Origin of the sequence: Pseudomonas sp. LRF_L74, from assembly GCF_965644255.1 — a bacterium.
Lineage (GTDB): Bacteria > Pseudomonadota > Gammaproteobacteria > Pseudomonadales > Pseudomonadaceae > Aquipseudomonas.
This window is the reverse complement of sequence record NZ_CBFFRH010000005.1, coordinates 285,874-401,216: the sequence shown is the minus strand read 5'-3', so window position 1 is coordinate 401,216 and position 115,343 is coordinate 285,874. Positions and strand designations below refer to the sequence as shown.

General features: G+C 63.7%; 91 protein-coding genes, 5 pseudogenes and 1 riboswitch (2 of these 97 only partly in view). Of the genes and pseudogenes, 55 read left to right on the top strand and 41 right to left on the bottom strand.

Annotated features, from left to right (window positions below; all coding sequences use genetic code 11):
* The 5 genes and pseudogenes from ACSZPK_RS15375 to ACSZPK_RS15355 form a co-directional block, all read left to right on the top strand.
* Positions 1-164, top strand: partial view of a transporter substrate-binding domain-containing protein gene (locus tag ACSZPK_RS15375; protein ID WP_437882340.1) — the end only. Its footprint begins 655 nt before the window's first position; the window shows 164 of its 819 coding nt (coding positions 656-819); its start codon lies off the left edge, out of view; its stop codon occupies positions 162-164.
* Entirely contained in the window at positions 151-1,494 is a 1,344-nt protein-coding gene (locus ACSZPK_RS15370) for an LLM class flavin-dependent oxidoreductase (RefSeq protein ID WP_437882339.1), read from the top strand. The genes ACSZPK_RS15375 and ACSZPK_RS15370 overlap by 14 nt, the downstream gene beginning before the upstream one ends.
* Complete coding sequence (locus ACSZPK_RS15365; protein ID WP_437882338.1) at positions 1,491-2,816, top strand: LLM class flavin-dependent oxidoreductase; 1,326 nt, start codon at positions 1,491-1,493, stop codon at positions 2,814-2,816. The genes ACSZPK_RS15370 and ACSZPK_RS15365 overlap by 4 nt, the downstream gene beginning before the upstream one ends.
* Positions 2,813-4,024, top strand: a complete 1,212-nt coding sequence (locus ACSZPK_RS15360; RefSeq protein ID WP_437882337.1) for an MFS transporter — start codon at positions 2,813-2,815, stop codon at positions 4,022-4,024. The genes ACSZPK_RS15365 and ACSZPK_RS15360 overlap by 4 nt, the downstream gene beginning before the upstream one ends.
* A 53-nt stretch (positions 4,025-4,077) precedes the next feature.
* Positions 4,078-4,403 (top strand): annotated as a pseudogene (locus tag ACSZPK_RS15355) (helix-turn-helix domain-containing protein); the annotation flags it as partial.
* 483 nt (positions 4,404-4,886) lie between these two features.
* Here the strand turns inward: ACSZPK_RS15355 and ACSZPK_RS15350 are convergent.
* From ACSZPK_RS15350 to ACSZPK_RS15340, 3 genes and pseudogenes are all read right to left on the bottom strand, one after another.
* Positions 4,887-5,379: pseudogene (locus ACSZPK_RS15350) on the bottom strand (PrpF domain-containing protein).
* A gap of 26 nt (positions 5,380-5,405) precedes the next feature.
* A complete protein-coding gene (locus tag ACSZPK_RS15345; protein ID WP_437882336.1) occupies positions 5,406-6,155 on the bottom strand; it encodes a class I SAM-dependent methyltransferase in 750 nt (249 codons plus the stop codon).
* A gap of 52 nt (positions 6,156-6,207) precedes the next feature.
* Positions 6,208-6,651, bottom strand: coding sequence for a hypothetical protein (locus tag ACSZPK_RS15340; RefSeq protein ID WP_437882335.1), 444 nt, complete (start codon positions 6,649-6,651; stop codon positions 6,208-6,210).
* 193 nt (positions 6,652-6,844) lie between these two features.
* Between ACSZPK_RS15340 and ACSZPK_RS15335 the strand changes: the two genes are divergently transcribed.
* The gene (locus tag ACSZPK_RS15335; protein ID WP_437882334.1) at positions 6,845-9,502 is read left to right on the top strand and encodes a TonB-dependent receptor domain-containing protein; all 2,658 of its coding nucleotides are present in this window, start codon (positions 6,845-6,847) and stop codon (positions 9,500-9,502) included.
* A gap of 139 nt (positions 9,503-9,641) precedes the next feature.
* Positions 9,642-10,883, top strand: a complete 1,242-nt coding sequence (locus ACSZPK_RS15330) for an MFS transporter (RefSeq protein WP_437882418.1) — start codon at positions 9,642-9,644, stop codon at positions 10,881-10,883.
* A 41-nt stretch (positions 10,884-10,924) separates the two neighbouring features.
* Here the strand turns inward: ACSZPK_RS15330 and ACSZPK_RS15325 are convergent.
* A pseudogene (locus ACSZPK_RS15325) lies at positions 10,925-11,184 on the bottom strand (IS481 family transposase); the annotation flags it as partial.
* A 422-nt stretch (positions 11,185-11,606) separates the two neighbouring features.
* Here ACSZPK_RS15325 and ACSZPK_RS15320 point away from each other — a divergent pair.
* From ACSZPK_RS15320 to ACSZPK_RS15265, 12 genes are all read left to right on the top strand, one after another.
* On the top strand, positions 11,607-12,884 hold the full coding sequence (locus tag ACSZPK_RS15320; RefSeq protein WP_437882333.1) for an aromatic ring-hydroxylating oxygenase subunit alpha: 1,278 nt from the start codon (positions 11,607-11,609) through the stop codon (positions 12,882-12,884).
* Positions 12,885-12,979: 95 nt separating this feature from the next.
* Positions 12,980-14,809: an asparagine synthase (glutamine-hydrolyzing) gene (asnB, locus tag ACSZPK_RS15315; protein WP_437882332.1), complete on the top strand. Its 1,830-nt coding sequence runs from the start codon at positions 12,980-12,982 to the stop codon at positions 14,807-14,809.
* A gap of 35 nt (positions 14,810-14,844) precedes the next feature.
* The gene (locus tag ACSZPK_RS15310; protein ID WP_437882331.1) at positions 14,845-15,354 is read left to right on the top strand and encodes an aromatic-ring-hydroxylating dioxygenase subunit beta; all 510 of its coding nucleotides are present in this window, start codon (positions 14,845-14,847) and stop codon (positions 15,352-15,354) included.
* A gap of 7 nt (positions 15,355-15,361) precedes the next feature.
* Positions 15,362-16,279: an alpha/beta fold hydrolase gene (locus ACSZPK_RS15305; protein ID WP_437882330.1), complete on the top strand. Its 918-nt coding sequence runs from the start codon at positions 15,362-15,364 to the stop codon at positions 16,277-16,279.
* A complete protein-coding gene (locus tag ACSZPK_RS15300) occupies positions 16,276-16,953 on the top strand; it encodes a hypothetical protein (RefSeq protein ID WP_437882329.1) in 678 nt (225 codons plus the stop codon). Before ACSZPK_RS15305 ends, ACSZPK_RS15300 begins: the two co-directional genes overlap by 4 nt.
* Complete coding sequence (locus tag ACSZPK_RS15295) at positions 16,937-17,785, top strand: class I SAM-dependent methyltransferase (RefSeq protein ID WP_437882328.1); 849 nt, start codon at positions 16,937-16,939, stop codon at positions 17,783-17,785. The genes ACSZPK_RS15300 and ACSZPK_RS15295 overlap by 17 nt, the downstream gene beginning before the upstream one ends.
* An 88-nt stretch (positions 17,786-17,873) precedes the next feature.
* The gene (locus tag ACSZPK_RS15290) at positions 17,874-20,522 is read left to right on the top strand and encodes a TonB-dependent receptor domain-containing protein (protein ID WP_437882327.1); all 2,649 of its coding nucleotides are present in this window, start codon (positions 17,874-17,876) and stop codon (positions 20,520-20,522) included.
* A 10-nt stretch (positions 20,523-20,532) separates the two neighbouring features.
* Positions 20,533-21,600: an LLM class flavin-dependent oxidoreductase gene (locus tag ACSZPK_RS15285; protein WP_437882326.1), complete on the top strand. Its 1,068-nt coding sequence runs from the start codon at positions 20,533-20,535 to the stop codon at positions 21,598-21,600.
* Complete coding sequence (locus tag ACSZPK_RS15280) at positions 21,597-22,814, top strand: MFS transporter (RefSeq protein WP_437882325.1); 1,218 nt, start codon at positions 21,597-21,599, stop codon at positions 22,812-22,814. The genes ACSZPK_RS15285 and ACSZPK_RS15280 overlap by 4 nt, the downstream gene beginning before the upstream one ends.
* A gap of 95 nt (positions 22,815-22,909) precedes the next feature.
* Entirely contained in the window at positions 22,910-23,419 is a 510-nt protein-coding gene (locus tag ACSZPK_RS15275) for a sigma-70 family RNA polymerase sigma factor (protein WP_437882324.1), read from the top strand.
* Positions 23,416-24,378 (top strand): FecR domain-containing protein, encoded by a 963-nt coding sequence (locus ACSZPK_RS15270; RefSeq protein WP_437882323.1) that lies wholly within the window; start codon positions 23,416-23,418, stop codon positions 24,376-24,378. The genes ACSZPK_RS15275 and ACSZPK_RS15270 overlap by 4 nt, the downstream gene beginning before the upstream one ends.
* Positions 24,379-24,763: 385 nt before the next feature.
* A complete protein-coding gene (locus tag ACSZPK_RS15265; protein ID WP_437882322.1) occupies positions 24,764-25,840 on the top strand; it encodes a sigma-54 interaction domain-containing protein in 1,077 nt (358 codons plus the stop codon).
* On the opposite strand, the gene ACSZPK_RS15260 is transcribed toward ACSZPK_RS15265, so the two are convergent.
* The 9 genes from ACSZPK_RS15260 to ACSZPK_RS15220 form a co-directional block, all read right to left on the bottom strand.
* Positions 25,841-26,947 (bottom strand): LLM class flavin-dependent oxidoreductase, encoded by a 1,107-nt coding sequence (locus ACSZPK_RS15260; RefSeq protein WP_437882321.1) that lies wholly within the window; start codon positions 26,945-26,947, stop codon positions 25,841-25,843.
* On the bottom strand, positions 26,937-27,983 hold the full coding sequence (locus ACSZPK_RS15255) for an LLM class flavin-dependent oxidoreductase (RefSeq protein ID WP_437882320.1): 1,047 nt from the start codon (positions 27,981-27,983) through the stop codon (positions 26,937-26,939). Before ACSZPK_RS15255 ends, ACSZPK_RS15260 begins: the two co-directional genes overlap by 11 nt.
* 35 nt (positions 27,984-28,018) lie before the next feature.
* Positions 28,019-29,041, bottom strand: a complete 1,023-nt coding sequence (locus ACSZPK_RS15250) for an LLM class flavin-dependent oxidoreductase (RefSeq protein ID WP_437882319.1) — start codon at positions 29,039-29,041, stop codon at positions 28,019-28,021.
* Positions 29,038-30,042, bottom strand: coding sequence for an LLM class flavin-dependent oxidoreductase (locus tag ACSZPK_RS15245; RefSeq protein ID WP_437882318.1), 1,005 nt, complete (start codon positions 30,040-30,042; stop codon positions 29,038-29,040). Before ACSZPK_RS15245 ends, ACSZPK_RS15250 begins: the two co-directional genes overlap by 4 nt.
* The gene (locus ACSZPK_RS15240) at positions 30,039-30,989 is read right to left on the bottom strand and encodes a 5'/3'-nucleotidase SurE (RefSeq protein WP_437882317.1); all 951 of its coding nucleotides are present in this window, start codon (positions 30,987-30,989) and stop codon (positions 30,039-30,041) included. The genes ACSZPK_RS15245 and ACSZPK_RS15240 overlap by 4 nt, the downstream gene beginning before the upstream one ends.
* A complete protein-coding gene (locus tag ACSZPK_RS15235) occupies positions 30,986-32,323 on the bottom strand; it encodes an LLM class flavin-dependent oxidoreductase (RefSeq protein WP_437882316.1) in 1,338 nt (445 codons plus the stop codon). Before ACSZPK_RS15235 ends, ACSZPK_RS15240 begins: the two co-directional genes overlap by 4 nt.
* A 10-nt stretch (positions 32,324-32,333) precedes the next feature.
* A complete protein-coding gene (locus tag ACSZPK_RS15230) occupies positions 32,334-34,598 on the bottom strand; it encodes a TonB-dependent receptor (RefSeq protein ID WP_437882315.1) in 2,265 nt (754 codons plus the stop codon).
* Positions 34,599-34,836: 238 nt separating this feature from the next.
* The gene (locus ACSZPK_RS15225; protein ID WP_437882314.1) at positions 34,837-36,417 is read right to left on the bottom strand and encodes an alkaline phosphatase D family protein; all 1,581 of its coding nucleotides are present in this window, start codon (positions 36,415-36,417) and stop codon (positions 34,837-34,839) included.
* 42 nt (positions 36,418-36,459) lie between these two features.
* On the bottom strand, positions 36,460-38,733 hold the full coding sequence (locus ACSZPK_RS15220; RefSeq protein ID WP_437882313.1) for a TonB-dependent receptor: 2,274 nt from the start codon (positions 38,731-38,733) through the stop codon (positions 36,460-36,462).
* A 321-nt stretch (positions 38,734-39,054) separates the two neighbouring features.
* On the opposite strand from ACSZPK_RS15220, the gene ACSZPK_RS15215 reads away from it, so the two are divergent.
* Complete coding sequence (locus ACSZPK_RS15215) at positions 39,055-40,065, top strand: P1 family peptidase (protein WP_437882312.1); 1,011 nt, start codon at positions 39,055-39,057, stop codon at positions 40,063-40,065.
* On the opposite strand, the gene ACSZPK_RS15210 is transcribed toward ACSZPK_RS15215, so the two are convergent.
* Positions 40,044-41,417, bottom strand: coding sequence for a tetratricopeptide repeat protein (locus ACSZPK_RS15210; protein ID WP_437882311.1), 1,374 nt, complete (start codon positions 41,415-41,417; stop codon positions 40,044-40,046). The two genes, ACSZPK_RS15215 and ACSZPK_RS15210, sit on opposite strands and share 22 nt — an antisense overlap.
* Before the next feature lie 255 nt (positions 41,418-41,672).
* On the opposite strand from ACSZPK_RS15210, the gene ACSZPK_RS15205 reads away from it, so the two are divergent.
* The 6 genes from ACSZPK_RS15205 to ACSZPK_RS15180 are packed head-to-tail and all read left to right on the top strand — an operon-like array spanning position 41,673 to position 48,803.
* The gene (locus ACSZPK_RS15205) at positions 41,673-43,283 is read left to right on the top strand and encodes an ABC transporter substrate-binding protein (RefSeq protein WP_437882310.1); all 1,611 of its coding nucleotides are present in this window, start codon (positions 41,673-41,675) and stop codon (positions 43,281-43,283) included.
* On the top strand, positions 43,280-44,284 hold the full coding sequence (locus ACSZPK_RS15200) for an ABC transporter permease (protein WP_437882309.1): 1,005 nt from the start codon (positions 43,280-43,282) through the stop codon (positions 44,282-44,284). Before ACSZPK_RS15205 ends, ACSZPK_RS15200 begins: the two co-directional genes overlap by 4 nt.
* Positions 44,284-45,123: an ABC transporter permease gene (locus ACSZPK_RS15195; RefSeq protein WP_437882308.1), complete on the top strand. Its 840-nt coding sequence runs from the start codon at positions 44,284-44,286 to the stop codon at positions 45,121-45,123. Before ACSZPK_RS15200 ends, ACSZPK_RS15195 begins: the two co-directional genes overlap by 1 nt.
* Positions 45,120-46,739 (top strand): dipeptide ABC transporter ATP-binding protein, encoded by a 1,620-nt coding sequence (locus ACSZPK_RS15190; protein WP_437882307.1) that lies wholly within the window; start codon positions 45,120-45,122, stop codon positions 46,737-46,739. Before ACSZPK_RS15195 ends, ACSZPK_RS15190 begins: the two co-directional genes overlap by 4 nt.
* A complete protein-coding gene (locus tag ACSZPK_RS15185) occupies positions 46,736-47,950 on the top strand; it encodes an LLM class flavin-dependent oxidoreductase (RefSeq protein ID WP_437882306.1) in 1,215 nt (404 codons plus the stop codon). The genes ACSZPK_RS15190 and ACSZPK_RS15185 overlap by 4 nt, the downstream gene beginning before the upstream one ends.
* Positions 47,943-48,803, top strand: coding sequence for an alpha/beta fold hydrolase (locus ACSZPK_RS15180; RefSeq protein WP_437882305.1), 861 nt, complete (start codon positions 47,943-47,945; stop codon positions 48,801-48,803). Before ACSZPK_RS15185 ends, ACSZPK_RS15180 begins: the two co-directional genes overlap by 8 nt.
* 251 nt (positions 48,804-49,054) lie before the next feature.
* Here ACSZPK_RS15180 and ACSZPK_RS15175 read toward each other — a convergent pair whose 3' ends face one another.
* The 8 genes from ACSZPK_RS15175 to ACSZPK_RS15140 all read right to left on the bottom strand — a co-directional run bounded on the left by ACSZPK_RS15175 (position 49,055) and on the right by ACSZPK_RS15140 (position 59,440).
* The gene (locus ACSZPK_RS15175) at positions 49,055-50,218 is read right to left on the bottom strand and encodes an acyl-CoA dehydrogenase family protein (protein ID WP_437882304.1); all 1,164 of its coding nucleotides are present in this window, start codon (positions 50,216-50,218) and stop codon (positions 49,055-49,057) included.
* Positions 50,219-50,282: 64 nt separating this feature from the next.
* The gene (locus tag ACSZPK_RS15170) at positions 50,283-50,762 is read right to left on the bottom strand and encodes an RrF2 family transcriptional regulator (RefSeq protein ID WP_437882303.1); all 480 of its coding nucleotides are present in this window, start codon (positions 50,760-50,762) and stop codon (positions 50,283-50,285) included.
* 135 nt (positions 50,763-50,897) lie between these two features.
* Positions 50,898-52,112: an MFS transporter gene (locus ACSZPK_RS15165; RefSeq protein ID WP_437882302.1), complete on the bottom strand. Its 1,215-nt coding sequence runs from the start codon at positions 52,110-52,112 to the stop codon at positions 50,898-50,900.
* An 11-nt stretch (positions 52,113-52,123) separates the two neighbouring features.
* The gene (locus tag ACSZPK_RS15160) at positions 52,124-53,749 is read right to left on the bottom strand and encodes an ABC transporter substrate-binding protein (RefSeq protein ID WP_437882301.1); all 1,626 of its coding nucleotides are present in this window, start codon (positions 53,747-53,749) and stop codon (positions 52,124-52,126) included.
* A 3-nt stretch (positions 53,750-53,752) separates the two neighbouring features.
* Positions 53,753-54,913, bottom strand: a complete 1,161-nt coding sequence (locus tag ACSZPK_RS15155; RefSeq protein WP_437882300.1) for an LLM class flavin-dependent oxidoreductase — start codon at positions 54,911-54,913, stop codon at positions 53,753-53,755.
* Between the two features lie 5 nt (positions 54,914-54,918).
* Entirely contained in the window at positions 54,919-55,992 is a 1,074-nt protein-coding gene (locus ACSZPK_RS15150; protein ID WP_437882299.1) for a rhodanese-like domain-containing protein, read from the bottom strand.
* Between the two features lie 50 nt (positions 55,993-56,042).
* Positions 56,043-58,190 carry a TonB-dependent receptor gene (locus ACSZPK_RS15145; RefSeq protein WP_437882298.1) on the bottom strand — a complete coding sequence of 716 codons (2,148 nt, stop codon included), beginning with the start codon at positions 58,188-58,190 and terminating at the stop codon, positions 56,043-56,045.
* A 20-nt stretch (positions 58,191-58,210) separates the two neighbouring features.
* Positions 58,211-59,440: an SfnB family sulfur acquisition oxidoreductase gene (locus ACSZPK_RS15140; RefSeq protein WP_437882297.1), complete on the bottom strand. Its 1,230-nt coding sequence runs from the start codon at positions 59,438-59,440 to the stop codon at positions 58,211-58,213.
* Between the two features lie 193 nt (positions 59,441-59,633).
* Here ACSZPK_RS15140 and ACSZPK_RS15135 point away from each other — a divergent pair, with 193 nt between their 5' ends.
* The 4 genes from ACSZPK_RS15135 to ACSZPK_RS15120 are packed head-to-tail and all read left to right on the top strand — an operon-like array spanning position 59,634 to position 63,098.
* Positions 59,634-60,617: an ABC transporter permease gene (locus ACSZPK_RS15135; protein WP_437882296.1), complete on the top strand. Its 984-nt coding sequence runs from the start codon at positions 59,634-59,636 to the stop codon at positions 60,615-60,617.
* Entirely contained in the window at positions 60,614-61,474 is an 861-nt protein-coding gene (locus ACSZPK_RS15130; protein ID WP_437882295.1) for an ABC transporter permease, read from the top strand. The genes ACSZPK_RS15135 and ACSZPK_RS15130 overlap by 4 nt, the downstream gene beginning before the upstream one ends.
* A complete protein-coding gene (locus tag ACSZPK_RS15125) occupies positions 61,471-62,334 on the top strand; it encodes an ATP-binding cassette domain-containing protein (RefSeq protein ID WP_437882294.1) in 864 nt (287 codons plus the stop codon). Before ACSZPK_RS15130 ends, ACSZPK_RS15125 begins: the two co-directional genes overlap by 4 nt.
* Positions 62,331-63,098, top strand: a complete 768-nt coding sequence (locus ACSZPK_RS15120; protein ID WP_437882293.1) for an ABC transporter ATP-binding protein — start codon at positions 62,331-62,333, stop codon at positions 63,096-63,098. Before ACSZPK_RS15125 ends, ACSZPK_RS15120 begins: the two co-directional genes overlap by 4 nt.
* 446 nt (positions 63,099-63,544) lie before the next feature.
* Here ACSZPK_RS15120 and ACSZPK_RS15115 read toward each other — a convergent pair.
* Positions 63,545-63,941 (bottom strand): annotated as a pseudogene (locus ACSZPK_RS15115) (DUF3833 family protein); the annotation flags it as partial.
* A gap of 194 nt (positions 63,942-64,135) precedes the next feature.
* Between ACSZPK_RS15115 and ACSZPK_RS15110 the strand changes: the two are divergent.
* Positions 64,136-64,387, top strand: coding sequence for a helix-turn-helix transcriptional regulator (locus ACSZPK_RS15110; protein ID WP_437882292.1), 252 nt, complete (start codon positions 64,136-64,138; stop codon positions 64,385-64,387).
* Entirely contained in the window at positions 64,387-65,583 is a 1,197-nt protein-coding gene (locus ACSZPK_RS15105) for a type II toxin-antitoxin system HipA family toxin (RefSeq protein WP_437882291.1), read from the top strand. The genes ACSZPK_RS15110 and ACSZPK_RS15105 overlap by 1 nt, the downstream gene beginning before the upstream one ends.
* A gap of 256 nt (positions 65,584-65,839) precedes the next feature.
* Here the strand turns inward: ACSZPK_RS15105 and ACSZPK_RS15100 are convergent, their stop codons facing one another.
* Both ACSZPK_RS15100 and ACSZPK_RS15095 read right to left on the bottom strand, forming a co-directional pair.
* Positions 65,840-67,120 (bottom strand): tyrosine-type recombinase/integrase, encoded by a 1,281-nt coding sequence (locus ACSZPK_RS15100; protein WP_437882290.1) that lies wholly within the window; start codon positions 67,118-67,120, stop codon positions 65,840-65,842.
* Between the two features lie 153 nt (positions 67,121-67,273).
* Positions 67,274-68,188, bottom strand: coding sequence for a LysR family transcriptional regulator (locus ACSZPK_RS15095; RefSeq protein ID WP_437882289.1), 915 nt, complete (start codon positions 68,186-68,188; stop codon positions 67,274-67,276).
* A gap of 184 nt (positions 68,189-68,372) precedes the next feature.
* On the opposite strand from ACSZPK_RS15095, the gene ACSZPK_RS15090 reads away from it, so the two are divergent.
* The 5 genes from ACSZPK_RS15090 to ACSZPK_RS15070 all read left to right on the top strand — a co-directional run bounded on the left by ACSZPK_RS15090 (position 68,373) and on the right by ACSZPK_RS15070 (position 74,451).
* Complete coding sequence (locus ACSZPK_RS15090) at positions 68,373-69,386, top strand: zinc-dependent alcohol dehydrogenase family protein (RefSeq protein ID WP_437882288.1); 1,014 nt, start codon at positions 68,373-68,375, stop codon at positions 69,384-69,386.
* A 387-nt stretch (positions 69,387-69,773) separates the two neighbouring features.
* The gene (locus ACSZPK_RS15085) at positions 69,774-70,235 is read left to right on the top strand and encodes a MarR family winged helix-turn-helix transcriptional regulator (protein ID WP_437882287.1); all 462 of its coding nucleotides are present in this window, start codon (positions 69,774-69,776) and stop codon (positions 70,233-70,235) included.
* 3 nt (positions 70,236-70,238) lie between these two features.
* Complete coding sequence (locus ACSZPK_RS15080; protein WP_437882286.1) at positions 70,239-71,693, top strand: efflux transporter outer membrane subunit; 1,455 nt, start codon at positions 70,239-70,241, stop codon at positions 71,691-71,693.
* A gap of 10 nt (positions 71,694-71,703) precedes the next feature.
* Positions 71,704-72,909: an efflux RND transporter periplasmic adaptor subunit gene (locus ACSZPK_RS15075; RefSeq protein WP_437882285.1), complete on the top strand. Its 1,206-nt coding sequence runs from the start codon at positions 71,704-71,706 to the stop codon at positions 72,907-72,909.
* Between the two features lie 12 nt (positions 72,910-72,921).
* The gene (locus tag ACSZPK_RS15070) at positions 72,922-74,451 is read left to right on the top strand and encodes a DHA2 family efflux MFS transporter permease subunit (RefSeq protein ID WP_437882284.1); all 1,530 of its coding nucleotides are present in this window, start codon (positions 72,922-72,924) and stop codon (positions 74,449-74,451) included.
* A gap of 14 nt (positions 74,452-74,465) precedes the next feature.
* Here ACSZPK_RS15070 and ACSZPK_RS15065 read toward each other — a convergent pair whose 3' ends face one another.
* The 8 genes from ACSZPK_RS15065 to ACSZPK_RS15030 all read right to left on the bottom strand — a co-directional run bounded on the left by ACSZPK_RS15065 (position 74,466) and on the right by ACSZPK_RS15030 (position 83,708).
* Entirely contained in the window at positions 74,466-75,698 is a 1,233-nt protein-coding gene (locus tag ACSZPK_RS15065) for a TIGR02270 family protein (protein ID WP_437882283.1), read from the bottom strand.
* Positions 75,695-76,603, bottom strand: a complete 909-nt coding sequence (locus ACSZPK_RS15060; RefSeq protein WP_437882282.1) for a hypothetical protein — start codon at positions 76,601-76,603, stop codon at positions 75,695-75,697. The genes ACSZPK_RS15065 and ACSZPK_RS15060 overlap by 4 nt, the downstream gene beginning before the upstream one ends.
* Positions 76,604-76,622: 19 nt before the next feature.
* Complete coding sequence (locus tag ACSZPK_RS15055; RefSeq protein WP_437882281.1) at positions 76,623-77,801, bottom strand: PAAR-like domain-containing protein; 1,179 nt, start codon at positions 77,799-77,801, stop codon at positions 76,623-76,625.
* A complete protein-coding gene (locus tag ACSZPK_RS15050; RefSeq protein WP_437882280.1) occupies positions 77,801-78,841 on the bottom strand; it encodes a hypothetical protein in 1,041 nt (346 codons plus the stop codon). Before ACSZPK_RS15050 ends, ACSZPK_RS15055 begins: the two co-directional genes overlap by 1 nt.
* Positions 78,838-79,950 (bottom strand): DUF2169 family type VI secretion system accessory protein, encoded by a 1,113-nt coding sequence (locus ACSZPK_RS15045; protein WP_437882279.1) that lies wholly within the window; start codon positions 79,948-79,950, stop codon positions 78,838-78,840. Before ACSZPK_RS15045 ends, ACSZPK_RS15050 begins: the two co-directional genes overlap by 4 nt.
* A gap of 1 nt (position 79,951) precedes the next feature.
* Complete coding sequence (locus ACSZPK_RS15040) at positions 79,952-80,398, bottom strand: DUF6484 domain-containing protein (protein ID WP_437882278.1); 447 nt, start codon at positions 80,396-80,398, stop codon at positions 79,952-79,954.
* A 13-nt stretch (positions 80,399-80,411) separates the two neighbouring features.
* Positions 80,412-82,637, bottom strand: a complete 2,226-nt coding sequence (locus ACSZPK_RS15035) for a type VI secretion system Vgr family protein (RefSeq protein ID WP_437882277.1) — start codon at positions 82,635-82,637, stop codon at positions 80,412-80,414.
* A 162-nt stretch (positions 82,638-82,799) separates the two neighbouring features.
* Positions 82,800-83,708: a LysR substrate-binding domain-containing protein gene (locus ACSZPK_RS15030; RefSeq protein WP_437882276.1), complete on the bottom strand. Its 909-nt coding sequence runs from the start codon at positions 83,706-83,708 to the stop codon at positions 82,800-82,802.
* Between the two features lie 100 nt (positions 83,709-83,808).
* Here ACSZPK_RS15030 and ACSZPK_RS15025 point away from each other — a divergent pair, with 100 nt between their 5' ends.
* Positions 83,809-84,822 carry a zinc-binding alcohol dehydrogenase family protein gene (locus tag ACSZPK_RS15025; RefSeq protein ID WP_437882275.1) on the top strand — a complete coding sequence of 338 codons (1,014 nt, stop codon included), beginning with the start codon at positions 83,809-83,811 and terminating at the stop codon, positions 84,820-84,822.
* A gap of 112 nt (positions 84,823-84,934) precedes the next feature.
* On the opposite strand, the gene ACSZPK_RS15020 is transcribed toward ACSZPK_RS15025, so the two are convergent.
* The 5 genes from ACSZPK_RS15020 to ACSZPK_RS15000 all read right to left on the bottom strand — a co-directional run bounded on the left by ACSZPK_RS15020 (position 84,935) and on the right by ACSZPK_RS15000 (position 92,353).
* Positions 84,935-87,118 carry a TonB-dependent siderophore receptor gene (locus ACSZPK_RS15020; protein WP_437882274.1) on the bottom strand — a complete coding sequence of 728 codons (2,184 nt, stop codon included), beginning with the start codon at positions 87,116-87,118 and terminating at the stop codon, positions 84,935-84,937.
* Between the two features lie 295 nt (positions 87,119-87,413).
* The gene (locus tag ACSZPK_RS15015) at positions 87,414-89,813 is read right to left on the bottom strand and encodes a TonB-dependent siderophore receptor (protein WP_437882273.1); all 2,400 of its coding nucleotides are present in this window, start codon (positions 89,811-89,813) and stop codon (positions 87,414-87,416) included.
* A gap of 66 nt (positions 89,814-89,879) precedes the next feature.
* Positions 89,880-90,851: a FecR family protein gene (locus ACSZPK_RS15010; protein WP_437882272.1), complete on the bottom strand. Its 972-nt coding sequence runs from the start codon at positions 90,849-90,851 to the stop codon at positions 89,880-89,882.
* Positions 90,848-91,423, bottom strand: coding sequence for an RNA polymerase sigma factor (locus tag ACSZPK_RS15005; RefSeq protein WP_437882271.1), 576 nt, complete (start codon positions 91,421-91,423; stop codon positions 90,848-90,850). Before ACSZPK_RS15005 ends, ACSZPK_RS15010 begins: the two co-directional genes overlap by 4 nt.
* Positions 91,424-91,465: 42 nt before the next feature.
* Complete coding sequence (locus ACSZPK_RS15000; RefSeq protein WP_437882270.1) at positions 91,466-92,353, bottom strand: LysR family transcriptional regulator; 888 nt, start codon at positions 92,351-92,353, stop codon at positions 91,466-91,468.
* Between the two features lie 223 nt (positions 92,354-92,576).
* On the opposite strand from ACSZPK_RS15000, the gene ACSZPK_RS14995 reads away from it, so the two are divergent.
* The 11 genes from ACSZPK_RS14995 (at position 92,577) to ACSZPK_RS14945 (ending at position 104,561) form a co-directional block, all read left to right on the top strand.
* The gene (locus ACSZPK_RS14995) at positions 92,577-93,698 is read left to right on the top strand and encodes a muconate/chloromuconate family cycloisomerase (protein ID WP_437882269.1); all 1,122 of its coding nucleotides are present in this window, start codon (positions 92,577-92,579) and stop codon (positions 93,696-93,698) included.
* A 15-nt stretch (positions 93,699-93,713) separates the two neighbouring features.
* Positions 93,714-94,004, top strand: a complete 291-nt coding sequence (gene catC / locus ACSZPK_RS14990) for a muconolactone Delta-isomerase (RefSeq protein ID WP_437882268.1) — start codon at positions 93,714-93,716, stop codon at positions 94,002-94,004.
* 204 nt (positions 94,005-94,208) lie between these two features.
* Positions 94,209-95,138 carry a catechol 1,2-dioxygenase gene (gene catA, locus ACSZPK_RS14985; RefSeq protein ID WP_437882267.1) on the top strand — a complete coding sequence of 310 codons (930 nt, stop codon included), beginning with the start codon at positions 94,209-94,211 and terminating at the stop codon, positions 95,136-95,138.
* Between the two features lie 213 nt (positions 95,139-95,351).
* Complete coding sequence (locus ACSZPK_RS14980; protein WP_437882266.1) at positions 95,352-96,308, top strand: AraC family transcriptional regulator; 957 nt, start codon at positions 95,352-95,354, stop codon at positions 96,306-96,308.
* Positions 96,309-96,713: 405 nt separating this feature from the next.
* On the top strand, positions 96,714-98,090 hold the full coding sequence (locus ACSZPK_RS14975) for a Rieske 2Fe-2S domain-containing protein (RefSeq protein WP_437882265.1): 1,377 nt from the start codon (positions 96,714-96,716) through the stop codon (positions 98,088-98,090).
* Positions 98,087-98,575: a benzoate 1,2-dioxygenase small subunit gene (gene benB, locus ACSZPK_RS14970; RefSeq protein ID WP_437882264.1), complete on the top strand. Its 489-nt coding sequence runs from the start codon at positions 98,087-98,089 to the stop codon at positions 98,573-98,575. The genes ACSZPK_RS14975 and benB overlap by 4 nt, the downstream gene beginning before the upstream one ends.
* Before the next feature lie 48 nt (positions 98,576-98,623).
* Positions 98,624-99,667: a benzoate 1,2-dioxygenase electron transfer component BenC gene (benC, locus tag ACSZPK_RS14965; RefSeq protein WP_437882263.1), complete on the top strand. Its 1,044-nt coding sequence runs from the start codon at positions 98,624-98,626 to the stop codon at positions 99,665-99,667.
* An 11-nt stretch (positions 99,668-99,678) separates the two neighbouring features.
* On the top strand, positions 99,679-100,455 hold the full coding sequence (locus ACSZPK_RS14960; protein WP_437882262.1) for a 1,6-dihydroxycyclohexa-2,4-diene-1-carboxylate dehydrogenase: 777 nt from the start codon (positions 99,679-99,681) through the stop codon (positions 100,453-100,455).
* Between the two features lie 150 nt (positions 100,456-100,605).
* Complete coding sequence (locus ACSZPK_RS14955) at positions 100,606-101,946, top strand: MFS transporter (RefSeq protein ID WP_437882261.1); 1,341 nt, start codon at positions 100,606-100,608, stop codon at positions 101,944-101,946.
* Positions 101,947-102,029: 83 nt separating this feature from the next.
* Complete coding sequence (locus tag ACSZPK_RS14950; protein WP_437882260.1) at positions 102,030-103,229, top strand: benzoate/H(+) symporter BenE family transporter; 1,200 nt, start codon at positions 102,030-102,032, stop codon at positions 103,227-103,229.
* 75 nt (positions 103,230-103,304) lie between these two features.
* The gene (locus tag ACSZPK_RS14945) at positions 103,305-104,561 is read left to right on the top strand and encodes an OprD family porin (RefSeq protein ID WP_437882259.1); all 1,257 of its coding nucleotides are present in this window, start codon (positions 103,305-103,307) and stop codon (positions 104,559-104,561) included.
* 111 nt (positions 104,562-104,672) lie between these two features.
* On the opposite strand, the gene ACSZPK_RS14940 is transcribed toward ACSZPK_RS14945, so the two are convergent.
* The gene (locus ACSZPK_RS14940) at positions 104,673-105,311 is read right to left on the bottom strand and encodes a TetR/AcrR family transcriptional regulator (protein WP_437882417.1); all 639 of its coding nucleotides are present in this window, start codon (positions 105,309-105,311) and stop codon (positions 104,673-104,675) included.
* Positions 105,312-105,456: 145 nt separating this feature from the next.
* Here ACSZPK_RS14940 and ACSZPK_RS14935 point away from each other — a divergent pair, with 145 nt between their 5' ends.
* The 4 genes from ACSZPK_RS14935 (at position 105,457) to ACSZPK_RS14920 (ending at position 109,875) form a co-directional block, all read left to right on the top strand.
* Complete coding sequence (locus tag ACSZPK_RS14935) at positions 105,457-106,719, top strand: serine hydrolase domain-containing protein (protein ID WP_437882258.1); 1,263 nt, start codon at positions 105,457-105,459, stop codon at positions 106,717-106,719.
* Between the two features lie 115 nt (positions 106,720-106,834).
* A complete protein-coding gene (locus ACSZPK_RS14930; protein ID WP_437882257.1) occupies positions 106,835-108,166 on the top strand; it encodes a hypothetical protein in 1,332 nt (443 codons plus the stop codon).
* A 26-nt stretch (positions 108,167-108,192) separates the two neighbouring features.
* The gene (locus ACSZPK_RS14925) at positions 108,193-109,296 is read left to right on the top strand and encodes a polyamine ABC transporter substrate-binding protein (protein ID WP_437882256.1); all 1,104 of its coding nucleotides are present in this window, start codon (positions 108,193-108,195) and stop codon (positions 109,294-109,296) included.
* A gap of 225 nt (positions 109,297-109,521) precedes the next feature.
* A complete protein-coding gene (locus ACSZPK_RS14920) occupies positions 109,522-109,875 on the top strand; it encodes a DUF3237 domain-containing protein (RefSeq protein WP_437882416.1) in 354 nt (117 codons plus the stop codon).
* Positions 109,876-109,887: 12 nt separating this feature from the next.
* Here ACSZPK_RS14920 and ACSZPK_RS14915 read toward each other — a convergent pair whose 3' ends face one another.
* Complete coding sequence (locus ACSZPK_RS14915; protein WP_437882415.1) at positions 109,888-110,121, bottom strand: 2Fe-2S iron-sulfur cluster-binding protein; 234 nt, start codon at positions 110,119-110,121, stop codon at positions 109,888-109,890.
* 330 nt (positions 110,122-110,451) lie between these two features.
* Here ACSZPK_RS14915 and ACSZPK_RS14910 point away from each other — a divergent pair.
* Positions 110,452-110,864, top strand: a pseudogene (locus ACSZPK_RS14910) (FCD domain-containing protein); the annotation flags it as partial.
* A 48-nt stretch (positions 110,865-110,912) separates the two neighbouring features.
* Here the strand turns inward: ACSZPK_RS14910 and ACSZPK_RS14905 are convergent.
* Positions 110,913-112,949 carry a TonB-dependent receptor gene (locus ACSZPK_RS14905; RefSeq protein ID WP_437882255.1) on the bottom strand — a complete coding sequence of 679 codons (2,037 nt, stop codon included), beginning with the start codon at positions 112,947-112,949 and terminating at the stop codon, positions 110,913-110,915.
* 133 nt (positions 112,950-113,082) lie between these two features.
* Positions 113,083-113,287: riboswitch (cobalamin riboswitch) on the top strand.
* A gap of 254 nt (positions 113,288-113,541) precedes the next feature.
* On the opposite strand from ACSZPK_RS14905, the gene ACSZPK_RS14900 reads away from it, so the two are divergent.
* A protein-coding gene (locus ACSZPK_RS14900) for a TonB-dependent receptor (RefSeq protein WP_437882254.1) crosses the window boundary here: on the top strand, positions 113,542-115,343 show its 5' portion. 316 nt of this gene lie beyond the right edge of the window; only the first 1,802 of its 2,118 coding nucleotides appear in the window; it begins with the start codon at positions 113,542-113,544; its stop codon lies beyond the right edge, outside the window.

Here is a 115,343-nt window from a genome sequence, read left to right as displayed (position 1 = left end):
AACTCGACTACGGCCTGGCTCTACGCCAGGGCCAGCCGGCGTTGAAGGCGTTTGTCAGCGAGGTTGTCGGCCAGTGGCACCGTTCTGGGTTGATTCTCGATCTCTACCGCAAACATGGCCAGACGCCCGATGCCTGGCTCAGGAGCATGCATGACTCACGCTAAGACCCGACAACTCCGCCTGGCCGCCATGCTGCCGGCCCATGCGGCAAAGAATGGCGCCTGGCGCCTGCCGGAAGCGCAGGCCGACATCGCCCGGCGCTTCGAACCTTTCGTAGAGGCCTGCCGGACTCTAGAACGTGGCCGCTTCGATGCGCTGTTCCTGCCCGATGGCTTGTCCGTGGGCGATGATCCGGTTGCCCTGGCCGGCAGCGGCCGGGTCATGCGTTGGGACCCGCTGACCCTGTTGCCGGCCTTGGCACCGTTGACCCGCCATCTCGGCCTAGTGGCTACCGCCAGCACCTCCTACAACGAGCCCTATGCCTTGGCGCGGCGACTGGCCTCGCTGGACTGGCTCAGCGGTGGGCGCGCCGGATGGAACCTGGTGACGTCGACCAGCGGCGGGGAAAACTTTAATCTCGACCAGCACCTGGAGCACGACCTGCGCTACCAGCGGGCCGAGGAGTTCGTCGAGGTGATCAAGTCGCTGTGGGACAGTTGGGAGGACGAGGCGCCGCTGCTCGATAAGGATGCCGGGGTACTCTTCGACGTCGCCCGCATGCACCGCCTGGAACACCGTGGCCGGTATTTCGCGGTGAAGGGGCCGCTTAACGCGCCGCGCCCGCCGCAGGGTCACCCGGTGGTGTTCCAGTCCGGCTCCTCGGAGGTCGGCCGGGAACTCGGCGCGGCTAGCGCCGACGTGATCTTCACTGCTTCGCAATCGCTGGCCGACGCGCAAGCCTTCTATGCCGACATGGCGCGCCGGCTCGAGGCTCACGGCCGCCGACAGGACGAACTGCTGATCATGCCTGGGGTGAGCGTGCAGGTTGGGCGCACGCTGCAGGAGGCCCAGGAGTGCCACGAGCGGGCGCAGACTTATGTCGAACGGAACAATGCCCTGTCGGTTGCCTCCGGGCGCATCGGCTTCGACCTGGCGGCGTTGCCCTTTGATGCGCCGATCCAGTTGCCAGAGACTGTGCCACTAACCAATGCCAACCAGAGCCGCCAGCAGTTGCTGCTGAATCTGGTGCGCGAGGAACGGCTCAGCGTCCGGCAGTTGCTGGAGCGTATGTCTTCGGGCGGCCACCGGGTGCTGATCGGCACCCCGCAGAGCATTGCCGATGACTTCCAGCATTGGCTGGAAAGCCGCGCCTGCGATGGCTTCAACCTGATCTTCCCGCTGTTCCCAGGAGACGTCGAACGGTTCGTCGAACTGGTGGTGCCTGAGTTGCAGCACCGCGGGCTGTTGCGCACCGAGTACCGGGGCGCCACGCTGCGCGACAACCTTGGCCTAGCCCGCCCGGGCAACCGCTTCGTCCGGCAGGCGCAGCAATGAGCGCGCGGCAGATGAAGCTGGGGCTGTTCCTCAGTGGCTACGGCCATCACCTGGCCGCCTGGCGCCAACCCGGCGCGCAGAGTCTGTTCGAGTTTGCCAACAGCCTGCGCTGGGTGCGCCAGGCCGAGGCCGCCGGATTCGACCTAGTGTTCCTCTCGGATACACCGGCGATCAAGAGCCACGGCAGCCCGGTCGACTGGCGCGGCCCCGGTGGGGTCCGTTTTGAGCCGCTGACCCTTCTCGCGGCGCTGGCCGTGCAGACCTCGCGCATCGGCCTAGTGGCGACCGCGACGACCAGCTACGAGGCGCCCTATCACCTGGCGCGCAAGTTCGCCTCGTTGGATCACCTATCGGCTGGGCGAGCCGGCTGGAACATCGTCACCAGTTCCTCGCCGGCAGTGGCCGGCAATTTCGGTAGCGACGGGCAACTGGAACATGACTTGCGCTACCGCAAGGCCGCGGAGTTCGTCGAGGTGGTCAAGCGGCTGTGGGACAGTTGGGAGGACGACGCCTTCCTGGTCGACCGCAAGGAAGGCCGTTTCTACGACCCCGGCAAGCTTCATGTCACCGGCCACCGGGGAGAATTCTTCGCGGTCGCCGGGCCGCTCAACATCGCCCGACCGCCGCAGGGCCACCCAGTGCTGGTGCAGGCCGGCTCCTCCGAGGCCGGGCTGGACCTCGCGGCGCAGAGCGCTGAAGTGGTGTTCACAGCCCAGCAGCGCTTTGAGGATGCCCTGCACTTCGCCGGCCGCCTGCGCCAACGGCTGGTCGCCGGACGCCAGGTGCGGATCATGCCGGGGGTCACCTTGCACGTCGGGCGTAGCCGCTCCGAGGCCGAGGACAAGTTCCAGCGCCTGCAGGATCTGATCCATCCCGAGGTCGGCCGCAAGCTGCTATCCGGGATGGCGGGCGGCTTCGATTTCTCCGGCTACCCGCTGGACGGCCCGCTGCCGGCGCTGCCGCCGACCAATGGCAATCGCAGCCGTCAGCAACTGCTCGAAGAGCTGGCCAGCCGCGAGGCGCTGGACCTGCGCGGGCTCTACCAGCGACTGGCGGCGGCGCGCGGGCACTGGACCCTGGTCGGCACCGCCGGAGAGTTGGTCGATCAGTTGCAGCACTGGTTCGAGGCCGGCGCTGCGGACGGCTTCAACATCATGCCGCCCTGGTTGCCCGGCGGGTTGGACGACATCCTCGAACTGGTCGTGCCGGAATTGCGCCGCCGCGGGCTGTTCCGCCAGCGCTACGGCGGCAGCACCCTGCGCGAACACCTGGGACTCGACCGGCCGGCCAACGGCTTCGCTCACGGCGAGGCGCGCGCTTGACCCGGAGCCTGTTCCAGCATCGCAAGTTCATGCTGTTCTGGCTGGCGCGGGTGGCCGGCATGGCCTCCAACCAGATGCAGATGGTTGCGGTCGGCTGGCAGCTCTATCAACTGACCGGCAATGTCCTCGACCTGGGGCTGGTCGGGCTCGCGCAGTTCCTGCCGACGCTGCTGCTGGCGCTGCCGGCCGGCCACTGGGTGGACCGCTTCGACCGCCGCCGTGTGCTGCTGGTGGCGCTGCCGGTCAAGGCCCTTGCGGTGGCGCTGTTGGGCGTCTGCGCGCTGCAGGACGAGCCGAGCCGGACGCTGATTCTGCTGCTGGTCGCCCTGATCGGCGCGGAGCGGGCGGTGGAGATGCCGGCCAATGCCTCGCTGCTCAGCAGCCTGGTGCCGACGGGCCTGCTGTCACGGGCCTTTGCCCTGTCCAGCGGCGGCATGCAGGCGGCCATCGTAGTCGGCCCGGCGCTGGGCGGCTTCATCTATCTCGCCGGGCCCGAGGCCGCCTACTTTGTCAGCGCCGTCCTGTACCTGGTGGGTGCCGGGCTGATCGCGGCGATCGGCGGGCGGCACCTCTCCGGGATGCGCGAACCCTTCGGCTTCGCCTCGCTGTTCGCCGGCTTCCACCACCTGCGCCGTCATCCCGTGGTGCTCGGTGCCATCACCCTCGACCTGTGCGCCGTGCTGATCGGCGGCGCGACCGCCTTGCTGCCGGTGTTCGCCGCCGATGTGCTGCGGGTCGACTCCTGGGGGCTCGGGCTGTTGCGCTCCGGCCAGGCGGTCGGCGCTCTGCTGGCCGCGTTGTTGCTGGCCTGGCGACCGCCCATGCAGCGTGTCGGGCGCTGCCTGTTCGGCGCGGTGCTGGTCTTCGGCCTGGCCACCATGGGCTTCGCCGCCTGCACCTCGCTTCCCATGGCGATGCTCGCCCTGGCGGTGGTCGGTGCCGCGGACGTGATCGGCACGGTCCTGCGCCAGACGCTGATCCAGATGGATACTCCGGATGCTATACGGGGCCGGATCGGAGGGATAAATACCCTATGCGTCAGCGCCTCGAACCAGTTGGGCGAATTCGAGTCCGGGCTGAGCGCCTCGCTGCTGGGAGTGGTGCCCGCCATATTACTGGGCGGTGTCGGGGCGCTGGCTGTCGCCGGGCTGTGGATGTACCTGTTCCCCGATCTACGCCAGCGCGACCGTATGGGAAGCTACTTATAGATAAGGCCCATAAATAAATTAACTTTCATTGAAATTTGTGCGGTGCTGTGTGTATGGAAAAAGACGATGCCCGGAAGCTTAGTCCAACTGAGCAATACGAACGCCGACGAGAGGTGATCTGAGCTTACCAGCAAGGACGAACACGCGCCCAGATCGCCGCAGAGGTCGGGTTATCTCATTCCCACCGTCACATGCGTGATTGAACGCTATGAAGCCCAAAGCAATGGCAGCGTTGGCGGGGCGCCGGTATAGCGAAGATCAAGTGTTGACTGAGGAACAGGAAGCGACAATACGTAAGCTCATCGATGACAAACGCCCCGAGCAATTGAAGATGGAGTTTACGTTGTGGAGCCGAGCGGCGGTGATGGTGTCGATCGAGCTGGCCCCCTGAAAGTGAGTGCTGCTACAACAGTGCCTGGAATATATGCGGCGCCCCCCCGTGGCTAAAGAGCCCGTTTCGGGGTAAGCCTTAGAACATATCCACCGAGTAAACAGATATCGCCCAGAGGTCATAAGAATCTGCAGTGATTAATTGCCTATTAAGATTAAGGTGATCTTTGGGGGCAACGAATAGTAGTGGATTCATTCTGATCATTAGTTCTTCTTTCATGTTTGCAAGACTAACTATCCCCAGTTGATGAGCAACCGCTGCACGTAACTCTTTCAAATAGCCAGCTGAATAGTTGTCTGACTGCAATTAATTAACATGTCGATTTAGGGGGCGGTATTTTGTCTTTGCTGACGAAAATACATAAATTACCAAAGTCAACGACTGAAGCGAGGAAAGAGCCACTTGAGAAAGTAGATACAAAACTACTTATAGGTTCACCGGATGGCAATGTACCGCGTGTCAACGTACACCCTAAAAATCAGAGAAATCTAAATCAATACGAGCGCTTGTACCAGGAACGCCACCGATAAGATATGATCCAGTTTTGGACGGTGCTCCGCGGTCCATTGGTGCATGTGCTAGTATAATTCGCCCCGTATTTACCTGGTGAATTCTAACTTTTTCAATATTGTCTGAATTCAAGTCATAATGTCTGCTGTTAACAGCATGTAGAGCAGCTCTAGTTGAAATGTTTTCGCAGTTACTCTGCCAATCTATGTGTGGTAAAACTGTGTTGGCTTGACCAGAAATAATCAATATCGCAATCTTTACGAGTTGATGTACCTATAACTGCAACTTTACTCGTTAGCTTATCTGCGCCTCCAAGCCCGTCTATTTGACGAATGTCTGGGCTACCAAATAAACGAAGTATCAGTGCACCACGACCCAGTCCTGATGGCGGCAAGAAACTACGTTCTAAAAATATCCATTTACTACTGCCGCCTCTAATTATAGAGCATGGAATAGTCTCAAAAATCTAATGAGGAGAGTTTATACAATATTCCCTGCAACAATTTTTAATGGCATTCGTACGTCAAATGAAAAATCAGGGCACTCGAAGTTTCGAACATGCTCAGCTATATCAACTAGGTAACTACTAGCTATTGGGTCGGAGAGGCTATTTTTGTAGGCAGACCAGGTTTTCATGTACTCCACAATCTGAAGGATTGTCCACTGCATATGTATCTCGAAGCTAGGAGTGCTCACTCGCTCAAAAGGGAAGGATATATCCATATTGCTATACCCATCCCAAAGTATACGGTTGTTTACTGCCCAGAAGGGCTGTATTGCACTGCGGAAAGGTGCGACTACATTTTCGTCTAACGGGGTGCCTGTGAACAGCCAATCGTAGCCCCATGCACAAAAGAAAGCATTCTTTCGGGATACTCGGCGGACCTCTGGCCAAAACCTACTGTAATCAAACCAATGCAGGGCTTGCGCAACTGTGACTAGATCGAATGTATTTGAATCGAACGAGGTATTTTCTGCGGACTGCACAGAGAAAGACACATTGGGTGCATATAAATGGTTAGAAATCTGCTCTTGGCTAACATCCGTTGCGAATACATTAGAGAAACGTGAGGCAAGATCAACCGCAGCTTGTCCGTTTCCGGTTGCGCAATCCCAGACATTATCTGTTCGCTGGCAGCAACCCGCTATCCAATCGAGTAGTGAATCGGGATAGCGGGGGCGAGATTGGGCGTAGTTATTTGATTTTATCGAAAAAGTGTTATCACTCATGGCATTCCTCTAACGGATTCTGAAATTCTATCCCAATCTTTGTACGATATACTTACCCACTTCCCGCCCCTCCCCGGAAGGTTCCTGGATCCACTGACCCCATCATAGGTATCAAAGAAACAGGTAAAAATCCGCTATTATAGGGTGCGACCCAGGTACGGATGGCAAGTCGAGTAACATCCAAAGTTGATCGAACGCCGCCACTTTGAACGGGCTGGTGTCCGAGGGGGCTGCAGTTCTGCTTCTGGCCCTGGCCCTTGGGCGATTGCATGGGCACGATTGGATTGGCCAGCGCCTCGAGCGTACCGCTGTCTGGTTCGAGCAACGTAATGGCGACCGTATGTGCATCGAGCACGCTGGCGGATGCGACGCGCAGCAGCAAGGTGCGTGTCCACGAGGTGCTTTGCAGGATGTAATCGATATCGGTTTTGACCGCTACGGCGTCGAAGGGCGTGCCGTCGGAAAAGATCTTGTCCTCGAAGTACCGATCCTTCACCGATCGACGAGCCTTGTGAGGGTGTCGACGTACTGCCCATCACCAGAGCATTTTCCACACGCCCCTGTCTACCTTGTTAAAGACCTGTGCCTTGATTGGCTGCATATGGATATATGAATCGGGTCTGAGGCGACACTGAAAAAACGCTTCACGGATTGCACTCAGGAGAAAATCCAAGCCAGGAAGTTTCTCCATGCCAACCGTGTCCTCACTGCTTTTCACCCGTAATCCTGCGCTGCTGTTGCTGAGCTGCGCCTGTCTGCTCCATGAAGCGGTGCTGGCGGAGCCGCAAACCCGGGAGCGGGCCAACGCGGCAGTTCAGCAGTTTGATATTGCTGCCGGTGATCTGGTCGGTGTGCTGCTGAGCATTGTGCGCCAGAGTCATACTCCCATCGCCTTCGAACAAGAGCTGGTGCAGGGGTTGTATAGTCCGGCGATCCGTGGCGCACTCGATGTCGAACAGGCGCTGCGCCAGGCCCTGAAAAATAGCGGCCTGGACTATGTTCGAGGAGAGGCGGGCGGCTTCGTGTTACGTCGTGCACCATCCGCTCTCTCGCCGCAAAGTAGCGTTGCGCCGGTCAGCGCGCCCTTGGCGACGGTGGTGGTCACCGGTACCCGCAGGACCGACGTACAGGCGCAGAACAGCCTCAGCCCAGTCGACGTGGTCAGCGCCGAGCGCTTGCGCAGCAGCGGGGCGGTCGATCTGCGCGATGCGCTGGCCAAGCTGCTGCCCTCGCTGACCCGCCAGGCCCAGCCGTTCAACGCCTCGGCCCTGACCCGCACCCAATCGCTACGGGGACTGAGCCCCAACCATGTGCTGGTGCTGGTCAACGGCAAGCGTCGCCACGAGACCGCCAACCTGAATATCAGCGGCGGCCTGGAAAAGGGCTCCACCGGGGTCGATCTGGATACCATCCCGGTCAGCGCCATCGAGCGCATCGAGGTGCTGCGCGACGGCGCTTCGGCGCAGTACGGTTCGGATGCCATCGCCGGGGTGATCAACATTATCCTCAAGTCCGCCGATTCGGGCGGTGCGCTGGCGGGCGACCTCGGCCAGACTGATGATGGCGACGGTTTCACCCACGGTGCCGGCGGCAACGTCGGCCTGGCCTTGGGCGACAGCGGCTTCGTCAACCTCAGCGCCGAGTACCGCGAGCAGGAGCGCACGGTGCGCAGTGGCATCGACGAGCGCACCGGACGGCGCGACAACATTTCCATCGGCGACCCGGCGTTTCATCGCCAGTCGCTGGCCTACAACGCCGGTTTCGGCCTGGGCGAGGATGTAGAGGCCTACAGCTTCGCCACCTACACCCATCGCAGCGCATCGTCCGCCGCCAACTATCGTCTGGCCTCGGTGGCGCCGACTCTGTACCCGAACGGATTCACGCCGAATCCGACCAGCGACGAGGATGACTATTCCGTTCTCGTCGGCGTGCGCGGCGACCAGTTGCTGGGCGACTGGCGCTGGGATTTGAGTACGGGGTATGGCGCCGACCGTCCGGACATCGGCATGACCCATTCGGTGAACGCGGCGATCTACCAGCAGACCGGGACCAGTCCGACCCACTTCGACCTGGCCAGTTACCGCAACACACAGCGGACCACCAACCTCGACCTGGGCCGCGACTTCGAGATAAGCGGGCTCGCAGCGCCACTGAGCCTGGCCGTCGGCGTGGAGCAGCGTCGCGAGAGTTACCGAATCGAAGCCGGCGACTACGCCTCCTACTACAGCGGTGGTGCCGAATCGTTGGCTGGGCTTTCGCCGCTCAGCGAGGGCAAGTGGTCGCGTGACGTATGGGCGACCTATATCGACCTAAGCACTTCACTGACCCCGGATTGGGAGGTGGACGTGGCGGCCCGTTATGAGGACTTCAGCGAGTTCGGCAGCACCGTCAACGGCAAGTTGGCTACCCGCTATGCGTTCAGCCCTCGCGTGGCATTGCGGGCCAGCGTGAGCAGCGGTTTCCGTGCACCGTCGCTGGTGCAGGAGCACTACACCGGGCTCAGCGTCGGGCCGACCATCGCCCTCGGTCTGCTGGCCGCCAACTCCGAGGCCGCCAGCAGGCTGGGTGCCGAAGCGCTCGACCCGGAAAAATCCACCAGTTACAACTTCGGCCTGGTGCTGGAACCCTGGGACAACACGACGCTGAACATCGATGCCTACCTGATCGATATTCGCGACCGCATCGTCGACAGCGGCACCTATTCCGGCCAGGCGGCCATCGATGCGCTGACTGCTGCGGGCATCAGCCTGCCGTCCAGCGCCACCACGGTCAGTACCCATTACCTGGCCAACGGCGCCGACACCCGTACCCGTGGCCTCGATATCACCGGGCGTTATCGCCTGGAGCTGGGTGGCTACGGCCAGATCGACTGGGAGCTCTCGGCCAACTTCAACCGCACCCGTCTGCTCAAGAACCATCGCGGTGCCAACGGCGACCTGCTGCTCAACGCCCAGCAGATCGCCTGGATCACCAGCTCGACGCCGCGCAGCCAGGTTTCTCTCGGTGGCACCTGGAGTCGCCAGGACTGGGAAGTCAGCCTGCGCCTGACCCGCTACGGGCGTACCACCTCGGAACTGGACTACACAGTCGGACCCGATGCCTGGTCGACGACGACCTTCAACCACTTCGTCAACAGTCCCAAGTACATCACCGACATCGCCGCACGCTACCGGGTCAACGATCACCTGACCCTCACGGCTGGTGCCGACAACCTGTTTGACGTACGTCCGGACAAGTTGCCTGCGGAGAACACCACCTACGGCGACGTACTGCGCTATGACACCTACGCCTCGCAGATCGGTTTCAACGGTGCGTTCTACTACCTGCGCGCGGCGTATCGGTTCTGAAACGACGGGCAGCCGATAAAACTTGATGCTGAACGACAAGCTGTCGTGCCTGCTTTTCTGTCCAGTTTTCCTGTCTTCAGCTCTGTTGATCGAGGGTTTAAGGCGACCGAATTCAGAGGATTTACCTATGCGCGAGGCGATGACATCGCACGCCGAATCAGTTGTGAAAGCCGGCCATGGTGAGCGTGAGTTCTCCCCAGCCGCCATTGGCGTGCTAATCGCTTCGCTGGTCGCGCTCATGCTCGGGCCGACTGGTATTCTGCTCAACACCTTCAGCCTGTTCATTGCCCCGATGAGCGACGAGTTCGGCTGGGATCGCGCCGAGGTGTCGTTACTGGTGACGTTCTTTGGCCTGGCAGTGGCGATCACCAGCCCGCTCAAGGGGTGGCTGATCGACCGCTACGGCGCGCGACGGGTAATGCTGTGCCTGACGTTCGCCTTGGCGTTGCCACTGCTCGGCTTGGCGATGGTGCGCATGGTGTGGCAGCTGTATGCGCTGTTTCTGGTGATCGGTATTCTGGCGCCGGGCAACCTGCCGTACGGCCGTATCCTTGGTCTTTGGTTCCGGCACCGTTTGGGCATGGCCTATGGTGTGCTTGGCCTGGGCTTTGGCATCGGCGGGCCAGTGGGGTTGTTCATCGGCCATCAGAGCTTGGAGCTATGGGGCTGGCGCACGACCTATCTGGTCTATGGTGTGCTCGAGTTGTGCGTGGCGCTGCCGCTGCTGGCCTGGCTGTTTCGCGAGCGCCAGCCGGTGCCCGCGCAATCTGAATCGAGCATTGCTAGCGATGGGCTGTCGGCGCGCCAGGCCTGGTCTGGTATGAGTTTCTGGTTGGTGCTGGCGAACCAGGTGTTGGCGGTCTTCGTGATGAGCGGAGTGATGACCCATGGTGTTCCGATGCTGGTCGAACGGGGCTTGTCACGCGGCGAGGCGAGTGGCGTGTTATCAGCCTTGTGGGTCGGCATGATGGTCTCGCAGCCCTTGACCGGCTGGTTGATGGACCGTTTCGCCACGCCGCGAGTGGTATTGCCCTTCGCCCTGCTCGCCGTCGTCGGCATGCTTGGGTTCCAATTGGGCAGTACCGGTGCGGCGCTATGGCTGGCGGTATTCATGATCGGGCTCGGCGGAGGAGGGGAAAGCGGTACCACCAAGTACCTGCTCATCCGCTATTTCGGCCTGCGTCACTTCAGCGTGATCTATGGCTCGATCCAGCCGTTCACCTTCGCCGTGTCGATCAGCTTCGGTGCCTGGTGGCTCGGTTGGCTGTACGACCGGGCCGGTAGCTACTGGCTGGCGGAATGGGGGCTGTCGCTGGCGTTCGCCGTGGCCGCGTTGAGCCTGCTGGCGTTCCGCCCGTACCCGTCGCCCGCCGAGCGCTGACGGCAGGCGCTGGCTCAGGCATCGAGCAGTTCGCCGATGACCTGCAGCGCGGCAATATCGACATGGAAGTAGCCCTCTTGAACTTCCTCTTCTGCGGCTTGCCGGCGTCCACATCAGGAAGCCGGCTGGTGCCATGGCGCTGCAAGCATCTGTGCAGGGACGATCGGGTCAGTCGGTTGCAGGGCATACAGGCAATCGTCCAGCGGTAGTAACCTGTGCTTGCGGAAAGCGACGATGGCTCTGCCTCTTCTTCCAACGACAACACCGTGGAATGGGCTTGCTTCGGCCCGGTCGGCCGATCTGGTTCGCGCACGTCGGTGGCCGCAGTCGGCCACCAATTACGCCACTGCGGACCCGCGCGCACTAGATGAAGATCGCATAAGCATAGTGTTGGAAAGTTGAGCCTTATTCGCGGCAGGCGGTCCTAACGGCCCATCGCAGCGGTGGGCATAAGCCCCGGTTGCCGCGGCCTGCAGGCGGAAAGAGGGAAGGGCGGGGACCGTTGAGTGACGATAAGAGATTATAAATAGTGCAATGGCAGCGGCGAATTTTCACTGCGCGGGCGAATTTATTTTCCCGCACGCTGCAGGCTGGCTGTGGTTATTAGCTAAGACGCAATTGGTATGTTACGAGGCATTTTCCTGCGTGCTAGGTTTTTCCCCGCAAGCGCCGTGGCCATTGGCAGCCGGCGCCTTTGGGATGCACTTTGCACGGAGAAACCAAGTGAGCGATTACATCCAGACCGATGGCGCCAGCTTCTTCCGGGTAGGCCGCCAAGCCTATGTGTCAGCCGAGTTGTACCGCCGCGAGTTGAACGAAATTTTCGACCGCACCTGGCTCTATGCCGCGCATGACAGCGAGCTTCGCGAAGCCGGGGACTTTTTGACTCGTGAGGTCGGCGGCCGCGAGCTGATTCTGCAACGCCAGGCCGATGGTAGCCTCGGCGTCTACCTGAATGCCTGCGCCCACCGCGGGGCTCGGGTGTGCAACGAGCGCGCCGGCAACACCCAGCGCTTCACCTGCCCATATCACGGCTGGACCTACGACGGGCAGGGCGCACTGATCGGTGTGCCGGACCGCTCGGCCTATGGTCTGCCCGGGCATTGCGACCTGCAACAATCGCTGATCCGCGTGCGCCACGACAGCTACCGTGGCTTCGTGTTCATCCTCTATGGACGCAGTGCCGTCAGTTTGGCGCAGCACTTGGGCGGCGCACGGGACTATATCGACCTGATTCTCGACCAGTCCGAGGCTCCGCTGGAGATCATACCCGGCGCCTTCGACCACGCGATCAAGGCCAACTGGAAGCTGCTCGCCGAGAACGGCGTGGACGCCTACCACCTGCCGTTCGCGCACAAGCGCTACCTAAAGTACCTCGACACCCTCGGCACCGATCCGGCCTCGCACCGCCGGAGCGGGCGCGGCGAGGCGCTGGGCAACGGACATGCGCTGATCATGAGCGGGCCACCCTCCACCGGCCGGCCCATCGCCTACTGGAGCCCGCTGTTCCCCGAAGCGCTGAAACCTTCCATCGAAGCCAAGTTCGACGAACTGGTACGGCGTTTCGGCCAGGCCCGAGCCGAAGAGATCGCACATACCAACAAGAGCTTGTTCATCTTCCCCAACCTGGTGATCAACGACATTCTCGGTCTGAACATCCGTACTTTTTTCCCGCGCGGCGCCGACCAGGTTAGCGTCACCGTGTGGGGCGCCGGCTTCGCCGACGAGAGCGCCGAGGAGCGTGCCGCGCGTATCAACGGGCTGATCTCGTTCATCGGCCCCGGTGGATTCGGTACCCCGGACGATGTGGAAATCCTCGAATCCTGTCAGCGCGCCTATGCGCATGCCGCCATCGGCTACAGCGACTTCTCGCGCGGCCTGCTGGCCGGCAGCCGACGACATGTCGACGAAGAACAGAACCGCGGCTTCTGGCGCGAATGGAGCCGGCGCCTGGAAGGCGCATCCGTACGCCCGTCGCAGGCCCTGGCCATCGCGGTGTGACGCCGCTTTCTCGATAACCGATCAATCGTCCCTGCAGATCCCCTCGCGCCGTTGTGGCTACGTAGGGAATAACGGGCCCTGCAAGGATATTCGGCATGTGTGGAATCGCCGGTTGGACCGACTGGAGCCGTGACCTCGGCTCGCAACACGACATTCTGCAACGCATGACCCGCAGCCTGGCGCCGCGCGGCCCCGACGCCGAGGGCCTGTGGACCTCGCGTCATGCGTTGCTCGGGCATCGCCGCCTAGCCATCATCGATCTGGAGAACGGTGTCCAGCCAATGCTCGCCGATGCTGGTGGCCGCGTGGCGTTGACCTACAGCGGCGAGGTGTACAACTACCGCGAGCTGCGAGAGGAACTGCGCTCGCTGGGGCAGGTGTTCCGTACCGCCTCGGACACCGAGGTGGTACTGCGCGCCTACCTACAATGGGGCGAAGCCTCGTTCGCCCGACTCACCGGCATCTACGCCTTCGCTGTGTGGGATGAGCGCGACCGCAGCCTGTGGCTTGTGCGCGACCGCTTCGGGGTCAAGCCGCTGTACTACTACCCGACCGCCAGCGGGGTGCTGTTCGGCTCGGAGCCGAAAACGGTGCTGGCGCACCCGGAGGTGAACCCGGTGCTCGACGCCAGCGGAGTTGCCGAGCTGTTCGCCCTGACCACCGCACCAACACCCGGCCACGGCGTGTACAAGAGCCTCTACACCGTACGTCCGGGGCAGGCCCTGCGCTTCGACGGCCAGGGCCGGCGGACCTTGACCTATTGGCAGCTCGCTTCGCAGCGGCACACCGACGATGCTGCGACGACTGCCGAGCGCGTCGCCAGCCTGTTGCAGCAGGTGGTCAGCGATCAACTGGTGGCCGATGTGCCGCTGGGCAGCCTGCTTTCCGGCGGGCTGGATTCCAGCGCCATCAGTGCCTACGCGGTGCGTGCGCTGGGCGATGGCCAGCGCCTGCCAACTTTTTCCCTGGATTTCCCCGAGCAGGCTGCGGCGCTGCGTCCTAGCGCTTGGCAGAGCAGTTGGGACGAGCCCTATGCCCGCGAGATGGCCAGCTTCTTGGGCAGTGCGCACCGCACCCTGGCGGCCTCGCCGGAAGCGGTGATCGAACAGGACGACGCGGTGCTCGCCGCGCGCGACCTGCCCGGCTGGGGTGAACTCGATGGCGCGCTGTACCTGCTGTTCCGCGAAGTCCGCCTATACACCACGGTGGCCTTGTCCGGCGAGTCCGCCGATGAGGTCTTCGGCGGTTATCCGTTCTTCCACGATGCCGTGGCACTGGCCCATGACGGCTTCCCCTGGTTGGCCGGGCGCCAGGGGGTGTGGAGCCTGCTGCGCCCGGGCGTGGCCGAGCGCGTCGATGCACCGGCATACATCGACTGGCGTTACCGCGAGGCGCTGGCCGAGGTGCCGCGCCTGGACGGCGAAAGCCAGGAGCAGGCGCGGCAGCGCGAGGTGGCCTACCTGGCGATGACCCGCTGGCTGCCAGCGATGCTTGATCGCAAGGACCGCATGAGCATGGCCGTGGGCATGGAGGTGCGCGTGCCGTTCTGCGATCACCGCCTGGTCGAGTACGCCTGGAACATTCCCTGGGCATTGAAGAGCGTCGACGGCGAGGGCAAGTCGATCCTGCGCCAGGCACTGCGTGGCGTGTTGCCGCAATCGGTGCTGACGCGGCGCAAGAGCGGTTTCCCGGCCAACCCCGATCCGCGCTACCTGCAATTGCTGCGCGAGCGCGTCGGCGCCTTGCTGGCGACCGGCGACTCGCCGCTGTTCGAGCTGATCGATACCCAGCGGGTGCGCCAGTTGCTGGAGGCCGGGCAGCCGCTGCCCAGCCCACGCGCCTCGGCCAGCCCGACGGCGGGCCTGGCCTACCTGCTCAACCTGCATCGTTGGCTCGAGCGCTACCGGGTCGACATCAGCCTGTAGCACCGCCAACCACTGCCTTTGCACAGGAGCTTGCCATGTCACGTATCGCTCACGCGCAGGTCGACGACCTGCATGCCCGGGTCAGCGACTTCATCGTCAATGAAGCCGAACTGCTCGACGAACGCCAGCTCGACCACTGGTTCGCCCTGTTCGAGCCCGAGGCGCGCTATCGCGTGCTGCCGCTGCAGGCCGAACTCGATGGGCAGCCGCCCGAAGCTAGCCTGTACATCATCGCCGACGACTACATACGCCTGCGTGAGCGGGTCGAGAGCCTGCTCGGCGGGCACAGTTGGATGGAACAGCCGCGTTCGCGCACCCGGCGCCTGGTGAGCAATGTGCGAATCAAGGCGCGCGACGGCGAGCGCATTACCGTGCGCAGCAATTTCGTCGTCCACCAGTTCCGCAACCAGGAGAGCTGGAGTTTCGTCGGGCAGGCCACGCACCTGCTGCGCGACGGCCCTGAGCGGCTGAGTATCCTCGCCCGCGACATCCGCCTGGACCACGAAACCATCGGCGCCCAGCGCCGTATCAGCATCATTCTGTGAGGTGCCCATGAGCGCTGAGCTGTTACTCGACTTCGAGTACCGTCCCCTGACCACCGTCGGCGCCCGCCTGCGTGTGGCCAGCGCGGGCGATGGGCCGCCGTTGCTACTGTTGCACGGCTATCCGCAGACCCATTTGGCCTGGCACCGCATCGCCCCGCGCCTGGCCGAGCGCTACCGGGTGGTGCTTGCCGACCTGCGCGGCTATGGCGACTCGCGGGCGCAGCAGCCCGACGCGCCGGGCGCCTATGGCAAGCGCGCGCTGGCCGAGGATGCGCGCGAGTTGATGGCGCAGCTCGGGCATGAACGTTTCGCGGTGATCGGCCATGATCGCGGTGCGCGGGTCGGTTATCGCCTGGCGTTGGACCATCCGCACGCGGTCAGCGCCTTCGTTTCGCTGACCGTGGTGCCGATCCTGGATATCTGGCCCACGGTCAACCAGGCCTTCGCCTTGAACGCCTACCACTGGTTCCTTCTGGCCCAGCCGTTCGACCTGCCGGAGCGACTGATCGGCGCGCAGCCGGAATGGTTCCTCGACTACACGCTGAAGCGCATGGCCCAGCAACAGGACATCTACCACCCGGCGGCACTGGCCGATTACCAGCGAGCCTTTGCCGACCCGGCGGTTCGCCATGCGCTGTGCGAGGACTATCGCGCCGCGGTGGGCGAGGACGTCGAGGCCGACCGCGCCGACCGTGACGCCGGGCGGCGCCTGCAGTGCCCGGTACAGGTGCTGTGGAGCGAGCGGCCGTATGCGCAGGAGCAGCATCCGCTGACGATCTGGCGGCGTTGGGCCGAGCAGGTCGAAGGTGCGGCCATTCGTGCCGGGCACATGTTGCCCGAGGCCGCGCCCGACGCCGTACTCGAACACGTGCTGCCGTTCCTCGACCGGCAGTTGGCGCCCGGCGCGCAGTGGGTGGGCGCATGAGCACGCTGGCGCTGGCTCCGGCGCAGCAGGCCGAACTCTGGCGGCAACGGGTGTTCGAGGTGCAGGCGGCGATGAGTGCCTACCTCGGCGAACGCCAGCGCCAGGCGGATATCGGCGACTGGTTGCAGGTCAGCGCGCGGATTCTCAGTGACCTGCCGGAGCAGGCGCAGGCCGAGGACGTGAGTGCCTGGCAGGCGGTGTTTTTCCGCGCTCAGGCGCTGATCGAGCAGTTCATCGTGCAACGCGGCGAGCACTACCGCCTGGACGATTGGGCGCATGCCACCGCGCGGGTCTATCGCAGCCTCGAACCGCATGGTCAGGGCCAGCCGGCGAGCGCCGCGCAGCGCCTGGCGCGGCAGGCCTCGCTGTACGGCTCGCGCTTCGAGGTGCAGACGCCGGAGCCGACGCGCACGGTGTTCCACAATCGCCACTGCGCCATCTGGGATTACCGCGAGCGCGCCCGTGCGCGCGGCGTGCCGATCACCCTGGCCTCGGCCTGCACCTACTGCACCAAACTGCTCACGGCCTTCGTCGCCGCCCGCGACTGCCAGGCCGATTACCGACTGTACGAGGACGATAGCGGCCACAGCTGCGTCTGGACCATTACCCCGGCTGCGCTGGGTGCGCCGGTTTCGCGATGCGACGGAGGTTCGACCCATGAGCGCGATCATTGAACAGGCCCGCAACCTCGACGGTTATCGGGATTCCAGCGAACTGTTGCAACGCCGCGACCAGGACTGGGTGCTCGACCGCGCCGGCATCCAGCCACAGAACCTGCTCGACCTTGGTTGCGGCGTGGGTTCGCTGCTCGAAGGCGCGCTGCGCCGCTGGCCGCAGTTGCAGGAGGCCTGGGGCATCGAGCGCTCGACCCTGCGCCTGGAACAGGCGCGCGCCCAGTTGCAGGCGCTGGAGTGGCGGGTGCGTCTGTTCGAGGGCGACCTGCTGCACCTGGACGAACTGCCGCAGCGCTTCGACCTAGTGACCCTGACTGCCGTGCTGCACTGGCTGTACCCGAAGGAAGAGCGTCTGTTCGCCTGGGTCGCCCGGCACCTGGCCGAGGACGGCGTGTTCCTGTTCACCTCGCACCACCCTTGGCGCGAGGACGGCCTGGGCGGCGAGGATGAACTGGTCGCCGAGGCGCTGGTGGACATGGGGCTGGCCGCCGCGGACGCGGTGCCGCGCCTGTACGCCGAGGTCGGGCTGATCCCGATGGGCACGCGCACCCGCGATGCCGCCGGGCTGCGCGAGCGCATTCAGCGCTACTTCTGCGTGGATGCCGTGGCCAGCCGCGAAGCGGTGTTGCAGGTGGAGGATGCCGAGGCCTACCAGCGCTTCCATGCCGCCACCTTCGGCACCTACTTCACGCCGCTGGTACCGGCTGCGCGCCACGAGGAGTTCTTCGAACGGTTGGGGCGGATCGCCGAGCGGCGCATGCGCGCCGATGGCCAGGTCACGTCGATCCCGGTCAGCGTGTGGCGCTGCCGGCCCCTCGGCAGCGACGCATAAGGTTATGCGATATCCATCTGGATCGGCGCTGAAAAAAAACGTGTCGAATTGCACTCAAGGACGACGACAGCGCAAGGACGTTTCGAGCATGCCGAGTGTGATCAACCCATGTTATCCCTTCGCTCCTGCGCTCTGCGCCGTGAGCCTGGCCTGCCTGTTGCACGGCCAGGCCGCCCGCGCCGCCGAACTGGCCACGCCGGCCAGCACCCAGGCCCACGCCTTCGACATTCCCGCCGGGCCGCTGGACGAGGTGTTGCTGAGCATCGTGCGCCAGGGGCATGCGCCGATCGCCTTCGACCAGGCGCTGGTACGCGGCCTGCGGGCACCGGCCATCCGCGGCTCGCTGAGCATCGAGCAGGCCCTGCGCCAGGCCCTGCAGGGCAGTGCCCTGGACTATGCACGCAGCGCTGACGGCAACTGGCGGTTGCAGCGTCAGGCCGTACCTGCACGGGCGGCGCTGCCGGCGACCGCTACGACGGCGCTGGCGACCGTGGTGGTGACCGGTACCCGGCGCACCGACGTCAAGGCTGGTGACAGCCTGAGCCCGATCGACGTGGTCAGCGCCGAGCAGTTGCGCCAGACCGGCAGCAGCGACCTGCGCGATGCGCTGGTGCGGCTGTTGCCTTCGCTGTCGCGCCAGGCCCAGGCCTACAACGCTTCCGCACTGACCAATGCGCAGTCGCTGCGCGGCCTGAGCCCCAACCACGTGCTGGTGCTGGTCAACGGCAAGCGCCGCCACGAGACGGCCAATATCAATGTCAGCGGTGGTTTGCAGAGCGGCTCCACCGGGGTGGACCTGGACACCATCCCGATGAATGCCATCGACCATATCGAGGTGCTGCGCGATGGCGCTTCGGCGCAGTACGGTTCGGATGCCATCGCCGGGGTGATCAATGTCATCCTCAAATCCGCCGATCATGGCGGCCAGGCCGGCTATACGGTGGGGCAATACGCTGCCGGCGACGGTTTCAGCCAGACCGGCGGTGTCAACGGTGGTTTCCGCCTGGGCGAGACCGGCTTTCTCAACCTCACCGCGCAGTTCCGCGAACAGGACAACACCGTGCGCAGCGGCATCGACTCGCGCACCGGCAAGCATGGCAACCCGTCCATCGGCGATCCTTCGGTGCATCGCCAGGGGCTGGCCTTCAACGCCGGGGCGGTGCTGGACGAGGACATCGACCTGTACAGCTTCGCCACCTACACCCGGCGCAGCGTGTCTTCGGCACAGATTCCACAACTGCCGAGTCTGGCGCCGACGCTCTATCCGAACGGTTTCACACCCCGCATCACCAGCGACGAGGACGACTACTCGCTGACCGCCGGCGCGCGCGGCAGCGATCTGCTGGGCTGGAGCTGGGACCTGAGCTCGACCTACGGCGCCGACCGGCCGGACATCGGCATGGACCACTCGATCAATCTGGCGCTGTACCAGGAGACCGGTGCTTCGCCGCGCCGCTTCGACCTGGCGCGCTACAAGACCACCCAGTGGACGCAGAACCTCGACCTGCGCCGGGACGTCGACCTGGCACCACTGCCGCACCCGCTGAATGTGTCCTGGGGCCTGGAGCAGCGCCGCGAGTTGTACGGGGTGACCCAGGGCGACTACTACTCCTGGTACAACGGCGGCTCCAAGGCGCTGCCAGGGCAGGCGCCGAGTACCGCCGGGCAGTGGAGCCGCGATGTGCTGGGCAGCTATGTCGAGCTCGGCACCGCGCTGAGCGATGCCTGGCAGGTGTCCACGGCGGCGCGCTACGAGCACTACAGCGACTTCGGCAGCACCACCAACGGCAAGCTCGCCACGCGTTACCAGATCAACCCTACGGTGGCGGTACGCGGCAGCATCAGCAGCGGCTTTCGCGCGCCGTCGCTGGCCCAGGAGCACTACACCAGCCTGGGGGTTTCGCCGACCATCGCCACCGGTCTGCTGGCGGTGGATTCGGTGGCGGCGCGGATGCTCGGCGCCGAGGACCTGAAGCCGGAAAAATCGGTGAGCTTCAACCTCGGCGCAGTGCTGACGCCATTTCCCGACCTGGAGATCAGCCTTGATGCCTACCGCATCGATATTCGTGACCGCATCGTCGACGGCGCCACCTATTCCGGGCAGGCGGCGATCGAGGCGCTGCGTGCCGGAGGCATCAGCGTGCCAGCCGGGCTGACCCAGGTCAGCACCCACTACATGACCAATGGCGCCGACACCCGCACCCAGGGCGTCGACCTCGGTGCCAGCTACCGCAGCGACCTGCGCCAGTACGGGCGCATCGATTGGCGGCTGAACGCCAACTTCAACCACACGCAGTTGCAGAAGAACCACCTGGGCAGCAACGGCCAGCCGCTGCTCAATCGCCAGCAGCAGGCCTGGATCACCAGCTCCACGCCACAGAGTCAGGTCAGCCTGGAGGCGACCTGGAGCTTCGAGCGCTGGGCCGTGCAGGTGCGCGAGACACGCTATGGAAAGAGCGTTTCCGAGCTGGACTACTACACCGGGCCCAACGCCTATTCGACCACCGAGTTCAACCGCTTCGAGAACTCGCCGAAGTACCTCACCGACGTCGAGCTGCGCTTTGCAGCGACCCGTCAGTTGAGCCTGGCGCTGGGCGCGCAGAACCTGTTCGACGTGAAGCCCGACAAGCTGCCGGCCGAGAGTACCTACCTGGGTTTCAATCACTACGACACCTACGCTGCGCCGATCAGTTTCAATGGGGCGTTCTATTACCTCAGCGCCGTGTACGACTTCTAGGAGACTGCCCGTGAGCTTCGAATTGCGTGGCGGCGTGCGCGCCGCTGCCCTGATCGGCGACACCCCGTACGAGCGCCAGGCCGCGCGCTTTCTGCCGGATACCCGCAGCCGCGCGGCGAAGGCCTTCGATATTCAGCAGAAGGCCCGACTGGAGGAGGCCGATGGCCTGGACAGCGCGCTGGTGACGGTGGCCAGCGCCTGGCCCGACCCCTGGCTGGTGGCCGCCCACGCGCTGCAGTCCACCGAACGCCTGCGGGTGACCGTGGCGCACCGTCCTGGCGTCGCCCAGCCGACCTTGGCCGCGCGCAGCCTGGCAACCCTGGATGCGCTGTACGGCGGGCGGGCGGCGGTGCATGTGGTGATCGGCTCCAGTGAGGCCGAAGTGCAGCGCGACGGCGACTTCGCCGGCAAGGACGAGCGTTATCGGCGCGCGGCCGAGTACCTGGAGGTCTTCACTCGTACGCTGCACAGTCGCGAGCCATTCGACTACGACGGCGAGTTCTACCGGGTCACCGATGCCGGCGCAGGCTTTCTGCCGGTGCAGCGCCCGCAGCCGCCGCTGTCCATCGGTGGCGCTTCGCCCGCAGCCGTCGACCTGGCGGTGCGCTTCGCCGATATCTATGCCGGCAATTTCAGTGACGAGGCACGCACCGCCGCCCTGCGCCAGGAACTGGCCGAGCGCCGCGAGGGCAGGGCGCCGCTGCGCCTGTGGAAGCACTTCCAGGCGATCCTCGGCGACAGCCAGGCGCATGCCGAGGACATCGCCGCCGGCTACCGCGAGCGTGCCCGCGAATTGTTGCGCGCGCGCCCGCTGGAAGAACTCACCGGCTCGCCCCAGGTGGCCCGTGATGACGAACGCCAGGGCGGCGCAGCATTGGGCTCGGACGCATGGATCGAGGCGCTGCTGGAGCGCAGCTTCGCCCCGGTGCAGGTCGGCACGCTGGAGGCGGTGGTCGAGCGGGTGCGTGCGTTCCATGCCGCCGGGATCGATATCGTGCAACTGGAGGCGACCACCGAGAACGCCGTGGATATCCGCCTGCGCCGAGCCCTGATCGCGCATCTGCGGGAGGCCGCATGAGCGCTGCACGCAGCGCGTCGGGCGGGGTCTGGCTGCTGGCGGCGCTGGCTTTCGTGGTCGGCACCGTGGAACTGGTAGTGGCCGGCATTCTCGACACCCTGGCCAGCGGGCTGCAGGTCAGCCAGGGCCGGGCCGGGCTGCTGATGAGCCTGTATGCACTGGTCTACGGGCTTGGCGGGCCGCTGCTGGTCCATGCCAGTGCGCGCGTCGAGCGGCGGCGCTTGCTGCGCGCCGCGCTGACTGTGTTCGTGCTCGCCAACCTGGCCAGCGCGGCGGCACCGGGCTTCGCTTGGCTACTGGCCGCACGCCTGTTGGTGGCGGCCAGCGCCTCGGTAGTGGTGGTGGTGGCGATCACCCTGGCGGTGGCCATCGTCCCGGAGGAGCGCCGTGGTCGCGCCATCGGCCTGGTGTTCGCCGGTATCGTCGCCTCGCTGGTGCTGGGCGTGCCGCTGGGCACGCTGATCGGCGGACAGTGGGGCTGGCGGGTGCTGTTCCTGCTGCTCGCCGCGTTGGCCGCGACGACCTTGCCGCTACTGACGCGCTGGCTACCGCAGGTCATCGGCACGCCGGGGCCGCCGCCGTTGCAGCAACTGCGCGCGCTGGCCCAACGGCAGACGCTGTGCGCGCATCTGGCGGCGTTGTTGCAGATGACCGGGCAATTCACGGTGTACACCTTCATCGTGCCGTTGCTGGTGGCCAGCCTGGCGCTGGACCCACCGCGCATCAGCGCGGTGCTGCTGGTCTACGGCCTGGGCGGGGTCGTCGGCGCGTTACTCGGTGGGCGTGCCGCCGACCGCTGGCCGGGGCCGCGCACCTTCGTCATCGGCCTGCTGCTGCATGCCCTGGCCCTGACCGCATTGCCCTGGGCCGCGCAAAGCCTGGGCGGCCTGCTGCTGGTGGTGGTGCTATGGTGCGTGTTCAACATGGTGCCGGGCCCGGCGATTCAGAAATACCTGGTGGAAACCCATCCGCGCAGCGCGGCCATCCAGATCAGCCTGAATACCAGCGCCATTCAGTTGGGCGTGGCCCTGGGGGCTTTCATCGGCGCGGTGCTGGTGGACCGCGGCCAGGTACTGACGCTGCCCTGGTACGGCGCCGGGTTGATTCTGCTGGCGGCCCTGAGTGGCGCGCTGAGCGGTCGTCGCAATGGCGCTGCAACGGCAAGTACCGTGACAACGGAGGACGCGGTGCGCCCGCGTGCCGGCAATGACTGATGACCGTACCCGGGCATACCCGCCCGGGCACCCCGACAATCTCGCAGGCTCACTACCGCTATCCGTGGCGTGGCCTGGGTAATGGAACCCGAACCATGGATAGCCGTGATGCGTTCAAGAACACCCTGATCGCCCAGTTGTTCCAGCAGAACTACGGCTGGCTGTGCAAGAAGCTGTCGAACCAGATTGGTTGCCGGCACAGCGCCGAAGACCTGGCGGCAGAGGCCTTCCTGCAGGTATGGCAGTTGCCGGACCCGAGTGCCATCCGCTCACCACGGGCGTTCCTGGCCACGGTGGCGCAGCGACTGATGTACGAAAGTTGGCGCCGCAAGGATCTGGAGCGTGCCTGCCTGCAGATTCTCGCCGAGGCGCCGGAGGCGGCATACCCCTCGCCGCACGAGCAATGGATGCTGGTGGAGAGCTTGCAGGCCATCGACCGGCTGCTCGAAGGCTTGTCCGGACAGGCCAAGGCGGTGTTCCTACTCAGTCAACTGGAGGGCCTGACCTATGTGCAGATCGGCGCCCGCCTGAATCTGTCGGTGGGGCGTATCCATCAACTGATGAAGCAGGCCTTGCAGTGCTGCTTCCAGGGGTTGCGTGAATGAAGCGAGTGACGGAACCGCAGGACGCGGTGCTCGACGAAGCGCTGGACTGGATGGTACGCCTGCAGTCCGGCGATTTCAGCGATCAGGAACAACAGCAACTGGATCGCTGGCGGGCGCAGTCGCTTCGGCATGACGAGGTGTTTCTGCAACTGCTGGCGAGCCTGGCTCCGGTGCAGGAATCACCCTGGCGCGGGCGTCCGAGCCAGCCATTGGTGCAGGTGCTGGAGCGACCGCGGACGCGCCGTCGGGTGCTCGGTCAGGGCCTGGCACTGCTCGCCGCAGTGGGCAGCGGCCACCTGGCCTGGCGTTGGTTGCAGGCCGGCATGGGCTGGCCGGGCGAACTGGTCACCGGGACCGGTGAACGCCGTGACTTTTCGTTGGCTGATGGCAGCCTGCTGCGCCTCAACGCGCGTAGCCGGGTGCTCCCGCAATTGGATGCCAGCCAGCGTGGCCTGACCTTGCACCGGGGGGAACTGGCACTGACCGTCGCTGCCGACGCCCGGCGTGGCGAATTCCAACTGGGGTGCAGCGCCGGTCAGGTGGCCTGTGCTGCGGGGCGGCTGCTGCTCAGCGAGGAGGGCGAGGGGATCCGCCTGGCCACCCTGGACGCTGCCGCCTGGTTGCAACCCGACGGGTTGCCACGCACGCGCATCGCAGCGCAACGCAGCGTGCTGTTCGCCGCCGGCCGGATTCTCCAGCAGGGCCAGCTACGCTCGGACGAAGGCGCCTGGCAAAGCGGCTGGCTGGAAGTGCGCGACCGTAGCCTGGGCTGGGTGGCTGAGGCCTTGCGCCCCTATCTACCGGGGTTGTTGTTGGTGGATGAAGCCCTGGCGCCGACCCGCCTGAGCGGGCTGTTCCCGCTGGATGACATGCCGCGCACCCTGGCCATGCTCGAACAGAGCCTGCCGTTGCGGGTGCAGGCATATGGGGCGCTGTGTACGGTGTTGCGCGCGGTGTGAGAAGCCGATATCGACCTGCGAATGATGTCGCGGACGCAGTCGCGGCTACCGCTACTGGGTGATGAGTCATTCGTCGTTGCCTTCATGGCTCCATCCTCTCAAGAGATGGAGCCTGGTTCATTTCGTATCCTGAAACGGAGTGGGTTAGACCGGGGGTTATATGAGTGCTTTGCATGCACAGCAGGATATCGACTGATTCCTGATGCACCGATACAACTGGTGTCCTCATGAAGGCGTTGACTCAAGCCTGGCGTGGTTAGCTCGTATACAGAACATGGCATCATAATTTTAATTATTACCATATGAAAATTTATTATTTATGGTTATAAGCCGGCGACCTTTATGTTTTCCATCACCTGTGAAAAAACTGTAGTTCGAGCCGCGAATGAAAAGCATCGCTCAGAAGGACTCTACCGTCCTGACCTTGCCTGAAGGTCAGGATCAGCCGCTTTCCATCCGCGCTAAGGCGCTGGTTTTCAGCGATCCTCGCTCGCGTGCCTTGCTTGACTATCTGGAGCGCCTGGCTCCGGCCGATGTGCCGGTGCTGGTTCACGGCGAGACGGGCACCGGCAAGGAGTTGGTGGCGCGTCACCTGCATCGCATGAGCGGGCGTCACGGCAACTTCGTTGCGGTCAACTGCGGCGCGATCAATGAAAACCTGGCTGAGAGCGAACTGTTCGGCCACGAGGCCGGGGCCTTTTCAGGGGCCACCGGGCGGCGGATCGGCTGGTTCGAAGAGGCCGATGGCGGCACCCTGTTCCTCGACGAGATCGGCGACCTGCCCATGCCGCTGCAGGTCAAGCTGCTGCGTGCCTTGCAGGAGCAGGAGATCGTGCGGGTCGGTTCGCGCAAGCCGATCAAGGTGGATATCCGGCTGGTCACGGCCACCAACGTCGACCTCGAACAGGCCGTCGACGCCGGTAATTTTCGTCTCGACCTGTTCTATCGGATCAACGTCGCGCGAGTCGATGTATCGCCGCTGCGCGAACGTCCCCTCGATGTGCTGCCGCTGGCCGAGCATTTTCGTGATCGCTATTGCCAGCGCTTGCGGATCGACCCGCCAATGTTCTCGGAGGCCGCGGTGAGCTCGCTGCTGGCCTACGCCTGGCCGGGCAATATCCGCGAGCTGGAAAACGTGGTGCACCTGGCGTTGCTGGTCGCCACCGGCAAGGTCATTCGCCCCGAGGACTTCAAGTTCGCCGGCGGCGCCTCCGGCCTTGGACAGGCGAGCGTTTCGTCCGCGCTGCCGCGCCTGCCCCAGGAGGTCATTCGCGAACAGTTCCTGCGCCTGTTCGAGGTGCCGGGGGAGTCGCTGTTCAAGGATATCGAGGAGCTTCTGGTGCGCGAGGCCTATGCCTGGAGCAGCTACAACCAGGTGCGTAGCGCCGCGCTGCTGGGCATCACGCGCAACGCCATGCGTACGCTGCTGGTCAACCACGGGCTGATCAAGACCGGCAGGTGACTAGCGAGCCGTCCGCAGGCGTGGCAGCAGTTCGCTGCCCAGGTGAATCGCTTCTTCGAGATGGGGATAGCCGGACAGGGTGAAACTGTCGATGCCAAGCTGGCGATACTCCAGCAAACGCTCCGCCACCTCCGCATGACTGCCCACCAGCGCCGTGCCGGCGCCACCGCGCACCAGGCCCACACCGGCCCACAGGTTGGGTGAGACTTCCAGTTCCCTGGCCCCTTGCCGGCGTCCCCGGTGCAAGTCGTTCTGCCGCGACTGGCCCACCGACTCATAGGCATCCAGCTGGCGCTGGGCTCGCTCGATAGCACCCGCCGGGATTTCCCTGACCAGTCGTTCCACGCGCTGCCAGGCCTGCTCGGAGGTGGGCGCGGCGAATACATGCAGGCGCAGGCCGAAGCGCAGGGTGCGCCCGCAGGCGCGGGCGAGCTGGCGCATGGTGCGGATACGCTCGGCAATCATTTCCGGTGGCTCGCCCCACATCAGGTAGACGTGGGCCTGGGCCGCCGCCACGCGCTCGGCGGAGGCCGAGGCACCGCCGAAATACAAGGTGGGCAGCGGGCTGGCGGGTGGTTCGAGCCCGATATTGCCGGTGCGGTAGTAACGGCCCTGGTGGTGCTGGCCCTGGCCTCGCCAGAGGGCCTGGAACAGTTGCAGGAATTCCTCGGTGCGGGCGTAGCGTTCGTCATGCTCGAGGAAGTCGCCCAGCGAGCGTTGCTCGAAACGGCTGGAGCCCGATACCAGGTGCAGGGCCAGGCGGTTGCCGCAGACCTGTTGCAGGGTCGCGGCTTTCTGCGCGGTGTAGGCCGGCACTTCGACACCGGGGCGCAGGGTCAGGAGAAAGCGCAGGCGGGCCACCTCCTGGCTGAGGATGGCGGTGATCAGCCAGGGGTCTTCGAAACCGGCGGCGGTGGGGATCATGATCGCGTCGAAGCCGCCCAGGTCGGCTGCCCGTACGATCTGGCGCAGGTAGTCCAGGGTTGGCGCACGCTCGCCCTGTTGCAGCAGCCCGTGACTGGGCAGGCCGCTGCTGGTCAGGTGATGGCCGTCACCATTGGTGGGCAGGAACCAGTTCACTTCGAGCGGGTTGGCTTCATTCGACACGGTGTCGCGCCTCGTTCATCAGGCCGCTGGCTCGCAGGCTTGGCAGTACGGTTTCGCCGACGCGCAGGGCTTCGCGAACCGAGGGCGGGCTTTCGATGATCACATGGGCGATGCCCAGTTCGTGCAGCTCGGTGAGGCGTGTGACAAGTTGCTGCGCATCGCCCACCAGGAATGGCGGATGACGAAACGACGGGCGCCACAGGTTGGGGTAGATCTCGAAGCGCCTGGCCGGCGATGCCGCGCCGCCGGCAGCGAGGCTGGCGACGTTTGCATGGCTGGCGCTGCAAGGGGTGTTTTCGTCGTCGTGCTGGCGCTGCAGCCAGTGTTCCGCCGCATACCAGGCCTGGCCTGGATCATCGCGCAGAATCCAGCCGATCCGCGTGGCGAACGTCAGGTCGCGACCCTGCTGGCGTGCCGCGTCCTGCAGGCGCGCCAGGGTGGCGGCGAGACGCTGTGGATGGTCGGCCTGGACCAGGCACTGGTCGGCATGGGCGGCGATCAGCGGCGCACCGATCGAGTCGTCCAGCAGCAGCGGTGGCGCTGGCAGGTCGCGACGGGCATGACCGCCATTTTCCAGGCTGAAGTAGCGCCCCTGAAAATCCAGGGCAGGGCCCCGCGCGTCCAGTAGCTGGCGAAGTATCAGCAGGTATTCGCCAATCCGCTCGCTGCGCTGGTCGCGGTTGAGCAACTCGCCAAGGGCGCGCCTGGTGCTGCCCTGGTCACCGTCTGCAAGGTGCAGGCACAGGCGCTGCTGGCTGATCGACTGCAGGCTCTGGGCGACGGCTGCCAGCGCGGCGGGAAGCATCAGGCCGCTGTCCAGGCCGGGAATCAGCCGCAGATGACGCGTATGAGCGCACAGCGTGGCGGCGACGGTAAGGCTGTCCTGCTGGTGCGCCGAGCTGGCGATGAACAGACCGTCGAGCCCGGCGTATTCGACGGCCTGGGCGAATTGAATCCAGCCCGCCGGGCAACTCGACGTTGTGCTGGCCAGTGTGTCGCTGTCGCAGCCAAGGCTCCAGCTGATCGAAAGTCTCATCGTGGTGGTAGAGGCGCTACTGGTCGGGAGCGGCATCATCCCACCACGTTGCTGGCCTGGAAAGTGGCGCTGGCGCTCGTCGCGGGCCGCCAGCCCAGGGCCGGCGCAATATCGCGGGCCAGGCTCTGCAAGCGACGCAGGACCTGCTCCTGGGTCGAGCTTTCGGACTGTACCACCGGGATGAAATAGTCGGCATAGGGTAGCAGCGAAGGATCGTCGAGCAGGCTTTGCACGATCTCGTCGGGGTGGCCATGGTGGACGTTCAGTAGCTTCAGATGCTGCTCGAGGTCCGCCGCGGCATCGATCAGGCCCTCGCGAATCAGCCGTGGCACATGCAATTCGATGTCGGCTGCCAGCTCGGCCCGGGCGCTGCGGCGGTCGGCTGCGGGAAACACGGCGCGCACGACACCGATACGCGAGCCAGCGCCCTGGTAGGCGTCCAGGTAGGCATCTGCCAGTGGTTTCTGCACCAGCAGCGGGTCGTGAGTCGCGGTCCCCAGGAGCAGGCCGTTGTTTTGTCGGGCGGCCTGGATCGCGCCTTGCGGGCTGGCATGGGAGTGCCAGAGGCGTTTTCTCAGGGCCGCGCCAGGCGGTTGCAACTGGGCGCCGGGCAACTCGCCGGCGAGTGCCGATTGCAGTTGCAGCAGCCCATTCCTGAAGCTTTCCTGGCGTTGCTCGGGGTCCTGGCCGAAGGCATCGAAAACGCCAAGGTTGGCGCCACCGCTACCCAGGCCAAGCTGCACGCGACCGCCGCTGAGGTGGTCGAGGACCGCGGCATCCTCGGCCAGCCTCAGGCTGTCTTCCAGCGGCAGCACGATCACCCCGGTACCCAGTTCGATGCGCTGCGTGCGCTCGGCGACCGCGGCCAGCAGCACCAGGGGCGAAGGCAATTGGCCGAAACCGCCACTGAGGTGATGCTGGGCGATCCAGCCACCATCGAAACCGAGTGATTCGGCGACTTCGAACTGTTCGATCAGGTCGCGATAGGCCTGGGCCGGGTCGCGGCCGAAGGCGTGGGTGAGAAAGCCGAGCTTGAAGCGACGCGGGGTCTGGCTCATGCGTACAAAGTCTCCGAGGGGGTGGGGCGCCAGCCCAGGACAGGGGCGATATCCTTGGCGATGCGTTCGAGGTGGCGGATGGCTTCGTCCAGACGGGTCGAGCTGGTCTGGACCTGGACCACCAGATGGTCGCCGCCATTCAGGCGAGGCCCGTTCAGGAGGCGGCGCACGATCGTTTCGTTGTCGCCGTGCAGGATCCCCAGGCGTTCAACCTCCTCGCCGAGATCGAGGCCGCTGGCCGCCGGGTAGACGCCGATGCGGCGCTGGCGTTCGATGTAGGCACTGATGTCGCGGCCCAGGCTGGCGTGCTGGTCAGCGGGATCGCTGCCGGGAAAGATCGCGCGTACCAGGGCAATGCGGGGCGAACGTTCAGCCGCCGTCCAGGCGCCGCGATAACGGGCAACCAGGTCGGCATCGCCGGAGGCGGGCAGGCGCGGGTTGGGCGCGACGATTAGGCCATTGGCGCGTTGCGCCACCTGCTCGACACGCGAGGTGGCTTCCCAGATCCGCGATGGCAGGTCGCCAGCGGGTGGGTTCAAGTGCTGGGCGTTGGCGTTGAGCGCTTGCCCGGCCAGGCACTCCAGCAAGCGGGCAAGACGCCGGTCGTATTCGGCGTGGCGCTGCTCGATAGACTGGTTGAAGAGGGTGAAGCTGTCGGGGTCGAAGCCGGCCCCCAGCCCCAGTTGCAGCCGTCCGCCGCTGAGCAGGTCGGCTACGGCCGCATCTTCCGCCAGGCGCAGGGCCGGCTCGTGGGGCAGGACGATGATGCCGGTGCCCAGTTGGATGCGTCGCGTACGCTGTGCCGCCGCCGCGAGCAACGGCAGTGGCGATGGCAGGCGGCCGGTTTCGCAGCCCAGGTGGTGCTGGGCCACCCAGCCGCTGTCGAAGCCCAGGTCTTCGGCGACGCTGAACAGCTCCAGGGCATCCTGGTAGACGCGTGGGCTGAAGTCCGGGCTGTACACCCGATTGAGAAAACCCAGGCGGAAGGTTTTTCGGCTCATGGCTGGCTGTCCTTCGGCGTGCTGTCCACCGGCAATCGCAGCAGCGTATCCAGTTTGGGGGGCAGGGCGGGGCCGTCGGGCAATCCGCTGAACGGGCTGATCGTCAGGTAGCCCCTGGCCAGCCATGGCGCTTCGTCTTCCTGCTCGCTGGCGCCTGGCGCGGGGGCCTTGGCGAAACTGATGCCGGGCTTGCCTTTCTGCTCCTTGAACAACGGACCGAGGTCGTCGGTGTAGACCGCCTGGAACGGAATGCTGCGGCCGATGCGGGTCAGGCGCACGCCTTTGATCGTGGCAGTGGGCGGCAGGTTGACGTTCAGTCCAAGGCCCTTGGGTAGCAGCGCTTCGCCAGCCGGACGCTGGCGTTGCAAGGCCTGGACCAGGCGCGCTACCCACTCGGCGACACGCTGGCTGTCGGCTTCCTTGAGGTCGACGCTGACGGCGAGGGCGGGGACGCCACGTTGCACGGCGATGGCCGCGGCGTTGAAGGTACCGGAGATGTTGTTGAGGCTGCCCAGGTTGTTGCCCGGATTGGGGCCGACGATCACCAGGTCCGGGTCCGGCAGGATCCGGTCCAGGCCCAGTAGAACCGCCATTACCGGAGTACCGCTGATTTCGATGCGCACGTTCTGGCCGGCACACTCGACGCTGGCGCAGCGTCCCTCTTCCCAGGTGGTCAGGTAGTAGCTGTCCGGGTAGGCGGGGTCGCTGTCGTGGCCGATCTGCACTTCGCGGCCGTAGAAGAAGGCGCCGCCACGGGCGCTCTGTTCGGCGTACGGTGCGCTGACCTTGACGTTGTGGCCCTCGGCCTTGAGCGCCAGGTACAGCGCCCGCAGGTTGGGGTGACTGTAGCCGTCGTCGTTGCTTAGCAGAATGTTCAACGCATGGGCAGGTCCGGCCAGGCCGCTCAGCAACAAGGCGCCTGCCAGTCCCCAGGCTCGCCTGTTCATGCGCTTGCCGCCCCCACGAAGCGGTTGACGGGACGCCGCAGGCCCAGGTGCTCGCGCAGGGTCCGGCCCTGATAGTCATGGCGGAACAGCCCGCGGCGCTGCAGCTCGGGCACGACCTGGTCGACGAAGCTGTCCAGGCCGCCGGGAAAGGTCGGGAAGAACACGTTGAAGCCGTCGCAGGCCCTGGACTGGAACCAGTCCTCGAAGATGTCGGCGATGTCGCTGGCGGTACCGATGGCCGGGTTGCCGCCGGCGAGACGCAGATACAACTGGCGAATGCTGAGGTTCTCCCGGCGCGCCAGGGCGATCACCTGGTCGCGACGGCTGCCGCGTTGCCCCACGGGCGTATCCGGCAGCGGGCCGTCGAGGTCATGGCCGGACAGGTCGATATCCTCGCCGAGGGTATCGGCCAGCAGGCGCAGGCCCACCACCGGGTCGATCAGGGCCTGCAGGGCTTCGTACTGCTCCTGGGCGTGCTCACGGCTGCGGCCGACAAAGGGCGTGATGCCGGGCAGGATCTTGATCGCATCCGGTTCGCGGCCGAAACGCGCGGCCTGGTCCTTGATGTCCTGGTAGAAGGCCTGGCCGGCGGCGCGGTCATGGTGCGAGACGAAGATCACCTCGGCCACCCGTGCGGCCAGGTGCCTGCCGGCACTGGAGGCGCCGGCCTGGACCAGCACCGGGTGACCCTGCGGCGGGCGCGCGACGTTCAGCGGGCCCCGGACCGAGAAGTGCTCGCCCTTGTGATCGAGAACGTGCAGCTTGTCGGGATCGAAATACAGGCCGCTCTGCTTGTCGCGCACGAAGGCATCGTCATCCCAGCTGTCCCACAGGCCCTTGACCACGTCATGGAATTCCTCCGCGCGCTGATAACGATCGGCGTGCTCCACATGCTGCTCGCGGCCGAAGTTCCAGGCCTCGTCGGAGACCACCGAGGTCACCAGGTTCCAGCCCGCACGGCCCTTGGACAGGTGGTCGAGCGAGGCGAACTTGCGGGCGATATGGTAGGGCTCGTTATAGGTGGTGGTGGCCGTGGCGATCAGGCCGATGCGGTCGGTCACCGCGGCCAGGGCCGAGAGCAGGGTCAGCGGTTCGAAGTGCTCGCCCCGGGCGGTGCGGCTCAGGGCATCGATGTGATGGCCCCAGAGGGCCACCACGTCGGCGATGAACAGCGCATCGAACTTGCCGCGCTCGGCGGTCTGGGCGATGCGCTTGAAGTGCTCGAAATCCTGGCTGGCATCGGCCTGGGCCTCGGGATGGCGCCAGGCCGCGACGTGGTGGCCGCTGTTGGCGAGAAAGGCGCCCAGGTGCAACTGGTCGGTTCGGCGAATCATGGGCAGCTCCCTAGTAGTCGTAGGACACGCGCAGGCCAACGGTGCGCGGCTCGCCTGCCGAGGCGATGCTGGTGCCGGGCAGGAAGAAGTTGCGGGTCAGGTCGTATTCTTCGTCGAGCAGGTTGTGCGCCCAGATGCCCGCGCTCCACGGACCGTTGCGCGGCGACAGGGTCAGGCTGGCGTTGACCAGCCAGTAGGGATCGAGGTTGTAGTTGGGGCCGAGCAGCAGCAGTTGCTTGTATTCGTCGCGGTAGCTGTAGTTGGTTTCCGCGCGCAGGTCGAAGCCGTCCAGTGCCCAGGTGTAGGCGATGGAGCCGCCGTAGCTGAGTTTGGGAAAGCTCAGTGCCTCGCCCTTGTAGTTGTTGTAGACCTCCTGGCCAGCCGCCACGGTGGCGGTGCTGTTCACGGCGAGGAAGTCATCGGTGTACTTGCCTTCCTTGTAGCCGAGGTACTGTTGCACCTCGAGCCCGGCCAGCGGGCGCCAGAGCAGCTCCAGTTCACCACCGAAGATGCGCGAGCGCGGGGCGTTGACGAAGGTGCCGACCAGGGAACTGGACTGCTGGCTCCAGACGGTGGAGAGCACCTGCTGGTCGTGGTAGCCGTAGTAGAAGAGCGCGCCGTTCAAGCGCAACTGGTCGGTGAGGTCACTCTTGAAACCCACTTCGAAGGCGTTGACCGACTCCGGATCGAATGCCTCCAGGGCCAGCACGTTGCCGCTGTTGTGGGCGGTGTAGCCGCCGGATTTATAGCCCCGGCTGAAGCTGGCATAGATCAGCGAGCTCGGGGTGGCCTGGTACTCCAGGGCCAGCTTGCCCGAGGTGCCGTTGTTGGAAAACGAGGTGTGGTCAGGGAAGGGGTTGACGTTGCTGCCGTCGAACTGGGTGCCGTCGATGAATCCGGAGAAGTAGCCGTCCAGGCTGCGTTTCTCGTATTCCTGGCGCAGGCCGACGATGCCTTTCAACTGGTCGGTGAAGACGTAGTCGAGCTGGGCGAAGCCGCCGAGGGTCTTGACCTTCTGCACGTAGCTGGTGCGGGTCATGAAGCCCAGGCGGTCAGTGAAGTCCGAGTTGAACTTCTCGTTGAGACGGTCCTGGGAATAGAACGCGCCGGTCACCCAGTTGAGGCGTTGCTTGCCGTCCGAGCCCAGGCGCAGTTCCTGGGTGAAGCTGGTGACACGGTCATCGAAATATTCGTCGGAATCGGCATAGCCGGTGGCATCCCAATCGCCGAGTTCACGACGGCGCAGTTCGTTCCAGGCGGTGACGCTGGTCAGCAACAGGTCGCCGCCCAGGTGCCAGTTGGCGACCACGCTGGCGCTGTCATTGGTGTTGTCGGCGTGCGGTTTGTCGCCACCGGAGATGTCAGCCGCGGCGGCGAATTCCGGGCGCAGGCTCCAGCCGGTATGGCGGCGATTGCTGTCGGCACCGATGACCTCGCCGGTGCTCGCCGAGGTGTAGTTTTCGAACAGGTACAGGCCCTGATTCTCCGACTTGTCGCGGGCGTGCTGCAGGGTCAGGCGCAGGTCGAAGTCGTCGGTGACATCCCACTCCAGCTGGCCGCGCACGGCGATCTTGTCCTTGTCCCCCAGCTCGTCGCCGGTGGCGCGGTTTTTCTGCCAGGCACCGCCTTGCTGGGTGGTATAGGACAGGCGGCCGCGCAAGGTATCGGTCAGCGGGCCGGATACGAAGCCTTCGGTGTTCCAGGCGCCGTAGGAACCGTAGTCGGCGGTGATGCCGGCGTGGACGTCGCGGGTCGGCCGGCGCGTGACGAAGTTGACCGTACCGCCGGTGGTGTTGCGTCCGTAGAGGGTGCCTTGCGGGCCGCGCAGGACCTCGACCCGGTCGATGTCGAAGAGCAGGCCCTGGGTCTGGATGGGCAGGGCGAATGCCACGTCATCGACGTTCACGCCGACGCTCGATGAGTTGTTCGCGGTGTAGTCGATGAAACCGATGCCGCGCAGGCGAAATTGCGGCTGGCCGCTGCCGAAGGCCGGCTCGACTTCCAGGCTCGGGGTGTTGTGTTGCAGGTCGTTGACCGTGCTGACCGCTTTTTCCTTGAGGCTGGCGCCCTCGATCACCGAGATCGAGGCGCCGATGTCCTGGGCCGCTTCCTGGCGTCGCTGGGCGGTGACCACGACCTTGGGCAGGGCATTGCCATTCTGCGCCTGGGCGTCTTCGGCGGGCGGTTCTTCGGCATGCGCCGGGGTGGCGAGGAGGCCGCCACCGGCCAGGACAATGGCGAGTGTCAGCGGGTGGGGACGGAATCGGATCGACATGGCGCAAGGCTCCTTGGCTTAACTGGCAGGTCATGCCCCTGGCGCGTCCGGGTGTGGCGTAGCTGGGTTCTGCAGAGGCCTGAGCAAGGCCTGTGCCATCGGATTAAGAGATTGATATGAAAGGGGAAAATTGTTCGGGCCGATAAGCGCTGCTGATTTTCGCGCAGTGCCTCGCGCAGACTGTTGAGAAGCCGTCAGCGCTGGCCGGGAGGTACGCGCCGGGGCCTGGCGATGCGCCTCAGGCATCATGCAGGCTGGGATCGCCATCGGCGACAGCGAAACGGCGCAGGGTGGCGACGCTGGCGTGTGGGTCGGCGCGGTCCGAGATGGCCTGCATGCGCACATCCAGCGCTTGTCGTTGCAGGCGCAGCGACAGGTAGCCGCGCTGGCGGCTGTCATAGAAGCGCACCTGCGGATTGGCTGGTAGCACCTTCTGAATCGCTTCATAGCTGGGGCCGTTGGAGGTGATCGAGGTACCGACCAGTTCCACGGCGACGCGCGGCGAGTCGGGATCCTCTGCAACGCGGTGCAGGTGATTGGCCCAGAACGAGTGATAGTCGCCACTGAGAACCACCGGGTTGGCTACCCGGCTGTGTTGCAGGTTTTCCAGCAGGCGCTCGCGTGCCGCCTGGAACCCGTCCCAGTTGTCGGTCCAGTAGCGCGCTTCGCCGCCGGCTTCGGCTGGCGGCACGCGCAGCGGTGCGACCAGCAGGTCCTGGGCGATCAACTGCCAGCGGCTGTCCGCTCGGCGCAGGCCGTCGTACAGCCAGCGTTCCTGTTCGAAACCCAGCAGGGTGCGGCGTGGGTCGCGCAGATCGGCGCAGGAGGCTGCCTCGACATGCCCCTTGCCGAAGTGCGGCGCGACGTAGCAGGGCTGTCGTGAGCGGTATTGGCGGCCATCGAGGATCGGGATGCTGGCCAGATCGCCATAACGCAGGCGCCGATAGATGCGCGGCGCGCCATTGCTGTCGCGGGCGGGCCTGCGCAACGGCAGGTTCTCCAGGAACGCCTGGTAGGCCGCCGCGCGACGCTGGAGAAAAGCGCGCCGGGCCAGGGCCGGGTCCTTGCTGAATGGGCCCGAGTAGTCGTCCTGTACCTCGTGGTCGTCCCAGGTCGCCAGGCACGGCGCGACGGCATGCAGGGCCTGCAGGTCCGGGTCGCTGTGGTGCAGTGCGTAGCGGTAGCGATAACCGGCCAGGTCGGTGGCTTCGGGCGCGCCGTAGCGACGTACCCTATCGGCTGAGTCGCTCGGCAGGCTGTATTCGTAGATGTAGTCGCCCAGCAGCAGGACCAGGTCCGGGCGCTCCTCGGCCATGTGCCGATAGGCGCTGAAGTAGCCGCGCTCCCAGTGCGCGCACGAGGCCGCGACGAGGTGCAGGCTGTCGGGACTGGCGGTGGCGGGCGGCAAGGTCATCGCGCGTCCGCTGGCGCTGGTTTCACCAAGCGCGATAAAACGGTACCAGTATTCGCGCCCTGGCCGCAGCCCGTTGAGCTCCACGTGCACGGCATGGCCATTGAGGCGCAGCGCGCTGCTCTGGCCGCGTCGTACCGGGCGCCGAAAACCAGGGTCCTCGGCCACTTCCCAGGCCAGCGGCACAGTGGCGGGCAGGCGCTGTTCGTTACCCGGATACAGCGGCAGGGTGGCCAGGCGGGTCCAGATGACGAAGCCGTCGGACGTGGGATCGCCACTGGCAACGCCGAGTGTGAAGGGATAGTCGACGCCAGCCAGAGCGCGGCCGTGGCGCAGCAGCCAGGGCGTGGCGGCCAGGCCCGCGAGCACACGCAAGGTCTGCCGCCGGCTGATGGGTGCATGGCTCATGTGAACGCCTTAGAACATGCGGCCGGCAAGCCGCACGCCCGGTCAGAAGAAACGGTAGGTGGCCTCGACGCCGACACTGCGCGGGTCGCCGGAGTGGGCCATCTGCGCATTGGAGAGGAACGAGCCCTTGTAGAGGTCGTACTCGCGGTCGAAGAGGTTGCGGCCATAGAGCGCCAGCTCCCACTTCTCTTCTGGTGGCGCGACCGCCAGGCGCGCATTGGCCAGCCAGTAGTGGTTGGTGCTGCGTGCCGGGTCGCTGTTGATCAGGGTGTCGTGATAGGCGTAGTCGAAATGCGCGCTCCAGCGCAGCGGGCCGATGCTGCGGCTGTAGGCGAACGCGCCGCCATAACTGGTTTCCGGGAAGTTGGTCAGCTTGTCGCCGGAAAAGTCGGTGTACACCGGGTAGGCGTAGCCGACGGCGGCGGTGGCGGTGCTGTCCAGGCCCTGGAAGTCCTTGTAGCGGCCCTCCTTGTAGCCGAGATACTGGCTGACGGTAAGGCCGGGCAGCGGTTGCCACTGCAGTTCGAGCTCGCCGCCCCAGATCTGCGAGCGAGGAATGTTGACCAGCTTGCCGACGTTGCCCACCGCCTGGCTGATCCACACCTGGGACTGGTACTGCTGGTCACGGTAGTCGTAGTAGAACACCGCGCCATTGAGCCGCAGTGCCTGGTTGAGATCGCTCTTGAAGCCGATTTCATAGGCCAGCAGTTTTTCCGGCTTGAACGGTTCGATCAGGCTTTCGGCCAGGGCCGCGCTGGTGTTGTAGGTGGTGAAGCCACCGGATTTCACGCCGCGGCTGATGCTGGCATAGACGAGGTGGCCGGCGGCCGGGCGCCATTCTAGGGCGAGCCTGGCCGAGGTTTCGTCGCTGCGCAGTTGCTCGTCCAGGGGCGATGTGCGGTCCGTCAGGTTACCCGTCACATAGTCTTGCAAGCGGCGGCGCTCGTGCTCCTGACGCAGGCCGAAGACCAGGGTCCAGTCATCCGCGAGCCGGTAGCGACCCTGGCCGAACAGGCTGACGGTGTCGGCTTTCTGCCCGTACTCGGTCAGGTAGATCACGCCCAGGCCGCGATACTCGGTGAAGTCCGAGAAGAAGCGCTCGTCCAGCGATTCGTGGGCGTAGTAGCCGCCCACCACCCAGTCCAGGCGCCCGTTGCCCTCGGAGGCTAGGCGCAGTTCCTGGGAGAACACGTCGATGTCGGTATCGAAGAATTCGTCGGACTGGGCGATGGCCGAGCCGTCCCAGTCGATGTATTCCTGGCGGTCGAGGCTGTTGTAGGCGGTGATGCTGGTCAGGCTGAGGTGCTCGTCCAGGCTCCAGTCGGCGCTGAGCGAAAGGCCCTGGCTGGTGTTGTCGCGATGCGGCTTGTCATCGCCGGACAGGCCGGTGGCTGCGGCGAAGGCTGGCTTCAGGCCCCAGCCAGTGTAGTCGTGGCGGGCATCCGGGGCGATGCTGGCGTAGCTGGTCTGGCCGGCGATGTTGCGTGGCACCAGGCCCTGGTACAGGCGGGCGCCGCGACTGTCCGACCGGTCACGCCCATGATGGGCGCTGAGGTTCAGGCGCAGGCTGTCGCTGGCGTCCCATTCCAGTTGACCGCGCAGCGCCGCCACGTCCTTGTCGCCGAGCTTTTGCCCGGTGTCGCGGTTCTGCTGCCAGGCGCCGCCATCCTTGCCGGCGAACGACAGGCGGCCGCGCAGGTCCTCGGTGAGCGGGCCGGAAAGGTAGCCTTCCAGGGTCTTGTAGTCGTTCGAGCCATAGCCGGCCTTGATTTCAGCCTCGGGTTCGACCGTCGGCTTGCGGGTGATGAAGTTCACCGCGCCACCGGTGCTGTTGCGGCCGTAGAGCGTGCCCTGCGGTCCGCGCAGTACCTCCACGCGCTCCAGGTCGAACAGCAGGCCCTGGGTCTGTACCGGAAAGGGAAACGCCACTTCGTCGACGTACACGCCGACGGTGGAGGTGTTGTTGGTGGCGTAGTCACGCAGGCCGACGCCACGGATACGGAACTGGGTCTGGTCGCTGCCGTAGGCCGGATCGATTTCCAGGTTGGGCGTCTGGTACTGCAGTTGGTTGATGTTGCTGATGCCGCGTTTCTCCAGGTCGTCGCCGCTCAGCGGGGTCAGCGCGACCGCGACGTCCTGGGCCTGCTCCTTGCGTTTCTGGGCGGTCACCGTGAGCTTCGGCAGGGCGGTGGCTTCTTCGTTGTCCTCGGCGCCGATCGCTTCAGGGCATTGCAGGGCGAACAGTATCGCGCCGCTGAGGGCCAGCAGCAGGCTGCCTGACGGGTGGAGGGCAGGACGGGGGGCGGAAATGGTCATTGGCAGATTCCTTTTGTGGGCGTGCGCGGGGCGCATGCGTTCCAGGGAGGTCCGCTCTTTGGAGAGGTCGGTGAGGAGTGCAGAGCATGGCCTGTGCCAGACACGGCAGATCGTGCGCAAGGGGCTGTCAGTGTTGAAGTTTGCAGTTTTGTGACAGCTCGCCACGGCGTGGCGCTGGCTGTTTGAAATCCATCACGCCAGGTTCAGCCTGTTGCCTATCCAGCAGCTCGCCAGTGGCGCTGTCGCGGCACTGGCGGGCGCGGTTGGCTGGCACGTATCTGGCTTCGCCTGCCGATGACATCCTCGTTCTCGGAGCTCCACATGCTGCAACCCGGCCCTCTCAATCTGATCACCGATGTTCCCGGCCTCAAGGTCGGCCACGTCACCGACGAGCGTGTGCGCAGCGGGGTGACGGTACTGCGGCCGGACAAGGTGTGGCGCGCCAGCGTCGATGTGCGCGGCGGTGGCCCAGGCGGCCGGGAGCTGGCGGCGCTGGAGCCGGAGAACATGATCGGTGAGCTGCATGCGCTGGTGCTGGCTGGCGGCTCGGTGTTCGGCCTGGCCGCCGCGGATGGCGTGGCCGTGGCCTTGTCGCAGGAGAACGTGGGCGTACGCGTGCAGCCGTGGACGCCGGCGATCCCGGTGGTGCCCTCGGCGGTGCTGCACGACCTGGCCAACCATGGCGACAAGGATTGGGGGCTGGAGCCGCCTTACCGCCAATGGGGAATCGAGGCGTTGGCGGCGGCGTCCGAGCGCTTCGCCATCGGCGCCGTCGGGGCGGGGCGTGGCGCCTTGGCGGGCACCCGGCGGGGCGGTCTGGGGTCAGCCTCGCTGGGGTTGGGCGATGGCCTGTGGGTTGGCGCGCTGGTAGCGGTCAATCCGGTGGGCAGCGTGTACATGGCCGACGGTCGCAGCTTCTGGGCCTGGCCATGGGAGATCGATGGCGAGTTCGGCGGTCGGCGGCCGGACGGCACCCTCGGGCATCGCGACCCAGTCCCCCAATTGTCGCGCCTGGAAAGCCTGGGGCGCTTGCAGGCCGGTGCCAACACCACGCTGGCGGTGGTCGCCTGCAATGCCGACCTGAGCACCGCCGAATGCAAGCGCCTGGCGATCATGGCGCAGGACGGTATCGCCCGGGCCATACGTCCGGCTCATCTGCCGTTCGACGGCGACACCGTATTCGCCATGGCCAGCGGCGCCCGCGTGCTGGAGCAGGGCGCGCGACGGCCGGTGGCGCTTTCGATAGTGGGTTCGGCGGCGGCGGACTGCCTGGCGCGGGCCATCGCTCGCGGGGTCTACGCCGCCGAGGATCACGCCACGCCCAATACCTGATTGACCCGCCCCTTGGCCCGGGCCGAGAGGGCGGGCAGCCCCAACTGCTGGTAGACCTGCGCCAGCGCCTGGTTGGTGGGAACGTCGTCGGCGTCGTAGCGGCGGCGTAGTTCCAGTAACTGTTGGGCCGTGACCCAGTGCCCCGAGCGAATGTGGGCGTCCTGGGCGACGAGGGCGAACAGATCGCGCTGGGCATGGCTGCCCCCGGCCTCGACCAGCCGTGGCAGCGCTTGGTCGAGCTGGCGCGCGGCCGCTTCGAATTCGCCCGTTGCGTGGGCGTAGAGGCCTTCGGCGGCGGGCAGGGTCACCTCCCGCCAGACCGCGCGGCTGTGTGCCGGGGCCTGGTCCGCGTAGCGGTGCAGGGCGTCGAGCAGCGAAACCGCCTGGGGCCGGCGAGCCCGTGCCAGGCCGTAGAGGTACTGCAGGGACAGGAAGGGTTGCACGGTATCCTGTTCACGCACTTGCAGGTACTCGCCCAGGGCCTGCCAGCGCTGGCCGACGTCGGCGCCGGCCAGCTCCAGGCGCGTCAGCAGCGAGACCGCGCCGATCTGGTCCTGCGAATACTCGGGCAGCCGGCCCCAGACGTGCTGGTCGTATATCTGCAGCACCTCGACGAGGTTGCCGCGCGCCAGGTGGAACAATGCCAGGTGCCACCAGTTGTGGGTGTACATGAAGGAGTTGAGGTGATCCCAGCCATCCTTCACCGACTCGAGAAAGTGCGTGCCTTCGTCGATCCGGCCCTGGGTCAGGTAGACATGCGCCAGCGCGTGCTGCGCCCAGGGCTCACGTGGGTTCAGTCGCAGGGCGAGGCGGGCGGCGGTTTCCGCTTCGCCGAGCAGGTGGCATTGCTCATAGGCGAATGCCAGCATGCCGTGTACCTCGGCGATATCGGAGGCCGAGGGCAGGACCTTGAGCGCGACGCGCAGCATGGCCGGCGAGTCGCCGCGATTGAAGCTCAGGTATTGGCTGAGCTTGAGCGCGAACAGGTCGCGTGGGTGCGCGTCGAGCAAGGTGTCGATCAGGGTGAGCGCCAGGGGCACGTCGTCGTCGATCCAGGTCTCGAGCAAGCGCAGCAGGGCTCGCTCGCGATCGGGCGTGTTGGCCGCGAGGCGGGCCTGGGCGCGCCGCAGGTAGCGGCTGGCCAGCTCGCTGGCCTGGGGCGACTCGCTGAACATCGCCAGAAAACCCGCGTAGGCGTTGGCCGGCAGGTCTTCCGGGGCGGCGTCAGCGGCTGCCAGGATGCCCTCGGCGCGCGGTTCGTAGGCGAGAAAACCGCCGATGAAGTCGTCGATCGCGGCCAAGGTGGCGACGTTGCGGGTCGACAGGGGATTGCCCAGGTAGTCGTGTGGCATGAAAGCGGTCCGTGAGTGGTTGACTGCCGTTGTCGCAAGGCTCATGCCAGCCCGCCCGTGCCGGCGCGTGCGGTTGCAGAACCGCAAGGTGCCCGACGCAGGCTGGTGAAATCCGCGCAATCTGTGGCTGGCGCTGCTGCTTTCCCAACAGCCAGGCCGCAGCCCGGGCCTTTGGCGCTGGTAGTGCGGGGGGCCGGTCGATGGCATGAGCCTTGCTCCGTTCGCTTCATCCATGAGCACTGACGGAAACTATCGATGCCCTATTGCAAGCAGAGCGCAACTGCCGGGCTGCGCACCACCATCGGCGCCGCGTTCGGCGCACTGCTACTGACGAGCTGGCTACCGATTGCCGCAGCCGCGCCGCAGGCAGGCGGTACCCTCGGGCTGGTCGCCCAGCCCGAGCCGCCGGGTCTGGTGCATGCCCTGGTTTCCCACGTGTCCACGCAATATGTCAGCGGCAAGGTGTTGCAAAGCCTGCTGGCCTTCGATCATCAGTTGAAACCAATTCCGGTACTGGCGCGTAGCTGGAGAGCCTCCGATGACGGACTGACCTGGACCTTCGATCTGCAGGAGGGTGTGCAGTGGCACGATGGCCAGCCGTTCAGCGCCGAGGATGTGGTCTTCACCTTTTCCACCTTCTACCCGGCGGTCGATCCCCGGCAGAAAAGCCTGGCCGATGAGTTCATCCAGTCCGTCGAAGCCAGCGGCCCCCACCAGGTTCGCTTCCACCTGAAGAAGCCCTTCGCACCGCTGCTCGACCTGCTTGGCAGCGGCTTGCGGCCGGTGGTGGCCAGGCACATCTATGACGGCAAGGGCGATTACCGCAGCAACCCGGCCAACCTGCAGCCAATCGGCACCGGCCCTTTCGTGTTCAAGGAGTGGAAGCGGGGCGCCTACATTCGCCTGGAACGCAACCCGCATTACTGGAAGAAAGACCTGCCGTACCTGGATGCGGTGGTGTTTCACGTGATTCCGGACGCGGCATCGCGCGCCGCCGCCTTCGAGCGTGGCGACGTGCAGGTGTTGCGCAGTGGCGATGCCGACTATGCCGACCTCAAGCGCCTTGCCGCGTTGCCAGGCGTGGTCCGCAGCGAGCAGGGCTGGGAACTGTTCCGTGGCCAGGCATTTTTGCAAGTCAACACGCGCAAGCCGCCGCTGGACGACCCCAGGGTTCGCGAGGCGATCCTGCTCGCCCTGGATCGCCGCGCCATCGTCGACAACATCTTCTTCGGCACCGGCGAGCCCGCAGAGGGTGTGTTCCCCAATGGCAGCCTCGAACACGATCCGTCGCTGCCTCGCCACGATTACGATCCGGCGCGGGCGAAGCGGCTGATCGCCGAGTCCGGGGTGGACGTGAGCAAGATCCGCCTGCGCCTGCTCAACGGTGAAAAAGGCGGCGCCTGGGAACGCCTGGCCGAATACACCCGCCAGTCGCTGGCTCCGCTGGGCATCAAGGTGCAGGTGGTGACCTCCGATGCCGCGACCTGGTACCAGCGGGTCAGCGACTGGGATTTCGACCTGACCTACAACTTCAGTTTCCAGGTGGGCGACCCCTACCTGTCCACGTCGTATTTCTATCGCGGCGACAACATCGTCAAGGGCTCACCCTTCAACAACGTGGTGGGCTACTCCAACCCCCAGGCCGATGCGCTCTGGAAAGAAGCGATAAACACCCCCGATAGCAAGGCGCGCCAGGCGGTCTATTGGCGCCTGGAGCGGATCCTGAATGCGGACCTGCCGATCCTGCCAATCTACGAAATGCGTTTCCCGACCCTTTATCAGCCACAGGTCAAGAACCTGCTGCGTACCGCCACCAGTCTCAATGACAGTGCCGAAGACGTCTACCTGGAGAACCAGGCGCAATGATCGACAGGCTGTCGCAAGGCCTGCTTTTCATCACGCTGCGCCTGGGGCGCATGCTGCTGGTGATTCTGGTGGTGCTGGTCGGGACCTTTCTGTTGCTGCGCCTGGCACCGGGAGACCCGGCGCTGACCATGGCCAGCGCCGCGGGGCTGGACGATCCGGCCTATGTCGAGCGGCTGCGCCACGAAATGGGCCTGGACCGGCCGCTGCCGAGCCAACTGGCCAGCTACCTGGGCGGCGTGTTGCAGGGCGACCTGGGGTTTTCCCACCGCAACCAGACCGCGGTATGGGCGCTGATCGCGGAACGCTTGCCGGCCACGCTGTTGCTGCTGTTAAGCGCCTTCGTCCTGTCGAGCGTGGCGGGGATCGGCCTGGGCGTGCTGGCGGCCAGCAGCCGGCAGCGTTCGGGGCGCCTGGATCGGGTGGTCGGCGTGGTGGCCTTGCTGCTTTATGCCACGCCGGCGTTCTGGCTGGCCCTGCTGCTGGTGATCCTGTTCTCCATCGCGTTGGGGGTATTGCCGGCGTTTGGCATGGAGTCGGTCGGCGCCGGGCTGCGGGGCTGGGCCCATGCCTGGGATGTTGCGCAACATCTGCTGCTGCCCTGTGTCTCGCTGAGCTTCGTGTTTCTGGCGGTGTACGTGCAGTTGACCCGTTCGGCGATGCTCGAGGCCTTCACCCAGGACTTCGTCAGGACCGCCCGGGCCAAGGGCGCATCGGAACAGCGCGTGCTGCTGGCGCATGTGCTGCGCAACGCCTTGTTGCCGGTCACCACCTACGCCGGCCTGCAGTTGGGCCAATTGGCCAGTGCCAGCCTGCTGGTCGAGGTGGTCTACGCCTGGCCCGGTATCGGGCGGTTGCTTTACGAGTCGCTGGAAGCGCGTGATTACCCCCTGCTGCTAGGCGTGTTCCTGGTGATTTCCGTGCTGGTGCTGCTGGGCAACCTGATCAGCGAACTGTGCTGCTACCTCGCCGATCCGCGCCTTGCCTCGGGAGGTGCACAGTGATGCCCAGGTCTGCATGGCAGCGCTTCCGGGCCCAGCCGGGCGCGTTGGCCAGCGCGGCGTTTCTGCTGGCGCTCGGTGCGTTGGCGCTCGCCGCGCCCTGGCTGTTCGCCGAGTCGCCGTGGGCGATGGTCGCCGCTCCGTTGCAGCCACCGCTGCAATCCTTGCACCTGCCGCTGGGCAGCGACCTGCTGGGGCGCGACCCGCTGGTCGGCCTCTGCTACGGTGCTCGGGTGTCGCTCTCCATCGGCCTGCTGAGTACCCTGGCGACCTTGACCCTGGGGGTACTGGTCGGGGCCATCGCCGGTTATGCCGGCGGGTTGCTCGACAGCCTGCTGATGCGCCTGGCCGATGTCTTCCAGGTCATTCCCGGGTTGTTCCTGGCGGTGATCCTGGTGGCGATTCTCGAACCTTCGATCTTTTCGCTGGTGCTGGCGGTGAGCCTCGCGGCGTGGCCGCCGGTGGCGCGCATCGTGCGCAACGAAGTGCTCGGCCTGCGCCAGCGCGAATTCGTGCTGGCCGCGCGCACGGCCGGGCTGGGGCCGTTGCACATCCTGTTCGTGGAAATCCTGCCGAATGCCTTGCCCCCCGTGCTGTCGTTGGTGGGCCTGGTGATGGCGGCGGCTATCCTCGGCGAGTCGGCGTTGTCTTTTCTCGGCCTCGGCGATCCGGAATCGATGAGCTGGGGGGCAATGATCGATTCCGCACGAAATCTCGCGCGTCAGGCCTGGTGGTTGAGCCTGTGGCCAGGCCTGGCAATCCTCTCGACGGTGCTGGCCGTGCACCGGGTCGGCGAGGGGCTGCGGATCGCCTTCAACGTGCGTGAAAGGGTGGCGCCATGAGCGTGCCATTGCTGAGCGTTCAAGGGTTGCAGGTACGCTTGCCGATCACTGCGGAGCGCAGTCATGCATTGCGTGACGTTAATTTCGAGCTCGCGGCAGGTGAACTGCTGTGCGTGGTGGGCGAGTCAGGGTCGGGTAAGTCGACATTGGCAGCAGCGCTCCTGCGACTGTTGCCTGAAGGACTGGAGTTCGAGCGAGGTCGCCTGGTGTTTTCCGGCACGGACCTGGCACAACTCGCTGCGCCGGCGCTGCGCAAGTTGCGCGGCGCGGCCATCGGCCTGGTTTCCCAGGAGCCGTTGACCGCACTCGACCCGGTGTGGCGGATCGGCCAGCAGATCGATGAAGCCCTGCGCCTGCATCGCCGCTTGGCCAGGCCTCAGCGTCGCGAGCGTGTGCTGGACCTGCTGCGCTATGTCGGGCTGACCGACGTCCAGCGCATAGCCAGGGCATACCCCTTCCAGCTTTCGGGCGGCCAACGGCAGCGGGCCGCCATCGCCATGGCGCTGGCCTGCGAGCCGCGCCTGCTGATTGCCGACGAACCGACCTCGGCGCTCGATGCCGCGAGTCGCAAGCAGATACTCGAGTTGCTGCAGCGCATTCGCCGCGAAACCGGCATGGCCATCCTGCTTATCACCCATGACTTCTCGGTCGTTCGCGCCGTGGCTGACCGCGTCTTGGTGATGGCCGAGGGCAAGGTCGTCGAACAGGGCACCGCGCGGCAAGTGCTGCATGCGCCACGCGAGCACTATACGCGCCTGTTGCTGGAGGCCAGCACGTCGCGGCCTCGTCCCCCACGCCCGGCGAATAGCGCCACGCCGTTACTGGTCGCCTCGGGGCTGAACAAGCGTTACTGGGCGCGTCAGGGCCTGCGCCGCCACGCGGTGGTCGCGTTGCAGGGCGTGGAACTGAGCCTGCGCCCCGGCGAGACCCTGGGTATCGTCGGCGAATCAGGCTCAGGCAAATCGACCTTGGCCAGGGCCTTGCTGCGCCTGTTGCCGCTCGATGGCGGCAGCGTTCGCCTGGACGGGCAAGAGTTGCTCGGCCTTGGCGAACGCCAGTTGCGTGCCGTTCGGCCGGGCATCCAGATGGTCTTCCAGGACCCTTCCGCATCGTTCAACCCGCGTCGGCGCATTGGCGAGTCGCTGATCGCCGGTTCGCTGGCGCGGGGCGAGCCACGCGCGCAAGCGCAGGAGCGTGCGCGGGAACTGCTGGGCAGGGTCGGCCTGCCGGCCAGTGCGTTCGAGGCGTATCCCCACGAGTTTTCCGGTGGCCAGCGCCAACGCATGGCCATTGCCCGGGCACTGATCCAGCAGCCCAGGGTACTGGTCGCCGACGAGTGTGTGTCGGCGCTCGACGCGCTGGTCCAGGACCAGGTCCTGCGTCTGCTGGACGATCTGCAGGCGCAACTGGACCTGGCGATGCTGTTCATCACCCATGACCTGGGGGTGGCCGCGCGCATGTGCGATCGTCTGGTGGTGATGCGGGACGGGCAAATCGTCGAGTCGGGAGAAACCGCTCGCCTGCTGGCGCAGCCACGACATGCCTACACCCGCACGCTGCTGGACGCCGCCAGCGAAACCTTACCAGCGCGGGCGACCGGGGATCAGGTGACATGAACGGTGGACTCCTGCATCTGAATGCATTTCTGATGGCGACCGGTCATCATGTCGCCGGCTGGCGGCACCCTCTGAGTCGGGCCGATGGAGGGCTGAGCCTGGAGCACTACCTGCACCTGGCGCAGACCGCCGAGCGCGGATGCTTCGATGCCATTTTCCTGTCCGATACCCTCGCCATGTTGCCGGGCGAGCATGCCGCGCTCAGCCGCATGTCGCGCACCGAGCACTTCGAACCGCTGACCCTGCTGGCCGCCCTCGCTGCACGAACCCGGCACATCGGCCTGATCGCCACGGCCACCACCTCCTACAACGGGGCCGAACAGATCGCCGCCGCCTTCGCTTCGCTCGAGCGCCTCAGCGGCGGGCGTTGCGGCTGGAACCTGGTGACTTCGAGCAATGCTCAGGAGGCCCGTAATTTCGGGCGCGACCAGCATTTTCTGCATGCTGATCGCTATCGCATGGCCGAACGTTTTCACCAACGGGTGCAGGCGTGCTGGCAAGCACCGGAGCGGGCGCCGGTACAGGTGTGTGCCGGTGACTCCGAGGCCGGGCGCGAATTCGCCGCGCGGCATGCCGAAGTGGTGTTCACCGCCCAGCCCGACTTGCAGGGCGCCTGCCTGTTTTACCAGGACATCAAGGCGCGCGCGGCCAGGCACGGCAGGTCGGCCCAGTCGCTCAAGGTCATGCCCGGCATCCTGCCGATCGTCGGGCGCACGCGCGCCGAGGCCGAGGCGCAGCACGCCCTGCTGCAATCCCTGGTGGACCCCCGGGTAGGGCTTTCGCTGCTGGCCGATGTCGGCGGAGGCAGCGACCTGTCGCAGCTACCCCTGGATGGTCCGCTACCGGACCTGCCGCTGACGGAGTCCGGGCGCAGTCGCCAGCAACTGTTGCTGAAGCTGGCGCGAACGGAAGGCTTGAGCATTCGCCAGTTGTACCTGCGCATGGCCGATGCCCGTGGCCATCTGGTGGTGGTGGGGAGCGCGCAGGAGATCGCCGAGCAGATGGAGACCTGGTTTCGCCTGGGGGCGGCTGACGGCTTCAACGTCATGCCCGCCTGGCTTCCAGGCGGCCTGGAGGATTTCGTCGACCTGGTGGTTCCCGAGCTGCGGCGCCGGGGCCTGGTCCGTGATCATTATGTTGGCCGTACCTTGCGTGAGCACCTGGGGTTGGCCGAAACGTACGCATCGAGGGAGAGAATTGGCAATGGCTGAACATGACCTGGCGGTCGCGGTGCAGGGGGTGACGCTGGAGGTACGTCCCGGTCGCCACCTCAGTGTGGCGCACCGGCCTGCACCCGCAGGCAGCGACACGACGCTGTTCTTCGCCCATGGCGGTGGCGGCAACAAGGATCAGTGGCGTTACCTCTGGCAGGACCCGCGACTGGCGGGATACGACCTGGTGGCCTGGGACATTCTCGGCCACGGCGCCAGCGATACGCCACGCACGACACGGGCGTATGCCTGGGACGAACTGGTGGCGGACCAGTTGGCGATATACCGGCGCTTCGCCGGCACCCGCAACGTCGCCATCGGTCATTCCTTCGGCACGGCGCTGACCTTGAGCACCCTGGAGCATTTCGAACAGCGCAGCACCGTCGCCGCCGTCCTGCTGCTCGGCACCCAGTTGCATGCGCCTGCGCGCGGCGGCCTGCTGCATTTGCCGGCCTGGACGCTCGAGTTGTTGCGTCCCTGGCTCGTTCGCGGCTTTCGCCAGGCTGCCTGGCATGCGCAGACCGATCCGGCGCTGGTCGACTACGAGGTGCGCCTGACCGAGCGTAACTCCTTGCGCGTATTCAAGGCGCTGGTCGGGCAGGGGCGCTGGATTCCCGAGAATCTGGATTGGTTGCGAGCCCCGGTGCGCATCCTCTCGGGCGAGGCCGATGGCATCACCCCGCTGGAGGGTGGGCGGGCATTGCACGAAAAGATCCCCGGCTCGCAGTTCCATGTGCTCCCGCGCACCGCCCACCAGTTGCTGCTGGAGCGCCCCGACGCGGTGCTCGAGCACTTGCTCGAACTGTTGCAGCAACAGCATGAGCACAAGCCTTTTCTCAGGCTAGGCATCTAGGGCATTGAGCTAGATCTGTCAGGCCAGCTCTTAAGCCGGACGACGGGAGCATTTTATTTTCTAACTCTAAACGTCGGTTTCTGGCTGGTATCGCCGCTACTGACAACTACGCTCTGCAACGAGAGAACCATGAGCTACGTAAAGCCAACGAAACCCTGTGTTTGCTCAGTGTGCAATGCAGCGCCATGGCGCGCTGAAGGTGTGGAAGCCGCTGAATGCCCGTCCGCAAGTACCTGACCGATACGTCCGGCTCAGAGACGGAAATCATTGTTCAGCAGGGAGGAGCGGCCTATCAACTGGGCTGTGCGATCATGCCCGGCGTGGACACAATGCATCTCGATGTTGCGGATGAAATAGCCCAGCGGGTGTTCTTCAAACTGGGCGGTACCGCCGGATATCGAAATAATGCTGCGACTGACATCCAGCGCGGTCTGTTCGGCCACCGCCTTGGCGCTCATCGACAGCAACCCCGCACGGGTCTCGTCAGTCTGCTGCCAGGCCAGCACCGCTTGTTCGAACAGCGCGGCGGCGCTGTCGATCCTGACGCGCATCTCCCCTGTACGCAGTTGCACGAATTCATCGTGTTCGCGCTGGCGGGCGAGGGTGTAGCCCAGGTGCCAGTCGAACAGTCCCTCGACCATACCCAGGTAGTTGGCGGCGAAACCGAGGTGAAACCGTTCGTGCCAGCCTTCGCGCACATAGGTGCCAGGTTTGCCGAGTACATGGCTGTCGGGGACAAATACAGAATCCAGGCGCAGCAGCGGGCTGCGCGCCAGCTTCATGCCGTTGGGCCGATACCAGTCGTCGTCCCAGGAAAGGCCCGGCATGCCCTGTTCGAGGATCAGCATCATCTGGTGTTCGGCGGTGGCTTGCGCGCCATCGATGGCGACCACCGCGATGATCAGGTCGGCGTATTCGCCATTGGTGACGAAGCTTTTTGTCCCGCTCACCCGCCAGCCGCCAGGGACACGGGTTGCCCGGGTCTGCATCTGTGCCGGGTCGATCCGTGCCGGCTCACTGCCGACCGAGGCAGCGAGGCCGAAGCGGCTGGTCAGTGGCAGGACGAAGCGATCGATCTGTTCCGGCGTGGCCACGCCTTCCAGAGTCCATAGGCTGTGGTTATGCAGCTGGAAGCAGTGTGCGGTGGCCGCATCACCACGGCTGATCAGTCGCAGCAGCCGATGGAAGAGCCCAGGTCGCGCGCCAAGCAGGTGGCCGTCGAAGCCACCGTTAATCTCTGAGGAGGTGATGTGCAGCAGACCCAAGTCATGGATGCTGCGCAGGTTCTCTAGCGGAAAGAAGCTGTCACCCTCGTCACGCAAGGCGCGCTGACGGTAGTCGCTGATCGCCAGCGCGGCAAGTTGACGGCTGCGTTCCTCGATCCAGTGGCCGATCATCGCATTGCTCTCACTCATGGTTGCCCTCCACGGCTGCGCTCCTGATGAGTATTCTGCCCCCTGTGCAGTGCAATGGGCGCGTTCATGCCGGCTCCTCGTCGGCTGGTGCCGGGGGCGTCAGCAGAATACCGGCACCGCTTAGCGCTTCGGGGCGGGCTATGGCGTCAGCCAGGGAGGTTCCATCCAGCACCGAGCTGACCTGGTCACGGGCCTGGGCCATCACTCGACGCAGTACGCAGGTAGCTTCGTCATGACAGTCGTAGCAAGGACGGTAGAAGTTCTTGCTGACGCAGGGCACCAGTGCCAGAGGCCCGTCGGTGATCCGGATGACGGCGCCGAAGCTGATGTCCGTTGCGGCCCTGGCCAGCATGTAGCCGCCGTTTTTACCACGTACGCTGGTCAGCAGCCCGCCGCGTTTGAGTTCCAGCAGGATGGTTTCAAGAAATTTGCGAGACGCCGACAGTGCGGCGGCGATATCGGTGATCGCCACCGGGGCCCCGGCAGGGGAGCGGGCGAGATAGAGCGAGGCTTTCAGTGCGAGCCTGCTGCGCTGAGAAATCATCGGGCGGCCTGTTCCATCGAGGGTGTTGCCATCGGTCCGGTCTCTGTAGCGGACCGGCCCGGCCAAGCAGGCCCGCATGTTCCGGTCCGAGCGGCAAAGGCGGTGCAGTCTAACATTGCAGAGCTTTTGCCGCACTCAGGCATGGGCCACTTCGCGGGACTCTTCCAGGTCCGGCAGCGCCAAGGCCAGGAGACCGAGCAACGGCAGCCAGGCGCAGAGTTCGAACGCGCTCAGTATTCCCTGATGGTCGGCCAATTGACCGACCAGTGCCGCGCCAATGCCGCCGGCACCGAAGGAGAAACCGAAGAACAGCCCCGAGACCATGCCTATGGAGCGAGGCAGCAGTTCCTGACCGTAGACGATTATCGCGGCGAAGGCCGAGGCCAGTACCAACCCGGCACCGACGCTGGCCAGCACTACTCCCGCCAGGTTCAGGTACGGCATTGCGAGGCTGAAGGGCAGAGTCCCAACGATCGACAGCAGGATCACCCGTCGACGGTTCATGCGGTCGAACAACACGCCGCCGACCAGTGTGCCGACGGCAACGGCGGCGAGGAATATGAACAGGTAGACCTGGGCATCGGCGATGCTGCTGCCGAAGCGCTCGATCAGATAGAACGTGTAATAGGCACTCATGCTCGCCAGATAGACGTATTTCGACAGCACCAGCAGCAACAGGATGCCCAGCACCAGTGTCAGCCGTCTTCGTGGCAACTCCGGCCCGACCTGCCTGGCGGTCTGGCGGCGTAGTTCCGGCAGGCCCTGGTCGCGGGCCCAGAGGCCGATGCGCCAGAGGATCGCCAGGGTCAATAGCGCCAGCAGGATGAAGCCAGCAACCGCTGGGCGGCCAAGGCCGGTAACCACTGCCGCCGCCAGCAACGGGCCGAGGGCTGAGCCGGCGTTGCCACCAGTCTGGAACAGGGATTGGCCGAGGCCGAGGCGATTGCCGGAGGACATATGGCTGATGCGCGAGGCCTCCGGGTGGAATATCGAGGAGCCGAGTCCGATGAACACTGCTGCCAGCAGCAGCATTGGATAATTCCATGCGCCGGCCAGCAGGCCCAGTCCGATCACCAGCAGCAGCATGCTGGCGGCCAGCGTGAAGGGGGCTGGGCGGCGATCGTTGAACGAGCCGATCAGCGGCTGCAGCAGCGATGCCGCCAATTGGAAAATGAAAGAGGAAAAACCAATCTGGGCAAAGCTCAGACCCAACTCTTCGCGAATGTTCGGGTAGGAGGCCGAGAGCAAGGCCTGCATCATGTCGTGAAACAGATGGCAGAGGCTGATGGCCAGCAGCACTGGGAAAATGGCGGCGCGGCCCGTGGTCGGATGCGCGTCTGGTGATTTCACTGAGTAACTCCTCAAAGGAATGGGGCGGGAGTCGGTTCCATGACGGCCTGGGCGAAGTTGCCCATCAGGCCGTCACCGGTGACTGTGTGATGGCGCAGGCGCCGGTTGGCCAGGGTTACGTCGCGGGGAGCGACCAGCGGGATCAGTGGCAGATCGGTCTGTACCTGGCGCTGGAACTCGACGTACAACTGGCGGCGACGTTGCGGGTCCAGTTCGGTCTGTGCCGCTTCGATCAAGCTGTCCACCTGTGCGTTGCGGTAGTGCGAGCCGTTGGAAAAAGCCACTCCCGGCTTGATGCTGTGCGACCAGTAGAAACGCTGGATGGAGATCGCCGGATCCGGCGCTGCGCTGGCGCCATATAGCGAGAGGTCGAAGTCTCGGGCTTGGTAGACACGGCTGATGAAGGCGCCGAAGTCCTGACGCCGTACCACCAGATCGATGCCGATGCGCTGCAGCGAATCACGCAGGTATTCCGCCACCTGGCGCAGGGCATCGCTGGTCGGCGATGGGTCCAGGGTCAGTTGCAGGCGCTGGCCGTGTGCGTTCGGAGGCAGGCCGGCGCGGTCTAGCAGATGCGCCGCTCGTTCCAGATCGAAGGGGTAATGCGGCACCTCGGCGCTGTAGAAGGCGCTCAGGCTTTGTGGCACTGGCCCAGTGGCGGCCGTGGCATGGCCGTACCAGATGTTGCGCACCAGCAGGTCATGGTCGATGGCGTGGGCTATGGCATGGCGCACCCGAGGATCGTCTAGGGGGGCGCGTTCCAGGTTGAACTCCAGGCTACTGATGCCAGCGGTGTAGGCGTAGCCACGGTTGGTCACTTCCAGGTGCGGCAAGTGCCCGAGTCGTTCGACGTCGCTTAACGGGACCTGGCTGTAACCGATTAGGTGGATCTCTCCTGCCTCCAACGCTGCCGCCCGTGCCGCGGCATCTGGCAGCACGCGGTAGACGATGTGCTCCAAGTATGGCCGCGGGTTGTCCCAGTAATCCGGGTTGCGATCCAGGATCAGGTGGCTGCCGCGCACCCATTCGACAAAACGGAACGGGCCGGTGCCGACTGGCGCGTTGTTGTAGGGATTGCTCAGTATGTCTCGGCCCTGGTACAGGTGACGCGGCAGGATCTGCGATTCGGTGGAAGCCAGGGCGGTCAGTAGATAGGGGGCTGGCTGCGACAGGCGTAGCACGGCGGTAAGCGGGTCAGGGGTATCGACCGCCAGAACCGGGGCGAAGGTGGTGATGCCCCGGCTGTGGTACTTCTTCCACACGTCCAGCAGCGAAAAGGCAACATCGGCCGAGCCGAACGGCTGACCATCATGCCAGCGCACGCCGGGGCGCAGCCTGAATGTGATCGACAGGCCATCGGAGCTGGTTTCCCAGGCGACGGCCAACTGCGCCTGCGGATTGAGCTCGAAGTCATAGGTCAGTAGGCCATCGAACACTTTGCCGGATATGAAGCAGGCGCTGCCCGCCGAGGAAAAGGCGCTGGTCACCATGAAGGGGTCGGCGAAAATGCCGAATACCAGGTGGTTGCCAGGGGCGCCGCTGCCATTGTCGTGCAGCAGCCAGGCCAGCGAAGCGCCGGCACCTCCCAGCACGCCGAGCTGCAGTGCCCGGCGCAGCAATATGCGTCGACTGACCATGGCCTAAAGGCGCAGCCCGGCGCGCTGCAGGCGAGGCAGGATTTCCGCGGCGAAGTATTCCAGTTCCGGCTGGAAGTCGTAGAAGCCGATCTGAATGCCATCGATGCCGGTGGCCTTGAGTGCCGCGATCTGCGCCACGACCTGGTCGGGATCACCGATTATCTCGATATTGCCACCCAGCCCCAGGCCCTGTTGGCGTGGCAGTTCGACGCGGCCGCGCCAGGCATGAGCGTCGCTGTCGTTGCGGTTGAAGGCGCCGAAGTGTGGATCGGGAATGCCGTGCTCGATGATCGAATGGGCGTACTCCCAGGCTTCTTTCTCTGTCTCTCGAGCGACGATGGTCGGGTTGATGATGGTGCGCACTTGCCGTCCACGGGCCAAGGCTGCCTGCTTGATGCGGGCGATGTGCTCCGGTAGCGAGACCAGGGCGCTGTCGATGTGGCTGCCGGCCGGGCTGGTGACGAAGACCATGTCCGAATAGCGGGCGGCGAAATCGATGCCGGCATCAGAACCGGTGGCGTTGATCAGGATCGGCCTGCCATAGCAGGGTTTGGGAGTGATGAAGGCATCCTTCAGCGACCAGCCGTTGCCACTCTGGTAGCTGAAGTTCTCGCTTTCCCACCACAGACGCTCCAGGGTTTCGACGTACTCGGCGGCCAACTCATAGCGCTGGTCATGTTCCGGGCGGGCCTTGCCGAACATCTCATGGGAGACCTTGCGGTGTCCGGTGACGATATTCATCCCCCAGCGGCCCTTGGCGATATGGTCGTAGGTAGCGGCGAACTTGGCGATGTGCACCGGATGGATCGCCCCGTACAACAGGTGAACGGTTGAGATCAGCAAGATGCGCTCGGTGATCGCGGCCATGCTGCCCAAGGCGATGAAGGCGTCCAGCGACTGGTGGTCGTAATCACCTTTGGGCAGGAACTGGGCGCGGCTGAAGGCCATGTCGAAACCGAGTTCTTCCGCGCGTTGCACCAGCTTGGCGTTGTAATCGAACGTCCAACTGGAGGTGCGTGGCAGGGTCGAGCGTCGGATATCCTGGACGTCGAGGAACAGTCCCAGCAGCAGCGGCTGGCGGAAATGTTGCGACAACGGGCTGTCGGCGAAATCCAGTGGCGCCGCTGGCCGATAGCTGGAGGAGGGGTGGGCGAGTGGGAGCATGGTGTTCAGGCCTGGGCGGAAAAGTCGTGCAGGTGGATATGGACGTCCCAGCCACGTTGGCGCAGCCAGTAGGCGGCGGTGGTCGCGCGGACGCCGTGAAGATCGTCGACCAGCAACAGCCGGGCATCGCGAACCACGGCATAGGCCAGGGTGTTGAGGATTAACTGGCCGCCGGGCGCCGACAGTGAGCCGGGCAGGTGGCCACGGGCGAAAGCCTCGGGGAGGCGTACATCGAGCAGGTAGCTGGTGCGGCTGGTATCGGCCAGCCACGTGTTGATCTGCTCGTGCTCGACCAGGCTGGGTGGTTGTCGCCTGGCCAGGTGTTCGCTATGTCGACGGCCAAAGACCTCGGCTCGATCGCTGACAGTCTCGGTGTTCCGGGTGTCGGCACCGCTCTCCAGGCCGAACCCGGCCTGGGTCCAGCCCTTGGTGCCGTTGTCGAGTACGGCAACGGGATTGGCAATCCCCGCATCGATCAAGGTTTGGGCACCAACGATGCCGCGTGGCTGGGCAGCGCACGAGACCACTACCAGGGTGTCGCTGTCGTCGACCAGGTCGGCCAGGCGTAGCAGCAACTCGGCACCTGGTACGTGCAGGGCCCCGGGCACGTGGCCCTTGGCATACTGCTCGGCCGTGCGATTGTCCAGTACCACCAGGCGTCGGCCTTGCTCACGCAGTGCTTGCAGGTCCGAGGCCTGAATCGCTGGGGTACCTTGCTCGCGCTGCAGGCGTTGGGCGAAGACCTTGCCGGGTTCCACGTAGGCGCAGCCTCCATCGTTGCTGTGCTCGTCCAGCGGCAGCATCGCCACGTCCTGATAGCCGGCGGCGCGCAGTGCGTCAGCCGCTTCCTGTAGGTGCTGGCGACGGTCGCTGAGCAGCACCACCGGGGTGCGGCGGTGGGGAATCAGCAACGGCAGGCGATGCAGGAAGGACTCGAAGCGGGCAAAGGGGTGATTGGCCCCATGGAACGGAGCAGAGAGGGCGTAGGCCTGCTCGTCCCGCAGGTCGATGAGCGCCAGTTCGTCGGCGCTGGCAAGCCGCTGGCGCAGATCTTCCGCGCTCAGGAACACATGACTCATGCTCAACTCCAGGAAAAGAAGCCGGGGAAGCAATGGCTCCCCGGCTGGTTTTAGAAAGCGACCGAGACGCCGGTTTCCAGCCGGGTCTTCGGCCGCGCGGCGGTCCAGATTTCTCCGCCGCGCAAGAACGCGGCCTCGGCGTAGCGATCGGAATAAATGATCGCCCCCAGCCATAGGCTAAGGCCGTGGAAACCAGGGTTGTCGTAGCTGAGCTTGGCATTGATGCGGTCATAGGCATCGTTTTCGATCGAACCTGAGGCGTTCAGCGGTTGTTTGCCGATGAACTGCTGGTCGATCTTGAAGAGGATCTCCTGGGAGCCTTCCAAGAGATAGGAAACCGCCACCCCGTAGCCGTACAAGTGATCGGCGACGTTGGGAATATAGGAGGAAGCGCTGTCGTCCAGGCGGGCCTTGATCTTGCTGTAGTTGCCGTTCAGCGATACGTCCAGGCGGCCGTTCTGGAACACCCGCAGGGCGAATTCGGCATCCCAGCCTTCTCGCTTGGATTTGCCCAGGTTGGCCGGCAGAGAAGTGAGCGGATCGGTACCGATCTCGTCCTCGTTGGTGGTGTGGTAGGCGCCCAGGCGGGCATAGATACCGGAACGAGGATCGTTGTAGTCGATGCCGACCTCGGTGCTCTTCAACAACGCCACATCGAGCCCACTGTTGTAAGGCAGCTCGGTGTTGACATTGGGCGTGCTGAAGCTTTCGCCATAGTTGGCGAACAGGGTGACGTTCTCGACTGGGGTGATCGCCACGCCGCCCTTGAAGGTGGTGGCGTTCAGGTCGGTATCAATGTCACGCGACGTGATGCTCCGGCTGGCGCTGCTATAGCCGACGTGATCGATATCATAAGAAAAGCGGTCGTAGCGCACGCTGCCGCTGAGCTTCAACCACTGTGCGGGCTTCACCGAGAGCGTGGCGTAGGCGTTGGGGTTTATGACGTCGAAGTCTGCCCGGGTGTACAGGCCGGTGGTGGCGATCCAGGGCGACGCCGGACCGGTTGGCTGATTGTTGAAACCGGGCTGGCGGTCGACCTTGGCGAATTCACCGCGCACGCCTACGCCTGTGCGAATATCCGATGGCAGGCTGCCGAGCAGGAAGGGCGCATAGAATTCGCTGTTGCCGCCAAGGGTGTAGCGATCGTCCTCGTAAAGGTACTGGGGAAATATTTGTCCCGGATCATTGCGCGAAATGGAGCGGTAAATCTGCGAGCGGTCGAAGTAGGCATTGGTGTCGAGCTGGTAGCCGGCACCGACGTGCAGATAGCGTGCGGTCAGGGTGAATTGCTCCTTGTCACCTTTGTCGGCCTCGTTGACCGCCTGGCGTGGGCTGACGCTGCCGCTTTTGTACAACGCCTTGCGGAATGAGCCACCCTGACCGAATTCGGCATCGTAGTACTGAAAGGTCATGTCGAATCGGTCGTCGCCGCGTGGTAGCACCAGTTTGGAGAACAGGTTGATGCGGTGGTCATCGTTGTTGTCGCGGTAGCCGCTGTCGCGCAGGCCCTCGACGGCGGTATAGAAGGAGTAGTCGTCCGTGGCGACCCCGCCGGTGGCCAGCAAGCGCTTGCGGCCATAAGAGCCGAGCGATGCCTGTACGCGGTTCTCGACCTTATCCTTGGTCGTGAACACGGCGCTGCCGGCCAGGGCGTAATTACCGCCGTAGCGGGCATCGAAGGGGCCGCGTACCACGTCGATGCTTTCGACGATCTCGGGGATCAGCGGGTTCAGGTCGTTGTAGCCGTTGGTGGTCGGTCCCGAGTTGAGGTTGCGCTGGAAACCGTCGATGTAGGTGGCGACGTACTGGCCGTCGGACATCGATGGCCAGCCACGGGCGCCGACGCCCTGGGCGATGCCGCCGTTCTGGAAGTCGTCCACCTGGAATCCCGGCACTACGCGGAACAGGTCGGCGGTGGTGCTCAGCGGATAGCGGCGAATGTCGTCCTGGTCGATGGTCAGGACCGCGGCGATGTCGTTGCGCACCGAGGGACCGAGATCAGCCTTACGGGCACTGTCCTTGAGGAAAGTACCGACTACTTCCACTGTTTCCAGTTGGTCGCTGTCGCCGCCCTCGGTACTGCCAACAGCGATCAGCGGAACCCCCAATGAGGCGGCCGAGGCCAGGAGGGTAAAGCGGGCCACGCGCAGGGTCTGCCCTGGAGCCGAAGCGAGGGTTGTGCGAAGTCTTGGATGCATGACAGAAGCTCTTGGTTGTCTTACAGAATGCCGTTGCGGGCTGGCTGTCTTTGGTTTAGGTAGAAGTCTCCCACTGCGTGCTGTTTCCAGTGCACCGGGTCGTGGACGGTATGGGTACGGGCGTTTCTCCAGAAGATGTCCAGGCCCTTGCCGGCCCGGGTCGAGCTGGAGCCCCCGTACTGAAAGAGCCGATTGGCGGCATCCAGTGCTACCTGGGTGGTCATCACCTTGGCTTCGGCTACGGCTATGGTGGCCAGCGCTACTGCGTCGTCGCTTGGCTGGGCCACGGCTGCATCGATCAGGCGTCCGGCCCGCTCGAGCAAGGCTTCGCCGGCATGCAGGCGGATCACCAGATCGCCGATGCCGGAAATGATGTGCGGATCGTCCGAGGCCTTGTCGATACCGGTGTTCTGCCAGGGCCGGGAGGAATGGCGGACGTAGTGGATGGTGGCGTCTATGGCCGCCTGGGCGATGCCGGCGTCGATGGCGGCATGGACGATCTGAGCGATGGCCCGCTGTGGCGAAATGGCCCGAGACAGCTCCAGCGGAAACAAGTGCTCGGCACTGATCACGACGTTATCGAAAATCGCGCTGCCGCTGGCGGTGGTGCGCTGGCCCATGCCGTCCCAGTCATCCACGAGCGTAAGGCCGGCGACTGGGGTTTCGACGAAGGCGGTTGTCAGTCGGTCCTCATGGTCGAGGCCGATTACCGAGATAATCGGGCTGAGCAGTGCGCCAGTGGCGTAGTACTTGCGCCCGTCGATACGATAGCCGCCGCTGCCATCCGGCGTGAAGCGGGTGGTGTAGGCGTCGGCGCGCTTGCCGCCGATCTCCGAGGTGGCATTGCCGAAATAAGCGCCTTCCAGGATACAGCGAAAGAAATACTCGCGTTGTTGCTCGCTGCCTACCGCGTTGATCAACTGAGTGACGGTGTAGGTGCTGGTCATGATGTGGCCGATGGAAGGATCGGCGGCAGAGATGATTGCCAGAATCCGGGCGATGGTTGCGTAGGACACCTGAGCGCCGCCATGGGCCGCCGGTACGTTGGCCGCCCACAGGCCGCTGCGGGCGATGGCCTGGAGTTCCTCGTGCGGTAGCAGACGCTCACTATCGCGTCGGGTGGCGCCTTCGGCAAGGAACAGGGCCAGACGCTGGGCGACCTCGAGCGCCTCGGCATCGCTGCGGATGACATGGGCAGGCTCCCGGCCTTCATCGTCGCGGGGCATGGGGGCGGGTGGAACGGTGCTCATCTGGAAACTCCTGGGGCTGTCGAACGAGTGTCGGCGGCGCTTGTAGTGGCAGGTCGCGATTACTATACTGCCGGCCGTTTTCTCATTAAGTCAATAATCCCTATCGGATAAATAGGAATTAAGTCATGCAGAGACTTCCAACCCGCTCGATGGCCCATTTCGGACGGTCCGCGGCCAGTTGCCGTAGCGCTTTATGAACGGCTTACGCCTTGCCCGCTATCTGCTTGGTCGTTTGGTGCAGGCCGTGCTGATATTGCTGGTGATTGCCGTTCTATCGTTCCTGTTGCTGGAGCTTGCACCGGGCGATATGGCCGACATCCTCGCTGGCGAAGCTGGTGCCTTCGATCCGGCCTATGCCGAAGCGCTCCGCGCCCGCTTAGGTCTCGATCAACCGTTTCTGCTGCGCCTCGGTCATTACTTGCTGGGTATTGTCCAGCTTGATCTCGGAGAGTCGTTCCGTCATGGCAAGCCGGTGGCCGCACTGATCGCCGAACGCTTCTGGCCAACCTTGCTGCTGGTGGTCGCGGCCAGTTTGCTGGCGTTATCGTTGGCCATCGTCCTGTCGATTCTCGCCAGCCGTCGTCCAGCCGGCGTGATCGACCGTGGCATCACCAGCCTGCTGGTGTTCGCTTACGGCATGCCGGTGTTCTGGGTCGGCCTGGTGCTGATTCTGGTGTTCTCGTTGCACCTCGGTTGGTTCCCGACTGGCGGTATGGAAACGCTGTTCTCGACCTTCACCGGTGCCAACCGGGTACGTGACATCCTCTGGCATCTGACGTTGCCAGCGGTGGCCCTGGCGCTATTCAATCTTGCCCTCTATACCCGTCTGCTGCGCGCTTCGCTTCGCGAAGTGCTGGAGCAGGATTACATTCGTACCGTGCGCGCCCAGGGCATGTCCGAGGCTCGGGTGGTCGGTGTGCATGCCTTGAGCAATGCCCTGCTGACATTGCTCACCACCCTGGGCAATCAGGTCGGTGCGACCCTGGGCGGCGCAGTGGTGGTGGAGACCGTGTTCTCCTGGCCCGGGCTTGGCCGCCTGGTATACGAGTCGCTACTGTCGCGGGATACCGCATTGCTGGTCGGTGTGGTGTTGTTTGGCGGCTGCATGGTGGTGCTTTGCAATCTGCTGGTCGATCTCTTGCAGCACTGGCTTGACCCGCGGGTGGAACTACCATGAGTCCCTCGGTGCGGTATTTCTGCCAGCGTTTCAGACGTAATCGTGGCGCCTTGCTGGGATTGGCGATCGTTACCCTGGCGCTGTCATTGGCGTTCTTCGGCCCTTTGCTCAGTCCCCATGGGCCCTGGGCCATCGTGGCAGAGCCGGGATTATGGCCGGGCCAGGACTGGCGCTATCCATTGGGCAGCGACAATCTCGGGCGCGACATTCTCAGCGGACTGCTGCATGGCTGCCGCACGTCCTTTGCCATCGGGATCAGCGCCGCGCTGCTGGCGGTGGTTAGCGGTACCCTGGTTGGGTTGTACGCCGGCCAGCATGCCGGCAGTTGGCAGGACAATCTGCTGATGCGTTTGGTCGAGGTGTTCCAGAGCGTACCTTCGCTGCTGCTGGCGATGGTGGTGGTGGCGTTGTTCCAACCGTCCATGATTACCCTGATACTGGCTATTGCTCTTGGTGCCTGGCCAGATATCGCCCGCTTGGTGCGCCAGGAAACCCTGCGCTTACGGCGCAGCGACTTCGTCGTGTTGTGCTCGACTTTCGGTATGTCGCCCGGGCGCATCCTGCTTACCCAGATCCTGCCCAACTGCAGCGCCCCCCTACTGGTGATGCTGTCGGTATTGATGGCCAGTTCTATCCTGATCGAAGCCGGTTTGTCCTTCCTCGGCCTCGGCGACCCGTCGGCGGTTTCCTGGGGGGGCATGGTCGCCGCCGGTCGTGACCTGTTGCAGACGCATTGGTATCAGAGTCTGCTGCCGGGGCTGGCGATCCTGCTGCTGGTCTGCGGTATCAGCCTGCTCAGCGAAGGCATTGGCGAAAGCCTTGGCATCGATCCGCGCAGCCGCGAGGTACGTTCATGAGTGAGCTGTTGCTACAGGCCAGCGGCCTGCGCATCGAAAGCGCTGCTGGCCAGGTTCTGGTCGATGGAGTAGACCTCGCGCTGGCTGCCGGCCGTACCCTGGCGCTGGTCGGCGAGTCCGGTAGCGGCAAGTCGCTGACTGCCCTGTCGCTGATCCGTCTGTTGCCGCCCGGCCTGCGCCTGACCTGTGGCGAGTTGCGTTTCGGCGGCCATGACCTGAGCAGGCTTTCCCTGCGGGAGATACGGCGCCTGCGTGGTAGTGGTATAGCGATGGTATTCCAGGACCCGCTGAGTGCGCTCAATCCGATCATGAGCATCGGTCGCCAGATGCGCGAGGCCGTCGCCTGCCACGAGACGTTGGAAGGTGCTGCGCTGCAGGCGCGGATCGAAGAGCTACTGGAGCTGGTACAACTGCCCCAGGCCAGAGCGCTGTTGCGTGAATACCCGCAGCGACTGTCCGGAGGTATGCGCCAGCGTGTGCTGATCGCCATGGCTCTGGCCGGGCGGCCGCGCGTGCTGATCGCCGACGAGCCCACCACCGCATTGGATGCGCTGGTGCGTCATTCGATCATGCAGGTGCTGGCGGATCTACAGCGTCGTCTGGGCTTGGCGGTGCTACTGATATCCCATGACCTGGCGTTGGTCGCCCGCTATGCGGATGACATCGCAGTGATGCGGGGCGGACGTATCCTCGAGGCCGGGGCGGCGCGTCAGGTGCTGGAAAGACCTACTCATCCCTATACCCGCGGCTTGCTTCTGGCTCGTCCCGGCCAGGTGCGGCGGAGTCCGGGCGACCCACCGCCGCGGCTGCCGGAGCTGCCCGCAGTGAAAACCTTTCCCGACATGGAGGGCCAGCCATGATCCCGCTGCTTGAAGTCCGCAATCTAGTGGTCACTCACCGCCAGGGGGTGCGTCGGGTCCGGGCAGTGAACGATGTCAGTCTGGAGCTGGCCGCCGGTTCGACCCTCGGCATCATTGGCGAGTCCGGCAGCGGTAAGTCCACTCTGGTGCGGGCTCTGATGGGGTTGCTGCCAGTGGATGCGGGATCGATACGCCTTGCCGGCGAGGAGGTTAGTGAATTGCCCGCCGGCCGCCGTAGCCAGGCACTGACACGCTGCATGCAGATCGTTTTCCAGGATCCTATGGCTGCATTCAATCCTCGCTACAGCATCGCCCGTTCCATCGAGCAGCCATTGTTGGTGCAGGGTGAGGGAGACGCCGACAGCCGTCGGCAGCGGGTCGAGGAACTGCTGCTGCGGGTCGGTCTCAGCGCCGAGCACGGTCGGCGTTTCCCACAGCAACTCTCTGGTGGTCAGCGACAGCGCGCGAGCATTGCCAGGGCGTTGACCCTGGCGCCACGGCTGCTGGTCTGCGATGAGGCAGTTTCTGCGCTGGACCTCTCAGTGCAGGCGCAGATCCTTAACCTGCTGGATGATCTGCGCGAAGAGTTCGGTCTCGCTTGCCTGTTCATTTCCCATGATATTCACGTCATCCGCCATATGGCTGACCATGTGCTGGTGATGCGCCAGGGGCGGACGGTCGAGCAAGGGCCGGTGGACATACTCTGGGACGCTGCCCAGGATGCCTATACACGGCAACTGGTAGAACTGTCCGATGCGCACTGAGATTCGCACCCGGGTGGTCGATTGTGAAACACCGATCAGGAGCTTGTCCAAAGGTAGGGGCAATAGAATGTCAGTCCGAGTGGAGGGCGCGTCAGTGCATGGTGCATCTGGCGGTCGCTGCGACATTAGGATTGCTAGCTCAGTGGATTTTTCAGGCCTTTCTGGAGATTGCGATGCCAGCACCATCAACCACCCCGCATTGGCCAGTACGACATGTAGGTCGTGGCTTTCCAGAATCTCGTAGAGCACCCCTATCGACTTCATCGCCACGGTGGTGATCCCGAGATCGATCTGCCAATTGGCCATGCATTCTACGTCGGCGTTAAATGCCTTGAAGGTTTGCACCGGCTCTTCTGTGATATCGGTGGGTAGGCTTTTAAAAATGGATTTCTCTCGTTCAAGACAAGCGATTCTAGCTTTCCGTTTCTTGGTTTTTCTGTTCAGACATCGAAGTCGACATTCCAGGTCGTGCCATCCACGTCCAGCTTCAATTGATAACGCCACCGCAGGACATTTCCGGCGAGCTCGCCCCGGGCTTCGCCAAGGACATCGGCCGCGCCACTGGCCATCGCCAGTCGGCACCAGGGTCCATACGCGCTGCTGGCGAGTACCGTCGCTATAGAGAAAACGTTCATCGAGGATCAACTGCTCGCCTTCTCGGTGGTTGGTGATGTCTGCCGTGAAGCGTTTGGCCACTTCGCCAGAGCGATTCTGGAAGATGCCCTAGGTTTGCACGGGCTTAGAGAAGAACCGGGGCAAATCCGACTGCGGGCGCTTTGTCGCGTAGTGTCCAACCTCGACGCTGCCGCAGCCGCTCAGCAGCAGGGTGCACAACAACCATATTCCGACTCACATTATCGCTTTCCTTCAGACACAGCATCCGTTGTCGACAGGTAACGTCCGGTGCTGCCTCTGAGGGAATACTTATACGCAATTTATTTTTTGTATAGGTTTTATGTGGTGTATTGCATTCACTTTGATTTTTTAATTAGTTAGGTATACGTTACATTTAATTTTATTTGTTACATATACAGAACATGGATCATTCCGTTATTGCTAAGCGCCTTGGCGAGCAAATCCGGCAGCGCCGTCTGAGTCGAGGTCTGACACAGGCTAAGCTGGCCGCCTTGGCTGGTATCACCCGGCAGAAGGTCATCGCCATCGAGAGGGGGGATTTATCGGTGGGGATGACGGCCTATGCACGAGTACTGGGAGCCATGGACTGCGAACTCGCGCTGACGCCTGCGGCTATGCCTACGTTGGACGAGATTCAGGGAGTTTTTGACTGATGACAGCCGTTCTACGGGTGGCAACGCCAGAGGGTGAGAGCGGAAGGGTCTTCAACTCCGCCGGCGATTACCTATTCCGCTACCATGAGGAGGCCAAGGCTCCGGCGGCAATCAGCCTACTGATGCCCGTACGCCTGGATGAGTATCTCCATCGGGAACTGCATCCGATCTTCCAGATGAATCTGCCGGAAGGTTATGTCCTTGAGCAGTTGCGCAACCGTCTGGCAAAAGTGGTTAATGTCGACCCGATGTTGTTGCTGGCACTGTCCGGCAGCAGTTCTCCTATCGGGCGTGTGGGGGTGAGTTCAGCGGAGGTGGATGCACTCTTGCGAAGGCAGCAGTTCCCAGGGGAGAAGCTGGAGGAAATTCTGGCCTGGGATGGTGCCGAGGACATTTTCGCCGGTTTGGTGGATCGTTACATTTTGCGCTCAGGGATATCTGGCGTTCAGCCCAAGGTGCTGGTTCCTGAGCAACAGGAGGCAGGGCCACAGCGTTTTACTTCGAAAACCTCCGACCTGATCATCAAGAGCGGCCGGGATGAGTTTCCTGGGTTGGCAATCAACGAGTTTCTCTGTATGTCTGTGGCCAGAGAGGCCGGGATTCCGGTGCCGGAATTTTACCTGTCCGACAACGCCAAGCTGTTCGTCATGCGCCGCTTCGACCGGGACGAGCAACTCAACCCCATCGGTTTCGAAGACATGGCAGCATTGATGGGGCTGGCTGCCGAGCAGAAATACAGCAAGAGCTATTCCGCCATCGCCAAGGCAATCCGTCTGTTCTGTCCGCCCGAGCATGTGCAGGGTTCCTTGGGGCAGTTGTTTGCCACGGTGAGCCTGAGTTGCATCCTAGGAAACGGCGATGCTCATCTGAAAAACTTCGGACTGCTGTATTCCGATCCTACTCAGCGCGATGCTCGTCTGGCGCCGGCCTACGATATCGTCAATACAACGGCCTACATCCCGGAAGATGTGCTAGCGCTGGATCTCGCCGGCAACAAGTCATTGTTCGCTTCAAGGCAAGGGTTGCTGGACTTTGCCCAAGTGTGTGATGTGGCACGACCAGAAGAAATAATACGTGAGCAGTTACAAGCGCTAGAACGGGTACTGGCTCGTTCAGCCGAACTTTATGAGCAAGCACCGAAAGTGATCACCGCGATCCGCCTGTCTGCTGGGCCGTTTATTAAAACTTTCGGTTAGATTAGATCTGTATCTTGGCCTATACGAGTCGCGGAGAGTACTTTTTTCAGATGACACAATTAGTCTGTGTCGTTCACTTCGAGACAAGTGCCTTACCCCTGTGCTTTGCCTCGCATTCCCTTACGGCCAAGATTGGCGACTTGGTGCTAATTATCAAAATCACGATATGTAATGGGAGTTGCCTGAGTGTAAAAGCCCAGAAGTCGAAAGGCTGACTCAAGCGATTAGAGTGGGAGGGCTCATTTTTATCTGCGAGTCACTGGTCAGTATAAGTAGCACCACCCAATAGTGAGTTTTTCCGCAGTAGGTCCAAATAATCTGCCCATTGCTGTGCTGCTTCACGTCGCTGTGGCAGCAGTTGTGCGCGTGCATATACAGCCCCTAACGCTCCCGGCATACGGTGTGAGAGCGACAGCTCCAAAACAATAGGATCGACACCTAAATGCTCATGTGCAATCGTTCGATAGGTCGCGCGAAAACCATGGGCGGTGATCGTATACTCCGGCCAGATGCGCTGAAAAGATTTCAACATAGAGGTTGCGTCAATCGGGCGCCCCGGGTAAACCGGTGAAACAAATACCCAGCCATTGCCCGCCTCATCTACGACGCGGGATGTATGCAGTTCGCGTAGCAGCACTAAAGCCTGCTCCGGCAAAGGTACAATGTGCTTGCCTTTGTCTAAGTGCTTGGTTTTGCTAACCACATAGCGCCAGTCTGCCCCGACTAGATCGACATCCTCCCACCGCATTTTCGCCAACTCGCCTGGCCGGACTGGGAGCATGACAAGCAAACTCATTGCAGCCGTCACACTGCTAGGAATAAGGCTATCAAGGCGCAAGAGAAACTTTCCTAAATCTGCTGGGCGTTCAATTGCAGGGTTGCTTGTTACTACATGGCGGATCTTGAGCTCTTCGCAGTTGCTCATTGCCACGTTACGCTCTACCCAGCCACGCCCCTCAGCAAATCCCAAGATGGCGCGTATAATAGTCCGTACACGCTTAGCCATAGCCATAATACGGGCACGGCGTAGCTCATTGATTATTGCTGCAATATGTTCAAGTTTGATCTCACTGACTGGCTTCCGGCCGATGCTCGGTAAGATATGATTATTCAGTGCGCCGTGAAATCCTGAAATAGATTTGCTTACGAGGTCGGGAGATTTGAATTCCAGCCACTTTTCAGCAACGTAGGCAAAGGTGCGCTCCTCATTGAGTAACTGTGCTTCTACTTTGGCCCTTTTAGCTTTAAGTGGAGCCACCTGATTAGCTAGGTCACGGCGCGCCGCGCGTGCTAACTCGCGTGCTTCTTTCAAACTGATATCCGGATAACCACCAATTGCGAATACATTCTCCTTACCGTGCAGGCGGTACTTCATTCTCCAATATTTAGAGACAGGTTTGTCTGGACTCAGTGGCTGCCTGACATGCAAGTACATGCCGGGAACTTCGCCATCGGCATACTTGCCGGGCTCGGCCAGCGAACGGATGTAGGCATCGCTGAGTTTCCGCCGCAAGGCGGGGGGCGTCTTGGCTGCCATAGACTGGGGGTACCTTTTAAGAAGCTGAAAAAGTACCCCCAAAGATACCCCCAAAGCTGCTGGAACCCACTGGAAATCGACGGAAGGTAATGGATTGAAATCTACATAAGTAGATGTTTTTTTAAATACTTTGTGGATTTCAATGGAATTCAGTTAAAGACTCTCCGGATCGCCGCAGAACATCTGGATTCGCGAACGCAGCCAGCGCTCTGCAGGATCGTTGTCCTGGGCGCCGCGCCAGGCCATGTGCAGCTCGTAGGAGCGCACGGGAATCGGCAGGTCTTCGGCGCGCACACCGCCGGCAGCAGTTAGGGCGGCGGCGGTGTATTCGGGGACGATGGCGAGGATGTCGGTACCGCTGAGCAGGGTGCCAAGCCCGTTGTACTGCGGCAGGGCGAGGACCACGCGGCGCTCGCGGCCTAGCTTGGCCAGTTCTTCGTCGATGATGCCGCTCAGATCGCCAGCGAAGGACACCAGGGCATGGGGGCGGGCGCAGAACTCGTCGATGGTCAGGCTCCCTGGTGCGCTGTCAGCGCGCAACAGCTTCGGATAACTGCGGCGCAGCACCTTGCGCTTGGCGTTGGCCGGCAGTTCCTCGGTATAGCCGACACCGACGGAAATTTCGCCGGAGGCCAGCAGGCCAGGCATCAGCAGATAGTTGGTCCGGCGGACTACCAGTGTCACGCCTGGCGCTTCAGCGCGCAGGCGTTTGATCAGTGGTGGCATCAGGCCGAACTCGACATCGTCGGACAGGCCGATGCGGAACACGGCATTGCTGGTTGCCGGATCGAATTCGGCGGCGCGGCTCACGGCCGTGGAGATGGAGTCCAGCGCTGGCGAAAGCAGGGCGAAGATTTCCAAGGCTCGCGCCGAGGGTTCCATGCTGCGCCCGGTGCGTACGAACAGCGGATCGTCGAATAGCGTGCGCAGACGGGCCAGCGAGGCGCTGATTGCCGGCTGGCCGAGAAACAGTTTTTCCGCGGCACGGGTCACGCTGCGTTCATGCATCAGTGTTTCGAAGACGATCAACAGGTTGAGGTCGACGCGGCGCAGGTCATTGCGATTCATCGGTTGTCCGTCGGATGAGAAGGGCGAAACGGGCCGCTCAGGCTAATGCGGATTGCCTGTGCGAAGCAACTTGCAGCCCTTGAATCATCCCCAGGCATGATCATTATCAGTCATGGCGGGTGGCATTGATGGGGAAGCCCGGATAAAGTCCGTGGCCATAAGGGTATAACCGACGAGGTTTGTGATGTCTCGCATCGTTCGTTTCCACCAGTTCGGCGAAGCCGATGTGCTGAAGATCGAGGAATACACCGCACCTGCTCCTGGTGCTGGTGAAGTCCTCGTGCGCACCAAAGCCATCGGCGTCAGCTGGTATGACGTGCTCTGGCGGCAGAATCTCGCCAGCACGGCTGCCACGCTACCGGCTGGATTGGGACACGAATTTGCCGGCGTGGTCACCGCTGTCGGCCCTGGGGTGGATGATCTGCAGGTTGGCGACAAGGTCGCCTGCTTCCCCGCCCACTCGGCCAATCGCTACCCGTGCTGTGCCGAGGACGTCCTGGTGCCACGCCAGTCCCTGACCCGCTATCCCGATGTGCTGACGCCAATAGAGGCAAGCGTGCATTACCTGCCGTCGTTGATCGCCTGGTTTGGCTTCGTCGAGCTGGCGCGGCTGAAGCCGGGGGAAAGCGTGCTGGTCACCGCCGCCAGCCAATGCTGGGGACCCTACATCGTGCAGATGGGCAAGGCCCTGGGGGCCAAGGTGATCGCCGCGACTGCGGAGCCGGATGATGCCGACTATCTGCGCGAGCTGGGGGCCGACAAGGTCATTCTCACCGAGGAAGAGGACCTGGTCGGCCGGGCCACCAAACTCACGGATGGCAAAGGCGTGGACATCATCATGGATGCGCTGGGCGGGCCGAAGATGTGCCTGCTGGGCGATGCGCTGGCGCCGCGCGGGCGCTTGATCCTGTTCGGCCTACAGGGGGGGAACGAAACACCGTTCCCGGCCTGTGCGGCGTTCCAGAAGAACATCCAGTTCTTCGTGCACTGCATTGGTAACTTCACTGGCAAGGAAGAATTGGGTATTCCCCAGGATGTCGAAGCGGTGGGCAAGGCGCTGCAAGGCATCGATCAATTGACGCGCGATGGTTTGCTGCGAACGCAGGTCGATAGAACGTTCGAGTTCGCCGACGTGATCGAAGCCCATCGCTACATGGAAACCTGCCCGCGTCGTGGGCGGGTCGTGCTGAAGGTCTAGCAACCTTCGCGATGATCCGCGCAAGTCGTTTCATCGATCCCGGCTCGCTTGGGGCTACTGGCCTGTAGCGCTCCAGCAGGCCCGCTGGGGCGGGCATGAGCTTCGATTCTGGCCGGCATCAGGTGGAGACGTGCTACGGCAAGGTTCCAGTCGACTGCGTGCCTGCATTGCCTCACGTCAATCGCGTAAGCGAGCCACCGCTCGCGCATAGGCTGGAGAGAGTGCTCAAGTCGCTCGATGGCGGGTCAAGACCATGAGTGGGGCCGGTTAAATGGTTCTTATGGGTCTTGCAAGGGGATTCTTCAGGAAAATCATTACAAAAAATTATTAGGCAAATAGCTGCCTGGACAGTAATCTTCTGAGGCATTAATTGCCTAGGCAGCTATCGTGCAACACTTTGATCGCAACCAATTCTCATTGCTTAACTCTGTCGGGCATCTGATCGCTCAACTCAATCAGCTCAAGGACCGGATTCTCGAACTTCACGTAGTGGATCACGGCATCACCGCGCCCCAGTTCAAGATCATCCTGCTGATCAGCCAAGGTCGTGGCGGCACGTCAGGTGAGTTCGCCCGACTGCTCAATATCGACAGCGGCGCCATGACCCGCATGCTCGACCGGCTCGAGGCCAAGGGCCTGATAGTGCGTGAGCGCAGCCAGACGGACCGGCGGCAGATTCGCATTGTCCTCAGTGCCCAGGGGCAAGTCCTGGCCGAGCAGGTGCCACGTATCGCGGCCGATGCCAGTAACGATCTGGTGGCCACTCTGAGCAGCGATGAACTCGCTGAACTCCAACGCCTGATGAAGAAACTGCTGGTCGCCGCAGGCGCCTACCAGGGAGAAGACTGATCCATGTTCTTGCGCACTCCTGCCGCGCTGTTGGTGGCGACCCTGGGCCTCACCGCCTGCTCTTCATTCGAAGGCTTGCACCCCGAAAACCGGATGATTGACCCAGCCAAGTTGCAGGGTGAGCACACGTTTGCCAATGCACTGACTGCGCCCAATTGGCCGACGGCGGACTGGTGGAATCACTTTGACGATCCCCAACTGAACGGCCTCATCAGCGAGGCGCTGGCCACCAGCCCGGATCTACAGGTGGCCGATGCCCGGGCACGGCAGGCCAGCGCTGCGGTCCTGGCGGCCGATGCGGCCAGGCAGCCCAGCGTCACGGGTAACGCGGGCATCACTCGCTCGCGTGCGGCACGGGTGGATGACCCGGCCGGGCAGGGTGACATGTACGGCACCTTGCGCACCCTGTCAGTCGATGCCAGTTACACCTTCGACCTCTGGGGCGGGCAGCGCGCCGCATGGGAGGCGGCCCTAGGCAGGGCACGGGCTGGCGAAGTCGACCAGCAGGGCGCGCGTCTCAAACTGGCCTCCGATGTGGTTCGTGCCTACAACGACCTGGGCTTGGCCTATGCCAATCAGGACATCGCCGAGCAGGATCTCAAGCGTGCCCGCGATCTGCTGAAACTTGGCTCCGAGCGTGTCGAGGCAGGCCTGGACAGCAACTACCAATTGCAGCAGAGCCAGAGTATCGAGGCGACTGCCGAAGCGGCGTTGACGGCTGCACGGCAACAGGTCGCGCGTGGTCGTATCCGCCTGGCGACCCTGCTGGGTAAAGGACCTGACCGGGGTGAGCGCCTTGCGCGTCCGCGCCTGATCGCTCTGGAGCGCGTAGGCCTGCCTGCGAATATTCCCGCTGACCTGCTTGGGCGCCGGCCTGACCTGGTCGCTGCCCGGTGGCGGGTCGAGGCTGCGAGCAGGGATATCGATGCCAGCAAGACCGAGTTCTATCCGAACCTCAACCTGACTGCGGCGGCCGGGACCAAGTCGTTGCTGGGGGATGCCTTGTTCGGGGGGGCGAGCCGCTTCTTCAATATCGGCCCCGCGCTGTCGCTGCCGCTGTTCGATGGCGGTCGCCTGCGCGCGGGACTGGCGGCTCGCGATGCCGATTACGACCTGGCGGTCGCGCAGTACAACCAGACCCTGGTCACCGCCCTGGGCGATGTCGGCGACGGCATCACCCGCATCCGCGCCCTCGAACAGCAAGAGGGGCAACAGCGCCGGGCCCGCGATATCGCCCGCAACTCCTATGACCTGGCCATGCAGCGCTATGGCGACGGCATCGGTAATTACCTCGATGCGCTGAGTGTCGAGCAGCAACTGCTGCAGGCGGAGCGTGAACTGGCCAGCCTCGGCGCACAACGTATCGACGCCTCGGCACTGCTGATGCAGGCCCTGGGAGGCGGCTTTGAAAATACCACCGGTGAGCCGACCACCTCGGCAACTACCCATCAGAACTGAGAGCGAAACCATGTCCGACGCACTATCGACGAGTGATGCCAAAACTCCCGCCACGGAAGGCAAACCTTCGAGCAAGCGCAAGCTGTACCTGGGCATTCTGGCGGTTGCGGTTCTGGCGGCAGGCGCGGGTATTTTCGCCTATCACGAGCTGTACGGCCGTTTCTACCAAAGCACCGATGATGCCTATGTGAACGGCAACCTGGTGCAGATCACGCCACAAGTGACCGGCACGGTGACGCGGATTGCCGTGGACGACGGTGATTATGTGCAGGCCGGCCAGCCGCTGGTCTGGCTGGACCCGTCCGACACCCAGGTCGCCCTGGAAAGCGCTGAGGCCAACCTGGCCAAAAGCGTGCGCCAGGTGCGTGGTCTATACAGCAACGTCGACAGCTACAAGGCCCAGGTCGCCTCGCGCAAGGTCGACGTCGAGCGGGCGAGGGCGGATTATCAGCGGCGTGCCAAGCTGGCCAGCACCGGTGCCATTTCTCGCGAGGAACTGGCTCACGCGCAGGACGCCCTGAACAGCGCGCAAAGCGCGCTGACTTCGGCCCAGCAGCAACTCGACACCAACTTCGCCCTGGTCAACGACACCGTCATCGCCTCCCATCCGGACGTCAAGGCGGCCGCCGCCAGGTTGCGCCAGGCATACCTCGACCAGGTGCGGAGCACCCTGGTCGCGCCGGTGACTGGCTATGTGGCGCGCCGTTCGGTACAGGTCGGCAGTCGCATCCAGCCCGGTACCGCGTTGATGGCGGTGATCCCACTGCACGAAGTGTGGGTCGACGCCAACTTCAAGGAAACCCAACTGGCGGATATGCGTATCGGCCAGCCGGTAGAGGTCGAGGCCGATCTGTACGGAGACAAGGTGAGTTATCGCGGCACCATCGAGAGCCTGGGCGTCGGTACCGGCAGCGCGTTCTCGTTGTTGCCGGCGCAGAACGCCACCGGCAACTGGATCAAGATCGTCCAGCGCCTGCCGGTGCGCATTCGCCTGGAGCCGGACAACCAGGACAAGTACCCGCTGCGCATTGGCCTGTCGACCAATGTCACCGTCGACCTGCATGACCAGGACGGCGCGGTGCTGGCCCAGCAAGCGCCCAAGGAGCCGCGCTTCAGCACGGCGGTGTATGACCAGCAGATGGTTCAGGCCGATGCCCTGGTCGAGCGCACCATCCACGCCAACGGCCCGAGCGAAGCAGGCGTCGCCAAGCGCTGACCCGGAGATTTCATGAGCGATCAATCATTCCGGCCGGCGAGCATGCTGCTCGCCACGGTCGGCCTGTCGTTGGCGACCTTCATGCAGGTGCTCGACACCACCATCGCCAACGTCGCCCTGCCGACCATTTCCGGCAACCTTGGCGTGAGTGCGGAGCAGGGCACCTGGGTCATCACTTCGTTCGCCGTATGCAACGCCATCGGCTTGCCGCTGACCGGCTGGCTGGCACGGCGCTTCGGTGAGGTGAAGCTGTTCCTGGCGGCGGTGGTGTTGTTCGTCCTCACCTCCTTTCTCTGTGGAATCGCGCAATCCATGCCGGAGCTGGTGGTGTTCCGCGCGATGCAAGGACTGGTCGCAGGGCCGATGTACCCGATGGCGCAAACGCTGCTGCTGGCCATTTTCCCCGCAGCGAAGCGGGGCATGGCCCTGGCGCTGCTGGCCATGGTCACGGTTGTCGCGCCCATCGTCGGGCCCATCACGGGTGGCTGGATCACCGACAGCTACAGTTGGCCGTGGATCTTCTTCATCAACGTGCCGATTGGCATCTTCGCCACCTTCATCGTCTGGTCCCAGTTGGGCGGGCGGCCCGAACAGACGGTCAAGGCGCCTATCGATTATGTCGGCCTGACCTTGCTGGTGCTCGGCGTCGGCCTGCTGCAGGTGGTGCTCGACAAGGGCAACGACCTGGACTGGTTCGAATCGCAGTTCATCATTGGCGCCACGGCGGTATCGGTCATCGCGCTGATCGCACTGGTGATCTGGGAGTTGACCGACCGTCATCCGATCATCAACCTGCGCCTGTTCCAGTACCGCAACTTCACCTTTGGCACCCTGGCCCTGGTGCTCGGTTATTCGGCGTTCTTCGGCATCAACCTGCTGTTGCCGCAGTGGTTGCAGACCCAACTGGGCTACACGGCGGTATGGGCCGGCCTGGCCGCCGCGCCAATCGGTATTCTGCCGGTATTCCTTTCGCCGCTGGTGGGCCGTTTCGCGCACAAGACCGACATGCGCCTGCTGGCCGGCGGGGCGTTCCTGGTGATGGGGGTTTCCTGTTTCGTTCGGGCCACCTTCAATACCGAAGTGGATTACCGGCATATCGCCGACGTGCAGATTTTCATGGGCCTGGGCATCGCCCTGTTCTTCATGCCGGTGACCACCATCCTGCTGTCCAGCCTGCCACCCAAGGACATTGCCGAAGGTTCGGGCCTAGCCACTTTCCTGCGCGTGCTGGGCGGCAGTTTCGCCTCGTCGCTGACCACCTGGCTCTGGCATCGCCGGGAAATCTTCCACCATGCCCAGCTTGCTGAGCACGTCTCGCCCTATGATCCGGCGGCGCAGCTCTATATCGAGCAGCTTGGCGGTGCCAGCCAGTCGACCTTCGCCCAGATCGACCGGGTGGTGGAAAGCCAGGCCTACATGCTGTCGACCGTCGATTATTTCACCCTGCTGGGCTGGGTGTTCATGGGCCTGATCCTGATCATCTGGCTGGCCAAGCCGCCGTTCACTGCCAAGGCGGGCCAGGACAGCGGTGGCGGTCACTGATGCCCGCCCCGGAGTCAGAGCAGGTTCAACTGCCTGGCTGCCGGGGCGCTAGTGGGGAACAGCGGTCGGGTCGGGATGAAGCGGGCCAGCAGTGTGGCCGCGGCGATACGCTGGCGTTGGCTGCCGTCCCGCAGGACTGCCAGGCATTGGGCTTCACTGAACGGCTTGCCGAGCAGGTAGCCGGTCCCGGCCTGGAAGCCTGTGCGGTTGGCTTGCCACCAGGCGTCGACTTTCAACGGGTCGGGCCAGGCCAGGTCGGTATCCGGGTCCATCTCGACGTTCGGGTCGCCTGGATCGTCAGTCGGGCCCGCGTCGTAATCCGGGTAGTCCCTGAGTTCCAGGTCGAGTTCGGCAAGATCGGCTCCTGTGATCAGGCTGAACGCTTCTCCGGCCGCCCGGGCGAAGGGCAGTGCCTGCATATGCTGGATCAGCCAGGGCACGCTGAACGGGTCGCCGAACAGGCCGACGGCCTGTATCACCAGACGTCGATGCGCTGTGCTTTGCATCAGGCCGCGTAGCCAGGTCACGCTGGTCTCGCGTGCTTGCCAGCAGAGCAGCACGCGCAGCGCTCGCAGGCTGAAAGGTCCGGCATGTTCGGCAAACAGGCGCAGTGGCCCGAGTGCTTCTTCGTCGCCCATCTGCGCCGTCGCCCAATTGGCCCAGAAGCGCACGGCGGCGTCGGCATGCAGGCGATGGACGCGGATATCGCGCATCAAATCGCGCCGGCGTAGTTCTCCGGCAGTGCGTGCGGCGCGTGCCAGCACGTGACTGTCGGCATTGCCCAGGGCCGACAGCAGTGCCGGGCCGGGATCGTGTCGATGCATGCCGCAGGCTGCCAATCCTATGCGCCTGAAGAGCGGTTCGGCAGAGGCCAGCAGTCGTTCGACCCAGGGCTGTACCTCTGGCCACTGCAGCCAGCCGATGGCGGCGGTGAAGGCGCGCTCGCCATGCGTTGTCTGACGAAGATGGGCTGCCAGTTTCGCCAGGCTGCCGTTGTCCCCGGCTCGGAAAGCCAGCACGGTGGTGGCGAACAGCTCAGCCTCGGCATGTGGGCTGAACTGCTCGAACAACACGTCGAGCCCGGCCGCTCCCGCGATCGACAGACCATCGAGGTGCGCTTCGATACGCTCCTCCAGCCGTTGCAAATGCTTGAGGTCATAGTTCGGCGCATGCACCGCCTGAAGGCGCAAGCCGCCGAGAAAGCTGGCTTCCTCGGCGTGCTGATCGAGAACGTTGCGGATAATCAATCGATTCGCGTCCAGTTCTGGCCATCGAAGGCCAGGATGTCCTTGGCCCCGATCGACCACAGGACACCGTCGCCAGCCGAGAGGTGATAGCAACTGCCTGGTTCCTGGTCAGCGAAGTCCACCGCGATCAGTTTTCCATCCGCGAGGGTGAACAGGCCATGCATCGTCGACAGATAAAGCCTGCCGTCGTACCAGGCCAGGTCCCAGATATCGTCGATCATGCTCTCGTGGTCGATGACTTCCCAGGCGTCGTCGCGCCCTTGCAGGAGCAGGCCCTTGCGGCCGCAGGCATAGACCTGGCCATCGCCTGCGCAGAGTAGGCGGGTCAGGACGATGTTGGTCGGGCTGGGTTTCTGTTGCCAGGTCACCCCGTCGAAGTGCCAGATTTCGCCGTTCCAGCCGGCTGCGTAGATATCCGTCTCGGAAAACCCATCCACGGCCTCGAACCCGACGACCTGGCGATCGCCCTCGGCAGGCCTGGCTCCCTTGTCGATAGCCACCCAGTTGTCGGCATCGTCGCGCCGCCAGGCCTGGCGGTTCATGCCGACCACGTAGACGCGCTGGCCAATCGTCCGCACGCCCCGCAGCGGCCCACGGGCCTTGATCGCGTCAGCCGAGCCGCCGATCTGCTCTTCATGCGTGTCGCCGCTGCCCATCAGGCGTACGCCGCCATAAATCCCTACGGCACACATCTGTTGCAAGGGACGGCGTGCCACACACATGCCGGCGGTGGGCCACAGCACCTTGCCGCCATCCGCCCAGGTGCCTGCGTCCCACTCGGAGAAGTAGGTGTGCGGATAATTCTGTTTTTCAAGCTCGTCGCCACACATGGCGATGTAGGCAAGGTCGGCGAAACGCACGGCTCCGGTTACGAAGGAAAAAGTGTCGGTCCAGTGTCCGCTCATAAGAACTCCATGTGGATAGTCAACGTGAGCCACCGACATGAGCATTTCTCATCGCATGGATGGCATCGGTTCGCTCGGCCACTCTGGCGGTGGCGGCGCTTACGTCATTGGATGAGTAATTGCCTGTCTGCACGGCCTTGATCTCGGTGCCGTCACTCATGCCCTGGCGCTTGTGGTAATAGTCCAGTTGATGCTTGAGGCACTGTTCGTCGCAACTCGACTCGGGGAAGGTCTGGCCTACGGCTTCTACTGCACTGTCCCGGGCTTTGCCATACGTCGTGGCAGGCGCTTCGACTGTTCCGCCAGTGCTTGTCTTCAGCGCCTTGACGGGCGCTCCTGCGGCCTTGGCGCTCTGGAATGTATGCAGCAGGCCGTGGGTTCCGGTGTATTGGGTCTGGCCCTCGGCACAGATGGACAAGGCCTTGCCCGCCCGATACGTATCGGACACGCCGGCAAGCGTCGTACCGCTGCGGCCGCTTTCATGCACGGCGCTTGCCTCGATCAGATGGTGGGGCGTCTGCGACGGGCAACAGGCATTGCCTGCGTCCTTGTCTTCTTTCGGCGGCTCATAGGGCCTGAGTGTGCAGCGCATTGCGGCGAGGCATTTGTCCGCGGCGATCTGGTCTGCCAGGGAATGGGCTTCGCCGCTTTCTTTCTTGCGCGAGGGCAGGGCCGCCGAACACGCTTCGTTGGGCTTGTAGCCCTTGCAGTCGTTTTCCTGCTTGGCACGGTCTCCGGCGCACGGGTCCTTGTCGCCGGAGGTCATCGAGTCGGCATATATCCAGGGGGGCGTATTGCCTGGCTGGGACGCGTGGTTGTGGGTGGTCAGGTCCATGTGCCGGACCACATTGAGCCCTTCGAACTTGACGTTCATCGACCAGGCGGTGAAATACACCTTGCCTTTGTTGCGGCTGGTGATCACGCCTTTCTTGGGGGCGCAGCCCGCTTCGTCGCCGTAGCTGGTCTTGAAGTAGCTACGGTCCTTGAGCATCACTTCCTTGCCGGTGATCTTCACCGAGCGCGTGCCGTTGGTGGTGTCTTTCGACATCCCCGTGTTGGGGTAGGGGATCGGCACGCCCATTGGCGTCGGCGGAGCCTGTGGCGGCGTGAAGCAGACATCGGGAAAGCAGGCGACGGACTTGCCCTGGGCAGCCTTGCAGGACACTTCCATGCCGTTGGCGAAAACCTCGTTGGCCATTATGCGGCCCTCACGGTGCGATAATCGAGCACGACGGCGGCACGCTCGCCGGCATCGTTGCCCAGGTGCAGGAGGATGTTGTTGCCCTCGCCATAGCCCTTGCGGCATGACGCGAGCGCCACTGCAAGCATCGCCGGGCCGATGGCCGCACCGCATTCGCCGATGCAGTCGGCCGGATGCCAGAGGTGGAGAAATTCCTTGCGCACCCGCAGGGTCCGGCTGAGGGCCAGGGATGCTTCCTTGAAGTAGTACTGCTCGCCGGACAAGTCGGTCAGCCTGTAGTCCATCGCCTCCATGCCGCATCCCGCTTCGGCCAGCGCACCTTGGAGGGCGCGGGTCAGGCCATCGGCCCGCAACGGCATGTCTTCACTGTCGATGGTGGATTGTTCCATGGCGAAACCAAGCCCGCTGCAGAGCAATTGGGGTTGCTCGCTCTGAACAGGTGCCCCCAGCACCACGGCCGCGGCGGCTTCACCCGGGATGAAACCATTCGAGTTGCGACTGGTCAGCAGCCGCTCACGTCGTTCGAATTCTGCCAGGGTACTGGAGACCAGCAAGGAATCGACGCCCGCGACCAGGACATGGCGATGGCCATTCTGGTGGATCAGCTTCCGTGCATTGAGCATGGCCACGGCGGCGCCGACCCGGCCCCTGGCAATGACTGCGGAGTCTGGGTGTAGCGCTACTCCCATCTCCCTCTGCGCATCGTGCAGCAGGCTGGCGTCCAGTGCATGAAGCCGTCCTGGCCGGTCGCTTTCCGCCAGGGCCAGCATCAGCGGTGTGCTACTGGGATCGACTTCCGGCGCTGCCCGCAAGGCTTCGCCGAGGACGCTGACCAGCATCTTCAGGAGCTTGCTGCGACCGCCCCAGGGCTTTTCCAGGGTGACGCTGGCGCCCAACTGCCACTCGCCGCCACGGTCGATGAAACGGGTTTCCTGGAAGTTGTCGATGGCGCAACGTATGGCGGCGCAGCTGGAGGGCGCATCATGGCCAACCGCGGTTACCATCCCGGTGCCCAGGATCGACAGCGGAGCGTTCATGCGTTTTCCCGGGCCAGGCGTTTGGCACGGGTCAGGTCGGACAGCGACGGATAGTAGGTCTTGCCCATCTGTCGGGCATGCCACCAGGCAGTCGACATGCGCCCGAGCAGGACATCGGAGACTTCGAACATATTCTTTCTCAGCATTCGACTGGCTCGCCAGGTGATTTCCACCTTGCCCAGCTCGGTATTCACCAGCAGGGTATCGATCACCGCCGCCAGCGTTTCATGGCCGCCTTTCTTCAGGAAGAACGTCACCGGCACTTCCATCCTCGGCACCTTGAAACCGGCGCGTTCCTGTCGGGTCAGGTTGAGCAGCAGGACGTCTTCGCCTCCTTTCAGGTAGTCGGTCTGCTGGTCTGCCGGCGCGGCCTGGTAGTAGCGGCTATCGAAGTCCGGCGGCAGGAACGGAAAATGGTCGGCCAGCCAGGCGTCGTCGTAGGTGCCGGCGAAGCCGATGCGCTGCGCCCAATGGCGGCCGATCGGCCCCAGGGCCATGGGCTCGAAGTTGCCATGGGGGCTGTCGATGGGCTTGCCCAGCGCCTCGGTGGTCGGCATCGGCATGCCCACTATGTCGGCAGTCGCCGCGCTCTTCGGATACCAGCCTCGACCGGCCGGATTGGCCATGAAGGATTCGGTGAAACCCGGCCTGTCGCCCATCGCGTGGCTGCCGCCAAAAGCCTGGGCATAGGAAATGTCCTGTTCCAGGAATGGCTGTGGTGCACCGGCGCTGGCGCCAAAGCTGCCGGGTTGCCACTGGCGTGGGCCGAGTACGCTGAATGCCTTGCTCACGCGGCCAACACGAATACCGGCAGTGACCTGCGTGGCGGGCCGGCCGTTAGGGGCGTAGGCCTTGCCGAGTACCAGCACGTCGCAGAAGGGCTTGACCGGCGCGAAGTCCATTTCCTGGCGTGGCGCGGACAGGCCAGGCTCGCCGAAATATTCGTCGGCCATCAGCAAGGGGCGCTGGTCTTCCGCCAGGCGCGCTTCGCTGCCATCGAGCGGCAGGTCGAAGGTGCCCTTGGCGATCACCACCAGCGATTCACGGCCATCCGGGGCCAGGCCTTGGGTGTAGGCGGCGACCAGGCGGGTCGCGTTGAGCAGTTCCATGTCAGTTGATCTGCACCGAGCCGCCCTTGATGCGGTTGACGCCGCTGGAGCGGCTGGACAGGTAGGCGCCCTTGATCAGCACCTTGCCTTCGCGGGTCAGGGTGATGCTGGCCTTGCCGCAGCGCAGCACGATCTCGCGCTCGGCGGAAAACTCCAGGCGCTCGCCATCCAGATGAGCAACGGCTGCAGGTGCGGGTTCCTGCGGCAGGCGCTGGATGCGGCCGATGACCAGCGGCTGGGCGGGGTCGCCGCCGACGAACATCAGCGCGACCTGGGCGCCGATATCGTCACGGCTGAGCACGGCGGTGGTGGTCGCGGCGATGCCGGTTTCCGACGGGCAGCCGGCAAATGCCACCACCGGTGCGCCGGCGTTGGGCACATCGAGGAGAATGCCGATCACCACGCCATCGAGGCGGGTGGCCGCGGGGTTGAAGGTCTTCACGCTCATGCTGCTCTCCGGCTCAGTTCTGCAGGATTTTCCGGCCTTTCACCACGACGTTGCTGCTGGCCTTGACGTTGATCGAGCCGGAACCGTTGATGGTGATGTTCTTGCCACTGATGACGATGGTGCCGTCCTTTTTCATGCTGATGCTGGCGGCGCCGGTGACCAGGGTGATCGAGTCGCCGGCGTTCAGCGAGAAGTTGCGGCCGACGTTGATGCTGTCGCTCTGGCCGATGGCCGTGTTGCGGCTCTGGCCAACGCTGCGCGACTCGCCCTTGCCGATGCTGGTGGTCTGGTTGCCGCCGATGCTGACCTGTTCGTTGGCGCCGACGCTCTCGGTTCGGTTGGCACCGATGGTGATGGTTTCGTTGCTGCCGACCTGCTCGGTGCGGTTGCTGCCGATGCTGATGGTTTCGTTGTCGCCGACGGTTTCGCTGCGGTTGGCGCCGATGCCGATGGTCTCGTTGGCGCCGACGTTCTCGGTACGATTGGCGCCGATGGTGATGCTCTCGTTGCTGCCGACGTTCTCGGTGCGGTTGACCCCGATGCTGATGGTCTCGTTGTTGCCGACCTTCTCGGTGCGATTGACGCCGATGGTGATGGTCTCGTTGTTGTCCACCGTCTCGGTACGGTCGTGCTTCACATGCACGGTTTCGTCATGGTCGATGGTCTTGCTGCGGTCATGGCCGACCCAGTGGGTCTCGTCGTTCTCGACCTCGATGTCCTGGTTCTTTTCCGCATGGATGAACAGCTGTTCCTCGCCTTTCTTGTCCTCCATGCGGATTTCGTTGAAGTTGGCTGGCGTGCCGCCTTTGCTGGAGCGGCTCTTGATCCCGCTCTGGGTGGCGTTGGCAGGCAAGTCGTAGGGCACGGTCTGTTCGGCGTTGTACACGCGCCCGGTGATGATCGGCTGGTCGGGATCGCCTTCGAGGAAGCTGACGATGACTTCCTGGCCGATCCGTGGGATATGGATGGCGCCCCAGTTCTTGCCGGCCCAGTTGTGCGAGACGCGAATCCAGCACGAGCTGTTCTCGTCGGACTTGTCGTGGCGATCCCAGTGGAAGTGCACCTTCACCCGGCCGTACTGGTCGGTCCAGATTTCATCGCCGGCCGGGCCTACCACGCGAGCGGTCTGCGGGCCGCGCACGATGGGCTGCACGGTACTTGGCTGGGCGCGGAAAACCTGGCTGGCATCCATGCAGCTCAGGCTGCTTTCGAAACGGATGCTGCGGTTGTCGTCGCCACTCTCGTAGTGATCCGGGGTGATGCGGTAGCGGCTGGACACGACCAGGTATTTGCGGTTCTGGTCCTTGCGTGGGTAGCCGCTCATGCTGAACAGGTGGCCGGAACTCAGGCCACGGGCACAGCCGCGCATCTGCACCTGCTCGAAGCGGGTCTGGATCGCCTCCAGGCGATTGCGCGCATATTGCTCGCCATCGGCGCTTTGCACGTACTCGCCGGGATAATCGAACAGCTTGTGCTCGGCGTTGGCGTGATCGCGCGATGTGCTGGAGCGCACCAGCAGTTGGGCGCTGGGCCGTTTGAAATCGTATTCGTTGAGGGTCAGGGAACCCGGCTGGACTTCCCGCGCCATGCGCCAGTCGAAGATATGGTCGCGCTCGCGCATCTGGTCGTCGTGCGGGTAGTACGGCACTTCGGCATAGCCATCCGCCGTGGTGTGGGCGGATAGGGAGTCACACAGCACCAGCACATGGCGCCCGGCTTCGTGACGGAAGTAATAGTAGATGCCCTCGCGTTCCATCAGCCGGCTGACGAAGTCGAAGCTGGTCTCGCGATACTGCACGCAGTATTCCCACTGGCGGTAGGAGCGGCTGAGGGCATCTTCGAAGTCGGAGAAACCGAGGTCGCGGAACACCTGCTTGACGATGTCCGGCACCGTGCGGTTCTGGAAGATCTTGCAGTCGGAGGTGCGGGTCAGCAGCCACAACCAGGGGCGCAGGGTGATCTGGTAACTGGCGAACTGGCCGTTGCCGGTGTCCTGGGCGTAGCTGCAGGCGATGCCGTGGAAATAGCGTTTCTTGTCGTCGGGCAGCAGCAGGGTCACGTGCACCGGCTTGCCCAGCAGGGCGTCGAGGTCGACCGAGTGGTTTTCCGACACCAGCGCCAGTTCGTACTCGAAGGCACGTCCCAGCTCATCGAAACCGTCCAGCCGCTCCAGGGCCAGCACGTTATCTCCCAGCGGCGTGGACACGATGGCCCTGCGATAGTCTTGCGTGATTGCCATCCTTGCCTCGCCAATATCTCCGGTTGCTGGGTCGCCGCTGCGCGCGGCGGCCCGAGGCCGCGACGCAGTAGGGCTTTTTAGTGTAGCGACGGGGCAAATGTCCAGTGGCGCGATTGCGTTGTGTGGCGTATTTCCTGCTCCAGGCATCGCTGCGCCCCAGGATCAATCGGGTAGCCGGGCATCGCGCGCGCAGCATGCCTGGAGGAACTCGCGCAGGCGCTGCAGCAGCGGCGTGAGCGCGCTGCGATGGGCGCACACCAGGTTCAATGGCGCCGGATCGCCATACGCTGCTGGGAACAGCTCGACCAGGCGACCGGCACGAATATCCGGCAGCAGGTCCAGTCGTGACTTGTAGACGATACCGTGGCCGGCCAGGGCCCAGCGGCGTACCAGGTCGGCATCGTCACTGACGCGGTTGCCGGTGACCGTCACGGTCTGCGAACCGCGAGGCAGATGGAAGCTCCAGCGTTCGAACGTCTGCTCACTCCATACGTAACGCAGGCAGTTGTGCTGCGTCAGCGCCTCGGGCGTCGCAGGTATGCCGTGTTTACTCAGGTACGCCGGCGAGGCGCACAGGCTGCGGCGATTGCCTGGCGCCAGGGGCATGGCGACTAGCGCGGAATCGGCCAGGATGCCGTAGCGAACGACAGCGTCCAGCGGCTGGCGCAGCAAGTCCGCAGGCCGGTCACTGGTGCGCAGGTGCAGTTGCAGTTTTGGATGCAGCGCCTGGAATTCATCCAGCCACGGCAGCAGGATGTTGCGACCGAAGTCGGAAGGGGCCGATAACCGCAGCGTTCCAGCGATTTCCCCGCGACCGCTCGCCAGCGCTTGGGTGCCGTTGTCCAGCGCGGCCAGGATCGTACGTGCGTGGGGCAGGTAACGCTCTCCCTCTTCGGAAAGCCTCAGGCTGCGGGTGGTGCGGATGAACAGGCGGATACCGAGTTCACGCTCCAGGCGCTGAATCGCATTGCTGGCAAAGGCGGGAGACAGGTCCAGTTGCCGGGCGGCGGTGGAAAAACTGCCGCAATCGGTGGTCTGGACGAAAACCTGAAGGTCGTCGAGTCGAATCATTTTCAGCATTTCGAAGAAAGTGTTCCGTTATATAGCCGGTTTTTCTTCGAATGGGCAGGGTGCAATCTGCGTCCACTTCCTATCGATCTGGAGCCCGCCCATGAAAGCCATCGGTTTCTACCACGCTTTGCCCATCGACGATCCGCAATCGCTGGTCGACCTCGAACTGCCTGAACCCACGCTGCGCGACCACGATCTGCTGGTCGAGGTCAAGGCGGTTTCCGTCAACCCGGTGGATGTGAAGGTCCGGGCCGGTTCGACGCCGCCCGCAGGGCAGCCGCGTATCCTCGGCTGGGACGCCAGCGGCATCGTACGCAAGGTCGGTTCCAGGGTTTCGTGCTTCAGGGAAGGGGACCGGGTGTGGTACGCCGGCGATATCACACGCCCTGGCAGCAACGCCGAACTGCAGGCGGTCGATGAGCGCATTGTCGGGCCCATGCCGACGAGCCTGGGCTTTGCCGAGGCGGCAGCCTTGCCGCTGACGGCGATCACCGCCTGGGAGCTGCTGTTCGACCGGCTCAAGGTGCAGGACCTCGAGCCGATGACGAACGGGACATTACTGGTCGTCGGGGCGGCTGGCGGTGTCGGCTCGGTGCTGATTCAACTGGCGCGTCACCTGACCGGCCTGACGGTGATCGGTACCGCCTCGCGACCGGAAACCCGCGAGTGGGTAAGCGCCAAGGGTGCCCACCATGTGATCGACCACCACCAGCCATGGGCCGAGCAGTTGCAGCGGCTGGGTATCTCCGATGTCACCCATGTGATTGGCCTCAACCACACCGAGACCTATCTGCAGCAGATCGTCGACGTGCTCAGGCCCGAGGGGCAACTGGCGCTGATCGACGACCCGCAGGTCCTGGATATCCGCCCGTTCAAGGCCAAGTCCTTATCGGTGCACTGGGAGCTGATGTTCACTCGCTCGATGTTCAACACGGCCAGCCTAGCCCGGCAGCATAAGCTGCTGCGACGGGTGTCGGAGCTGGTGGATGCGGGCGTGGTGAGCTCGACCTTGACCCAGGCCCTCGCGGGGATCAATGCCGCGAATCTGAAGCGGGCCCATGCCCTGATCGAGACCGGTGCAACGCGGGGCAAGATCGTGCTCGAAGGGTTTTGATAACGCGCTGAAAGCTGGACGAAAGAACCAACACCGCTTGCTTGTCGTTCAGGGTTCCAGCCTCACGCGATCTTTGCGGATATCTGCCCTTGGTTTCACCGGTGCCTGTCGATCAGAACGCCAGGGTCGCCTTGCCGATCAACTGGCGCGGCTCGCCGATGACGATGGCGGGTGAGCCGCTGCCGCTGGCCGAGACGTAGTAATGCTCGTCGAAGATGTTCTTCAGGTTGAGCTGCAGGGTCAGGTCGCGCTTGTCGAAGGTCATCTTGTAGGAAACGAAGGCGTCGGCGACCTTGGCCGAAGGCAGGTAGTACTCGATGTTGGCCGAGCCGGCCGAGCCATTGTTCACGCCCCAGCGGCTCATGTAGCGGCCGCCGGCGCCGGCACGCAGTTCGCCGATGCCGATGCGGCCGAAGTCACGCGTCAGGTACAGCGCTGCGGTGTGCTTGGACACGCCATCGATGGGCTGGCCCTTGAGGATCGGGTCTTCCAGCACCTCGGTGTCGGTGAAGGCGTAGCTGCCGGTGAGGCTCCAGAACTCGTCGAGCTCACCGGTGACGTCCACTTCCAGGCCGCGTGAGCGCACCTTGCCGGAAACCCGGGTACAGGTCTCGGTGCCGCAGGTTTCGCTGGTCTGCACGTTTTTCTTGATGATGTTGAACACGGCCACGGTGGCGGTAACGCGGTCGTTCTGGAACTTGCTGCCGATCTCGTAGGACTTGCCTTCTTCCGGTGGCAGGTCGCCAATCGGCGTGGCGATCGAGGTGTTGGGGCGGAACGACTCGGTGTAGCTGCCGTAGACCGACCAGTCCGGCTGGATCATGTAGACCAGGCCCACGCGTGGCACGACCTTGCTCTCTTTCACATCGGCGCCGACGATGAACGGGCGGCCCTTGCCGGTCAGTTCGTCGAAGGCGTCGTAGCGCAGGCCCGCCTGGAGTATCCAGCGCTCGTCGAGATGGATCGAGTCCTGGATGAACAGGGCGTGAGTGTTGAGCTTGTCGGTCTGGTCGCTGTTCGCCGCGCTCACTCGGCTGGGCACCGGCACCTGGCCATAGACCGGGTTGTAATAATTGAAGCTGGTGTCGTTGACGTTGCGGATCAGGTCGCCGAGGGTGCGTTCGTTCTTCATGTAGTCGACACCGACCAGCACTTCGTGACGGATGCCGCCCCAGTTCAGGTCGCCCAGGGCGTTGACCGTCGCGGTGTGGGCGAAGTGCTTGGCGTCGCGGGTGGCATCGCCACGACGGGTGACCTGGCCGGTGGTGTAGTTGGCCGACACGAAGCGCGACTGGTAGTCGTTGTAGTAGTTGCGGCTGTAGCCGTAGCCAACGTTGAGTTTCCAATCATCGTTCAAGCGTTGCTCCACACGCAGGTTGAGGGCGTCGGAGCGGCCGGTGGTGACGTTGAACGCCTCGTCCAGGCGGCGCGTGCGCGGAATGTCCAGCACTTTGCCGGTGAGTGGGTTCATCTGCGTGCCACGGTCGAATGGCACCGAGTATTCCATGTGCTCGTAGGCCACCGACACGCTGGTGTCTTCGCCATACCAGGCCAGGGAGGGCGCGACCACGGTCTGGTCGATGTCGCCGAAGTTGCGCCAGTAATCGTAGTGCTGGTCATCGATAATCATGCGATAGGCCAGGCCGGAATCCCCCAGCGGCCCGGTGCTGTCGATCTGCGTGCCGCCGCCACCGAAGCTGGTGCCCCAGCCGGACACCGAGTGGGCCCATTGCAGTTGTGGCTTCTTGGTCACCACATTGATCACGCCGCCGGGGTCCTGGATGCCATACAGCATGGAGGCCGGGCCCTTGAGCACTTCGATGCGCTCGGTGGTGGGGGTGAAGTTGCGGGCCTGCACCGATTGCATGCCGTCACGCATGATCGAGTTGTCGCGGTTGGTGCCGAAGCCGCGCTTCTGGATCGCATCCTGGGTGCCGCCGAGCGTGTTGCCTTGCTTGACGCCACTGACGGCGTTGATCGCTTCGTCCAGGCTCTGTGGCGCGCGGTCCTCGATGACCCGGTTGGTGACCACGTTGACCGACTGCGGCACCTCGACCAGCGGCGCTTCGCTACGGGTCGCGACCGAGGCGCGAGTGGCCTGGTAGCTGACCTTGCTCTTCTCGGTGGTGGTCGCCTCGACGGCCTTGCCATCGATGTTGACTTGATCCAGCTCCAGGGCGTTCGCGGAGGTCGCGTCGGCAGCCCACAGCGGCTGTGCGAGAGCCAGGGCGAGGACGCCATAGGCACAGGCGCTGCGGGTGGAGGGGCACGGTGCAACGAGTTGTCTTACTTTCATATCGGCTGGGTCTCTGCGCTGTGGATCGTGGCGAATCGATCGCCTTTCAACCACTTCACGGAGGCCGTGCGGATATACCTCACCTGGAAATGAAAATTATTTTTAAGAACCTGAAGTGGGGACGCTTGAATGAGAGTTTGGATGGCTGGTTCCAGGCAAAAGCAGACCTTGTGACTCACCGTCACTCCCGCGAAGGCGGGAGCCCAGATGCTTCGAATTTTCTGGGTTCCCGCCTTCGCGGGAATGACGATGACTTAAGGGCTGGGGCGTAGGCGCACACCTACGGGGGCGTCCCCTAGAACTCCAGGGTGGTGGACAGCACCAGTTGCCGTGGATCGCCCATCGAGACGAAGTAGCGGCTCACGCTGGAGGTGTAGTAGTGCCGGTTGAACAGGTTGTTGGCGTTGAGCTGGATGCGCAGGCGATGTTCGCCAAGGCCGGTCTCGTAGCTGGCGAAGGCATCGGCCACGGTGTAGGCGGGGAGGTCGAAGCTGTTGGCCGGGTCCCCGGCGCGTGCGCCGACGTAGCGCGCGCCGGCGCCCAGGCGCAAGTCATCGCCGCCCAGCAGCGGGCCGTTGGCATAGGTCAGGTACAGCGAGCCACTGTGAAGCGGTACGTTGAGCAGGCGATTGCCTTGCAGGGTGGGATCGCTCAGCACTCGCGCCCGGGTATAGGCGTAGGCGCCGACCAGGCTCCAGTGGCGGGCCAGCTCGCCACTGAAGTCCAGCTCCAGGCCGCGCGAGCCGACTTCTCCGGCATTGCGGCTGATGGACTGGTTGTCCACCAGCTCACTGACCAGCACGTTGCGCTTGCGAATGTCGAACAGCGCCAGGCTGGCGGTCAGGCCGTCGTCCTGTTCGAATTTGAGCCCGCTTTCCCAGGCCCGCGCGCGTTCGGGAAGAATGCTGGCATCGATGATCTGCGCACTGGAAGCATTGAGCGGCGCGATGCTCGAGTTGGGCTTGAACGACTGGCTGTAGCTGACGTACCAGGACCACCCCGGTGCGAAGCTGTAGACCAGCCCGGCACTGGGCACCCAGGCCTGGCCATCGATGTCGGTGTTGGCATGGAACGGGCGGCCACGACCGGCGTACTGGTCGTAGGTGAGAAAGCGGCTGCCGAGCATGAGCAGCCAGTCTTCGTTCAGGTGAATCGAGTCTCGCAGGTACAAGGCCATGCTGCGCAGGCGGTCGAGCTGATCGCTGGAGTCGGCCGACACCTGGGTCGGCACCGGCTCTTGTCCATAGACCGGGTTCAGGTAGCTGAAGGTACTGCTGCTCGCCTGGCGCAGCAGGTCGGCGCGGTAATAGAGACGGTGTTCGTCGCTGATGCCCAGCAGCAGTTCATGGTCAAGGCCAAAGAGCCTGTGCTCGCCAGCCAGTTCGAGCAGGCCGATGCTGTTGCGGCTCAGCGAGTCGAGGGTGCCGTCCATGCTGCGACTGAGGGTGCCGGTGGCGGTATTCACACCGGTAACCCGCACCTGGTAGGCGTCGTAGGTTTCGCGGTTGTAGCTGTAGGCGGCGCGCAGCGTCCAGTCTGCGGATAGCTGCCGGTTGATGCTCAGGCGGGCCAGCTCGGAGCGCCCGCGCATGTCGTTGAATGGCTCGTCGAGGCGCCGTTGGTAAGGGATCGCCAGGGGACGATTGGTGCGTGGGTCGATGGCCGTGCCGCGGTCGAAAGGGGTCAGGAACTCGCGGTATTCGTAGGCCAGTTGCACTTCGGTGTCCTCGCCGAACCAGGCCAGGGAGGGGGCGACCAGTTCTTCGCGATGGACGCCGTAATTGCGCCAGTAGTCCTCGTCCTGCTGGTCGAGGATCAACCGGTAGGCGAAGTCGCTGTCGCCCAGTGCCTCCGTGCTGTCCAATGTTCCGCCACTGCCATTCTTGCCGTGCCCGTAACTGGACACGCGGCTGCTCAAGGCATGGTAAGGCTCGCGTTGCGCAGTCTTGCTGACCACGTTGATCACCCCGCCAGGCTCCTGGATGCCGTACAGCAGGCCTGCCGGGCCTTTCAATGCTTCGACCCGCTCGCTGGTGGCATTGAAATTACGCCCCTGCACCACCGGCAGGCCATCGCGCAGGATCGAGCCGTCGCGGTTGTCACCGAAGCCACGTTTCATCAGGGTGTCCTGGGTGCTGCCCAGGGTATTGCCCTGGACGATACCGCTGATGTTACGCAGGGCATCGTCGAGGTTGCGCGGGGCTTGGTCGCGTAAAATCTGGGGGGCGACCTGGCCGATCGCCTGCGGCGTATGCAACCAGTTTTCCCGGCCACGGCTGACCTGCGCGGCAGGGCCTGGCTGATAGCTGGCGTTACGACGAGCATCGATGTTCAAGGGCGTGAGCTCGGCCTGGGGAGCAGGCTGAGCCGGTTCCACGGCGAGGGTATTCGCGGCGCCCTGGCGATAGCTCAGGCCGCTGCCGTCGAGCAACCGGGCCAGGGCTTGGGCCAGTGTCATCCGGCCTTGCAGGGCCGGGGCTGGCCGACGCAGGAGGCCTTCGTCCACGTAGACCATGTTGACGCCACTGGCCTGGCTCAAGCTGCGCAAGGAGTCGGCCAACTGCTGGGCGGGAAGGGCGAAGGCATGCTCGGTCGACAGCGCGGCCGCCAGCCGGTCTTCGCTGCGCGCCGGCATGGCGAGCGTGGACAGGGCCAGCAGCAGGGTGAGACTCAGGGAAGGGCGCAGGAAGGGCATGGGGCGACGCGAACACCACTAATGAGAATTTTTCGCATTATTGCAGAGCGTCTTCGCCTTGGATACTCAGTGCAGCAGCAGAGTCCCGCCGGGCAGCCTCATCTGCTGGAAACCCAGGCTGCCACGCAACGCCGCGAGGGCGGCGAGCGGGTCGGTGCTGACCAGGTCGGCATTGACCGGGCGCCTGGCCAGGGCGTCATCGAGGATGAGGATGCGCGCCGGGTAATAGCGCTGCAGGGTCGCGACGACATCGCCCATGCTCTGGCCACGGAAGCTCAAGCGTCCGCTGCGCCAGGCCAAGGCCTGCTCCAGGTCGGCCAATTGCAGGTCGCCAGCCTGGCCGTCGTGGAAGGCGATGGTCTGGTTGGCCAGCAGAATATTGGCTTCGACACCCGTCGCCGGGACCACGGCGACGCGTCCCTGTTCGACCGTTACCCTGATGTCCTGCGTCTGCTCACGGACTTCGAAACGCGTGCCCAGCACTTGCACTTCGCCACCGCCGGCCTTGACGATGAACGGCGTGCCGGTATGGCTGACCTCGAAGAACGCCGCGCCACGCCGCAGGGTCACCAGGCGCCGGCCGTCGTGCTCAGTGAAGTCCAGGGCGCTGTCGCCATCGAGCGTGGCCGTCGATCCATCCGCCAGTGCCACGTGCAGCACCTGGGCGGGCCGACTGTGGTAATCGGCCTGCCAGTCATCCACCCAGCGTTCTGGCCGGGACAGCAGCATGACCAGGCTGGCCACGAGCACGCTGGCGGCCAGGGCCCAGGCACCACGCCATTGCCTGGCACGGGCTTTCTTGCGCCTGCCGTTGGCCAGGATCGCTTGCAGCGCGACATCCTCCTCGCGCGCCAGGCTGGATAGGCCTTGGGCCAGTTGCCAGGCCTGCAGGGCGCGTGAATAGGCGGCTGGATGTTGCGCAGCCTGTGCCAGCCACTGTTCGAAGGCACGCCAATCCTGTGCGCTTGGCTGGTCGGCCAGGCGCACGACCCAGGCCGTTGCGGCGTCTTCGAGGGTGGAGAGGTTTTCGGGTGTCATCGCATCTTTCCGCTGTCGTCACGCTGGACGACGGCCAGGCTCTGCTTGCAGGCGTCGAGGGCTCGCATCATATGCTTTTCCACGGCACTGGCGGAGATATCCATGGCATCGGCGATTTCGCCATAGGTCTGGCCGTGCACTCGGTTGAGCAGGAAAATCTGCCGGGTACGCTCAGGCAAGTCGCGCAGGGCCGCTTCGACCAGGCGCAGTTCGCTGCTGCCCTGGGCGCCGGCCTCCGGTGTGCTTGGCTCGCCGAGCCATTGCTCCGGCAGCAGAGCGGCCTCGCTGCGCTGCCGGCTGCCCTGGCTGCGCAAGTGATCCACCGCCAGGTTGCGCGCGCTGCGCATCATGTAGGGGCCGAGGTCGTCGACCTGTATATCGCGTCGGCGCCAGAAGCGGATGAACAGCTCCTGCATCAGGTCGGCGGCGGTACTGCGACAGCGCACCCAGCGGCTGAGCTGGCGTCGTAGCTGGTCCTGCTGGTCGAGAAAGGTGCGCAGCACATCGTCGGGCGTCGACGCTTCTGCGTTCGATGTCCGTGGCGGGGTGCTGGAGGGGTCGTTCTCGGGCATCGGCAGCGCTGGAGGGGAGGAAAAGGTTGCCGATGATAATGATTATTGCGCGCCAGGCGAAGGCTGTAGTTCGTCGACCACGTTCAGGCACCTGCGCAACAGGCTGGAATCGTCGCCGGCGCGATAGCTGAGAATGATCGGCGAGGTGGCCTTGCTGTCGAGCAGCGAGGTATAGCCGATGTCGTCACGGTGCAGGCGCTGCACCGAGGCGGGCACCAGGGTCACGCCTATCCCGGTGGCCACCAGGCCGATGGCGGTCTGCAATTCGTTGACCATCTGCGCCACGCGAATGCTCAGCCCCTCGCGCCGGAACACCCCCAATACATGATCGGCGTAGCTCGGGCGCGGCGTGCCCGGATAGAGCACGAAGGGTTCGCGCGCTAGCGCCTCCAGGCTGACCGGCGCGGCCAGCAGCGGGTGACCGACGGGCATCGCCGCGACCAACGGGTCCTCCTTGATCACCTGCTGCACGATGGCCGGATCATCGATGTGGATGCGGCCAAAACCGATATCGATGCGCCCGCTCTTCAACGCTTCTACCTGCTGCAGGGTGATCAGCTCCGAGAGGCCCAGTTCCACATCGCCGTCGCTGCGCAAGCGCCTGATCAACTCCGGCAACGCGCCATAGAGCGTAGAAGGCGCGAAGCCGATGCCGAGCCAGCGCTTCTGGCCATGGGCGACCCGCCGCGTGTCGTCGCAGACGCGGCCCAATTGCTCCAGCAACTGGGTCGAATGCTCATAGAAGAAACGCCCGGCCTCGGTCAGCCGCAGCGGCCGGCCACGCTCCAGCAGCGCCACGCCAAGCTCATCTTCCAATTGCTGGATCTGCCGGCTCAACGGCGGCTGGGCAATGTGCAGGCGCTCGGCGGCGCGGGTGAAGTTGAGGGTTTCCGCGACCTCGCGGAAGTAACGCAGGTGACGCAGTTCCACGATACCTCCAGGGTATGCAGCGAGACCGAAACGATATTGGACCATCAATTTTACTGGGGCCAGTCTGTGCGCAGACAAGAACAAAACCTGAAGGATATGTCATGCGCCCACGCATACTACCTGATGCCACTGCCCCGATGCGGCGCCTGCGCAACGTGAACGAGGCGCCCCAGGCTGCCTGCTCGCTGTCCGCCGTCTCTCTCATTCGTGCCGGACACCTGTCATGACATCGCCCATTATCGAACGCTTCGAAACCCTGATCGTCGACCTGCCGACCATCCGTCCGCACAAACTGGCGATGCACACCATGCAGCACCAGAGCATGGTGATCCTGCGCATCTTCTGCAGCGACGCTATCGAAGGCGTCGGCGAGGCGACCACCATCGGTGGCCTGGCCTATGGCAACGAAAGCCCCGAGAGCATCAAGGTCAACCTGGATACTTATTTCGCACCGCTGCTGATCGGCCAGGATGCCGGCAACATCAACGGCGCCATGCGCCGCATCGCGCTGTCGGTACGCGGCAACACCTTCGCCCGCTCGGCGGTGGAGACCGCGTTGCTGGATGCCCAGGGCAAGCGCCTGGGCCTGCCTGTCGCCGAACTGCTGGGCGGCCGCGTGCGTGACAGCCTGGAAGTGGCCTGGACGCTGGCCAGCGGCGACACCGGGAAAGACATCGAAGAAGCCGAGCGCATGCTCGACCTGCGCCGCCACCGGCATTTCAAGCTGAAGATCGGTGCCAACGAGCCGGCCCGCGACATCGCTCACGTCGCCGCGATCAAGCGCGCCCTGGGCGATCGCGCCAGCGTACGGGTCGATCTCAACCAGTCGTGGAGCGAGGCGCTGGCCCTGCGTGGCTGCCAGCAGTTGGCCGATGCCGGCGTCGAGCTGATCGAACAACCGATCCCGCGCCAGGATCACCTGGCCCAGGCACGGGTTTCCGCGCGCAGCCCGGTGCCGGTGATGGCCGACGAGGCCATCGAGTCGGTGGAGGACAGTTTCGCGTTGGCGCGTGCCGGTTCCGCCCCGGTGTTCGCCCTGAAGATCGCCAAGAACGGTGGCCCGCGCGCGGTGCTGCGCACGGCGGCAATCGCCGAGGCCGCGGGGATCGGCCTGTATGGCGGGACCATGCTCGAAGGCAGCATCGGCACCCTGGCCTCGGCCCATGCCTTCGCCACCCTCGACAAGCTGGAGTGGCACACCGAGCTGTTCGGCCCGCTGCTGCTGACCGAAGACATCCTGCTCGAGCCGCCGCTCTACCGTGACTTCCACTTGCATGTACCGCGTGCACCAGGCCTTGGCGTGGTGCTGGACGAAGAGCGCCTGGCGCATTTCCGCCGTCGCTGAACCGAGGAGAACCCCATGCTGTTCCATGTGCGCATGACCGTGAAACTGCCCGCCGACATGCCGGTCGAGCAGGCGACCCGGCTCAAGGCCGATGAAAAGGAACTGGCCCAGCGTCTGCAGCGCGAAGGCACCTGGCGTCACCTGTGGCGCATCGCCGGGCTGTACGCCAACGTCAGCATTTTCGACGTGGCGGACGCCCAGGCACTGCACGACACCCTGATGCAACTGCCGCTTTACCCCTACATGGAGATCGAGGTCATGGCGATGTGTCGCCATCCATCCTCGATCCATAACGACGACCGCTAGTAGGCCGCTGAAAACTACCTGCGTTGCCATCGCAGCGTTAAAAACAGGCTCAAAATGCTCATTTACGCTCGTAAACTCCGCTTTTTCGCCTGTTTTTGCCTTGCGCTGGCTGCCTCGCCTACGTTTTCAACGACCTCCTAAACATTGACCGCTTCGCCATAACCGATTCCGATGCAAAGACAAAAACAAGATGAGGACTCAGCCATGACCGTACGTATTGCCCACACCGCCGAGGTACAGAAGTTCTTCGAGAATGCCAGTGGCTTCGACAACGACGCTGGTAGTTCGCGGATGAAAACCGTGGTCCACCGCGTGCTGACCGACACGATCAAGATCATCGAGGACCTGCAGATCGCCCCCGAGGAGTTCTGGAAGGCCGTCAACTACCTCAATACCCTCGGCGCGCGCCAGGAAGCCGGCCTGCTGGTGGCGGGCCTGGGCCTGGAGCATTACCTCGACCTGCTGCTGGATGCCGAGGACGAAGAAGCCGGGCGCACCGGTGGCACGCCACGCACCATCGAAGGCCCGCTGTACGTGGCCGGCGCACCGCTGTGCCAGCATCAGGCCCGCCTGGATGACGGCCAGGACCCTGGCGTGCCACTGTTCATGCAGGGGCAGGTATTCGACACCAGCGGCAAGCCCTTGGTCGGAGCCATCGTTGATGTCTGGCATGCCAACACTGGCGGCACCTATTCCTACTTCGACCAGTCTCAGTCCGAATTCAACCTGCGCCGGCGTATCGTCACCGACGCCGAGGGCCGCTACAGCTTCCGCAGCATCGTACCGTCCGGCTACGGCTGCCCGCCGGATGGCCCGACCCAGCAACTGCTCGACCAGCTTGGTCGCCATGGCCAGCGTCCGGCCCACATTCACTTCTTTATCTCTGCGCCGGGTCATCGCCACCTGACCACCCAGATCAACCTGGATGGCGACAAGTACCTGCATGACGATTTTGCCTATGCCACCCGCGACGAGCTGATCGCCCGCATCGACTTCTTCGACGATGCCAAGCGGGCCAAGGCCCATGGCATCGAAGGGCGCTTCGCCGAGATCGAATTCCACTTCACCCTGCAGCCAACCGAAGAACCCCGGTCCGAAGAGCGTCGCGAGCGAGTGCGGGCACTGGAGGCTTGACCATAGACGCTCCTGGGCAAGGCCCGGGGGCGTGTTCCATCCAGGGTCCGTTGACGTACTGAAGCGCCAACAGACCCTGAGGTCGTGAGCGAAAAGATGTAACCCTTTGTCTCGCCGTTGTAACCCGTGCCGGTGCAGTGGCTAGAATCGCGCGGTGATCAGCGGACCGCCCTGGCGGTTCTGCCATATAAGAAAAACAAAGAGGCCTGATGAATGAGCAACTCCTTGCTGAGCGAGCGCAGCCGTGTGTTCGAACGCGCCGATCCTTACGCGGTATCGGATTACGTCAACCAGCATGTGGGCGCGCACTGTATCCGTTTGCCCACCAGCGGCTTTCCCGAGGCGAGCATCAACCACCGCAAGTTCTCCAGCCTCGACCTGTGCCGCCTCAGCTATGGCGGCAGTGTCAGGGTCACCTCGCCAGCGCTGGAAAGCATCTATCACTTGCAGATCCTGCTCAGTGGCCACTGTCGTTCCCTGTGCCGAGGCGAGGAGCACTATTACGTCCCTGGCGAATTGTTGTTGATCAACCCGGACGATCCTGTCGACCTGACCTACTCGGCCGACTGCGAGAAATTCATCATCAAGCTGCCGATCAGCCTGCTGGAAAAAAGCTGCCTGGAGCAGCACTGGCAACTGCCGGAGCAGGGTATCCGCTTCGCCTCGGCGCGCCATGACATGCGGGCCCTGGAAGGTTTTCTCAGTCTGGCGATGGTGATCTGCGAGGAAGCGGAAGCCATGCACTGCCTGCCACAGGTGCAGGATTACTATGCGCGCATCGTTGCCAGCAAACTCCTGGGGTTGCTGGCAAACAACGTGCAGCGCATGCAGGTCGTCGACCAGGCCGGTTCCTTCGAACAGGTACTCGACTACATCGAGCGGCACCTGACCCACGATATCGGCCTGGGGCAGTTGCTGGCCGTGGCCCGGGTCAGCGAGCGCTCGCTGTATACGATGTTCGAGCGCCATGTCGGCGTATCCCCGGGCGACTATATCCGCCAGCGCAAGCTCGATCGTATCCATGCCCGCCTGCTCGATCCGTCCAGCCAGGTGCGGAGCGTCACCGAAGTCGCGCTGGACCATGGCTTCCTGCACCTGGGACGGTTCTCCGAAATCTACCGCAAGCGCTTCGGTGAACTCCCATCCGCCACCTTTCGCCGAAACCGTTGACGGAAGAACCTGTCCCTCAGGAAGCTTTGAGGCAGGAGCGGACGTTCGTTATTCCGTCATTCCCGCGCAGGCGGGAATCCAGAAGCGCTTTTTTGGGCTCCCGCCTTCGCGGGAGTGACGGCTAGACACACCGAGTAATGACGTCCGCTCCTGCCTCGAAGCTGCCATTCGAACGAGCTCGTCAAGATCGTGAACATCTTCTAAGACACACGAATTCGTGACACCTCATTCATCCACCGTCTGGCCCTCGTCACGGTAGATCGGCAGAGCCTTGCCGCAGCCTGCGCGAGTCTTGAGGCCCCCTGCAGAAAGTGGATAGCGTTCTGCAGCAATCGGCTATTGCCCCTTCGTACCCGCTCTTAATCTGGCCCTGCCTGATACAAGAACAACGGAGGGTACGACCCCATGACCGGCACACTCGATCGCCTTGCCCGGCAACTCACCGATTCCGTCCACGAAGACCCTGCCAAGGGTATCTTCCGCTGCCGCCGCGATGTCTTCACCGACCCCGAGCTGTTCGAGCTGGAGATGAAGCACATTTTCGAGAACGGCTGGATCTACCTGGCCCACGAAAGCCAGATTCCCGGGAACAACGACTATTTCACCACCCATATCGGCCGCCAGCCGGTGGTCATCACCCGCGACAAGCAGGGAGAACTGCATGGTCTGATCAACGCCTGCGCCCACCGTGGCGCGGTGTTGTGCCGGCGCAAGCAGGGCAACAAGGGTTCCTTCACCTGTCCCTTCCATGGCTGGACCTTCAGCAACGCCGGCAAGCTGCTCAAGGTGAAGGACGCCAAGACCGGTGGCTATCCGGAGCGCTTCGACTGCGATGGTTCGCATGATCTAAAGCGCCTTGCGCACTTCCAGAACTATCGTGGCTTCCTGTTCGGCAGCCTCAGCGAACAGACGCTCAGCCTGGAAGACTACCTGGGCGAGACCCGGGTGATCATCGACCAGATCGTCGACCAGGCGCCTGAAGGGCTGGAGGTGCTGCGTGGCAACTCCTCGTACTTCTACGACGGTAACTGGAAGCTGCAGATCGAGAACGGCGCCGACGGTTACCACGTCAGCTCGGTGCACTGGAACTACTCGGCGACCATGCAGCGCCGCAACTATGAGGCCGAGGGCACGCGCACGGTAGATGCCAATGGCTGGTCTAAAAGCATCGGTGGGGTCTATGCCTACGAGCACGGCCACATTCTGCTATGGACACGCCTGATCAATCCTGAAGTGCGGCCGGTGTTCGAGCACCGTGACGAACTGGCGGCCAAGTTCGGCGCGACCCGTGCCGACATCATCGTTGGCCAGACCCGCAACCTGTGCCTGTACCCCAACGTCTACCTGATGGATCAATTTTCCACGCAGATCCGCGTGGTGCGTCCCATCGCCGTGGACAAGACCGAGGTCACCATCTACTGCTTCGCGCCCAAGGGCGAGAGTGACAAGGCCCGGACACTGCGTATCCGTCAGTACGAGGATTTCTTCAACGTCACCGGCATGGGCACGCCAGACGACCTGGAAGAGTTCCGCGCCTGCCAGAGCGGCTATGCCGGCCAGGCCGCGCAGTGGAACGACCTCAGCCGTGGCGCCAGTCACTGGATCGAAGGGCCTGACGACAACGCCAGGGCCATGGGCATGCAGCCGCTGCTAAGCGGCGTGAAGTCCGAGGACGAAGGGTTGTTCGTGCGCCAGCACGCCTATTGGGCGCAGGCCATGCGCAAAGCCATCGACAGCGAGCGCAGCAAGCTGATCGCCACTGACGGGGAGTGCGCGGCATGAGCGGCACGCGCCAGCAACTTCTCGACTTCATCCACCGCGAGGCGCGCCTGCTGGACGACCGCCAGTGGGACGAATGGCTGGAGTGCTATGCGAGCAACGTGGTGTTCTGGATGCCTTCGTGGGACGACGATGATCGCCTCACCGAAGACCCGCAGCGGGAAATCTCGCTGATCTACTACCCCAATCGCGAGGGGCTGGAAGACCGGGTCTTCCGGATCAAGACCGAGCGTTCCAGCGCCAGTACGCCGGAACCGCGTACCGCCCATTTCATCGCCAACCTGGAGGTGCTGGAGGAGGGTGGCGAGCAGGTCGAGCTGCGCTTCAACTGGCAGACCCTCAGTCATCGCTACAAGACCACCGACGTGTATTTCGGCACCTCGTTCTACCGCCTCGACGTGCGCGGCGAGCAGCCGCTGATCACGCGCAAGAAGGTGGTGCTGAAGAACGACTACGTGCATCAGGTGCTCGATATCTACCACATCTGAATCGCCGCGCAGCTGTCGCATCGACGACACCTGCGCCGAGGTATCGCCATGACCTATACCATCGCCCTGAACTTCGAGGACGGGGTCACCCGGTTCATCGACTGCAAGGCCAACGAGAAGGTGCTGGATGCGGCCTATCGCAACCGCATCAACCTGCCCATGGACTGCTCCGACGGCGTGTGCGGCACCTGCAAGTGCCGCTGCGAAGACGGTGAATATGACCTGGGCGAAGACTATATCGAGGATGCCCTGAGCGAGGACGAGGCCAGGCAAGGCCTGGTCCTGACCTGCCAGATGGTGCCCAGCTCCGATTGCGTGATCGCGGTGCCGGTGCCATCCACCGCCTGCAAGACCGGCATCAGCCAGTTCGAGGCGACCCTGGCCAGCGTCACGCCGCATGCCGATGCAGCGCTGGAGGTGGCCTTCGATATCGCCGAGGGCAGCAGCGCGCCAACCTTTCTGCCGGGCCAGTACGTCAATATCGGTGTGCCGGGTGGCAGCCAGACACGGGCCTATTCATTCAGCAGCAAGCCGGGCGAGTCGCGTTTTGGCTTTCTGATCAAGCGCGTGCCCGGCGGTTTGATGAGCGCCTATCTGGACCAGGCCCAGCCTGGCGAGCGCCTGCAATTCACCGGGCCGCTGGGCAGTTTCTACCTGCGTGAAGTCCGCCGCCCCTTGCTGTTACTGGCGGGCGGTACTGGCCTGGCGCCGTTCCTGTCGATGCTCGAGGTATTGGCCGAGCGCGGCTGCGAACAGCCGATCAGCCTGATCTATGGCGTGACCCGTGATCTCGACCTGGTGCAGGTCGAGCGTTTGCAAGCATTGGCCGAGCGCCTGCCGAGCCTGGTGTTCATCACTTGTGTGGCCGAGCCGCAGTCCAGCCATCCGCGCAAGGGCTACGTCACCCAGCACATGAACGTGGCGATGCTCAACGACGGCGATGTCGATGTGTACCTGTGCGGGCCGCCGCCGATGGTCGATGCGGTGCGTAAACACTTCAGCGAGCAGGGCGTGACGCCTGCGAGCTTTCACTATGAGAAGTTCACCCCGACCCAGGTCGCCAGCCCGGAGCGTCAGGCGCTTTCGGCCTGAGGAGATGAATCATGCACAAGCGATTCGCTAACAAAGTGGCGCTGGTAACCGGCGCCGGCCAGGGCATCGGCCGCCGCGTGGCCGAGCGGCTGGTGGCCGAAGGCGCGCGCCTGGTTGCAGTGGACCGTGCCGAGCTGGTCCATGAATTGCAAGACGAACTGGGGCAGGGCGCCGAGCTGCTGACCCTGACTGCGGACCTTGAGCGATACGAGGATTGCCAGCAGGTCATGCAAGCGGCCGTCGAGCGCTTCGGGCGCCTGGACATCCTCGTCAACAATGTGGGCGGCACCATCTGGGCCAAGCCGTTCGAGCATTACCGCGAGGAGGAGATCGAGGCCGAGATCCGCCGCTCGCTGTTCCCGACCCTGTGGTGCTGCCATGCGGCATTGCCGCAGATGCTGGAGCAGGGCAGTGGGACCATCGTCAACGTCTCGTCCATCGCCACCCGCAGCCTCAACCGTGTGCCCTATGGCGCGGCCAAGGGCGGGGTCAACGCGCTGACGGCCTGCCTGGCCTTCGAGAATGCCGGGCGTGGCATCCGCGTCAACGCCACCGCCCCCGGCGGCACCGAGGCGCCACCCCGGCGGGTGCCGCGCAACAGCGCCGAGCAGAGCGAGCAGGAGAAGGTCTGGTACCAGCAGATCGTCGACCAGACCCTCGACACCAGCCCGATGAAACGCTACGGCACGCTCGACGAGCAGGTCGGAGCGATCCTGTTCCTCGCCTCGGACGAGGCCTCCTATATCACCGGCGTGACGTTGCCAGTCGGGGGCGGAGACCTCGGTTGAGGATGATCTGCAAATAGTCGTCATTCCCGCAGTTGGACTCCCGCCTTCGCGGGAGTGGCGGGGTATCGCTCAGAAAGTCCCTGGGCACGCTTCAAAAGACTGCACCAACCAATCGCCAAGTCTTAACAACAAAAACAAGAGACCCATGCCATGCGTACCCTCGACGTCAACGAAATCATCGACAATGCCCGTTTCAACCGCTTCCACTGGCTGGTGATGTGCCTGTGCGCCTTGCTGCTGATCTTCGACGGCTACGACCTGTTCATCTATGGCGTGGTGCTGCCGGTGATCATGCAGGAGTGGGGGCTTACCCCCCTGCAGGCCGGCGCGCTGGGCAGCTATGCGCTGTTCGGCATGATGTTCGGCGCGCTGCTGTTCGGCAGCCTGGCCGACAGGATCGGGCGCAAGAAGGGCATCGCCATCTGCTTCGCCCTGTTCAGCGCCGCGACCATCGTCAATGGTTTCGCCAGCAATCCCACGGAGTTCGGCATTTGCCGGTTCATTGCCGGCCTGGGTTGCGGCGGGCTGATGCCCAATGCCGTGGCGCTGATGAACGAATATGCCCCCAAGAGGATGCGCAGCACCTTGGTGGCGGTGATGTTCAGCGGTTATTCCCTGGGCGGCATGCTGTCGGCTGGCGTGGGCATCTTCATGCTGCCGCGCTTCGGCTGGGAGTCGATGTTCTTCGCCGCTGCCGTGCCGCTTCTGTTACTCCCGGCGATCCTTCATTACCTGCCGGAGTCGGTTGGCTTTCTAGTACGACGCGGTCGCCATGACCAGGCCAGGGCACTGCTCCAACGCCTCGATCCGCAGGTGTCCCTGGAGGCCACCGAGGAACTGGTGGTGAGCGAGCGCAAGGGCAGCGGCGTGTCGGTGCTGGAGCTGTTCCGCAATGGCCTGGCCGTACGCACCCTGTCGATCTGGCTGGCGTTCTTCTGCTGCCTGCTGATGGTCTATGCCCTCAGTTCGTGGCTGCCCAAGCTCATGGCCGGCGCTGGTTATAGCCTCGGCTCCAGCCTGTCGTTCCTGCTGGCATTGAATTTCGGCGGCATGGCCGGGGCGATCCTTGGCGGCTGGCTGGGGGATCGGTTCAACCTGACCAAGGTCAAGGTCGGCTTCTTCATCGCCGCCGCCGCGTCGATCAGCCTGCTCGGCTTCAACAGCCCGATGCTGGTGCTGTACCTGCTGATCTTCATCGCCGGGGCGACCACCATCGGTACGCAAATCCTGCTCTACGCCGGCACCGCCCAACTGTATGACTTGTCGATCCGTTCCACCGGCCTGGGCTGGGCCTCGGGCATCGGCCGCAATGGCGCCATCGTCGGGCCGTTGCTCGGCGGCGCGCTGATGGGCATCGAACTGCCGCTGCAACTGAACTTCCTGGCCTTCGCCGTGCCGGGCGCCATCGCGGCCCTGGCCATGCTGGTGTTCGTGATGAACAGCACCCGGCACAGACGCGCCAGCCTGCCGCTGGCCGCCGCCAAGGCCTGATCGCCGCCTGACGCGCCCTCGCCGGGGCGCGTTTCCCACGACAACCCAACGCTGTGGCATGGCCACGGCGGGAGCGAACGTGCATGAAAGGCCTGTTCGAGGATTGCTCGTTGTCTGCCCTGGTGGCAGGGGGCGTGGCGACACTGATTTCGTTCGCCGGTCCCTTGGTGATCATTTTCCAGGCGGCGGACGCCGGAGGTCTGGACAGCCGTCAACTGTCATCCTGGATCGCCGCGATTTCCCTGGGCAGCGCCGTGCTCGGTTTCTGGCTCAGCCTGCGCTACCGGGTGCCGGTGGTGATCGCCTGGTCGATACCGGGGTCAGCGCTGCTGGTGTCGGCGTTGCCGCAGATCGGCTTGGAGCAGGCGGTTGGCGCCTACCTGATCGCCAACCTGATGCTGGTGCTGATTGGCGTCAGCGGTGCTTTTGACTGGCTGGTCGCGCGGCTGCCCGGCTCGATAGCCGCCGGCCTGCAGGCGGGCATCCTGTTCGGTTTCGGCGTCGGGGTATTCCAGTCGCTGCCAGCACAGCCTGTATTGGTGCTGGCCATGTTCGCCGCCTATGTGCTGCTGCGTCGGCTGCTGCCGCGTTATGCGGTGGCCGTGGTGCTGTTGGTGGGGGTGTCGGTTGCGTTACTGGGCGGCAGCCTGAAAGTGCCGCACCTGGCCTTCGAATGGGCGAGCCTGCAATGGATCGAACCCCGCTTCAGTTTCAGTGCCGTGCTCAACCTGGCGCTGCCGCTGGTACTGGTTGCGTTGACCGGGCAATTCATGCCCGGCATGGCCGTGCTGCGCAACGCCGGCTACCCGATAGCGTCCGGGCCACTGATCAGCGCCAGTGCCTGGGTCGGGGCGCTGCTCGCGCCATTCGGTTGCCATGGCCTGAACCTGGCGGCCGTCACCGCCAGCCTGTGCACCAGCCGCGAGGCCCATGAAAACCCGGCGCGGCGCTACATCGCGGCACTCTCGGGCAGCCTGTTCTACCTGCTGTTCGGCCTGGCCGGAGCCACGGTGGTGGCGTTGTTCGCGGCCTTGCCTGGCGAACTGATCGCGGCCCTGGCCGGCCTGGCGCTGTTCGGCGCGCTCAGCGAGGCGCTGAGCCGCAGTTGCGCCGTGGAAGGCGAGCGCGACGCGGGCCTGTTCACCTTTCTCGTCACCGCTTCCGGGGTGTCATTCCTCGGCCTTTCCGCTGCTTTCTGGGGGCTTGTGCTCGGCCTGCTGGTGCATCTGCTCCAGCAGGCCAGGCGCAAACGCCTGGAGATACGGGGCCCGGTGTCCCGCTGATTCATCCGTGGTCCATTAGCGCCTCCTTGCGTGCGCGAAGAGGCTTCTGTCGTCGATAACAATAAGAGCCATGCCATGACCCCACAGAAAACGCCGTACCTGATCCTGTCCCTTGCCGCTTGTCCCTTCGCCAGCATGGCGGCGGATAGCGGTTTCTTCGAGGGCTCCAGCGCCACGTTGCAGGCGAGGAACTACTACTTCAGCCGCGACTTCTCCGACATCGTCGGCACCAGCCAGCAATCCAAGGCCGAGGAGTGGGCGCAAGGCTTCATCCTCACCTACAAGTCCGGCTACACGCCGGGGCCGGTGGGTTTCGGGGTCGATGCCCTGGGCCTGCTCGGGGTCAAGCTCGACAGCAGCCCGGACCGGGTCAATAGCGGCCTGTTGTCGACCCGGGAAAGCGGCCGCGCCGCCGATGAATACAGCCGCCTGGGCCTGACGTTCAAGGCCAGGCTGTCCAACACCGAGCTGAAAGTGGGCGAGCTGCAACCCAATCTGCCGGTACTCGCGTTCAGCGATATCCGCCTGCTGCCGCCCAGCTACCAGGGCGTCGCCGTCAGTTCCAGCGAACTGGCAGGGCTGACCGTGCAAGCCGGGCACCTGAGCACGACCAGCCTGCGTAACGAGGCGGGGGACGACAAGATGCTGGCGATGCTCGGCCACCTGCCGCAGCGCCAGGCCCAGAGCGATGCCTTCGATTACCTCGGTGGCGACTACGCCTTCAACGACAAGCGCAGCTCATTGAGCCTGTGGTACGGACAGTTGGAGGATATCTACGCGCAAGGCTTCGTTGGTTTCAAGCACAGCCAGCCGGTGGGCAATTGGCTGCTGGGGGCCAACCTCGGCTACTACAGCGCACGGGAACAGGGCGATGAGTTGCTTGGCAAGATCGACAACCAGGCATTCTTCTCGCTGCTGTCGGCCAAGCGCGGCGGGCACACGTTCTACCTCGGCTACCAGGCGATGTATGGCGACAGCGCCTTTCCACGGGTGTTCGCCAATATCACGCCGCTGGGCAACGAGGTGCCGACCTATGAGTTCGCCTATACCGACGAGCGTTCCTGGCAGGTGCGTTACGACTACGATTTCGCTGCGTTGGGCGCACCCGGCCTGACCACCACGGTGCGCTACATCCGTGGCGACAACGTGGACACCGGGCTGGGCTTCGAAGGCAAGGAGCACGAGCGCGACCTGGATATCGCCTATGTGGTGCAGAGCGGCAGCTTGCAAGGGCTTGGCATTCGTCTGCGCAACGTCGCGGCGCGTTCGAACTACCGCAGCGATATCGATGAGAACAGGGTGATCCTCAGTTACACCTGGACGCTGCTCTGAAGGTGTTGCCGCGGTGCTGTTGGCATCGTGGCAATCTTAGGTAGGGCGCCAAAGTGGCACAGCTGGACAGAGATAGTTGACCGCTATAATGGGATTAATTTGTTGTGTTTATTAAGTTTTTTCTGACGTTGCGCCTGTGAAGGCGCGCATGCCTTCGAAGATCAGCCGGGTTGTCAGCCTGACCTGGCGTGAGTGCGCCTGCAGGTCGGGCTCATCGGCGCTGGTCAGGCGCAGCAGTTGCAAGTGTGAGTAATCGTTGAGCAGAAACGCGGCCAGTTCTACATCGAGATCGGCCCGCAGGCGTCCGGCCTCTTGCATATCGCGCAGGACATCAGTGATTTCCGTGAGCAACCCAGCATTGAGTTCACGGTAGGCCTCCGGCAACCCGCTATCACCGCCGCTCAGCACCACGGGCAGCAATTCCCGCCAAAGTGGGGCAGGCAGTACTTCCAGTGCATAGCCCACCAGCAGTTCCTCCATATGGCAGAGTGCATCCACCGGATCGCTGAAGCGTGAGAGGTGTTCACGGGTGTCGAAGATCGCCCGGAGGTCTGCCTCCTTGAGCATTTCCAGGATGATTTCCTGTTTGCTGCCGAAGTATTTGAACACGGTGGGCGGTGAAACTCCGGCCACCTTGGCGATCTGTTCGATAGTGGTGGCCTGGAATCCCTGTTGCTTGAACAGGTCGACGGCTGCCCTGGAGATCGCTTGGCGGCGCATTTCCTTTTGCTGTTCTCGTAGTCCGCTCACAGGGGCTCTCTGGGTTTCAGGATAAGCCTGGATGATAAACCGACAGGTTTTCCCGGGCAAAATATTTTATTGACTAAAATATTTATCAGGATTAATTATTTCCTGGCATCTGCTTCCATGCAGAGTCATTTCCAGGGTCAGCACTATGAACTCATTCAACCCTCAATCACTTTGCCGTCGGTATGCCGAGGCTCATGAGGCGGCATCGGCAGAAATCGTCTTGCCACCGCTCATGCAAGGTTTTCCTGCCACGCCACGGCAACGTGTCACCTGGAGTAACTGGATGACGCCCCCGTTCAATACCTGGGGGTTTCGCAATCTGGCGCGTTTGCGTCCGTCCATAGACGTTCAGGCTGGCAGTGGTACGCCAAGTGTTCTCAGCGAAGCGGTGAGCCCACTGGATGCGTTGCATTTCAATAGTGTGTGTGGTCTTTCGGTCAGCGTGCTTGACCATCTGCTGGCAAGTGATACCGACGGGTTCATCGTGCTCAAAGGCGACTCGGTGATCTACGAGCGTTACTTCAACGGTCAGTGCGCTGATGACCGGCACATCATGTTTTCGGTGACAAAGTCGCTGATCGGTACTCTTGGCGAGCAATTGGTCAGCGATGGCTTGCTGGATCCCACAGCATTGACCCGTCGTTACGTGCCCGAGTTGGAGGGCAGCGCTTTCGCCGATGCGACCGTGCGGCAACTCTTCGACATGGCGGTTGGTATCGAATACAGCGAGGTGTATGACGATCCCAATTCCGAAAGTTCGCAGTACGGCTACTCATGCGGCTTTCAACCTGCGCTGGCGCAATACGCGCACTTCGAGTCGCTTTACCAATACCTGCCAGCACTGCGCAAACGCGGTGAGCATGGCGGTTTCTTCCATTACGTCACCGCTACCACGGAAGTGCTGGCCTGGGTAATGGAGCGGGCGAGTGGCAAGCCCTGCGCCGAAATGCTGGAGGCGGTTTGGCGTCAGTTGGGTTGCCAGCGCGATGGCTATTTCATGGCTGATCCATGGGGGCGCAGCGTGGCCGGCGCAGGCTTCAGCGCGACCCTGCGTGACATGGCTCGTTTTGGCCAGTTGCTGGCCAATCGTGGGCGCCGCGAGGGTGTTCAGGTATTGAGCCGCGAAACGCTCGAACGCATCGCCGCCGGTTCAGATCCGGCGATCTATGCCGCCAACGCAGAGTTCGCCCAGTGGACTCCCGACGCGTCATATCGCAGCCAGTGGTACGTGTTCAACGACCATAGTCAGGCGCTGATGGCGGGCGGGATTCATGGCCAATACCTGTTCGTCGACCTGCCTTCGCAGGTGGTGATCGTCAAACAGTCCTCATTGCCACAGGCCGTGACCGATCTCGACACGGACAGCGTGCGCATGCTCAGGTGCATCGCCGCAACACTGACTGCCTGACCATCCAATTCCAATAACGCAAGTTGCTTGCGAACCACCTGCGCGAGCGGGTGTTGGCGGTGTACTGCACTGTCCCGGCTGCCCTGTAACACAACAACGACACAGGAGCTTCAACATGCACACGACCAAGCGTTTTTCCTACGCGGTGCTGGCAATTGGTTTTCCACTGGTGAGCCCATTGGCACTCGCCGGCTACAGCTTCGAGAGCGGTGACCTCAAGGGCGAACTCACTCTGCAAGCGGGCGGTGCCAGCGTCACCACGCGCAACGTCAATTTCGGCCTGGGGCGTATCGATCTACGCAATGGCGAGAACGATGGCAGCAAGATTGCCTGGCAAGAGTTCTACTTGAAGCCCGGCATCACTCTGGACTATGCATTCACCCCTGACGTCTCGTTACTGGCAGGCGGCTCGGTGGTGGATGCAACGACCTTGGGGGACGGTGACGCCGGTGGGTACTCACGCAGTTCCGATGGTGACGTGGCCCTCGAAGAGCTGTATGCAGGCCTGCGCAGCGGTGAGTGGACATTCAAGGCCGGTCGTCAGAATTACATGATCGGCACAGGCTTCATCGTCATGGATGGCAATCTCGACCTGTTCGAGGATGGCGCTTACTGGCTCGGACCGCGTACCGCTTTCAAAGACTCCGCCGTGCTGGCCTGGGACCACGGCGCATTGCAGGCCCAGGGTTTCAGCCTGCGCACTGACGATGACCTCGGCGACTTCCACATGAGCGGGGCCAACCTCGACTACACCCTCGCAGACCACGTCACCCTTGGTGCCATGGCGATGAAGGTCAAATCGCTGGCCGGGCAGGGCAGCAACACGCGGCGCGACGGTATGCAGGTCTACAACCTGCGTGCGCTACGTGGCAAGTTGCCGGGGTTGCCGGCGCTTACGCTCAATGCTGAATATGCGTGGGAAACCGGCACTGGCGATGGTGTCGATTACGCAGCTGACGCCTGGTATCTGCAGGCAGACTATGCCTTCGACCAATTGCCGCTGACGCCGATTCTTGGCTACCGCTACGCAAGCTTTTCCGGTGACGACGATTTGGGCGACAGCCGCCAGAAAGCCTGGGATCCATTGAGCAAGGGCTTCATTGACTGGAGTACCTGGCTGGTCGGTGATGTGGTCGGCAACTACCTGCTGTTCAACAGCAACGAACGCGTCCAGCAGTTTTCGCTCAAGACCCACCTCAGTGAAACTCTGACGCTTGGCGCCATTCACTATCAATTCTGGCTGGACGAGAAGAACTTCCAGGGCGCGACTGTCAGTGACCGGCGCTTCGCTGACGAAAGCGTGGTGTTTCTCGACTGGACGCCGACGCAGTCCTTCTATACGTCACTGTCTTACAACTGGGTACAGCCAAAAGCTGCTGCCAAGGAGGCTTTTGGCGACGACAAGAACTTCAGCGCACTGGAACTTTACTTCACCTACCGCTATTGAACCGGCTCGTCGAGGAGTGCATGCGAATGAACAAATTTATGCGTAGTGCGGCAGTGGCCGCTGCATGGCTGTCTGTCGCGACGGGCCTGTCGGCTGCTGAGGCGCACGAGGTGCGTATCTACAACTGGATCGAGTATCTGCCGCCGGAAGTGCTGGCTGATTTCGAGAAGGAAACCGGCATCCATCCGGTCTATGACGTATTCGATAACGTGGAGATGCTCGAGGCAAAGCTGCTCACCGGCAATTCAGGGTATGACGTGGTATTTCCCGGCAGCTCCAACATTGGCAGGCTGATCGTCGCCGATGCGTTCGAGCCCCTGGACCGCGCCAAGCTACCCAACTGGTCACACCTCGATAGCGGTTTCATGACCAGCCTCGAAGCAGCGGGTGACAAGGGTAACCGCTATGCCGTGCCCTACCTCTGGGGCACCACATTGATTGGCTACAACGTCGACAAGGTGAAAGCGGTACTGGGCGCAGAAGCACGCATGGATACCTGGGACGTGATCTTCGCCAAGGACAATCTGGCCAAGCTCTCCAGTTGTGGGGTCGGTTTCATCGATGCGGCCAACGAGATCGTCCCTATCGCTCTGCATTACAAAGGGCTGGATCCGAACAGTGAGAAGCGCGAAGACTACAAGCAGGCTCAGGAACTGCTGTTGTCGATCCGCCCCTATGTCACCTACTTCAACTCTTCGCGCTACGGCATGGACCTGGCCAATGGCGACATTTGCGTCGCAGTCGGCTGGTCGGGTGGGGTGGCGATCGCCCGGCAATTGGCAGACGCCGCGGGCAAGAACGTCAAGGTCGAGATGGCCTTGCCCAAGGAAGGCGCGCCAATGTGGTCTGACGTCATGGCGATTCCGGCCAAGGCACCCCATGCCGAAGAGGCCCATGCGTTCATCAACTACATCCTGCGGCCCGACGTGATCGCACGGGTGAGCAACCGCATCGGCTATCCCAACCCGAACAAGGATGCCACTGCCCTGGTCGATGCCGCCATCCGCAACAACCCCAACATGTACGTGCCCGAAGACGTCTACAAGACACTGTTCCCGCTGCAGCCGATCTCCCCCGCAGCCGAGCGTGTGCGTACGCGGACCTGGACAATGGTCAAGACCAATCGGTGATGAGCCATACGGATAACTGTCGGCGTGCCTACGAGCGTCCGTGCCGCCCGACAGTTGCTCTGTGTCGTACTTTTGGAGGCTGTCAGGCCGTGTGGAGGAATGTGTGCACGACTCATCAATCCCCGTGCTTGAGCGGGTGATGACCATCCGGGTTCGTATCGCAGCAGGCGAGGCTGTAGGGCGTGGCGTTGGCGGCGAACGCTACAACCACCGGATTCTCGGCGGCTGCTTCGAGGGGTTCGCGATCTGCAAGGCTGCGTTCTGGCCGGTGGGGCCGATTTCTTTCTGCTGCGTCCCGATGGCGTTGGCGAACTGGACGCCAGCTACAGCCTGCTCACCGACAGAGGTGAGCGCATCAACATTCGCAACCGTGGCGTGCTGGTAATGAGCGAGGAGGGGAACCAACTGGAGGCGCAAGGTATCTGGCCCATTGCTGAAGAACACTATCGCTGTACCTGTTCGCCGTGTTTTCAAGTACCGGCAGGGCGCCTCGACTGGATGGTACCCACAACCTTCATCGGCCTTGTGCAGTACCCGGCAGCCGATGAGGTTGTGGTGCGTTGTTATCGAGTGATGTGACCCGCAATCGCCTCAGAGGTCAAGGACCAAACAGGCACTTCTCGCGCGTGAGCAGCACGGCGTGAACTGATCGTTCGTTACTCGCTCCTCGGTGGTGAGAAAACTGTCGCGATGATCCGGTTCACCTTCCAGCACGCCGGTCAGGCACGTTCCGCAGATCTCCTGTTCACAGGTAACGGGTATACAAATGCCAGCTTCATCGAGTACCTGAGTGATGCTGCGATCAGCCGGTATCGAGTAGATCATTCCAGAACTGCGCAGACGTACATCGAAGCCGGTATCGGTCGCATGATTCGTTGGTGCGGCGGCAAAGTGCTCACGGTGCAAACGTTCTTCGCTCCAGCCCAGCTCACGGGCAGACGTCAGGACATGCTCCATGAGCTCGACGGGCCCGCAGGTATACAGATGGCAGCCAGGCTGCGTGCTTTGCAGAACGGCACACATATCCGCCCGCTGCCCCGAAATGTGCAAGTGCACCTGATCGGTAAATGGACCGCCGGACAGCCAATCGTTGAATGCGGCGCGGCTGACCGAGTGCGCGCAATAGTGCAGATCGAATGCACGCCCTTCGTCGTGCAGGCGCGGGCAACGCTGCTGGAGTGCTTGCAGCAGGGGGACCGTTTGTTCGAAAAAGGCTACGTCAGTGAAGAGGATCTGGCCGAGTACCACGACATCAACAAGCGTTTCATCAGGTCATTGTCGAGCAAAGCGCTAACCCGGCAATCGCCCAGGCCCTGGCACGCAACGAACATCTGCCGTTCGCCTCAGTGAGTTCACTGGCCGTTGATCGCAACAACCTTGTTCTGGAATACCGCCGCTTCAATTTTGCTCACATGCAGCATCACGCAGTGGCCGATGCATTGCTTTCCTGTCAGGGCGCTCGCGCTGAAGCGATCATGCGCGAGCACGCCAATGCAACCTTGTGCGATGCCCATCTGTTTGGATCCCAGGCAGCCGGACCCGCCGAAGGGCTCAAGATCCTGATGTGAGATAAATAGACACCAGAGCCGGTCAGACGGCTCCGGTACTTTCTCGCGTCAGAACGCGACCTTGACCCCAGCCTCGATGCTGCGGCCAGCCGCAGGCACTTCGTCACGCAGGATGGAGCTGGCGTAGCGAATGGTCTGGTTGTTCAGGTTGTCGCCTTTGACGAACGCCAGCCATTGGCTCTCGGCGACGTCGAAGCGATAACCCAGGCTGGCGTTGAGCGTGGTGTAGCCGTCGGTGGACAACTCCTCGTTGGGCACCCGGCGCTGGGCACTGGCGTGCTCGACGCCGAAGCTGGCCTGCCAGCTCTGGTAGTTCCACAGCAGGGCGCTGTTCAGGCGCAGCGGCGAGATACGCGGCAGCGGCTGGCCATTGTCCTTGTTCTTGGCGCGGGTGTAGTCCGCCGAACTTTGCAGGGCGAAATCGCCGTAGGGGGTCTGCGCCAGGCGCCAGAGATCCTGCGCCTCGACACCCCAGAACTCGGCTTTTACGCCGCTGTACAGGTATTCGGGCAGGGCTTCGTCATCGCCGGCGGCGACTTCCTGGCCGTCTTCATCCAGGTAGCGACCGCTGCCGAGCAGGCCGATGTAGTTGGAGAAACGGCTGTAGAACACGCCGACGCTGCCCTTGTGGGTGCCGTTGTCGAAGCGCAGGGCCAGGTCGGTGGACCAGGATTTTTCCTTCTCGGCGTTGGCGTCGCCCACTTCATAGGTGCCGGTCGCCTCGTGCGGGCCGTTGGCGTACAGCTCGTAGAAGGTTGGCGCGCGCTCGGTGTAGCTCAGGGTGCCGGCCAGCGACCAGATATCGGTCAGCGTGTAGATCGAGCCGAACGACAGGCTGCCGGCGGTGAAACTGTGTTTTTCGTCGGTGCCCTCGAAACGCTCGTTGCCTTCGGCATCCGGGCTCAGCTTGGTGTGTTCCAGGCGCCCGCCCAGGGTCAGGTTCAAGCGCTCGCTGGCCTGCCAGCTCTCCAGGGCGAAGAGGGCGGTGCTGTCGGTGTCGGTCTGCGGCACGAAGGCTTCTTCGCCGAGGGCCTGGAACTGGCTGCTGGCGACCTGCACGCCGACCACGCCTTCGACCGGGCCGATGGGCTTGTGACGCGCTTCGACGCGGGCTTCGTAGCCCTCGTTCTTGAACGTGGTGCCGACCTCGCCGTCCTCGATTTCGCGGTGCTCGTAGGTGGTGTGGCCGACGTCCAGCTTCACCGAGCTGAACGGGCCTTGCAGGTCACGGATTTCGGCCGCCATGGCGGAATGGCGTTGCTCCATGTCGATGCGCACCGAGTCTTCGGCCGGTGAGCCGTAGTTGCCATCGTATTCGTCGTAGGACAGGCCGACGTAGCCATGGTCCCAGTGGTAGGCACCACCGATAGCGCCACCGTCCTGGCGACCGTCGCTGTTGCCGACCCGATGCTTGTCGGTGTCGCCGTCGATGGCGCGCTGCTCGCTGGAATGGGCGTAGCCGGGGATGCGCGTGTCGTTGAACTGGCGCGAGTTGGCGTCTACGTGCAGCGCGAAATTGCCGTCGCCAGCCTCCAGCTTGCCGGCGGCGCTGCGATTGGTGTCGGCGCCGCCATAGCGCAGTTCGCCACCGCCATGCACACCCTCGACCGGCTCGGTCGGGATGCGGTTGTCGAAGGTATTCACCACGCCGCCGACGGCGCTGCCGCCATAGAGCAGGGCGGCCGGGCCGCGTACCACTTCGATGCGCTCGGCGTTGGCCGAGTCGTAGGGCACCGCGTGGTCATAGGACAGCGACGAGGCATCCAGGGCACCGACACCGTTGCGCAGGACGCGGATACGGTCGCCATCGAAACCACGGATCACCGGGCGGCTGGCGACCGGGCCGAAATAGGTGGAAGACACGCCCGGCAGGTTCTTCAGGGTCTCGCCCAACTGCGCCGACTCGCGCAGGGTCAGGTCATCGCCCTCGACCACGCTGGTCGGCGAGGCGAGGGTTTGGCTTTTCAGCGGGTTGGCGGTGATCACCTGCTGATCGAGCGTCAGGGGTTGGTCGGCCAATGCACTGTTGGCCATGAGCAGCGCGGCGGCGAGCGGCGTCAGCCTGGATAGGAGTCGAACGGACATCGGAAGGTGTTCCTGGGAAAGTGGAATTGCAATGTTACAACATATCAATTTACAGTCCACAGATTCTTCAGCGGGTTCGCTTCGGCGGCGCCGCCGAGACGACGGAGATTGACGCGTAGAGGGTTCGATGGTCAGATGCGCGCCTGTTTCAGGTGCCTCATGCCGCCGTGCATGGGGTGAAACGGGAAACCGGTGCGCCATTTCCATGGCAAGTCCGGTGCTGCCCCCGCAACGGTAAGCGAGCGACGCATTCGACAGACCACTGTGCCACGGCATGGGAAGGTGAATGCTTCACGACCCTCGCAAGCCCGGAGACCGGCCTGAGCAGACTGTGCAAAAACTACTGCGCTCGGTCATGCGGCGTTAAAAACCGGCTCAAAATGCTCATTTACAGCTCGTAAACTGCGCTTTTTCGCCGTTTTTTGTCTTGCCTGACCTTCGCTCGCTACGTTTTCACGCAGTCTGTGAAACATCGTTTGGCAAACCCGCGGTGGGCGGGCGCAGGCCGGTTTCCGTGGGCGAAGTGCGCCCGCGATGCCTCATGCGTTGTTCCCTCCGGGATTCATTCATTCCTGTTGCGAGTTGGAACGACATGTCCCGTAATTCCCTGTTCGTTGTCCTGTCCGGTGCCAGCCTGGCACCGTGCCTGCTGCTGGCTGCGCCGGCCCAGGCCGCCGATTCCCTGGCCCTGCCGTCCACGGCCATTACCGAAACGACCCATGAGGCGCCCCAGCCGACACTCGATACGCCACTGCCCGCGGGCTCGCGCCTTGACCTGACCCCGCTGCAGACTCCAGCCAGCACCAGCAGCCTGGCGCGTGAACAGATCGACGAGCGCAACAACCTCACCGTGCAGGACGCGGTGACGCGTTCGCCGGGCATCACCTTCGTCGGCTCACCCGGCAACGGCGGCACCGCCTTGTCGGCCCGTGGCTTTACCGGGCATTCCTCGATCATGCAGTTGTACGACGGTACGCGGCTGTATGTCGGTAACGGCACCGTGACCTTTCCGGTCGATACCTGGTCCGTGGAGCGCATCGATGTGTTGCGCGGCCCGGCCTCCGTGCTGTACGGCGAGGGCGCCACCGGCGCGGTGGTCAACGTCGTGCCGAAGAAACCGTTCGAGGGCGAGATCCGCAATCATCTGCGCCTGGGCTATGGCTCCGATGACCGTCAGCAGGCGGCGCTGGACAGCGGCGGCTCGCTGAGCGACAGCCTGAGCTACCGCTTCAACCTCAACCAGCAGGCCAGCAACGGCTGGGTCGATCGCGGCGACTCGAAAAGCCTGGCGGTAAGCGCGGCGCTGCGCTGGCAGGCCAACGCCGACCTGAGCTTCACCCTGGCCCATGACAATGCCGACCAGAAGCCGCAGCAATACCAGGGCACGCCGCTGGTCAACGGTCATTACCGGGAAAGCCTGCGCGACAAGAACTACAACGTCGACGATGCGGTGCTGCACTACAACGATCAGTCGACGCGCCTGACCACGGATTGGCGCATCAGCGACAGCATCAGTGCCAGCAACCAGCTGTACTACATGAAGACCCAGCGCAGCTGGCGCAATGCCGAGAGCTATCGCTGGCAGTCGGGCGGCCTGGTCGAGCGCAGCGACTTCATCCGCATCCTGCATGCCCAGGAGCAGGTTGGCGATCGCCAGAGCCTCACCTTCGAGCACACGCTGTTCGGCCTCGACAGCCGTACGGTGGTCGGTGCCGACTACAACTCGATCCGCTTCCTGCGCAAGCATGACTTCGGCAACACCGCAACCGACCTGGTTCCGCTCGGCCAGTCCGGCGGCGGTGGCTACCTGAGCAACGATCCCTATCGCTCGCGCGACAGCAGCAAGGCGCGCCAATTCTCGTTGTTCGCCGAGAACCGCACCCGGCTCAGCGAACGCTTATCGCTGGTCATCGGCGTGCGCCGCGACCAGGTGCACCTGGATCGTACCGACATCGCCAGCGACAGCCGCAGCGACCGCAGCCTGACCGGCTACAACTGGCGCGCCGGCCTGGTCTTCGCGCTCAGCGAGAACCTGTCGCTCTACGCCCAGCACGCCACCAGCACCGAGGGTGTGAGCAACCTGCTGACCCTCAGCGCGACGCAGCAGACCTGGGACCTGACCAAGGCCAGGCAGACGGAGGTCGGTATCAAGCAACTGCTGCTCGATGGGCGTGGGGAGTGGACCCTGGCCGCCTACCATATCGTCAAGAAGAAGCTGCTCAGCGCTGACCCGGAGAACTCAAACATACAGCAGCAAATCGGCCAGCAATCCTCGGATGGCATCGAGGCCAGTCTGGAACTGACCCTGCCTTACGAGGTGCGCCTGTCGGCCAATGCCGCGCTGGTGCGGGCCGAGTACGATGAGTTCCAGAATGGCGGCAACGATTACAGCGG

Coding starts and splice junctions, on each gene's coding strand:
- ACSZPK_RS15370 (WP_437882339.1), top strand. CDS start 151: ATGACTCACGCTAAGACCCGACAACTCCGCCTGGCCGCCATGCTGCCG.
- ACSZPK_RS15365 (WP_437882338.1), top strand. CDS start 1,491: ATGAGCGCGCGGCAGATGAAGCTGGGGCTGTTCCTCAGTGGCTACGGC.
- ACSZPK_RS15345 (WP_437882336.1), bottom strand. CDS start 6,155: ATGAGTGATAACACTTTTTCGATAAAATCAAATAACTACGCCCAATCT.
- ACSZPK_RS15335 (WP_437882334.1), top strand. CDS start 6,845: ATGCCAACCGTGTCCTCACTGCTTTTCACCCGTAATCCTGCGCTGCTG.
- ACSZPK_RS15330 (WP_437882418.1), top strand. CDS start 9,642: ATGACATCGCACGCCGAATCAGTTGTGAAAGCCGGCCATGGTGAGCGT.
- asnB (WP_437882332.1), top strand. CDS start 12,980: ATGTGTGGAATCGCCGGTTGGACCGACTGGAGCCGTGACCTCGGCTCG.
- ACSZPK_RS15310 (WP_437882331.1), top strand. CDS start 14,845: ATGTCACGTATCGCTCACGCGCAGGTCGACGACCTGCATGCCCGGGTC.
- ACSZPK_RS15305 (WP_437882330.1), top strand. CDS start 15,362: ATGAGCGCTGAGCTGTTACTCGACTTCGAGTACCGTCCCCTGACCACC.
- ACSZPK_RS15300 (WP_437882329.1), top strand. CDS start 16,276: ATGAGCACGCTGGCGCTGGCTCCGGCGCAGCAGGCCGAACTCTGGCGG.
- ACSZPK_RS15295 (WP_437882328.1), top strand. CDS start 16,937: ATGAGCGCGATCATTGAACAGGCCCGCAACCTCGACGGTTATCGGGAT.
- ACSZPK_RS15290 (WP_437882327.1), top strand. CDS start 17,874: ATGCCGAGTGTGATCAACCCATGTTATCCCTTCGCTCCTGCGCTCTGC.
- ACSZPK_RS15280 (WP_437882325.1), top strand. CDS start 21,597: ATGAGCGCTGCACGCAGCGCGTCGGGCGGGGTCTGGCTGCTGGCGGCG.
- ACSZPK_RS15275 (WP_437882324.1), top strand. CDS start 22,910: ATGGATAGCCGTGATGCGTTCAAGAACACCCTGATCGCCCAGTTGTTC.
- ACSZPK_RS15270 (WP_437882323.1), top strand. CDS start 23,416: ATGAAGCGAGTGACGGAACCGCAGGACGCGGTGCTCGACGAAGCGCTG.
- ACSZPK_RS15265 (WP_437882322.1), top strand. CDS start 24,764: ATGAAAAGCATCGCTCAGAAGGACTCTACCGTCCTGACCTTGCCTGAA.
- ACSZPK_RS15255 (WP_437882320.1), bottom strand. CDS start 27,983: ATGAGACTTTCGATCAGCTGGAGCCTTGGCTGCGACAGCGACACACTG.
- ACSZPK_RS15250 (WP_437882319.1), bottom strand. CDS start 29,041: ATGAGCCAGACCCCGCGTCGCTTCAAGCTCGGCTTTCTCACCCACGCC.
- ACSZPK_RS15245 (WP_437882318.1), bottom strand. CDS start 30,042: ATGAGCCGAAAAACCTTCCGCCTGGGTTTTCTCAATCGGGTGTACAGC.
- ACSZPK_RS15240 (WP_437882317.1), bottom strand. CDS start 30,989: ATGAACAGGCGAGCCTGGGGACTGGCAGGCGCCTTGTTGCTGAGCGGC.
- ACSZPK_RS15235 (WP_437882316.1), bottom strand. CDS start 32,323: ATGATTCGCCGAACCGACCAGTTGCACCTGGGCGCCTTTCTCGCCAAC.
- ACSZPK_RS15230 (WP_437882315.1), bottom strand. CDS start 34,598: ATGTCGATCCGATTCCGTCCCCACCCGCTGACACTCGCCATTGTCCTG.
- ACSZPK_RS15225 (WP_437882314.1), bottom strand. CDS start 36,417: ATGAGCCATGCACCCATCAGCCGGCGGCAGACCTTGCGTGTGCTCGCG.
- ACSZPK_RS15220 (WP_437882313.1), bottom strand. CDS start 38,733: ATGACCATTTCCGCCCCCCGTCCTGCCCTCCACCCGTCAGGCAGCCTG.
- ACSZPK_RS15215 (WP_437882312.1), top strand. CDS start 39,055: ATGCTGCAACCCGGCCCTCTCAATCTGATCACCGATGTTCCCGGCCTC.
- ACSZPK_RS15210 (WP_437882311.1), bottom strand. CDS start 41,417: ATGCCACACGACTACCTGGGCAATCCCCTGTCGACCCGCAACGTCGCC.
- ACSZPK_RS15205 (WP_437882310.1), top strand. CDS start 41,673: ATGCCCTATTGCAAGCAGAGCGCAACTGCCGGGCTGCGCACCACCATC.
- ACSZPK_RS15200 (WP_437882309.1), top strand. CDS start 43,280: ATGATCGACAGGCTGTCGCAAGGCCTGCTTTTCATCACGCTGCGCCTG.
- ACSZPK_RS15195 (WP_437882308.1), top strand. CDS start 44,284: ATGCCCAGGTCTGCATGGCAGCGCTTCCGGGCCCAGCCGGGCGCGTTG.
- ACSZPK_RS15190 (WP_437882307.1), top strand. CDS start 45,120: ATGAGCGTGCCATTGCTGAGCGTTCAAGGGTTGCAGGTACGCTTGCCG.
- ACSZPK_RS15185 (WP_437882306.1), top strand. CDS start 46,736: ATGAACGGTGGACTCCTGCATCTGAATGCATTTCTGATGGCGACCGGT.
- ACSZPK_RS15180 (WP_437882305.1), top strand. CDS start 47,943: ATGGCTGAACATGACCTGGCGGTCGCGGTGCAGGGGGTGACGCTGGAG.
- ACSZPK_RS15175 (WP_437882304.1), bottom strand. CDS start 50,218: ATGAGTGAGAGCAATGCGATGATCGGCCACTGGATCGAGGAACGCAGC.
- ACSZPK_RS15170 (WP_437882303.1), bottom strand. CDS start 50,762: ATGATTTCTCAGCGCAGCAGGCTCGCACTGAAAGCCTCGCTCTATCTC.
- ACSZPK_RS15160 (WP_437882301.1), bottom strand. CDS start 53,749: ATGGTCAGTCGACGCATATTGCTGCGCCGGGCACTGCAGCTCGGCGTG.
- ACSZPK_RS15155 (WP_437882300.1), bottom strand. CDS start 54,913: ATGCTCCCACTCGCCCACCCCTCCTCCAGCTATCGGCCAGCGGCGCCA.
- ACSZPK_RS15150 (WP_437882299.1), bottom strand. CDS start 55,992: ATGAGTCATGTGTTCCTGAGCGCGGAAGATCTGCGCCAGCGGCTTGCC.
- ACSZPK_RS15145 (WP_437882298.1), bottom strand. CDS start 58,190: ATGCATCCAAGACTTCGCACAACCCTCGCTTCGGCTCCAGGGCAGACC.
- ACSZPK_RS15140 (WP_437882297.1), bottom strand. CDS start 59,440: ATGAGCACCGTTCCACCCGCCCCCATGCCCCGCGACGATGAAGGCCGG.
- ACSZPK_RS15135 (WP_437882296.1), top strand. CDS start 59,634: ATGAACGGCTTACGCCTTGCCCGCTATCTGCTTGGTCGTTTGGTGCAG.
- ACSZPK_RS15130 (WP_437882295.1), top strand. CDS start 60,614: ATGAGTCCCTCGGTGCGGTATTTCTGCCAGCGTTTCAGACGTAATCGT.
- ACSZPK_RS15125 (WP_437882294.1), top strand. CDS start 61,471: ATGAGTGAGCTGTTGCTACAGGCCAGCGGCCTGCGCATCGAAAGCGCT.
- ACSZPK_RS15120 (WP_437882293.1), top strand. CDS start 62,331: ATGATCCCGCTGCTTGAAGTCCGCAATCTAGTGGTCACTCACCGCCAG.
- ACSZPK_RS15110 (WP_437882292.1), top strand. CDS start 64,136: ATGGATCATTCCGTTATTGCTAAGCGCCTTGGCGAGCAAATCCGGCAG.
- ACSZPK_RS15105 (WP_437882291.1), top strand. CDS start 64,387: ATGACAGCCGTTCTACGGGTGGCAACGCCAGAGGGTGAGAGCGGAAGG.
- ACSZPK_RS15100 (WP_437882290.1), bottom strand. CDS start 67,120: ATGGCAGCCAAGACGCCCCCCGCCTTGCGGCGGAAACTCAGCGATGCC.
- ACSZPK_RS15095 (WP_437882289.1), bottom strand. CDS start 68,188: ATGAATCGCAATGACCTGCGCCGCGTCGACCTCAACCTGTTGATCGTC.
- ACSZPK_RS15090 (WP_437882288.1), top strand. CDS start 68,373: ATGTCTCGCATCGTTCGTTTCCACCAGTTCGGCGAAGCCGATGTGCTG.
- ACSZPK_RS15080 (WP_437882286.1), top strand. CDS start 70,239: ATGTTCTTGCGCACTCCTGCCGCGCTGTTGGTGGCGACCCTGGGCCTC.
- ACSZPK_RS15075 (WP_437882285.1), top strand. CDS start 71,704: ATGTCCGACGCACTATCGACGAGTGATGCCAAAACTCCCGCCACGGAA.
- ACSZPK_RS15070 (WP_437882284.1), top strand. CDS start 72,922: ATGAGCGATCAATCATTCCGGCCGGCGAGCATGCTGCTCGCCACGGTC.
- ACSZPK_RS15060 (WP_437882282.1), bottom strand. CDS start 76,603: ATGAGCGGACACTGGACCGACACTTTTTCCTTCGTAACCGGAGCCGTG.
- ACSZPK_RS15055 (WP_437882281.1), bottom strand. CDS start 77,801: ATGGCCAACGAGGTTTTCGCCAACGGCATGGAAGTGTCCTGCAAGGCT.
- ACSZPK_RS15050 (WP_437882280.1), bottom strand. CDS start 78,841: ATGAACGCTCCGCTGTCGATCCTGGGCACCGGGATGGTAACCGCGGTT.
- ACSZPK_RS15045 (WP_437882279.1), bottom strand. CDS start 79,950: ATGGAACTGCTCAACGCGACCCGCCTGGTCGCCGCCTACACCCAAGGC.
- ACSZPK_RS15040 (WP_437882278.1), bottom strand. CDS start 80,398: ATGAGCGTGAAGACCTTCAACCCCGCGGCCACCCGCCTCGATGGCGTG.
- ACSZPK_RS15035 (WP_437882277.1), bottom strand. CDS start 82,637: ATGGCAATCACGCAAGACTATCGCAGGGCCATCGTGTCCACGCCGCTG.
- ACSZPK_RS15030 (WP_437882276.1), bottom strand. CDS start 83,708: ATGATTCGACTCGACGACCTTCAGGTTTTCGTCCAGACCACCGATTGC.
- ACSZPK_RS15025 (WP_437882275.1), top strand. CDS start 83,809: ATGAAAGCCATCGGTTTCTACCACGCTTTGCCCATCGACGATCCGCAA.
- ACSZPK_RS15020 (WP_437882274.1), bottom strand. CDS start 87,118: ATGAAAGTAAGACAACTCGTTGCACCGTGCCCCTCCACCCGCAGCGCC.
- ACSZPK_RS15015 (WP_437882273.1), bottom strand. CDS start 89,813: ATGCCCTTCCTGCGCCCTTCCCTGAGTCTCACCCTGCTGCTGGCCCTG.
- ACSZPK_RS15010 (WP_437882272.1), bottom strand. CDS start 90,851: ATGACACCCGAAAACCTCTCCACCCTCGAAGACGCCGCAACGGCCTGG.
- ACSZPK_RS15005 (WP_437882271.1), bottom strand. CDS start 91,423: ATGCCCGAGAACGACCCCTCCAGCACCCCGCCACGGACATCGAACGCA.
- ACSZPK_RS14995 (WP_437882269.1), top strand. CDS start 92,577: ATGACATCGCCCATTATCGAACGCTTCGAAACCCTGATCGTCGACCTG.
- catC (WP_437882268.1), top strand. CDS start 93,714: ATGCTGTTCCATGTGCGCATGACCGTGAAACTGCCCGCCGACATGCCG.
- catA (WP_437882267.1), top strand. CDS start 94,209: ATGACCGTACGTATTGCCCACACCGCCGAGGTACAGAAGTTCTTCGAG.
- ACSZPK_RS14980 (WP_437882266.1), top strand. CDS start 95,352: ATGAGCAACTCCTTGCTGAGCGAGCGCAGCCGTGTGTTCGAACGCGCC.
- ACSZPK_RS14975 (WP_437882265.1), top strand. CDS start 96,714: ATGACCGGCACACTCGATCGCCTTGCCCGGCAACTCACCGATTCCGTC.
- benB (WP_437882264.1), top strand. CDS start 98,087: ATGAGCGGCACGCGCCAGCAACTTCTCGACTTCATCCACCGCGAGGCG.
- benC (WP_437882263.1), top strand. CDS start 98,624: ATGACCTATACCATCGCCCTGAACTTCGAGGACGGGGTCACCCGGTTC.
- ACSZPK_RS14960 (WP_437882262.1), top strand. CDS start 99,679: ATGCACAAGCGATTCGCTAACAAAGTGGCGCTGGTAACCGGCGCCGGC.
- ACSZPK_RS14955 (WP_437882261.1), top strand. CDS start 100,606: ATGCGTACCCTCGACGTCAACGAAATCATCGACAATGCCCGTTTCAAC.
- ACSZPK_RS14950 (WP_437882260.1), top strand. CDS start 102,030: ATGAAAGGCCTGTTCGAGGATTGCTCGTTGTCTGCCCTGGTGGCAGGG.
- ACSZPK_RS14945 (WP_437882259.1), top strand. CDS start 103,305: ATGACCCCACAGAAAACGCCGTACCTGATCCTGTCCCTTGCCGCTTGT.
- ACSZPK_RS14935 (WP_437882258.1), top strand. CDS start 105,457: ATGAACTCATTCAACCCTCAATCACTTTGCCGTCGGTATGCCGAGGCT.
- ACSZPK_RS14930 (WP_437882257.1), top strand. CDS start 106,835: ATGCACACGACCAAGCGTTTTTCCTACGCGGTGCTGGCAATTGGTTTT.
- ACSZPK_RS14925 (WP_437882256.1), top strand. CDS start 108,193: ATGAACAAATTTATGCGTAGTGCGGCAGTGGCCGCTGCATGGCTGTCT.
- ACSZPK_RS14915 (WP_437882415.1), bottom strand. CDS start 110,121: ATGATCTACTCGATACCGGCTGATCGCAGCATCACTCAGGTACTCGAT.
- ACSZPK_RS14905 (WP_437882255.1), bottom strand. CDS start 112,949: ATGTCCGTTCGACTCCTATCCAGGCTGACGCCGCTCGCCGCCGCGCTG.